The 115343-nt window shown below is 48.3% G+C and carries 110 protein-coding genes, 1 pseudogene and 1 other annotated feature (2 of these 112 cut by a window edge); of the genes and pseudogenes, 29 read left to right on the top strand and 82 right to left on the bottom strand.

The genetic code is table 11. The annotated features are described in order from the left end of the window. The 10 genes from ACFSUC_RS15700 to ACFSUC_RS15655 form a co-directional block, all read right to left on the bottom strand. Nucleotides 1-1281: the 5' end (the start) of a transglycosylase domain-containing protein gene (locus ACFSUC_RS15700; protein WP_379930570.1), read on the bottom strand. It extends 1299 nt beyond the left edge of the window; 1281 of the gene's 2580 nt are visible here — the first part of the coding sequence; the start codon lies at nt 1279-1281; its stop codon lies off the left edge, out of view. 171 nt (nt 1282-1452) lie between these two features. Next, nucleotides 1453-1695, bottom strand: coding sequence for an RNA chaperone Hfq (gene hfq / locus ACFSUC_RS15695; RefSeq protein WP_379930569.1), 243 nt, complete (start codon nt 1693-1695; stop codon nt 1453-1455). A 76-nt stretch (nt 1696-1771) separates the two neighbouring features. Then, on the bottom strand, nt 1772-2749 hold the full coding sequence (gene miaA / locus ACFSUC_RS15690) for a tRNA (adenosine(37)-N6)-dimethylallyltransferase MiaA (protein ID WP_379930568.1): 978 nt from the start codon (nt 2747-2749) through the stop codon (nt 1772-1774). Then, nucleotides 2746-3519, bottom strand: a complete 774-nt coding sequence (locus tag ACFSUC_RS15685; RefSeq protein ID WP_379930567.1) for a class I SAM-dependent methyltransferase — start codon at nt 3517-3519, stop codon at nt 2746-2748. The genes miaA and ACFSUC_RS15685 overlap by 4 nt, the downstream gene beginning before the upstream one ends. 28 nt (nt 3520-3547) lie before the next feature. Further along, nucleotides 3548-5533: a DNA mismatch repair endonuclease MutL gene (gene mutL, locus ACFSUC_RS15680; RefSeq protein WP_379930983.1), complete on the bottom strand. Its 1986-nt coding sequence runs from the start codon at nt 5531-5533 to the stop codon at nt 3548-3550. 14 nt (nt 5534-5547) lie between these two features. Beyond that, the gene (gene mutS / locus ACFSUC_RS15675) at nt 5548-8271 is read right to left on the bottom strand and encodes a DNA mismatch repair protein MutS (protein WP_379930566.1); all 2724 of its coding nucleotides are present in this window, start codon (nt 8269-8271) and stop codon (nt 5548-5550) included. 44 nt (nt 8272-8315) lie between these two features. Continuing rightward, the gene (locus tag ACFSUC_RS15670; RefSeq protein WP_379930565.1) at nt 8316-9815 is read right to left on the bottom strand and encodes a putative amidoligase domain-containing protein; all 1500 of its coding nucleotides are present in this window, start codon (nt 9813-9815) and stop codon (nt 8316-8318) included. Between the two features lie 111 nt (nt 9816-9926). Then, on the bottom strand, nt 9927-10496 hold the full coding sequence (cotE, locus tag ACFSUC_RS15665) for an outer spore coat protein CotE (RefSeq protein WP_379930564.1): 570 nt from the start codon (nt 10494-10496) through the stop codon (nt 9927-9929). 104 nt (nt 10497-10600) lie between these two features. Continuing rightward, on the bottom strand, nt 10601-11560 hold the full coding sequence (locus ACFSUC_RS15660) for an aromatic acid exporter family protein (protein WP_379930563.1): 960 nt from the start codon (nt 11558-11560) through the stop codon (nt 10601-10603). A 63-nt stretch (nt 11561-11623) separates the two neighbouring features. After that, nucleotides 11624-13168: a carboxypeptidase M32 gene (locus tag ACFSUC_RS15655; RefSeq protein ID WP_379930562.1), complete on the bottom strand. Its 1545-nt coding sequence runs from the start codon at nt 13166-13168 to the stop codon at nt 11624-11626. Nucleotides 13169-13440: 272 nt separating this feature from the next. On the opposite strand from ACFSUC_RS15655, the gene ACFSUC_RS15650 reads away from it, so the two are divergent. Both ACFSUC_RS15650 and ACFSUC_RS15645 read left to right on the top strand, forming a co-directional pair. Further along, nucleotides 13441-13761, top strand: coding sequence for an iron-sulfur cluster biosynthesis family protein (locus ACFSUC_RS15650; RefSeq protein ID WP_379930561.1), 321 nt, complete (start codon nt 13441-13443; stop codon nt 13759-13761). 33 nt (nt 13762-13794) lie between these two features. After that, a complete protein-coding gene (locus tag ACFSUC_RS15645; RefSeq protein ID WP_379930560.1) occupies nt 13795-14376 on the top strand; it encodes a beta-class carbonic anhydrase in 582 nt (193 codons plus the stop codon). Nucleotides 14377-14439: 63 nt separating this feature from the next. On the opposite strand, the gene ACFSUC_RS15640 is transcribed toward ACFSUC_RS15645, so the two are convergent. Beyond that, a complete protein-coding gene (locus tag ACFSUC_RS15640; RefSeq protein WP_379930559.1) occupies nt 14440-15027 on the bottom strand; it encodes a DUF309 domain-containing protein in 588 nt (195 codons plus the stop codon). 220 nt (nt 15028-15247) lie between these two features. On the opposite strand from ACFSUC_RS15640, the gene ACFSUC_RS15635 reads away from it, so the two are divergent. Together ACFSUC_RS15635 and ACFSUC_RS15630 are read left to right on the top strand one after the other, a co-directional pair. After that, a complete protein-coding gene (locus ACFSUC_RS15635) occupies nt 15248-17158 on the top strand; it encodes a glycosyl hydrolase family 18 protein (RefSeq protein ID WP_379930558.1) in 1911 nt (636 codons plus the stop codon). Between the two features lie 359 nt (nt 17159-17517). Next, nucleotides 17518-17724, top strand: coding sequence for a hypothetical protein (locus ACFSUC_RS15630; RefSeq protein ID WP_379930557.1), 207 nt, complete (start codon nt 17518-17520; stop codon nt 17722-17724). Nucleotides 17725-17808: 84 nt separating this feature from the next. Here ACFSUC_RS15630 and ACFSUC_RS15625 read toward each other — a convergent pair whose 3' ends face one another. Next, nucleotides 17809-19110 (bottom strand): APC family permease, encoded by a 1302-nt coding sequence (locus ACFSUC_RS15625; protein ID WP_379930556.1) that lies wholly within the window; start codon nt 19108-19110, stop codon nt 17809-17811. 224 nt (nt 19111-19334) lie between these two features. Between ACFSUC_RS15625 and ACFSUC_RS15620 the strand changes: the two genes are divergently transcribed. Next, entirely contained in the window at nt 19335-20003 is a 669-nt protein-coding gene (locus tag ACFSUC_RS15620) for a TraX family protein (RefSeq protein WP_379930555.1), read from the top strand. A gap of 144 nt (nt 20004-20147) precedes the next feature. On the opposite strand, the gene ACFSUC_RS15615 is transcribed toward ACFSUC_RS15620, so the two are convergent. The 6 genes from ACFSUC_RS15615 to ACFSUC_RS15590 all read right to left on the bottom strand — a co-directional run bounded on the left by ACFSUC_RS15615 (nt 20148) and on the right by ACFSUC_RS15590 (nt 24311). After that, nucleotides 20148-21635 carry a protein adenylyltransferase SelO gene (locus tag ACFSUC_RS15615; protein ID WP_379930554.1) on the bottom strand — a complete coding sequence of 496 codons (1488 nt, stop codon included), beginning with the start codon at nt 21633-21635 and terminating at the stop codon, nt 20148-20150. Nucleotides 21636-21830: 195 nt separating this feature from the next. Next, entirely contained in the window at nt 21831-22046 is a 216-nt protein-coding gene (locus ACFSUC_RS15610; RefSeq protein WP_379930553.1) for a hypothetical protein, read from the bottom strand. A gap of 3 nt (nt 22047-22049) precedes the next feature. Continuing rightward, nucleotides 22050-22529 (bottom strand): hypothetical protein, encoded by a 480-nt coding sequence (locus tag ACFSUC_RS15605; RefSeq protein ID WP_379930552.1) that lies wholly within the window; start codon nt 22527-22529, stop codon nt 22050-22052. A 176-nt stretch (nt 22530-22705) separates the two neighbouring features. Beyond that, nucleotides 22706-22909 carry a cold-shock protein gene (locus ACFSUC_RS15600; protein WP_379930551.1) on the bottom strand — a complete coding sequence of 68 codons (204 nt, stop codon included), beginning with the start codon at nt 22907-22909 and terminating at the stop codon, nt 22706-22708. A gap of 537 nt (nt 22910-23446) precedes the next feature. Beyond that, nucleotides 23447-23755, bottom strand: a complete 309-nt coding sequence (gene ppnP / locus ACFSUC_RS15595) for a pyrimidine/purine nucleoside phosphorylase (RefSeq protein WP_379930550.1) — start codon at nt 23753-23755, stop codon at nt 23447-23449. 109 nt (nt 23756-23864) lie between these two features. After that, nucleotides 23865-24311, bottom strand: coding sequence for a GNAT family N-acetyltransferase (locus tag ACFSUC_RS15590; RefSeq protein ID WP_379930549.1), 447 nt, complete (start codon nt 24309-24311; stop codon nt 23865-23867). A 225-nt stretch (nt 24312-24536) separates the two neighbouring features. On the opposite strand from ACFSUC_RS15590, the gene ACFSUC_RS15585 reads away from it, so the two are divergent. After that, nucleotides 24537-24803, top strand: coding sequence for a hypothetical protein (locus ACFSUC_RS15585; protein ID WP_379930982.1), 267 nt, complete (start codon nt 24537-24539; stop codon nt 24801-24803). Between the two features lie 64 nt (nt 24804-24867). Here the strand turns inward: ACFSUC_RS15585 and gerPC are convergent, their stop codons facing one another. Beyond that, nucleotides 24868-25509, bottom strand: a complete 642-nt coding sequence (gene gerPC / locus ACFSUC_RS15580) for a spore germination protein GerPC (protein WP_379930548.1) — start codon at nt 25507-25509, stop codon at nt 24868-24870. A 136-nt stretch (nt 25510-25645) separates the two neighbouring features. Here gerPC and ACFSUC_RS15575 point away from each other — a divergent pair, with 136 nt between their 5' ends. The 4 genes from ACFSUC_RS15575 (at nt 25646) to ACFSUC_RS15560 (ending at nt 29645) form a co-directional block, all read left to right on the top strand. After that, complete coding sequence (locus tag ACFSUC_RS15575) at nt 25646-26338, top strand: response regulator (RefSeq protein ID WP_379930546.1); 693 nt, start codon at nt 25646-25648, stop codon at nt 26336-26338. Between the two features lie 170 nt (nt 26339-26508). Beyond that, a complete protein-coding gene (locus ACFSUC_RS15570) occupies nt 26509-27372 on the top strand; it encodes a class I SAM-dependent methyltransferase (RefSeq protein ID WP_379930545.1) in 864 nt (287 codons plus the stop codon). A 6-nt stretch (nt 27373-27378) separates the two neighbouring features. Beyond that, on the top strand, nt 27379-28104 hold the full coding sequence (locus ACFSUC_RS15565; RefSeq protein ID WP_379930544.1) for an RluA family pseudouridine synthase: 726 nt from the start codon (nt 27379-27381) through the stop codon (nt 28102-28104). A 164-nt stretch (nt 28105-28268) separates the two neighbouring features. After that, complete coding sequence (locus ACFSUC_RS15560; RefSeq protein WP_379930543.1) at nt 28269-29645, top strand: CapA family protein; 1377 nt, start codon at nt 28269-28271, stop codon at nt 29643-29645. 176 nt (nt 29646-29821) lie between these two features. On the opposite strand, the gene ACFSUC_RS15555 is transcribed toward ACFSUC_RS15560, so the two are convergent. The 6 genes from ACFSUC_RS15555 to ACFSUC_RS15530 all read right to left on the bottom strand — a co-directional run bounded on the left by ACFSUC_RS15555 (nt 29822) and on the right by ACFSUC_RS15530 (nt 37592). Beyond that, a complete protein-coding gene (locus ACFSUC_RS15555) occupies nt 29822-30259 on the bottom strand; it encodes a MarR family winged helix-turn-helix transcriptional regulator (RefSeq protein ID WP_379930542.1) in 438 nt (145 codons plus the stop codon). An 18-nt stretch (nt 30260-30277) separates the two neighbouring features. Continuing rightward, nucleotides 30278-32719: a DNA gyrase subunit A gene (gene gyrA, locus ACFSUC_RS15550; RefSeq protein WP_379930981.1), complete on the bottom strand. Its 2442-nt coding sequence runs from the start codon at nt 32717-32719 to the stop codon at nt 30278-30280. A gap of 43 nt (nt 32720-32762) precedes the next feature. Next, nucleotides 32763-34751 (bottom strand): DNA topoisomerase IV subunit B, encoded by a 1989-nt coding sequence (parE, locus tag ACFSUC_RS15545; RefSeq protein ID WP_379930541.1) that lies wholly within the window; start codon nt 34749-34751, stop codon nt 32763-32765. 190 nt (nt 34752-34941) lie between these two features. Beyond that, the gene (locus tag ACFSUC_RS15540) at nt 34942-35934 is read right to left on the bottom strand and encodes an ABC transporter permease (protein WP_379930539.1); all 993 of its coding nucleotides are present in this window, start codon (nt 35932-35934) and stop codon (nt 34942-34944) included. Beyond that, a complete protein-coding gene (locus ACFSUC_RS15535) occupies nt 35927-36880 on the bottom strand; it encodes an ABC transporter ATP-binding protein (RefSeq protein ID WP_379930538.1) in 954 nt (317 codons plus the stop codon). The genes ACFSUC_RS15540 and ACFSUC_RS15535 overlap by 8 nt, the downstream gene beginning before the upstream one ends. A 22-nt stretch (nt 36881-36902) precedes the next feature. Further along, nucleotides 36903-37592 carry a GDSL-type esterase/lipase family protein gene (locus ACFSUC_RS15530; RefSeq protein WP_379930980.1) on the bottom strand — a complete coding sequence of 230 codons (690 nt, stop codon included), beginning with the start codon at nt 37590-37592 and terminating at the stop codon, nt 36903-36905. 323 nt (nt 37593-37915) lie between these two features. Between ACFSUC_RS15530 and ACFSUC_RS15525 the strand changes: the two genes are divergently transcribed. Next, nucleotides 37916-38671, top strand: coding sequence for a TspO/MBR family protein (locus ACFSUC_RS15525; RefSeq protein ID WP_379930537.1), 756 nt, complete (start codon nt 37916-37918; stop codon nt 38669-38671). Between the two features lie 106 nt (nt 38672-38777). On the opposite strand, the gene ACFSUC_RS15520 is transcribed toward ACFSUC_RS15525, so the two are convergent. From ACFSUC_RS15520 to leuC, 7 genes are all read right to left on the bottom strand, one after another. After that, nucleotides 38778-42479 (bottom strand): dynamin family protein, encoded by a 3702-nt coding sequence (locus ACFSUC_RS15520; protein ID WP_379930536.1) that lies wholly within the window; start codon nt 42477-42479, stop codon nt 38778-38780. A gap of 83 nt (nt 42480-42562) precedes the next feature. Then, nucleotides 42563-42838, bottom strand: a complete 276-nt coding sequence (locus ACFSUC_RS15515) for an NAD/NADP transhydrogenase alpha subunit (protein ID WP_379930535.1) — start codon at nt 42836-42838, stop codon at nt 42563-42565. Nucleotides 42839-42931: 93 nt separating this feature from the next. After that, complete coding sequence (gene nth, locus ACFSUC_RS15510; RefSeq protein ID WP_379930534.1) at nt 42932-43588, bottom strand: endonuclease III; 657 nt, start codon at nt 43586-43588, stop codon at nt 42932-42934. 168 nt (nt 43589-43756) lie between these two features. After that, nucleotides 43757-46429, bottom strand: a complete 2673-nt coding sequence (locus ACFSUC_RS15505) for an S-layer homology domain-containing protein (protein ID WP_379930533.1) — start codon at nt 46427-46429, stop codon at nt 43757-43759. A gap of 54 nt (nt 46430-46483) precedes the next feature. Continuing rightward, nucleotides 46484-47839 carry an N-acetylmuramoyl-L-alanine amidase gene (locus ACFSUC_RS15500; RefSeq protein WP_379930532.1) on the bottom strand — a complete coding sequence of 452 codons (1356 nt, stop codon included), beginning with the start codon at nt 47837-47839 and terminating at the stop codon, nt 46484-46486. A 222-nt stretch (nt 47840-48061) separates the two neighbouring features. Continuing rightward, nucleotides 48062-48649 (bottom strand): 3-isopropylmalate dehydratase small subunit, encoded by a 588-nt coding sequence (gene leuD / locus ACFSUC_RS15495; protein ID WP_379930531.1) that lies wholly within the window; start codon nt 48647-48649, stop codon nt 48062-48064. A 31-nt stretch (nt 48650-48680) separates the two neighbouring features. Then, entirely contained in the window at nt 48681-50093 is a 1413-nt protein-coding gene (gene leuC, locus ACFSUC_RS15490) for a 3-isopropylmalate dehydratase large subunit (protein WP_379930530.1), read from the bottom strand. Between the two features lie 176 nt (nt 50094-50269). Here leuC and ACFSUC_RS15485 point away from each other — a divergent pair, with 176 nt between their 5' ends. After that, on the top strand, nt 50270-51193 hold the full coding sequence (locus tag ACFSUC_RS15485) for a LysR family transcriptional regulator (RefSeq protein ID WP_379930529.1): 924 nt from the start codon (nt 50270-50272) through the stop codon (nt 51191-51193). Nucleotides 51194-51243: 50 nt separating this feature from the next. Here the strand turns inward: ACFSUC_RS15485 and ACFSUC_RS15480 are convergent, their stop codons facing one another. The 3 genes from ACFSUC_RS15480 to ACFSUC_RS15470 form a co-directional block, all read right to left on the bottom strand. After that, nucleotides 51244-51684: an OsmC family protein gene (locus ACFSUC_RS15480; protein WP_379930528.1), complete on the bottom strand. Its 441-nt coding sequence runs from the start codon at nt 51682-51684 to the stop codon at nt 51244-51246. A gap of 185 nt (nt 51685-51869) precedes the next feature. Further along, on the bottom strand, nt 51870-52688 hold the full coding sequence (locus ACFSUC_RS15475) for a carbon-nitrogen family hydrolase (protein ID WP_379930527.1): 819 nt from the start codon (nt 52686-52688) through the stop codon (nt 51870-51872). Between the two features lie 57 nt (nt 52689-52745). Beyond that, nucleotides 52746-53624, bottom strand: coding sequence for a YitT family protein (locus ACFSUC_RS15470; RefSeq protein ID WP_379930526.1), 879 nt, complete (start codon nt 53622-53624; stop codon nt 52746-52748). A gap of 192 nt (nt 53625-53816) precedes the next feature. Here ACFSUC_RS15470 and ACFSUC_RS15465 point away from each other — a divergent pair, with 192 nt between their 5' ends. The 5 genes from ACFSUC_RS15465 to ACFSUC_RS15445 all read left to right on the top strand — a co-directional run bounded on the left by ACFSUC_RS15465 (nt 53817) and on the right by ACFSUC_RS15445 (nt 58268). Then, on the top strand, nt 53817-55001 hold the full coding sequence (locus ACFSUC_RS15465; RefSeq protein ID WP_379930525.1) for a pyridoxal phosphate-dependent aminotransferase: 1185 nt from the start codon (nt 53817-53819) through the stop codon (nt 54999-55001). 161 nt (nt 55002-55162) lie between these two features. Continuing rightward, nucleotides 55163-55732 (top strand): PadR family transcriptional regulator, encoded by a 570-nt coding sequence (locus tag ACFSUC_RS15460; protein ID WP_379930524.1) that lies wholly within the window; start codon nt 55163-55165, stop codon nt 55730-55732. A gap of 2 nt (nt 55733-55734) precedes the next feature. After that, a complete protein-coding gene (locus ACFSUC_RS15455) occupies nt 55735-56133 on the top strand; it encodes an anthrone oxygenase family protein (RefSeq protein ID WP_379930523.1) in 399 nt (132 codons plus the stop codon). A gap of 310 nt (nt 56134-56443) precedes the next feature. Continuing rightward, entirely contained in the window at nt 56444-56986 is a 543-nt protein-coding gene (locus ACFSUC_RS15450) for a sigma-70 family RNA polymerase sigma factor (protein WP_379930522.1), read from the top strand. Continuing rightward, nucleotides 56976-58268: a hypothetical protein gene (locus ACFSUC_RS15445; protein WP_379930521.1), complete on the top strand. Its 1293-nt coding sequence runs from the start codon at nt 56976-56978 to the stop codon at nt 58266-58268. The genes ACFSUC_RS15450 and ACFSUC_RS15445 overlap by 11 nt, the downstream gene beginning before the upstream one ends. A 617-nt stretch (nt 58269-58885) precedes the next feature. Here ACFSUC_RS15445 and ACFSUC_RS15440 read toward each other — a convergent pair. The 3 genes from ACFSUC_RS15440 to ACFSUC_RS15430 form a co-directional block, all read right to left on the bottom strand. Further along, a complete protein-coding gene (locus ACFSUC_RS15440) occupies nt 58886-59167 on the bottom strand; it encodes an AIR synthase related protein (RefSeq protein WP_379930520.1) in 282 nt (93 codons plus the stop codon). 505 nt (nt 59168-59672) lie between these two features. After that, nucleotides 59673-60188 carry an IS3 family transposase gene (locus tag ACFSUC_RS15435; RefSeq protein ID WP_379930519.1) on the bottom strand — a complete coding sequence of 172 codons (516 nt, stop codon included), beginning with the start codon at nt 60186-60188 and terminating at the stop codon, nt 59673-59675. Then, nucleotides 60188-60319, bottom strand: a complete 132-nt coding sequence (locus ACFSUC_RS15430; protein ID WP_379930995.1) for a hypothetical protein — start codon at nt 60317-60319, stop codon at nt 60188-60190. Before ACFSUC_RS15430 ends, ACFSUC_RS15435 begins: the two co-directional genes overlap by 1 nt. Here ACFSUC_RS15430 and ACFSUC_RS15425 point away from each other — a divergent pair. The 4 genes from ACFSUC_RS15425 to ACFSUC_RS15410 all read left to right on the top strand — a co-directional run bounded on the left by ACFSUC_RS15425 (nt 60298) and on the right by ACFSUC_RS15410 (nt 64791). Then, nucleotides 60298-60534 (top strand): IS3 family transposase, encoded by a 237-nt coding sequence (locus tag ACFSUC_RS15425; RefSeq protein WP_379930518.1) that lies wholly within the window; start codon nt 60298-60300, stop codon nt 60532-60534. The genes ACFSUC_RS15430 and ACFSUC_RS15425 overlap by 22 nt on opposite strands. 445 nt (nt 60535-60979) lie before the next feature. Then, nucleotides 60980-62101, top strand: a complete 1122-nt coding sequence (locus ACFSUC_RS15420) for a dsDNA nuclease domain-containing protein (protein ID WP_379930517.1) — start codon at nt 60980-60982, stop codon at nt 62099-62101. Between the two features lie 44 nt (nt 62102-62145). Further along, a complete protein-coding gene (locus tag ACFSUC_RS15415) occupies nt 62146-63843 on the top strand; it encodes a hypothetical protein (RefSeq protein ID WP_379930516.1) in 1698 nt (565 codons plus the stop codon). A gap of 36 nt (nt 63844-63879) precedes the next feature. Beyond that, the gene (locus ACFSUC_RS15410; protein WP_379930515.1) at nt 63880-64791 is read left to right on the top strand and encodes a hypothetical protein; all 912 of its coding nucleotides are present in this window, start codon (nt 63880-63882) and stop codon (nt 64789-64791) included. A gap of 128 nt (nt 64792-64919) precedes the next feature. On the opposite strand, the pseudogene ACFSUC_RS15405 reads toward ACFSUC_RS15410, so the two are convergent. From ACFSUC_RS15405 to fabV, 4 genes and pseudogenes are all read right to left on the bottom strand, one after another. Continuing rightward, a pseudogene (locus ACFSUC_RS15405) lies at nt 64920-66141 on the bottom strand (IS256 family transposase). A gap of 767 nt (nt 66142-66908) precedes the next feature. After that, nucleotides 66909-67082, bottom strand: coding sequence for a hypothetical protein (locus tag ACFSUC_RS15400; RefSeq protein WP_379930514.1), 174 nt, complete (start codon nt 67080-67082; stop codon nt 66909-66911). A gap of 16 nt (nt 67083-67098) precedes the next feature. Beyond that, nucleotides 67099-67959, bottom strand: coding sequence for an RHS repeat-associated core domain-containing protein (locus ACFSUC_RS15395; protein ID WP_379930513.1), 861 nt, complete (start codon nt 67957-67959; stop codon nt 67099-67101). 303 nt (nt 67960-68262) lie between these two features. Further along, nucleotides 68263-69456, bottom strand: coding sequence for an enoyl-ACP reductase FabV (gene fabV, locus ACFSUC_RS15390; RefSeq protein ID WP_379930512.1), 1194 nt, complete (start codon nt 69454-69456; stop codon nt 68263-68265). A gap of 189 nt (nt 69457-69645) precedes the next feature. Then, nucleotides 69646-69864 (top strand) — a binding site (T-box leader). Nucleotides 69865-69957: 93 nt separating this feature from the next. Here fabV and proB point away from each other — a divergent pair. The 6 genes from proB (at nt 69958) to mtnB (ending at nt 76109) form a co-directional block, all read left to right on the top strand. Further along, nucleotides 69958-71058, top strand: coding sequence for a glutamate 5-kinase (gene proB, locus ACFSUC_RS15385; RefSeq protein ID WP_379930979.1), 1101 nt, complete (start codon nt 69958-69960; stop codon nt 71056-71058). A gap of 113 nt (nt 71059-71171) precedes the next feature. Beyond that, a complete protein-coding gene (locus ACFSUC_RS15380; RefSeq protein ID WP_379930511.1) occupies nt 71172-72419 on the top strand; it encodes a glutamate-5-semialdehyde dehydrogenase in 1248 nt (415 codons plus the stop codon). A gap of 105 nt (nt 72420-72524) precedes the next feature. Then, on the top strand, nt 72525-73382 hold the full coding sequence (gene proC / locus ACFSUC_RS15375; protein WP_379930510.1) for a pyrroline-5-carboxylate reductase: 858 nt from the start codon (nt 72525-72527) through the stop codon (nt 73380-73382). A 36-nt stretch (nt 73383-73418) separates the two neighbouring features. Further along, nucleotides 73419-74678 (top strand): 2,3-diketo-5-methylthiopentyl-1-phosphate enolase, encoded by a 1260-nt coding sequence (locus ACFSUC_RS15370; RefSeq protein WP_379930509.1) that lies wholly within the window; start codon nt 73419-73421, stop codon nt 74676-74678. A 15-nt stretch (nt 74679-74693) separates the two neighbouring features. Continuing rightward, the gene (locus tag ACFSUC_RS15365; RefSeq protein WP_379930508.1) at nt 74694-75383 is read left to right on the top strand and encodes a 2-hydroxy-3-keto-5-methylthiopentenyl-1-phosphate phosphatase; all 690 of its coding nucleotides are present in this window, start codon (nt 74694-74696) and stop codon (nt 75381-75383) included. Nucleotides 75384-75464: 81 nt separating this feature from the next. Next, nucleotides 75465-76109 (top strand): methylthioribulose 1-phosphate dehydratase, encoded by a 645-nt coding sequence (gene mtnB / locus ACFSUC_RS15360; protein ID WP_379930507.1) that lies wholly within the window; start codon nt 75465-75467, stop codon nt 76107-76109. A 284-nt stretch (nt 76110-76393) separates the two neighbouring features. On the opposite strand, the gene thiD is transcribed toward mtnB, so the two are convergent. From thiD to ACFSUC_RS15320, 8 genes are all read right to left on the bottom strand, one after another. Continuing rightward, nucleotides 76394-77224, bottom strand: a complete 831-nt coding sequence (gene thiD, locus ACFSUC_RS15355) for a bifunctional hydroxymethylpyrimidine kinase/phosphomethylpyrimidine kinase (protein ID WP_379930506.1) — start codon at nt 77222-77224, stop codon at nt 76394-76396. Nucleotides 77225-77496: 272 nt separating this feature from the next. Then, nucleotides 77497-78210 carry a DnaD domain protein gene (locus ACFSUC_RS15350; protein WP_379930505.1) on the bottom strand — a complete coding sequence of 238 codons (714 nt, stop codon included), beginning with the start codon at nt 78208-78210 and terminating at the stop codon, nt 77497-77499. 99 nt (nt 78211-78309) lie between these two features. Beyond that, nucleotides 78310-79518, bottom strand: a complete 1209-nt coding sequence (locus tag ACFSUC_RS15345; protein ID WP_379930504.1) for an acetate/propionate family kinase — start codon at nt 79516-79518, stop codon at nt 78310-78312. Further along, entirely contained in the window at nt 79515-80390 is an 876-nt protein-coding gene (locus tag ACFSUC_RS15340) for a 3-hydroxyacyl-CoA dehydrogenase family protein (RefSeq protein WP_379930978.1), read from the bottom strand. Before ACFSUC_RS15340 ends, ACFSUC_RS15345 begins: the two co-directional genes overlap by 4 nt. Before the next feature lie 292 nt (nt 80391-80682). Beyond that, on the bottom strand, nt 80683-82230 hold the full coding sequence (locus ACFSUC_RS15335; RefSeq protein WP_379930503.1) for an AAA family ATPase: 1548 nt from the start codon (nt 82228-82230) through the stop codon (nt 80683-80685). Further along, nucleotides 82214-82768: a hypothetical protein gene (locus ACFSUC_RS15330; RefSeq protein ID WP_379930502.1), complete on the bottom strand. Its 555-nt coding sequence runs from the start codon at nt 82766-82768 to the stop codon at nt 82214-82216. The genes ACFSUC_RS15335 and ACFSUC_RS15330 overlap by 17 nt, the downstream gene beginning before the upstream one ends. A 268-nt stretch (nt 82769-83036) precedes the next feature. Then, complete coding sequence (locus tag ACFSUC_RS15325) at nt 83037-83534, bottom strand: cell wall elongation regulator TseB-like domain-containing protein (RefSeq protein WP_379930501.1); 498 nt, start codon at nt 83532-83534, stop codon at nt 83037-83039. A 17-nt stretch (nt 83535-83551) separates the two neighbouring features. Then, complete coding sequence (locus ACFSUC_RS15320; RefSeq protein ID WP_379930500.1) at nt 83552-84850, bottom strand: amidohydrolase; 1299 nt, start codon at nt 84848-84850, stop codon at nt 83552-83554. Nucleotides 84851-85109: 259 nt separating this feature from the next. Here ACFSUC_RS15320 and ACFSUC_RS15315 point away from each other — a divergent pair, with 259 nt between their 5' ends. Beyond that, nucleotides 85110-85730 (top strand): DUF47 domain-containing protein, encoded by a 621-nt coding sequence (locus ACFSUC_RS15315; protein ID WP_379930499.1) that lies wholly within the window; start codon nt 85110-85112, stop codon nt 85728-85730. A 117-nt stretch (nt 85731-85847) separates the two neighbouring features. On the opposite strand, the gene ACFSUC_RS15310 is transcribed toward ACFSUC_RS15315, so the two are convergent. The 15 genes from ACFSUC_RS15310 to ACFSUC_RS15240 all read right to left on the bottom strand — a co-directional run bounded on the left by ACFSUC_RS15310 (nt 85848) and on the right by ACFSUC_RS15240 (nt 100275). After that, on the bottom strand, nt 85848-86777 hold the full coding sequence (locus ACFSUC_RS15310) for a manganese-dependent inorganic pyrophosphatase (protein WP_379930498.1): 930 nt from the start codon (nt 86775-86777) through the stop codon (nt 85848-85850). Between the two features lie 95 nt (nt 86778-86872). Beyond that, complete coding sequence (locus ACFSUC_RS15305; RefSeq protein WP_379930497.1) at nt 86873-87496, bottom strand: redox-sensing transcriptional repressor Rex; 624 nt, start codon at nt 87494-87496, stop codon at nt 86873-86875. Nucleotides 87497-87500: 4 nt separating this feature from the next. Beyond that, nucleotides 87501-90374, bottom strand: a complete 2874-nt coding sequence (gene dinG, locus ACFSUC_RS15300; protein WP_379930496.1) for an ATP-dependent DNA helicase DinG — start codon at nt 90372-90374, stop codon at nt 87501-87503. 79 nt (nt 90375-90453) lie between these two features. Then, the gene (locus tag ACFSUC_RS15295; protein WP_379930495.1) at nt 90454-91074 is read right to left on the bottom strand and encodes a hypothetical protein; all 621 of its coding nucleotides are present in this window, start codon (nt 91072-91074) and stop codon (nt 90454-90456) included. Between the two features lie 95 nt (nt 91075-91169). Continuing rightward, nucleotides 91170-91565: an aspartate 1-decarboxylase gene (panD, locus tag ACFSUC_RS15290; RefSeq protein ID WP_379930494.1), complete on the bottom strand. Its 396-nt coding sequence runs from the start codon at nt 91563-91565 to the stop codon at nt 91170-91172. Beyond that, nucleotides 91556-92470 carry a pantoate--beta-alanine ligase gene (gene panC / locus ACFSUC_RS15285; RefSeq protein ID WP_379930493.1) on the bottom strand — a complete coding sequence of 305 codons (915 nt, stop codon included), beginning with the start codon at nt 92468-92470 and terminating at the stop codon, nt 91556-91558. Before panC ends, panD begins: the two co-directional genes overlap by 10 nt. A gap of 16 nt (nt 92471-92486) precedes the next feature. Further along, nucleotides 92487-93341 (bottom strand): 3-methyl-2-oxobutanoate hydroxymethyltransferase, encoded by an 855-nt coding sequence (gene panB / locus ACFSUC_RS15280; protein WP_379930492.1) that lies wholly within the window; start codon nt 93339-93341, stop codon nt 92487-92489. Between the two features lie 272 nt (nt 93342-93613). Further along, on the bottom strand, nt 93614-94582 hold the full coding sequence (locus ACFSUC_RS15275; protein WP_379930491.1) for a biotin--[acetyl-CoA-carboxylase] ligase: 969 nt from the start codon (nt 94580-94582) through the stop codon (nt 93614-93616). 22 nt (nt 94583-94604) lie between these two features. Continuing rightward, nucleotides 94605-96002 carry a CCA tRNA nucleotidyltransferase gene (locus ACFSUC_RS15270; RefSeq protein WP_379930490.1) on the bottom strand — a complete coding sequence of 466 codons (1398 nt, stop codon included), beginning with the start codon at nt 96000-96002 and terminating at the stop codon, nt 94605-94607. A 39-nt stretch (nt 96003-96041) separates the two neighbouring features. After that, entirely contained in the window at nt 96042-97193 is a 1152-nt protein-coding gene (bshA, locus tag ACFSUC_RS15265) for an N-acetyl-alpha-D-glucosaminyl L-malate synthase BshA (RefSeq protein ID WP_379930489.1), read from the bottom strand. Between the two features lie 40 nt (nt 97194-97233). Then, complete coding sequence (gene bshB1 / locus ACFSUC_RS15260; RefSeq protein WP_379930488.1) at nt 97234-97935, bottom strand: bacillithiol biosynthesis deacetylase BshB1; 702 nt, start codon at nt 97933-97935, stop codon at nt 97234-97236. Beyond that, entirely contained in the window at nt 97932-98411 is a 480-nt protein-coding gene (locus ACFSUC_RS15255; protein WP_379930487.1) for a methylglyoxal synthase, read from the bottom strand. The genes bshB1 and ACFSUC_RS15255 overlap by 4 nt, the downstream gene beginning before the upstream one ends. A 36-nt stretch (nt 98412-98447) precedes the next feature. Further along, on the bottom strand, nt 98448-99251 hold the full coding sequence (gene dapB / locus ACFSUC_RS15250) for a 4-hydroxy-tetrahydrodipicolinate reductase (RefSeq protein WP_379930486.1): 804 nt from the start codon (nt 99249-99251) through the stop codon (nt 98448-98450). 78 nt (nt 99252-99329) lie between these two features. Then, entirely contained in the window at nt 99330-99845 is a 516-nt protein-coding gene (locus ACFSUC_RS15245) for a tetratricopeptide repeat protein (RefSeq protein WP_379930485.1), read from the bottom strand. 85 nt (nt 99846-99930) lie between these two features. Next, nucleotides 99931-100275, bottom strand: coding sequence for a nucleotide pyrophosphohydrolase (locus tag ACFSUC_RS15240; RefSeq protein ID WP_379930977.1), 345 nt, complete (start codon nt 100273-100275; stop codon nt 99931-99933). 181 nt (nt 100276-100456) lie between these two features. Between ACFSUC_RS15240 and ACFSUC_RS15235 the strand changes: the two genes are divergently transcribed. After that, complete coding sequence (locus ACFSUC_RS15235; RefSeq protein WP_379930484.1) at nt 100457-101329, top strand: YitT family protein; 873 nt, start codon at nt 100457-100459, stop codon at nt 101327-101329. Nucleotide 101330: 1 nt separating this feature from the next. On the opposite strand, the gene ACFSUC_RS15230 is transcribed toward ACFSUC_RS15235, so the two are convergent. The 17 genes from ACFSUC_RS15230 to trpC form a co-directional block, all read right to left on the bottom strand. Then, nucleotides 101331-102173: a sporulation protein YpjB gene (locus ACFSUC_RS15230; RefSeq protein WP_379930482.1), complete on the bottom strand. Its 843-nt coding sequence runs from the start codon at nt 102171-102173 to the stop codon at nt 101331-101333. Between the two features lie 57 nt (nt 102174-102230). Next, nucleotides 102231-102890, bottom strand: a complete 660-nt coding sequence (locus ACFSUC_RS15225) for a DUF1405 domain-containing protein (protein WP_379930481.1) — start codon at nt 102888-102890, stop codon at nt 102231-102233. Between the two features lie 96 nt (nt 102891-102986). Beyond that, the gene (locus tag ACFSUC_RS15220) at nt 102987-103874 is read right to left on the bottom strand and encodes a c-type cytochrome (protein ID WP_379930480.1); all 888 of its coding nucleotides are present in this window, start codon (nt 103872-103874) and stop codon (nt 102987-102989) included. A 20-nt stretch (nt 103875-103894) separates the two neighbouring features. After that, entirely contained in the window at nt 103895-104566 is a 672-nt protein-coding gene (qcrB, locus tag ACFSUC_RS15215) for a menaquinol-cytochrome c reductase cytochrome b subunit (RefSeq protein ID WP_379930479.1), read from the bottom strand. 15 nt (nt 104567-104581) lie between these two features. Further along, nucleotides 104582-105121, bottom strand: coding sequence for a ubiquinol-cytochrome c reductase iron-sulfur subunit (locus tag ACFSUC_RS15210; protein ID WP_379930478.1), 540 nt, complete (start codon nt 105119-105121; stop codon nt 104582-104584). A gap of 213 nt (nt 105122-105334) precedes the next feature. Further along, the gene (locus ACFSUC_RS15205) at nt 105335-105760 is read right to left on the bottom strand and encodes a DUF2487 family protein (RefSeq protein ID WP_379930477.1); all 426 of its coding nucleotides are present in this window, start codon (nt 105758-105760) and stop codon (nt 105335-105337) included. A 122-nt stretch (nt 105761-105882) separates the two neighbouring features. Next, nucleotides 105883-106098 carry an IDEAL domain-containing protein gene (locus ACFSUC_RS15200; RefSeq protein WP_379930976.1) on the bottom strand — a complete coding sequence of 72 codons (216 nt, stop codon included), beginning with the start codon at nt 106096-106098 and terminating at the stop codon, nt 105883-105885. Nucleotides 106099-106155: 57 nt separating this feature from the next. Then, nucleotides 106156-106668 carry a gamma carbonic anhydrase family protein gene (locus ACFSUC_RS15195; RefSeq protein ID WP_379930476.1) on the bottom strand — a complete coding sequence of 171 codons (513 nt, stop codon included), beginning with the start codon at nt 106666-106668 and terminating at the stop codon, nt 106156-106158. A gap of 67 nt (nt 106669-106735) precedes the next feature. Next, a complete protein-coding gene (locus tag ACFSUC_RS15190) occupies nt 106736-107860 on the bottom strand; it encodes a hypothetical protein (RefSeq protein ID WP_379930475.1) in 1125 nt (374 codons plus the stop codon). 167 nt (nt 107861-108027) lie between these two features. Then, nucleotides 108028-108642, bottom strand: coding sequence for an anti-sigma factor family protein (locus ACFSUC_RS15185; protein WP_379930473.1), 615 nt, complete (start codon nt 108640-108642; stop codon nt 108028-108030). After that, a complete protein-coding gene (locus tag ACFSUC_RS15180) occupies nt 108639-109232 on the bottom strand; it encodes an RNA polymerase sigma factor (protein WP_379930472.1) in 594 nt (197 codons plus the stop codon). The genes ACFSUC_RS15185 and ACFSUC_RS15180 overlap by 4 nt, the downstream gene beginning before the upstream one ends. A gap of 562 nt (nt 109233-109794) precedes the next feature. Next, on the bottom strand, nt 109795-110889 hold the full coding sequence (locus tag ACFSUC_RS15175; RefSeq protein ID WP_379930471.1) for a prephenate dehydrogenase: 1095 nt from the start codon (nt 110887-110889) through the stop codon (nt 109795-109797). 39 nt (nt 110890-110928) lie between these two features. Beyond that, nucleotides 110929-112038, bottom strand: coding sequence for a histidinol-phosphate transaminase (hisC, locus tag ACFSUC_RS15170; protein WP_379930470.1), 1110 nt, complete (start codon nt 112036-112038; stop codon nt 110929-110931). Nucleotides 112039-112334: 296 nt separating this feature from the next. After that, complete coding sequence (gene trpA / locus ACFSUC_RS15165; RefSeq protein WP_379930469.1) at nt 112335-113153, bottom strand: tryptophan synthase subunit alpha; 819 nt, start codon at nt 113151-113153, stop codon at nt 112335-112337. Further along, a complete protein-coding gene (gene trpB / locus ACFSUC_RS15160) occupies nt 113150-114346 on the bottom strand; it encodes a tryptophan synthase subunit beta (protein WP_379930468.1) in 1197 nt (398 codons plus the stop codon). The genes trpA and trpB overlap by 4 nt, the downstream gene beginning before the upstream one ends. After that, on the bottom strand, nt 114330-115067 hold the full coding sequence (locus tag ACFSUC_RS15155; protein WP_379930467.1) for a phosphoribosylanthranilate isomerase: 738 nt from the start codon (nt 115065-115067) through the stop codon (nt 114330-114332). Before ACFSUC_RS15155 ends, trpB begins: the two co-directional genes overlap by 17 nt. Further along, a protein-coding gene (gene trpC / locus ACFSUC_RS15150) for an indole-3-glycerol phosphate synthase TrpC (RefSeq protein ID WP_379930466.1) crosses the window boundary here: on the bottom strand, nt 115064-115343 show its 3' portion. Its footprint extends 530 nt past the window's final position; 280 of the gene's 810 nt are visible here — the last part of the coding sequence; its start codon lies beyond the right edge, outside the window; its stop codon occupies nt 115064-115066. The genes ACFSUC_RS15155 and trpC overlap by 4 nt, the downstream gene beginning before the upstream one ends.

The raw sequence follows: 115343 nt of genomic DNA, 5'->3' as shown, positions 1-115343 counted from the left end.
TTCCATCGTCACTTCTCCGGCATAGCGATTATCGTAATTGCGAGGTTCGTACTTGCCGAAACTCATTCGATCGTCTTTCAAGCGAGAATAAGGGTCATAATCCCCGCTTTCAAGTGCAGGGGCATAAACCGCAACCGGCTTGAATGCTGAACCTGGCTGTCTTTCCACCAGTGCCCGGTTCAGACCGCGCTGTGCATAGTCTCTGCCGCCTACCATGGCCACAATGCTGCCATCTCGATGATCCATGATCACCATGGCGCCCTGGGCAATCTGCTTGGCTCCGTCAGCCGGGAAATAAGACGGATCTGAGAAGACTTCCTCCATTGCCAATTGCGCGTCCTTGTTTATAGCAGTGGTAATCTTGTAGCCATTCATATAGAGCTGCTCCTCGGTCAAGCCCGTCACAGCCTTGGCTTCCTTGATCACATAATCCACATAGCTCGTATAATGACGCTCTTCACTCTGCTTCGGAATCGTATAATCCACCTCGGCTGCTTGTGCACGCTGTTCTTCCGTAATCAGCCCCTGGTCGGTCATCAGACGCAGGACCACTGCTCTGCGTTCCTTGGAGCGTTCCGGATCGGCAATCGGATTGATCGCGGAGGGCGCCTTCGGCAAGCCGGCAAGGGTTGCCATTTCCCATAGCTCCAGTTCATCGAGCTCTTTGTCAAAGTAATGAGAGGCCGCTGCTTTGACACCATACACGCCGCCGCCCAGATAAATCCGGTTCAGGTACATCTCTAATATTTCCGACTTTGTATAATTGTTCTCCAGTGCCGTTGCAATGGAAACCTCTGTGGCCTTTCTCAGAAACGTCTTGTCGTGGGACAGGAAAAGGTTTTTGGCCAATTGCTGCGTAATGGTACTGCCACCTTCCACCAGCCCCCCTTCCACGATATCTTTGAATACCGCACGACCAATGGCGAAGAAATCCACCCCTGTATGTTCATAAAAGCGCTTGTCTTCCGTTGCGATAAATGCATCCACCAGCATCGGAGGCATATCCTGCAAGGAAACCAGTTCCCGGTTCTCTTCAAACATACGGCTGATTTCATTTCCGTCTCGATCATAAATAATGGTCGCTTCCGGCATCTTCATCTGGTCGATGTTTTCCTTCAGCAGTTTTTCACCCTGTAAAATGATCAGGAGATACCCGATAATGGCAAGCCCCACGGCAGCCGCTGCGGTCATGAACAACAGAAACAGCCACTGTCCAAGCGTTCTTTTTTTCTTGATTTTTTTTGTCTTCTTCTTTTTCAGACCCATTTTGATCCACTCCATTTTTATCTCCGCTTCGTTCAATCAACAGCATCAAGGACGAAACGGATTGTCTATAATGCCTTTCTACAGAAAAAACAACCCAGTTGGGTTGTTTTGAATTCTTCTACACTGAAATAGACGATAATCATCGCAAAAAGTTACATTCAGCGCATTCTTTGATTGTCGGGCGAATTATTCACTGGCCGATGCTTCAGAGGACATAAGCGATACATTTCGCTGAGGGGTAAAAGTCGAAATGGCATGCTTGTAAACCATTTGCTGTTTTCCTTCACTGTCGATAATGATGGTGAAGTTATCAAAGGCCCGGATCTGTCCCCGGATCTGGAAGCCGTTGGTTAAATATACGGTAACCGGAATGCCTTCCTTCCGCAATTGATTGAGAAACGTATCTTGAATGTTAATGGTTTTGTTCATTATCATGAACCCCCTATTTAGTTGATCATCTTCTACTTTATCCATGGTCTATTGTACCGGACGAATAAACATATTGCTATGTATATTCAGCATGCAGACGCAGCTTTCCTGCTATTATAGCATGAATCTCATGTAAATGCTCCTCAAAATTTCCTTCCGTCACATCATGCCAAATGACGTCCTTCATACGTCTGAACCAGGATAATTGACGCTTTGCAAAGCGTCTTGTGTCTCTTTTCAACAGCTCAACTGCCTGCTCATAGGATAGTCCGCCCTTCAGGTATGCCATCATCTCTTTGTAGCCCAGAGCCTGCATCGATACCATCGGATGATCATATCCCTGTGCAATCAGCTGCCGAACCTCTTCCAATAGCCCCTCTTCCAGCATCTGATCAATTCGCCACTCAATGCGCTGATACAACTTTTGTCTATTCATTGTCAACCCAATGATACATAGATCGTAGGGTGAGACTTTTTTCTGACCTTGCAAATATTCCGTTGCGGTTTTTCCGCTCACATGCTGAATTTCCAGCGCCCGAATGACACGTCGCGTATCATTCGCATGAATGCCGCGCGCACGCTCCGGATCAACGCGCTCCAGCTGCTGGTGCAGCGCTTCAGGTCCTTCAAGGTCCGCCAGCTCTTGCATGCGTGCTCGAAAGGCGGGATCAGAATCGACTTCGCTGAATTCAAATTCATAGCAGACGGATTCGATATAGAGCCCGGTTCCCCCAACAATAAAAGGAAGCTTGCCTCGCTGTTGAATATCGGCAATATGCGCCTTGGCCATCTGCTGAAATTCAGAGACAGAATACCCCTCATCCGGATTGCGAATATCGATCAGGTGGTGTGGAACACGCGAACGTTCCTCTTCGGACGCTTTGGCGGTGCCGATGTCCATGCCGCGATACACCTGCATGGAATCGCCTGAAATGATCTCGCCGTTCAACTTCTCTGCCAGAGACAGACTCAGATTCGTCTTCCCTGCCGCAGTGGGCCCCAGCAGCACGACAAGCTTCGGTTTGGATGGTTGTATTGTCCTGACTGTATTCATAATCGTATCACTCCATATGCGGTTTTTCCCGAAGGAATGATGCGGTGAAATCCCAGCCGTTCAAACTCCTTGCTGTATCTCGATTCCTTCATGACGACACACTTTCTTGCCACACGCTGTGCTTCCTCCACGACCGCCAGACTCAAAGGCCGATGGTCGGCAATATCCCTTAGTGGCGACATGGATGCTGATGCAACATCCGTTTTACGAAACATGGGATCAAAATAAACGATGTCCTGGCTGTTGTCCGGTTGAGCCTGCAAATAGGACTGATGATCCTGCTGCACGCAGACAATGCGCCTCATGGCGTCATTGATGTCGGCCTCTTCGGTCGTATACCGAGCCAGACCTTCCTGGACAATGGCATGGATAACCGGCTCCGCCTCCAGGGCAGTCACACGCCCTTGCTGACCCGTCAGGTAGGAAAACACAATGCTGTCTGATGCCAGTCCCATCGTACAGTCCAGCACATGGTCACCTGTCTCTGCCTCGGAAGCGCGGCAAAGGCCATCACTCCAATCGCCCTGCATCATGCGCTGCACCCGTATATAAGCCATACTGGGATGAAAATAAAAGGGCGCTTGTCGGGGCCCAACGAGCTGATACCCTTCCCTGTCCACTCGTACAAACCGGTCACACTGCCATTTTTCACTCAATTGCTTCAACGTAATTTTGCCACGATGTGCATAAGTCAGCTTGAGCTTGTCGGCCAAATGTTTTGCCCGTTCCACCTGCCCAGCTGTCGGTTGTTCACTTGTCGTTACCATCATTTGATCATCACATCGCCCATTCTAAACATTACATCACTCTTTTAAACATTTTTTCCAGATCATAATTGGAGAAGCTGACCATAATCGGTCGTCCATGCGGACAGGTATAAGGCGTCCGGCAGGCACGTAACCGCTCCAGAAGCACATCCATTTCCGCATACGTCTGCTTTTGATTCGCCTTGATCGAGGCCTTGCAAGAACACATAATGGCCGCTTTTTCTCTCAGCTTGCCAATATCCAGCTTTCGATCCTGGTCAATGACCCACTGTATCATTTCCTCAATCCATTCCTTTTGCTCACCATCCGGAAGCCAGTGAGGATAAGCCGTGACTTTGTAGGTTTGCTTTCCGAACGATTCCAGATAGACACCAATCTGTTCCAGTTCAGCTAGGTGCCGCTCTACGACATCCGCTTCCAGCGCTGTCAACTCCAGCGTAATCGGCAGCAGCAGTTCCTGACTGCCCGATGGCGGGGAAGCAAACCGTTCCACATAATATTCATAATGAATTCGCTCATGTGCGGCATGCTGATCTATGATATACAGCCCTTCCTCATTTTGAGCGAGGATATAGGTTCCTTTCACCTGTCCGATTGGATACAGCTTTGAAAACTTGGGCAAGGCGGATGAAGTGGACGATGCGTCGGTAGAAGCAGAAGGAGTAGAAGAATCAGAAGAAGAATCCAGCCATTTCTTCACCGCTTCCGGGTTTACCGTACCTTCATCTTTCCGCCGTTGTTGTCCATACGAAGAGCCGGATTGCCCGCTCGTCTGCGTACTGGAAGTCGGAAGCCGAGATGCCATTTTGGTACGCGATGGCGTCTCTTCCCCTTCTTCTGGCTGCCCTCGTCGTTCATCCCCTGTGAATTCGTCGCCAGCAATAAAGGAATCGATTGATTTGGCATCCGTGTCTTCTTCTGACTTCGGTCCGGCTTCTTCTACACGCGGAGCCGGGGCTGGCACAAAATCAATCTGGTTTTGCATATAGGTCGTGACAGAACCCGATTTCATCGGTTTTGGAATCAGTACCTGCTCCTGCAGCATGCCCTTGACCTGTTCCTCCACAAAGCGCAGTAGCTCCTGTTCCTTGCTGAATCGGACTTCCAGCTTGGCAGGATGCACATTGACATCAATCAGGGATGGGTCCATATGAACGTGAAGAACCGACAACGGATACCGGTGAACAGGCAGAAGCGTATGATACGCACGCATAATCGCTTGCATGAGACTGAAACTGCGGATATAGCGCCCGTTGATAATCGTAGTCAAGGCTGATCGGCTTGCCCGCGTGAATTCCGGCACGGCGGTATAGCCCGACAGCACGTAATCCGGATGATCCCCTTCCAGTTTCAGCATCTGCCTGGCTGCAGAAGGTCCGTAGATCGAGGCAATCACTTGCAGCAAATCCCCGTTTCCCTGCGTTTGCAGCAGTGTTTTTCCATTATGCTGCAACACAAAAGAGATATCCGGCTTGGCGAGGGCCAAGCGATACATATAATCCGTTACATGACCCAGCTCTGTCTGCACCGTCTTCATATATTTCAACCGAGCCGGCGTATTGAAGAACAGACCTCTGATCTTCATGTCTGTTCCTTGACCTGCACGTGTATCTTCTGCCGAGAGTAACTTGCCGCCCTCCATGACCAACTTGCGGCCCAGGCCCTCCTTGTTGTCAGAAGTCACCAGTTCCAGCTTGGATACCGCTGCAATACTCGGCAGCGCTTCTCCACGAAATCCAAGTGTTCGGATCTGAAACAAATCCCGACCATGCACAATTTTGCTAGTGGCATGCCGCTGAAAAGCTTTCTCGCAATCATCCGCATCCATGCCTGTTCCGTTGTCCTTGACTCGAATATATTCGAGTCCCCCCTCTTCAATCGACACCTCGATCTTGCGGCTCTGGGCATCGATCGCGTTTTCCACCAATTCCTTCACCACAGAGGCAGGTCGCTCCACCACTTCCCCTGCCGCGATCTGGTTGGCAATATGATCGTCCAAAATTCGAATGATGCCCATCTCATCCCACTCCCTTACCGGATCGTTTCCTTCTTCCATTTCATTTTCATCGTCTGTATCCATTGCATCGCTTCAAGCGGAGTCATGTTCATCAGTTCAACCTGTTCAATATCATGCAGCAAGGCTTGATAGCTGTCCAGCTGCTGTTGCGCCATTTCCTGTGCTTTTTTCGTTGCTGTTGTCTCGGTAGAGACCTTCTCAGCTACCGCCACCAGGTCCGAAGCGGCTCCACGATCGGCTCTACCTTTGCGCACAGGTTCCTGACGAGTCTTCGGTTCTTCAAAAAGGGAAATCTGTTCAATCGGCTGCTCGCTTCCATGCTGGCTGCCAGCCCCTTTATTCGAAGCTGCATCCATCGCGGACTCGGACAACAGGCCATATGCCCGCTCAATAATTTGACCCGGCAATCCGGCAATTTGGGCACAGTAGATACCGTAACTGCTGCTGGCTGCCCCTGGTACCAGGCGACGCAGAAACGTCACTTCCCCTTCACTCTCTTTCACAGCCATGCTAAAGTTGCGCAGCCCGGCAAGCGTCTCCTCCAGATGGGCCAGCTCATGATAATGCGTAGATACGAGTGTACAGCACCCGATATGCTCATGCAAATATTCAATGACACTCTGCGCGATCGCCATTCCCTCATGGGTGGACGTGCCCCTGCCCAGCTCATCGATAATGACGAGACTGCGTGCCGTGGCTTTCGCCGTCATGAGCTGGATATCTCTCATTTCGACCATGAACGTGCTCTGTCCGCTCACCAGGTCATCCGCCGCTCCAATTCGGGTGAATATACGGTCTACCACAGACAGGGTGGCGGCTTCAGCCGGAACAAAGCAGCCCATCTGGGCCATAATCGAGATCATGGCTACCTGACGCATATACGTACTTTTCCCGGCCATATTCGGTCCGGTAATGAGCATCACGGGGGCGGAAGGGGTCAGATGCGTATCGTTGGCGATAAAATCCTCTTCTGTCATCATCGCTTCGACGACGGGATGCCTGCCCTCCACGATCTCCATACCGCGCTCTTCAGACAGCTGAGGCCGGATATATTGGTGGGCGGCGCTGACCACGGCCAGCGACTGATACACATCCATCTCACACACTTTCTCAGCCAGCAGTTGCAGTCGCGGAATGGCCGTTACCAGCTTGTCCCGCAGCTGTACAAACAGCGAATATTCCAGATCAACCATCTTCTCCTCGGCTTCCAGGATCAGTGCTTCCTTCTCCTTCAGTTCCGGTGTCACATACCGTTCGGCGTTGGAGAGCGTCTGCTTGCGCTCATAACGACCTTCCGGCAAATGAGACAGATTGGCCTTCGTGACTTCAATATAATAGCCGAACACTTTGTTGAATCCGATTTTCAGCGATTTAATGCCTGTCGCCTGGCGCTCTTGCTGCTCAAGCTGTGCAATCCACTGTTTGCCATTGGAGCTCGCTTCTTTTAATTGATCCAGGTAGGGATCACAGCCGGTACGAATGATTCCCCCGTCCTTGACACTTATTGGCGGCTCCTCCACAATCGTCTCCTCAATGCTCACAGCCACCTCTTCACAGAGGTCCAGATCAGCAACCAGTCGTTGCAGCGTCCGGGAACCGGATGCCTGGCACACCTCCACCAGCGCCGGCATTTGCTGCAAGGACACCTTTAACGCATGAAGATCCCGCGCGTTGACCGAGCCAAATGACAGCTTCCCGACCAGCCGCTCCAGGTCATATATCCGTTTCAAATGCTGCCTCAAATCTTCTCGCACCATCCATCCATCCACGAGGTGGGAGACTGCTTCCTGCCGCTCCTCAATCCGCTTCCGATTGAGCAGAGGCTTGTCCAGCCAGCGTTTCAACTGTCTGCCGCCCATGGCGGTTACCGTTTCATCAAGCATCCACAGCAGACTTCCCTTGCGTGAACGGTCGCGCACCGTTTCACTTAACTCCAGATTTCGACGGGTAAAAGGGTCGAGGTGCATGTATTGGTCATTTTCATAGCTTCTCAATTCATGGATATGACGAAGTGAACGCTTCTGTGTCTGCGTAATATATCCTAACAGCATAGCTACGCTCCGCTGACCAGGTTCGTTCAAGCCGTTCCAGCTCTCTTCCTGCAGGAATTCCGGTTTATGCCGTTCCTGCCCGCTCTCTGTCCAGCCGTTGACGACCGGATTTTTCATCCAGTGACGGATGCGACTCTGCACATTGTGCAGCAGTGCCTCATCCACAATCATTTCAGCGGGCTGATAGATTTGGGCCTCGTCAAGGACATGCTCGAGCGACCCTTCCATCCAGGTGCTGTACAGCTCACCGGTAGATACATCACAGGCCGCCAGTCCGTATGCGTGCTGACAGCGGGTAATGCTCACCATGTAATTGTTGCTCGCTTCACTCATCTGCTTGCTTTCTACATACGTACCGGGGGTGACAATGCGTACGATTTCACGCTTCACCACCCCTTTTGCCTGAGCCGGGTCCTCGACCTGCTCGCATATTGCTACCTTGTAGCCTTTTTCAATCAGTCTTGCCAGATACGTTTCAGCCGAATGATAGGGAACCCCGCACATGGGTATGCGTTCCTTGGTTCCTCCTTCACGGCCGGTAAGCGTAATTTCCAGTTCTTCCGCTGCACGGGTGGCATCCTCAAAGAACATTTCATAAAAGTCACCGAGACGAAAAAACAAAAAGGCGTCCGGCACCTGGTTTTTAATCTCCAAATATTGTTGGATCATCGGTGTATATTGAGCCATATCGATCCCCCATCATCGTTATCCATTCGATCTACTGCCCTTCATTATATCATGGATTCAGCTTCCTTCGATGGGGAAATTGACTCTGCCTGAAAGGGAAAGATTCGCCAGGCTTTCCGGATATCTCGATCTGCATGCCAGACCTGCTTCTGGAAAATCTGTTTTTTGAAGGGTATCAAATAGGAGGCATGCTCCGAATAGGCAGCAGTAGACTCCAGTTGCTTCCACAGTTGTTGCACCACGGGGTAGATGATACGTTTGTCACCTGAATAATAAGCCTCCGCGACCTCAAAATCATCAAGCGGACGGTCGGCCAGCGACCAGTAATGTCTTGCAATGACGTCGGCCAGTGCAGCCACGCCCTTGGCAATCCGCGGGCTGACGATCCAGCTCGGCGGGGTCCGATATTCAAATCCACCATGCCGCTTGAACCGGACGTCCCCCGGATATCCGTATTTCGGTCTGCGCTTTCGTGTACCGTCGTCTTCGATCAGCATGAGCGGGAGGGTCAGGTAATTGTCCAACGCCCTCACAAAAAAAGGATTGGACGAAAAGCCGCTGAAATGCAGGTGTCCGCCCAGGGGAATGCCCTTGACCGGCATGCCGCCAGCCAACCAGACGGCTTCCGTTCCCTGCATTTTCACCGCCGCTTCATGCATGGCTTTGCGGATATGCTGAATCAGTTCACGCGGTGTTCGCGCAGGCTGAGGACGCAGTTCCGCCAGGGGAAAGATCAGCCTGTCTTCCTTCGTACGCAGACAATCGCTCCCCACGGTTCCCTTTCGTCCCAGCCAGCGCTCTGCCAGCAAAACCCGTCCACTGGGCGCGCACATGACAAATTCAAGGTCTGTACCCATTTGCCAGTCCGGTTGATCCTCCGTGTTAGTAGGGTGACGATGGTGGCACCGAGTCCACTCCGCCTCCATATGATGATGAAAGGCATTCAGACAATCGGCGATACGCGTCCACCATCTGTCTGCTTGTTCAAATTGTTCACTACCAGAATAACCAGCAGTCAAGGGGGAGAAAAGCGCAGAGGTAGCGGAAACCACTACCGGCTCTCCCTGCGGGTCCCAGGAAAGACCGACCGTACCAAAATCCAGACCGATCGCATACAGTCCCCGTTTGGCCAGGCGGCTCAGCTTGCGAAGAGCGGGCCTGGACGGGTCCCATTCTACTTCCTTCCACCCGTCCCCCTTATGCCGGAGACCGGGTTCTTGCAGAAGCTGGGTCTCTCTGCGAAACACTGCCAGCACTTCCTGATGAAACACCACCATCTGATACAACGCTTTTCCGGAGTCGTCATAAGGTAGCTGATGGAGTTTCATCCATTTTTCGAGTTCGCCAGGCTGGGATAGGCGTCTGGCATAGGCAGGCACATTCAGCATCCATTTCCCGCTCCCCCGATATTCCTTCACCTGCCAGCACACGACCACCTGTTCTGCATCCCTTGGGCGAATGGGCCCTGTACAGCTTGGAAAATCAAGCCGTGACTTCAACGGTCGCATGTCAGCTTCCTGTGTCCCCCACAATACCGTTCCCATCTCTCGCTCCTCCTGACTTCCTCTCGTCCCAGTATGGCCGAGACAAAAAAAGGAGGCATTTTGCCCCCTCCCATGCGCATGGGTTCGGAATACACGATGCTGTCCGTACGATTATACGTCAAGATCATCCAGCAGATCCGGGTCCAGCTCTTCGAAATCCGCCTCTTCGTCGCCCCCGTAGAAGTCCAGATCCTTGTCATCGTCATCGTCCGGACTGTCACAGGTGACCACACATACTTTCGTTTCCGCCACCATCTCCACCTTGTATTCCCGCTCCACACGAATGACAACACCTGATCCGTCCGCTGAAAGCGTCGCCTCTACACAGTTTGGTTCCTGTGTAGCCTCGGCCATCACTTCCTCCGTTGCCGCCCGATGCTTCGGGTCCAGGTAGCTAAATGGAACCGCTTCTACATAGGACACCGTTTCCTTCGCCACGTCTGTTTTGGAATTGCCTTCATGTGAATACCAGATGTTCACATCGTAAGTACCGACTACCTCAATGCAATCACCGGATTTAACCGCTTCATATTGATGGTTGATCAGCCATGCACCTAATATGCTGCTCGGTTTATGAGGCGGGTGTACGGTGTGTGTCGCTTGCGAGAATTTTCGTCCTTTACCACAAACGGCTTTCGTGATGATTTCTCTAACATGCAAGTCGCGATCCGTGATCGACATTCTTCCAAACCTCCTCCATACAAGTCATTCCATACATGTGTATGCAGGACATTCGTCTATAGTGACAAAAATTTTCGCAGCGCCAGCAACGACTTGCACGAGGCTTACCCGGTCGCTTCCCTCCGCTTCTTCTTCTCCCGCTTCGCATAGGACAAATAATGTCTCAATTCTACGCACAGCTGTAAAATGGCGGAACGAACCTCAAACTCGGCTCGCGTGGCCGGAAGCTCCATCCCTTTGAACTGTTGTTCCAGCTCCGTCAGTTCTCTCTCTGCCCGTCCTGTATAATATTCATGCTTGACATCCTCACTTAATTCCAGGAATACCTGCGCAGCCAGCTCACCGTGCGGCAGGCTTTCATACACTTGCGAGACAATATCCATCATTCGTTCAATGGAGTCAAGCTGCTGTCTGCGCATATGAAAATAAATTTGCCAGTCCGGGTTTTCTCTGAAGAGCGCATTTTCAAAAGCACGCTTGGACCAGTCTTCCCCCTCCTGCAAATATTGCGCTGCCAAAATCAGTTCCTCGCCATCCCACACGTACTCTTTTTTGCCGAGGTGGTTCGCGATATGAACAAAGATCAGACTGAACTGATCTTCCAGCAAGGCCCGGTTTCGGAGAAGCTGCTGATCGGACTTTGGCATGTACGCGAGATTAAACACCGTGGCGCTGCCGAGCCCAATTACGAGCAAGCCCAGTTCATTCAGCAAAATCGAGGTGTCTACTGCGCCATAATCATATACGTGCAGCACGACCACCGAACTGGTTACAATACCGTCTTTCAGTCGCACTTTGGACAGGACGGGATAGGCGATCAGAATAAAGATCCCGATCACCCACGTATAGAACCCGATCCAGGCGAAGATCAGACAGCCGACCAAGAGCCCCAGTACAGATGCCGTAAAACGCTGAAACACATTCCACAAGCTTCGTCTTTTCGTCACATCCACACCCAGAATCGCGAGCAGTGCAGCGGACATGGCAAACTGCAGCGAGAAGGCGTTTGCGATGTAGACGGCCACCACTGCCGCGATGGCAGTTTTCAAGATGCGTATCCCCATAACCCCTCACCCCACAAACTTCCATTGTTGTCTACCTGTTATGGCTTGCTTGCCGCTGTCTGCTCATGATTCCAACGAATAGACTTGGCGATACTTCTCATCGAGATAATCTACGAGATAGGCAGGATCAAGCGACTGGCCAGTGATGCGTTCAATCAGCTCGCCCGGCGTCAGCAGCTTCCCATGCTGATAAATGTGAGCGGTCAGCCAGTCCTTCAGCACATGCAGTTCGCCTGCTTCAATATGCGCTTCATAATCCGGAATCTGCTGTTTCATCGTATGCATGAGCTGCGCTGCATACATGTTGCCCAGTGAATACGACGGGAAATAGCCAAATGAACCACCGGACCAGTGAACATCCTGCAGTACACCCTTTGCATCATTCGGCGGGGTAATGCCCAGGTACTCTTCATACTTGGCATTCCAGGCCTGCGGTAGGTCCTTTACTTCCAACTCTCCGCCAATGAGCGCTTTCTCCAGCTCATAACGAATCATGATATGGAGGTTATAGGTCAGTTCATCCGCCTCGATCCGAATGAGGGAAGGCTCTACGACGTTAATCGCCTTGTAGAATGTCTCCAGCGAAACCGAGCCGAATGCATCCGGAAACATCTCCTGCAGCTTCCCGTAATGCTTTTTCCAAAACGATAAGGAGCGCCCCACCTTGTTTTCCCAATATCGGGACTGTGATTCATGAATGGCCATAGACGTACCTGTACAGAGTGGAGTGCCTGCAAGCTTGCTGGAAATATTCTGTTCATAGAGCGCATGCCCTCCTTCGTGAATGGAGGAGAACAGCGAGAACGTGATATCATTTGGCAAATATTTTGTCGTGATCCGCACATCACCGAGATTGAGTCCAATGGCAAAAGGATGGGCACTCGCATCCAGTCTCCCGGCACGGAACGAAAAGCCGATTTCCTTCAATATATACGTACTGAACGCTTTCTGCTGCTCTTCGTCAAAACCACTATAGAGAAAATCCCGTTGTGGCTGATGCTGTCTGGCGATCTCTGCCACGAGCGGAACCGCCCGTTCTCTGACCACTCCAAATACCTCGTCCAGCTGATCTACCGTGAGTCCAGGCTCATACGTGTCCAGCAACGTGTTGTACGGATGGCCTTCATAGCCCCACAGTTCCACAAAGCGCTGGTTGAACGCGACGATCTTCTCCAGGTACGGCTGAAAGCGTGCAAAGTCTGACGCTTCCTTCGCTTCTTCCCACACCGATTCTGCCTTGGAGGTCAGGGTGACATATTCCTGATACATCTCTGCCGGAATCTTCTTGCTGCGGTCATATTCCTTCTTCAGCTCTTCCACCAGCTTGCGATCCACTTCATCAAGCTGCTGCCACAGTTCCGGTTCAGACAGTTCGGACAGATACTGTCCCAGTTCCTCAGAAGTGGACAGCTTGAACAATTCGGTTGACAGTGTGCCTATCACCTCTGCACGGCCTTCTACGGCTTCTTTGGGCGCCTGGGTGCGCAAGTCATAATACAGAACCCCAACCGTTTCCTCGTAGCTCTTCATTTTATGTACATATTGGCGAAATCTCTCACGCAAAGATGGCGCGGATTCGGTCATGTTGGATTCGATCTTTTCATTCATGGTCATGGCCTCCTATTGGTTCTCTTCTATTTCATGAGATAACAGGTCTCTCCTATAGTTCTATCACAACTGTATGCAGAAACAAAGCTGCATCGATCACAGAATCGACCAGCCTGGACAAAAACAGACGAAATTATGGTGCATGTCTTGTATGCTTTGTGATAAAATCAAAAACAGTGTAGGGTTTGTTAACATGACCCCAGCTTTTTGTCAATGGCATCATTCACACAGAAAGCTGAAAGGCCCAGCCTTATCGAAAGGACGTGAACAACATGCACATCACCATGACTGAAGAGGCTTTGCAGCAGGTCACAGCCGAAGCTGGTACCTCGTCGCCCGTTCTGAAGCTGGTCTATGATGCAGAAGGATGCGGATGTGCCGTCAGTGGCGTCGCCCAGCTCTGGATGATATCCGAACCGAAGCCAGACGATGTACAGGCTGACAGCAATGGATGCAAGGTGGTTTACGAGAAGCGCCACGAGGTGTTTTTCGATGCTCATATGAAGCTGGATTACCAGAAAGCCAAACGAAGCTTCATTCTCAGCAGTCCGCAGCAGATTTACCATAATCAATTGCGGTTAATCACGAAGTAAGCACAAACCAATTACAATGAAGGGGTGTACCTGATGAGTTTAATTCACAACATTCTGGATCACAATGAATCATTTGTTCAAAACAAGGAGTACGAGCAGTTCGTCACCTCCAAATTCCCGGACAAAAAAATGGTGCTCCTCACCTGCATGGATACCCGGCTTGTCGAACTGTTGCCAAAAGCGATGAATCTGCGGAACGGCGACGCGAAAATCATTAAAAACGCGGGCGCAATCGTCACCCAGCCATTTGGCAATATTATGCGCAGTATTATCGTCGCGCTGTACAAACTGAACGCCAAGGAAGTTTGTGTGGTCGGTCACCACGAATGCGGGATGACCGGTCTGAATTCCGAGGATCTGATTGAACAGATTACAGAATCTGGCATTCATGAGGAAGCGATCGATACCTTGCGCAATGCCGGCATTGATCTGAATCGCTGGCTGACTGGCTTCGACAACGTCCAGTCCGGGGTTGAGAACAGTGTCCGCATTATCCGCAACCATCCGCTGCTGCCGAAAAACACGCCGGTACATGGCTTGATCATCGATCCCGTAACAGGTAAGCTCGATCTGGTGACAGACGGATATGAATACTTGTCTTCGAAGGAAGGCTAATCTTCCACTACGAGTTTCATTCATGAACTTTCATTTCTGATCCAGGAAGCCGATGCATACGATTCATCGGCTTCTTTGTTTTTGTTCGAGCGCCTTTCTCCTCGCTTCAATGACCTCGGACCGGTCACGCATGGAATGCTTGTGAATGAGTGAGGACGCTTGCATATTGCTGGGTGTGCACCACTCATTGCCAGTCTGCGAGCATTTGTCTATGGAACGGGCCAGCAGTTCGCCCTTTAACGGGATGTTCAAGTCTGTATAAGAAGAACCAGATGGTTCTTCCCGCAGCACCTGCAATCGTTCCTTCAGGATTGCTATAAATGGCTCACGTGAGATACCAATCGCCTCTACATCTGGCTGATCCAGCTTCTCCATGGCGGAGGAGAGCATCCGTACGGCTCCTTTGAGATTATTCCTGCGCTGATGATACATCGCCACAGCCAATTGAATCAAGCCGACCCACAGATCAGCGCTTGCGGATGTCAGATCTTGCTTCCAGTATTCCTCCATCACTTCATGGCATTCAAAATAATCACGCTCTCCATGGAAATACACCATATAATCCACCAATGCTTCCGGTATCCCTGTTTCGTCCCGATACGTCATCACTTTCCATCCCCCTGTCTTCTCCCGTACAATTTCTCTTTTCACATACGGCTTCTTCTACTGTACCAAATCTGTGACCTCAATACAGCATTTGACGATTTGACTGTCATCAATAAAGCGTCTGACTATTTGACTGTACTCACTTCTGCATTCGACTCATTGAACTGTCATCGAACTCGAAACAGGTTTCTATCATTTACCATCGCAACCTTCCAGCCTGCTCCTCGTCTAATAGAGTAGAATCTAGCAGAAAGAGGATTGATCAATGAAAAACTGGAAGTGTCGTCTGTCTCTACTGATTGCCGTTGCACTCATCTGTCAGGTCTTTGCAGTCTCTATTGTATCCGCCAAGGAAGATCAGACCACCCGTTACCGCGTCTACCAAAACGACTCCTCCCTGAAAGAATTCAGCAGCCGAAACCAGGCAATTGCCTATGCCAAGTATTTCAGCAACAGTTATGTGGAGGATCTGAAAACCCGCAGATGGTTGTGGAGCTCATTTCCAACCTATCAGGTCATCGTACAGGGTGTGCCCCTGAACAAGGTCTATGCTACCTATGAACAGGCACTGGCCACTGCCAAAACGCAAAAAGATGCCATCATCAAAAATCTGCAAAAGCCCGGCATCTTGTGGGACAACTATGCGGACTACCAGGTGTATCAGGGAGATAAGACCCTACCGCAATGGTCCTTTGATGATTTCGATGCAGCCAGACAGGAAGCAAAGAAATGGGGCAATGCCCATATTATCAAGCTGAAAACGAATCAGTGGGTATGGGACAACCTGACGGACAAGCAGCGTCAGCAATTTCGCAATCAGGCCCCTGTCTATGAGCTTCGATTCCAAACCTCGACCGAAACGAAGCGCTTTTCATTTCTGCAGGATGCTATTCGGGAAGCTTTGAAGCATGATGAGTCTACCATCCTCAACACGGCAACCGGTCAGCAAGTATATGCCAACAGTAAACCGTTTGTCGTCAAGCAGAGCGGTCGTGAAATCAACCAATTTGCTCATCTGGAAATGGCCATCCGATATGCCAAGGGCTACGTCAACACATCCATTGAATTTGACAACCGAGAAGTCTGGACGATCATGCCGCACTATCAAGTGTATCAGAAAGACCGTCATGTTCAGTCCTTCCATACGATAGACAGTGCTGTCAGCTATGCACTGGGACTGGCCCGCAGCAAAGTGGTGGATCGTCAGGGAGAAACGCTCTGGGACAACACGCTTCGCCTGAAGGTATGGGCATGGAACGGAACGGCCAGTGACAGTGCCATCAAAGCCCAGGTCGAACAGGCGACCGCACTGGATGTGGACGCTCCGACTTGGTTCAAACTCACCGATGCCAAAGGCAATATTGAAGATCTGTCCAGCCCTTCTCTTGTGAAATGGCTGCATGGTCGGGGGATTGAAGTTCATCCATTGGTACATAACCAATTCGATAGCCAGCTGACCTCCAAATTTCTGGCAGACTCAGATGCTCAAAAACATTTCATCCGAACCCTTGTAGACAAAAGTGCTGAGCTTGGTGTAGACGGCATCAACATGGACTTTGAAGCGGTCTCCGCCAGCGATCGGAGCGCCTATACCGCATTTATGAAACAGCTTGTTACCTATGCCCATTCCAAAGGTCTGGAAGTCTCTATTGATCTTCCGCGAGGCAGCGCCGCCTGGAATCACAAGACGGCCTACGATCATGAAGCGCTGGCCCAATTTATGGATACCATCATCATCATGGCTTATGACCAGCACTGGAAAGGCAGTACCGTTCCGGGTCCTGTAGCTGGCATCAAGTGGGTCGAGCAAGGCGTTCAGGAATTCCTGTCCTATGGCATGACTCGCGATCAGCTCGTGCTCGGCATGCCGTTCTATATCCGTGAATGGAAGCTGGACGGCAATGGCAAGCTGGTGGGCAACCGTGCGTTATATGCAGCTGCTGTAGAGACGCTGCTGAAAGAAAATGCGTATACATCAGAATGGGACGAAACGAACGGTCACCACAAGATTAAATATGTCAAGGACGGTTATACGTATGTATTCTGGAAGGAAGACCAGAACTCCCTGACATCCAGGCTCGATCTGGCGCAGGAATATCGGCTTGGCGGGGTTGCCGCATGGCGACTGGGACAGGAACCGTCAAATTTCTGGGAAACCATTTTGACAGAGAAGTAATTTGACCCTTCTGTCCACGGGTCCACATCCTATGCCACTACAGTGACATAGGATGTCAAAACGTGCATATTACTATGGAAAAGACAGGAGCATATCGTCCCGCTCCTGTCTTTTTGTTATATTGCCAACTAACCTCCTGCATGTAACCGTCTATACTTGTCTATGCATAACCTTCAGAATTGTCTCATAATATTCGAATTCTCCGCTTAGCAACGTCTGTATAATCCTGTTACTTATGTTACACTTCTCATAACGAAGAGTTCTCCATGTACGATGATAGCAAGGATTGGGGCAAATTAACTATTTCCATGAAAATTTCCTTGGTTTTTTTGGAGAATAAACAAGAAAGAAGGGGTCATATGTCACAACTTTATTATGTATTGTCAGCTGTCTTTATCCTGATCGGCGCACTAGCCACCATTATGGTTGCGCTTTCCAGGAAAAACAAGGAAGGAAATCCCGAGTATGATCAGAAGACCAAGAAATATTGGACACGCCTGTCCGTCTTCTATATCGTCGGGACGATTCTTTTTGCTGTGTTAATCATTTTGCTTGTTAGAATGTAGGAACAGGGCCAGCTCTCAACACGGATGGATGCGATCCTGTCCATGTGGGAAGCTGGCCTGTTTAATGGCGAAACATGATTCGGGTCAGGACTTCTGAAGAGACTTCTGAAGATATTTCTTCTCTCCCGCCAGTATGAGGAGGATGACCAATGCAGAGATCCAGACAATATGGGAATCGGTTAATATCTTCACATAACAAAATGCAGCGAGTACCGCACCGTCCAAAACCAGCGCACCCAGTACGATACCCCGTCTCGCCTCTACTTTTCCCTTGAGCTTGTGATAGACCCCCCAATGAATCATCATATCCATCACCAGATACAAAATCGCGCCCATCGAAGCGATCCGGCTCAGATCAAATACAATGGTCAGAGCCATGGCGATCACAATCGTATAGACCAAGGTATGCTTCTGAATGCTGCCCGGCATGCCAAAATGACGGTGCGGAATCAATTTCATATCAGTCAGCATGGCGAGCATCCTCGATACGGCGAATACGCTGGCGATGATTCCTGTAACCGTCGCAATCATGGCGATTCCAACAGTAAGCCAGACTCCTCCTTCGCCTAAAGCTGGTCTAGCCGCCTCGGCCAATGCATAATCCTTCGCTTTGAGGATTTGTTCGATCCCCAGATTACTGGATACCGCCCAGGCCAGCAGCAAATAGACAATCAGACTGATCAAAATAGAGATAAAAATGGCCTTTCCGATATTTCGCTTCGGATGCTTGATTTCGGAGCCGCTGTTCGTAATGGTCGTAAACCCTTTAAAAGCGAGCACCGTCAAGGCGATCGATGCCATACAGCTCTGCCAGGTTATAGAAATGTCGCTTTGTCCTCCACTCGCAGGTGCAAAGGAGAATCCGACTACAGAAAGCGCGGCAATGGCAAACAGGCTCAGGCCAAAAATTTTGATCAGTGAAAAAATGGAAGTGAAGGACTGAATAAACGCATTGCCCGACAAATTCACCAAAAAAGCAAAGGCAAGCAAACCTACACCCAAGAGTGGAATCCAAAAGTCGTGAGGGTCATCTCCAAACAATTGAAGTGTATAGGTGCCAAAGGTTCTGGCCACCAGACTTTGGTTAATGACCATCGAGAAGGCCATCAAAAGTGAAGCCGTGGCCGCAGCCGTCCCTTTCCCATATGCCTTGACAAGAAACATGCCGATCCCGCCCGCGGAAGGATATTCCTGACTCAATTTGATATAGGAATAGGCACTAAATCCCGTAACGATGCCCCCGAGAATAAACATCAGAGGAAACCAGGAGCCGCTCAGGTCAGCAACTTGTCCGAGCAAGGCAAAGATACCCGCGCTAATCATCACGCCGGTCCCAAGACCTACAGCTCCGGTCAGCGATATGCTGTTTTTCTTGTACGTCGTCATCTGGACACTCCTTTCCACAAACAAATACCCCTATACCCTATCTGCTTCTTACCCTGCCTCTCCTGGCTGAAACGGGGGAAGACGAAACTCCTTCGCTGATTTTGCAGAAATAAGTTGAAAAGAGCGCTAACCGGAAGACCAGCGGGAATTTAACGGCTGCAATGACAGCGAAATCAACGTATACTGAAAGAAATGAATCCGTACGCTTTGCGACATATTTACCTATGAAGCTGATTAGAAAGGTTGCGCCTATGCTCCATTATCTCGCCATGCTGACGATGCTCATTGATCATGTCGGCGTCGTCTTTTTCCCGGAAGAAAATCTGTATCGAGTGATCGGAAGGTGTGCCTTTCCGTTATATAGCTGGCTTTTGGTCCAGGGGTATGTGCATACCCGCAGCCGAAAAAAATATGCGATTCGACTGCTCATCCTCGCCTGTGTTTCCCAGTTGCCATTTATGCTTGCGTTGAATACGGGTCAATTGAATGTCATCTTTACCCTGTTACTCGCGCTCATCTACCTGTATGTCCAGGATCTACGTATACAGCCATTGTTCAAAGGGTTGCTGGCCGCAGCGATCCTTCTCGCTTCCATCCTGATCCCGATGGATTACGGCATTTATGGCATTGTGCTGGTACTCATTTATCGTTATACGTCCACTCAGCCATGGAGCCTGCTCGGTTATCATGTGTTGCTGAACCTGTTGATCTGGTCTCTCGATTTCACGCACAACTATCTGCAAATGTTCAGTTTGCTCGGCAGTGGCCTGATCGTGTGGCATACACAAATGAAACGTCCCGCATTGCCGCATCCGTTGTTCAAATGGGTGTACCGAACCTTCTATCCAGTCCATTTGCTTGCGCTTTATTTGCTAACCTTGCTGCTCAGTTAATGCTCAGTCTGCACCATAACAAAAAAAAGCCACAGCATCTGCTTGGGGCGATGCTGCCCCAAGGATGTCATGGCGATGAATACGGGTCTTCACTTGCTCCAATGGAAATAACGATGGGGATTCCAATGGGGTTTCAGGTGGGGATCACGTTCCACAGTACGTGCGATAGGGCCGCCCGGATGGCTGGGGAAGGACGGTATAGGATTCTTGCTCAGGCGAATAGGCATAAGGTGCTGCAAGTACATTCAGCAGCTTATCCATCACACTCAGGTCCCCCTCTTCCTCCGCAGCCTTCAGCGCTTCCTCTACACGATGATTCCGCGGGATAACGGCTGGATTATGTGCGCGCATTCGTTCCTGGGCCGCTTCCCTAGACTCGGACTGCCGGTTCAGCCTGTCTTCCCACTGCTGCTTCCACTTCTGGAATTCTTCCGCTTGAAACAGATCGTGATCCGTTGATGTCGTATGATCCAGAGACATGGCACGAAACGTATTGGTGAAATCCGCTTCATATTTCTCCATCAGCGCAAGCAATCCATGGATGAGTGATTCATCCTGCTCTTCTTCATCAAACAGGCCCAACTTCGCTCGCATGCCAGTCAGCCAATGTTCTGAAAACTGTTCTCCGAAGCCAGTCAAGGCCTCCTCCGTCTGTCGGATCGCCTCTTGCTCATCCTGATGAATGAGCGGCAGCAAGCTTTCCGCAAACCGGGTCAGATTCCAGGACGCGATCTTCGGCTGATTGCCATATGCATAGCGGCCATGTCGGTCAATGGAGCTGAATACCGTTTCAGGATGATACACATCCATAAATGCACAAGGTCCATAATCAATGGTTTCTCCGCTAATGGTCATATTATCAGTGTTCATCACCCCGTGAATAAACCCGACAAGCTGCCACTTCGCAATCAGCTTCGCCTGACGAGCGATCACCCTTTGAAGTAAAGACAAATATGGCGATGCTGCATGAGCACAGTCAGGGTCGTGCCGTTCTATGGCATAATCGGCCAACGCCTGCAACTTCCTGTTGTCTCCAAGGCCCGCTGCATACTGAAAAGTCCCGACACGCAAGTGACTGGCAGCCACCCTGGTCAGGACAGCACCCGGTTCTTCTGTCAGCCGCATGATCGACTCTCCGGTCGTGACTACAGCCAGACTTCGGGTAGTCGGAATACCCAGTGCATGCATGGCTTCGCTGATGATATATTCCCGAAGCATTGGACCCAGGCCCGCTCGTCCGTCTCCCATCCGCGAGTAAGGCGTCTGTCCCGAGCCTTTAAGCTGTATGTCCATCCGTTCTCCGGCAGGTGTCAGTTGTTCACCCAGCAGAATGGCACGGCCATCCCCCAGCATCGTAAAATGACCGAACTGGTGACCTGCATACGCCTGAGCGAGTGGAGCAGCCCCTTCCGGTACGCAGTTGCCTGCAAATACAGCGGCTTCCTCTTCCTCATGCAACGCATCGGTTTCGAGTCCCATTTCATCCGCCAAGGCTTCATTCAGCTTGACCAGCTTGGGCGCAGCGACAGGTGTTGGGTCCAGTCGGGTATAAAAAGACGACGGCAGCTTGACATAACTGTTGTCGAAGTTCCAGCCTGCATGTAAATGCGATTGCCGATTCTTTTCTGTCATGCTTACACCTCTCTTTTCTCTTCACAGTTCTCACTTCACTGTTTCCTATTCATTGTTCTCTCTTCACAGTTCTCAATTCATTGTTCTCTGTTCATTATTCTCTTCACGGTCCTCACTGCACGGTCCTCACTGCACTGGTAACTCTTACTCTTCACTGATTGCTCTTGGCTCTTCTTTCTCTTCTTTCTCCTCATTCTACTCACGTTTCACCTGCAACATTTTCATACTGGTTGCCAGCTTCATGCGTGCCACACTATCCTCATCATACCAAATCGCAGCACACGATACGAATGAACGGAAGTAGTCATACTGCCTAATGGAAAGAATCAGGAATGTTAACGAGTGAACAATGAGGCCATCTACATGCAAAAGGAGCAGAACGGTATTCTGTTCAGCTCCTTCGTTTCGCATCACTCAGTGCACCATGGTAGTGCCTGCTGCATCTGTATCTTGAATCAAGCGGATCGTTTGTTCAAATACCTGTTCATACAGCTGTTGAATCTCGGTCGCAAATGCTTCAGATTCCTCACCGACCAGGTCTTCAAAAACAGACATCCACTGTCCCTCTTCTTCAATCGATTCTTCGTACATCTCCAGGCGCACACCCAGTCCTTCTCTGCCCGCCGGCAGCACCTGTTCGATCACTTCATTCAGCAAGGTATCCAGAATGTGCAACAATTCGCCTGCATCTATGGCCTCTTTCCCGGCTAACGTCTGCTTGACTCCCTGACTGGCAGCAAAGCGGAACAGCACAAACAGTTCAGCAGCCAATCCATTTTCATCCAGCTCGATCTCAGCCACGTCAAGCAGTCTCAGGTAGGCCCCTTTGGTTTGTTCTGTCAACACTTGCATAATGGCCGCAGCCAGCCATGTTTCCTTGGTCGTCTGGTTCATCCTCTTTCCCACCTTCCACTTCATTCAGACTGCAATCCTGTACCTTCACTATGAACGAAACGAGGTCGGGTTGCAAGCCTGAATCGGACAAGAGAAATGACATGATAAATGGTTTTGAAAATAAAAAACGACCGCGAATATCGCGGTCGTTTCATCCTATCTATGGCATCGAGCAATTACAGCCTTGTGACGTTTTCAGCTTGCGGCCCACGATTGCCTTGAACGACATCAAACTGAACTTGCTGTCCTTCTTCCAATGTTTTGAAGCCTTCGCTTTGGATCGCACTGTAGTGAACGAATACGTCACTTCCGCCTTCCACTTCAATAAATCCGAAACCTTTTTCTGCGTTAAACCATTTTACTGTTCCTTGTGTAGTCATGAGAACACTCCTTCTAATCTTATCTAATATGCAAGTTTATCAGCCCAGAGGCCATAAAAATTCACATATTATGCAGGATTACCAGTCACCTGATGGTGGCCCGATGCCGCTAGAAGTGATAATCCAAATAATATGTGAATACCAGACTTCCTATACAAGTATGAGCGATTTGCTTACATTTTATTCGATGATTACGCATTTTATCTCTTACATCATTGAAACCTAAAACAACGAAAGCCCTGCCTCTCTTCCATCCTTGCGGCTCCGATGACCGCGCCAGTACGAATTGGGCTTGCAAAAACATAATTGAATTCATTGTTCCGTTCAATATTGAAGCTGTTTAACTACTATAGCACATTTTACAGTATCAGTCAACAAAAGGAGTGGAGAGGAAACATCCTGATTTCGTGTTCCCCTCATGTCCCTGCGATCCCCCAGGTTCCCTCGGTATCCCGATGAATCCAGCGGTACCACTCAGTATCCCCATGGAATGCCAAGAAAATTCCCTAGACCCTCCTGCTAGTCGATCCAAATGCCTTACCCGTACGTGCAGTAATAATCCACGACTGAAACTACTTTGACTTCAAAAGAGGAATGAGCCGCAATGTCAAAGCTACCTTCTCCCTCAATCTTGATCCAGTCGCCATTTTCCAGGCGATATTCCAGTTCACCGGCCTGTATGTCCATCCGTTCCTTCTGATCCGTAGAAAACGTATAGGTTCCCGGCAGCATGATCCCGAGCGTTGCCTTGCTGCCATCTGGTAGCATAACCGTCCGACTCGTCACTTTACCATCAAAATATACATTGGCTTTTTTGTAAACTGCAACCTGATTCAACTGATCCATCTGTTGTCACGCATCCTTTTGTGTCATTTATGTCGCTTCATTTTTGCAGCCTGCATCTGGTCTGCTCCTATAATGTACCATATCCCAAATTCATTGCCACGTTCTTTTTTTATGATCTCCGCATCACATGGACGTCCCATTCAGGTATATAATCAACGATCCGAAACCCGTGTTTTTCATAAAATCTCATGGCCCTTGTATTGCCGCCATCCACGGCTACCTGTACGGTCTTCTGCTTCTTGTAACTTGCATATTGGAAGACCCGTTTCAACAATTTCTCCCCGATCCCCGACCCTTGTTCACTGCGGAGAACAGCCAGCAAATCCACCCATACCGCTTGAGACTGCACAACCGCGTGTACAAGGCCGACTGAACGGCCCTGCTTGACCGCCACCCACGTTCTCCCGGCTCTTAGCCGTTTTCGCATATGGGCCCTTGTCCAATACATATCGACTTCTCTGCGACGCACCGCAGTAGCGTGAGGCAGAATCTCATCTTTTACTAACCGGAAGATGAAATCATGATCTGCCGGATTTTTAATCAGCCGTATCCGCATGTCCACACTCCCCCAGAGACAAATGCTTTGGTTGATCCCACTTTGCCCTATTTTCATTTTGTCTTGTTTTGGTTTTGCCTTATCTTATGCGTGAACGGCTTTTCATTGCCCTGCCGAAGAAGCCCAATTTGCGAGATAGGGTACGCATGTCCAACCGCTGCTCAGCCATTGGCATACAATAGAAGCGAAGTGCTGACCTTGAAAGGAGGATACATCTTGAAGCACATGCATAAATGGAAGGGCAAGCAGATTGCGGCGTTGCGCAAAGACGGTACGATCGTAGAAGGAAAGCTGCTGAAGATTTCAGGCAACAAGCTCAAGCTTTTCATCCAACCCAAGTCCAAAGGACCTGTCAGAACAAAGGCGATTCTCCCGCTCGTTTTGTTTGATACCCTTGCCGTTGCGGAATCACCATATGGATTCGGTCGACCTTACGGGTATGGTTATCCGGGCTATGGATATCCAGGCTATTACGGAGGATTTGGCTGGTAGAAGAGATCGCAATTGGCACATGAATAGACACACGCCTGAAGCAGCGCATCAGATCGATGCGCTGTTAGCTTTGCGGATCATTTTTCTGGGTTAGGGGCTTCTGTTTTTTCATAAACTGTTCAATGCCATTGATAATATCTGCGCGGATTCGGGGCTGAAGAGACTGGGAGGTGACGTCGGGGTGTTGCAAATAATGGCGGATTCGCTGTGGAATCTGTTTGCGCACATCCTCAATGATCACCATTCTCTGTTCATGGGTGAGCGGATTTTCATACAGATCCTCGAACTCGACAATTCTCTGATACACATCACCGTCTAGAAAGCGCTGAATATCTTCTTTTACCTCAAGATAGACGGGTTCAGATTCCTGCAATTCTTCAAACTCCTGTGCGTTTTGCTCACTTTCACTTTGGGGCGGTCCAGGTTTCGGTGGCTGCTGGTTCTGAACCATGAAGTCTTCAATCCGGCTTCCTCCACTTGGCGTTAATCCGATATTCAGCGTTCCCTCCAGCGTCTCAATTTTCAACTGATCAAAATGATATTCAATTCGCTCAATCGAGGTCTGGTTTGGCGGGTCCTGTGTTTGTTTTAGCCGCTCTTCCAAAGTCGTCACTGAATGTTGCAGTTGATGCAGCTTTTCAGCTTGCCACATCATGTATCTCAACGTTTGTTCCAATAGTGCGTACACATGGAACTCTTCCTTCATCCCGTTCGCCTCCTCTTCCTTATTGTATGCCGGAATAATCGAGCCTCATGACTGGAGATCCGGCCTGATCCAATGCCAACTTCGTTGAAGTTCATCCAAAAACCGAGTATAATGGTAGGGAAATGGGGAGATTGACATGACTAGCGAAAAAATCTTAATTGTCGACGACGAAACCGATATTCTCGAGCTGATTTCCTTGTATTTAATGAAAGAAGGATTCGAAGTGGTCACATGCCAGGAAGGTGACCAAGTACTGGATATGCTGGCCCAGCATCAACCGGATTTGTTAATACTGGATGTACTGCTTCCCGGTATGGACGGAATTGAAGTGTGCCGTTCCATCCGAAAAATATCCCACATCCCGATTTTGTTCATCAGTTGCAAAAGCGATGATCTGGACGTCATTCTAGGTCTCGGTGTAGGTGGTGACGATTACATACCCAAGCCGTTCAGTCCAAGTCAGCTGGTTGCCAGGGTCAAGGCTCACTTGCGCAGACATTCCATGATCGAGCCGAATCAGACTCAGCCCGATGTCCTGATCTTTGACGGACTGGAAATCCATTTATCTAGCCATAGTGTCATCGTGCAGCAAGAAGAGGTTAACCTCTCCTCCAAGGAGTTCGATTTGCTCGTTTTGCTGGCCTCGCATCCGAAGAAAGTATTCAAGATTGATCAGCTTTACGAAGAGATCTGGGGATCAGACAGCCTCGGAGATACGCGCACTCTCATGGTACATATTAGCAATCTGCGAAAGAAAATCGAGACAGATCCTGCAAATCCCGTGTATATCATCACCATTCGTGGCGTCGGATACAAGTTCAATGCATAGCCCTTTCCTTGCGCCGCGGATGATTCCCGGCGTTTTTTCTTGAAGTACGACCTGCATGTTCCATGTTCATCGGTCTGGTTGCACGCGTTTTTTGATAAAGATACCCTTCATGCTTAAACTATTGTAGAATAGAGGTATTTGACAGAACATACACAAGGGATGATGAACAGATGTTATTTGCTTCAGATTGGAAAGACTATGAGCTTATCGATACCGGAGATGGTGAAAAGCTGGAGCGCTGGGGAGATGTTGTCCTGCGCAGACCCGAGCCTCAGGCAATCTGGCCGATCAACCATCAGAACCCTGACTGGAAAAAGACCGCTGCCCATTATCATCGCAGCCAGTCGGGAGGCGGGCATTGGCAGTACGAGCAAGAGTTGCCGGAAAGATGGAAAATCCGTTATCAGGATCTTCAGTTTTATATCAAGCCGACGAGCTTCAAGCATACCGGCCTGTTTCCCGAACAAGCGGTCAACTGGTCCTGGATCATGGACAAGATCCGGCAGGCCGGCAGACCGGTCAAGGTGCTGAACCTGTTCGCCTATACCGGCGGAGCAACTCTGGCCGCCGCAAGCGCCGGAGCCGAGGTCGCCCATGTGGATGCCGCCAAGGGCATGGTGCAGTGGGCAAAAGAAAATTTGCATGCCTCTGATCTCGGCCATCAAAAGGTGCGATTTCTAACCGATGATGTATTCAAGTTTGTACAGCGTGAGATTCGCAGAGGTCATCAGTACGATGCCATCATCATGGACCCGCCTTCATACGGCAGAGGGCCCAATGGAGAGACATGGAAGCTGGAAAAAGACCTGTATCCGTTCATCGAAACCTGTATGCAGGTACTGGTGGAGAAGCCGTTGTTTTTCCTGGTCAATTCGTATACGGCCGGCATTTCACCTGCTGTCCTGTCCAACATTATGACGATGACCTTGCAACAAAAATATGGCGGTCAACTGACAACCGATGAGATTGGCTTGCCGATCACAGCATCCAGCCTGTTCCTGCCTTGCGGAATTGCAGGCAGATGGGAGGCTTAGCACCCTATGGCTGCCTTTCCGATTCTGTATGAGGACAATCATGTCATCGTGATTGAGAAACCCTTCAACATGCCGACTCAGGAGGATGCGACACGTGATCTCGATGTGGTTAACGCCTTGAAGCAGGACCTCAAGCAGCGGTACGACAAACCCGGCAATGTATTTGTCGGGCTCGTCCATCGTCTGGACCGACCAGTCGGCGGTGCCATGCTGTTTGCCAAAACCTCCAAGGCCGCATCCAGATTGTCTGATCAGGTGCGTACACACCGTTTTCAAAAAGCGTATTTGGCGATCGTGCATGGTACCCCCCAATCGCTTCATGGAGAACTGGTCGATTACCTGGTCAAAGACCCCAAAACGAACATCGTCACACGAACGCACCCCCGTGATCCCAATGGCAAGAAGGCTGTACTGACCTATCAATGCGGAACGACGCAAAAGGGATATACACTGGTAGCGATCCGATTGCATACAGGCAGACCCCATCAAATCCGTGTCCAACTATCAGGCCTCGGTCATCCGCTGTTCGGGGATCAGAAATACGGACAGCAGTTGAATCGTGCCGGTCAGCAAATTGCACTGTGGTCTACCCGCATCGGCTTCCAGCATCCGACACAAAAGGAACCGGTATGGTGCACCCAATTGCCGCCTCGATCAGAGCAATGGGGCCATTGGCACGAAGATGAAATGCGGGAGCTTGTCCATCACGTATTGCCTGAGATGAACACCTGAGGTAATAAACAGAGCTAATCACTTGACTCAAACACACAGCTGAAATTTTTGAAGAAATACATTTGAGACAAACACTTCGAAAAAACATTGGGGATATCCAATAGGGATAAACACTTCGGTTAATCATCGGGGATAAACATAAAAATGCAGAAAGGGGGAGGAACATGTCCGCGCAAACGATTGGACGGCTTGGCCTGCTTTGGGTTGTCTGTCTAGCATTGATCCTGTTTGCGGGATGCGACCAAGAGCCAAATGGGAATCAGGACATGAAGCCCGCTCCCGCTGCTCCTCCCTCTTCCCAACCAGACCTTCTCCCTCCCCCTGATATCCAAGATCCCTCTGCTCCGGATACCCGCGATCTCCTCACCTATTCAACGGAAGCGACACTAGTGGCGGTCGGAGACATCATGATGCACAGCCCTCAAATTCCGGCAGGCTATAACCCCGCAACCGACACCTACAACTTTGACCATTTCTTTGCCGAAATTGATGACTTGCTGCTGCAAGGCGACTGGGTATATGGAAATTTGGAGACGCCGCTCGCAGGAAAGGCATCCGGGTATGCAGGTTATCCACGCTTCAATGCACCGGACGAACTTGCAGACGCTCTCCATAAAGCGGGATTTGATGTCTTGTCTACGGCAAATAATCACTCACTTGACCAAGGCAAGCATGGCGTGCTGCAAACGCTGGAAACCTTGTCAGAGCGGGGACTGACAGCAGTCGGTACATACGCTTCCAGTCAAGCCCAACAAGATATCCCCATACTCTCCCGCCATGACATCCATATGGCTTTTCTTGCCTATACGTATGGAACCAATGGTTTGCCTGAGCCGAGCGGACACGCATACCTCGTAAACGAGATTGACCGCACACAAATTCAAGCTGATTTGACACGAGCAAGAGCGCAGGGCGCCGATCTCATTACGATTGCGCTCCATTTTGGACGTGAGTACATACGGGAACCGAGTGCGAGTCAAAGGGAGCTTGCCGCTTATTGCATTGCAGCCGGCGCCGACATTGTTCTCGGCAGTCATCCGCACGTGGTTCAGCCTTATGAACAATTGACCGTTCAAACGCCTGATGGATCAACACGCAGTGGATTTGTGATCTACTCGCTCGGCAACTTTATCTCCAATCAGGGTCCTGCTCAAAAAACGGCCAAATATACCGATGTCGGAGTGGTCCTAAAGCTGTCAGTTCGTAAAACCTTCCCTGAACAAAAGATAGAGATCACAGCAGTCGAGTCGATCCCTACCTGGGTGCATCAATACAGACAAAACGGTAAACGGCAATATCGTGTTCTGCCTATCGCCAAATTTCAGAACGCCGCGCTTGATTCCCGGCTGACAAGCCAGGAACGGGAGTTGATGAGCGCATATTTGGATGAAATGAAGACCCATGTGTCCTCGTATCAGCCTGCGTTTGATCCGATCTCCGTCACAGCTCCGCTTTCATCGTGGCGTGCAGAGGCAGAGGCAACAGCAGATGGAGAAGCAGAGAAGCCGGCGTCCGTCATTGATGATGTTTATCGCCCGTGAATGTATAAACATCATCAATGATGATATGAATTAAATGATGACATGAAAAGGCTGGATGCGCGCGAAGCCATCCACCTTTTAATTACTTATTATAGAAGATCCCTTTATGGATGCCGTATTATGGATGATCCTTTTTTGATGATTGGATTCCTTCATTACCCATTATGGATTTCCCTTTATGGATTTCCAGAGGAATCTGATCCATTTTCATGGACGACTTTGTTTAACAGAAATAATAGCAGTTGCTGATTATGACTGGAAATCCGGTCCAGACAGGTTTGGAAAAACTGGTTTTTCAGCTCCATTCCATGCTCCCCAGCTTCCCGGCCTTTCCGTGTCATGGCAATCCAGACAATTCGGCGATCCTTCTCGTCTCGCTGTCTCTGAATCAATCCGCCTCTCTCCATTCGATCTAGCAAGGTTGTCACAGCCGCAGGAGTCGTGGCCAAATAGTCGAGCATATCAGAAGGCTTGAATGGTCCCTCATTGGTCAGCATATATTCCATCACCTGGAATTGTCCCGCAGTCAGTTGAGGAGCCAGGTGCTCCTCCATATGCTGCTTGTACTCCCGCATCAACTTGTGCAACAACCGATCAAATGGCATGGATGGCATCAGGCTGCTCCTTCCTGCTTAACGATCTGTATATCGAAACACTTCGACGATCGTTTCTCCTTTTTCCATCGGAAACATCAGCTTCCCTATCGACTTGCGATAATCGATTTGTGCTTTTTCAGTAGAGAAGGTATGGCGTTGATTGGTGGAAGTGACGGCTGTAACCTCATAGCCTTCCTTGACAAAGAAGGCGCCGATCAGTCGGTTTCCGTTCGGCTTTACCCGTTTGCCTTCTTTGAATTCAAAGGTCTGCAAACCTCTTCCGCCGCGACCTTGTAAATTATAGTCCAGCAGCAGTGAGCTCTTGGCGTAGGCCAGATCGGATATGACCATGACCTCCCCTTCGTCTCCTTTGACGAACAGACAGGATACGACCTGATCCTCATCCTTGAGCTGAATGCCTTTCACCCCGGCCGATACCCGGCCTGTCGCATTCACTTCCTGCTCATCAAAGCGGATGCACCTGCCATTTGCCGTTACCAGCATCAGTTCGTGATCTCCGCTGCTTAACCGCACGTCGATCACTTCATCTTCGTTCCCGAGCTTGATGGCGTTGATGGCGGTTGATCGGGTGGTCATATAATCCTTCAACTCGGATCGCTTGACTTGGCCTCTGGCTGTCACAAACACCAGCGTCTGATCCGTTTGCTCGAAATCTTTGATCGGGAGGACAGAGATGATGGGATCATCCTTCTGCATCGGAATCAGATTGACGAGCGCAGTTCCGTTATCCTTCCATTTGTAATCTGGAATTTGGTGCACCGGCAGTAAGAAATACTGGCCTTTTTTCGTAAACAGCAGCAGATTGTCGAGCGTATTGACGTCCCAGATGCCAAATATGTAATCGCCGTCTTTCACGCCAGCGCTCTCCAGTTCACCGCCTGAGCGGGTAAAGGACAACATCGAGGTTCGTTTGATATACCCCTCTCTCGACAGCGTGACCTTGACATCCTCACTGTTGACCATCACTTCCAGGTTGACCTTGATCTCTTCCACCTCGGCCTGGATATCAGAACGGCGATCGATGCCGTATTTCTCCCGAATCTCCTTCAGTTCCTTCTTGATCACGCTCTGCAACTTGCTGGCACTGCCCAGAATGCTCTCCAAATCCTGAATGGTCTTGCGCAGTTCCTTCAGTTCTTTCTCAAGTGAGGTGATTTCCAGATTGGTCAAGCGATACAACTGCAAGGTGAGAATGGCATCTGCCTGTCGTTCCGTAAAATCAAACTGCAGAACGAGGTTTTTCTGGGCATCCTGACGATTGCGCGATCCCTTGATTGTTTCAATGACTTCATCGAGAATATTTAGCGCTTTCACAAGCCCTTCGAGGACGTGCGCGCGATCCTGTGCCTTGTCCAGGTCGTAACGGGTACGCCTGGTCACGACTTCTTTCTGGTGCTCAATATACGCTTCGAGCATCGCTTTTAAACCAAGCTGCTTCGGCGTTTTGTTTACAATCGCAACCATATTGAAGTTATAGGTGACCTGCAGATCCGTCTTTTTGAGCAAGTAATTCAGAATTCCCTCGGCATCGGCATCCTTTTTCAGCTCGACGACGATTTTCAATCCGTCCCGGCCACTCTCGTCCCGAACTTCCGCGATTCCTTCAATCTTCTTGTCGATCCGAATGGCTTCCATCGAGGTCACAAGCTTCGTCTTGACGACCTGGTAAGGAATTTCGGTGATGACAATTTGTTGTTTGCCTCCACGCATGTCCGTAATGGCCGTGCGGGCGCGCAGGAAAATCTTCCCTTTCCCTGTTTCATACGCCCTCTGTATCCCTTCTTCCCCCATAATAATGCCGCCGGTCGGGAAATCCGGCCCTTTGACATACTGGAGCAGCCCGGACAGCTCCAGCTGCGGGTTGTCCATGATGGCGATACAGGCATCGATGATTTCACGCAGATTGTGCGTCGGAATTTCGGTTGCAAATCCGGACGAAATCCCGCTGACCCCGTTGACGAGCAAGTTCGGGAATCGGGCAGGCAGCACGACCGGCTCCTGCATAGTGTTGTCAAAATTATCTTTGAATTCCACTGTCTTCTTCTCGATATCCCGCATCAGTTCACGCGCAATCTCAGAGATTCTTGCCTCCGTATAACGCATGGCTGCCGGCGGATCGTCATCGAGCGAGCCCCAGTTGCCGTGTCCATCAATTAACGGATGCGCCATTTTCCACGGCTGGGCAAGACGCACCATGCCATCATAGATGGATGAATCCCCGTGCGGGTGATAGTTACCCATGACGTCCCCTACGGTTTTGGCGGACTTGCGGTAAGGCTTGTCATGGGTATTTCCCGCTTCATACATCGCATACAAAATTCTGCGCTGAACGGGCTTCAGGCCATCCCGTACATCCGGGATTGCACGATCCTGAATAATATATTTCGAGTAGCGGCCAAATCGATCACCGACCACGTCTTCCAAAAATGCGGGTAAAAACTGCTCCATCGTACTCAGTGCCATCACCTTCTATCCATCAAAATCCTTTATTTTGCAGGCCTTATGCCTCGAAATCGGTAAAATCTACGTTTTCTACAATCCACTTTTTGCGAGGGTCTACTTTATCACCCATCAATGTGGTCACGCGGCGTTCAGCCTTGGCGGCATCTTCAATCTGAACCTTGAGCAAGGTACGGGTTTCCGGATTCATGGTCGTTTCCCACAGCTGTTCCGGGTTCATTTCACCCAATCCTTTGTAGCGCTGCAGCTCGACCTGTCTGCCCATGTCCTTCATCACCTGCTGAAGCTGCTCGTCACTCCAGGCATATCGAATGGCGTCCTGCCCTTTTCGGCTGCCTTTTTTGCTAACCTTGTAGAGCGGAGGCTGGGCAATAAAGACTTTGCCTTCATCAATCAGCGGTTTCATATAGCGATAGAAGAACGTAAGCAGCAGCACCTGAATATGTGCCCCGTCCGTATCGGCATCGGTCATAATAATGATCTTGCTGTAGTGACTTTCCTCTACTTCGAATTCCGGTCCTACACCAGCTCCGATTGCGGCGATAATCGCTTTGTACTCATCGTTTTTCAATATATCCGGCAGCTTGGCCTTCTCCGGATTCATGGGCTTTCCTTTCAGCGGCAAGATCGCCTGAAATTTGGATTCACGTCCCTGCTTGGCAGAGCCACCGGCCGAATCTCCCTCGACGATAAACAGTTCGTTGCGGGTATAGTCCTTGGACTGGGCGGGTGTCAGCTTTCCATTCAGACTGAGGCTCTGTGCCTTGCCTTTCTTGCCTGTACGGACATCTTCTCTCGCTTTGCGTGCTGCTTCACGCGCTTTGGAGGCCTGGACGGATTTCTTGACCAGCATTTGCGCGATCTGCGGGTTTTCCTCCAGGAACATAGCCATTTTCTCTGACACAATGGCATCCACAACGCTTCGTGCAGCACTACTCCCAAGTTGATCCTTGGTCTGACCGACAAATTCGACCTCACCCATCTTGATATTGATGACGCCCATCATGCCTTCCCGAAGATCGCCGCCTTCGAGGTTCTTGTCTTTTTCCTTGAGCAGACCGTTCTTGCGGGCATATTCATTCATCACACGTGTATACGCCGTTTTGTAGCCGGTCTCGTGTGTGCCGCCCCCGCGAGTCGGGATCGAGTTGACGAAGGAAGCGAGCGTTTCCGTATACCCGTCGTTATACTGGAGGGCTACCTCGACTTCAATCTCGTCCTTCTCCCCTTCGAAGTGGATCGGGGGATGCAGCACATTTTTGCCTTCGTTCAGGAAGGTGACAAATTCCTTGGCTCCACCCTCATAAGCAAATGTATCCGTTTTGTCCTGACGCTTGTCCTGAATCGAAATTTGCAAACCCGAATTGAGGAAGGCAATTTCCTGCAGCCGCTCGGCTAGCGTGTCATAATTCAGAGAAGCATTTGCCGAGAAGACAGTCGGATCGGGTTTAAAGGTGACCCTGGTTCCCGTCTTGCGGGTATTTCCCAGTACCAACAATTGCGTGACGGGCTCGCCAACATGTTCCTTGCCCTGCTCGTCCACCCAGAATTCAAACCGCTGCTGATGTACCTTGCCATCGCGGTAAATTTCCACTTCCAGCCACTCCGACAGGGCATTGGTTACAGAGGCCCCTACCCCGTGCAGACCACCGGATTTTTTGTAGCCCGCGCCTCCGAATTTACCCCCGGCATGCAGGATAGTAAATACGACCTGGGGCGTAGGAATGCCCATTTTATGCATGGAGGTCGGGATGCCCCGTCCGTTGTCCTCTACTGTGACCGAACCGTCTTTATGTAAAATCACCTGGATATGACTACAATATTTGGCTAAATGCTCATCGACCGCATTGTCTACAATTTCCCACACCAAATGGTGAAGACCAGAGGTACTCGTACTCCCGATATACATGCCCGGTCTTTTGCGGACAGCTGTCAATCCCTCCAGTACCTGAATATCATCCGCATCATAAGTCGAGGCGCTTTGACTGGTTTCCGGATTGTTTGGAAGCCATTCTAGCTGCTGTGACATAAAGCTCCCCCTTTGTATCTCTCTAAGTTCCTGCTGATGAACCCATCTCCTGCCTGTGTGCTCCATAACAGACTGAAATCTTCAACCCAGTTGCCCTCAGCGAGGCGCACTGTGACAAGTCGAAATCTTTTACAGCCTAACGCACTCTCAGAAGGAAAATGGATTCATGCAGCATTATATCATTCTTGAATCAGTTTAAAATGTCCTTCTTTGTAAAGAAAAGATATGAAATCAGGATGGACACGGCGGCTGTCATCGTCAGAATGGACAGGGAGAAACCCAAATCCATGCCAGCAATCGGCGGCTTTTGGCCGGTCAGATAGATCACGGTCTCCAGGTTGACCATGAAGAAATACTTCGCACTTTCCCAAGAAGATGCCATGTTGGTCAGGATGGTGCCTGCAATGAGTGTCGCCAGCATGATGCCCATCCCTGCTGCGGTGCTTCGGATGAGAATGGAAACCATCACAGCTAGTATCCCGACCACCAGACTGGAATACCAGGCGAGTCCCATCTCCATCAGGATGAATTGCCACTGATCCACCAGTTGAACCATGCTGGTATCGACCGTATCCCCGACCACCTGGAAACCGGTCAGGACGGGCATATTCCAGCCACTAAATCCGAAGACGGCCCCTGCAATCACATAGGACAGCGTCACCAGCGCAATCACGCTCAAAGATACATACAGCATGAGGGCCAGCAGCTTGCTTGTCAAGACCTTCCACCTTCGAACAGGTCGGGTGAGCAGCAGTTTGATCGTTCCCTGGGCATGCTCGGAAGAGATCAGATCCGAGGCGATAACCAGGATCATCAGGGGCAGAAACAGCCCGACAGAGTTCTTCAGGAACTCCCTGGTGAAGGTGACGCCGTTCGGTGATTCCGGATTCACATCACTGTCGATATGATATTGCATGATCTGTATCTGAACCTTCAGATATTCCTTCCATTCCGGCAGCATGCGCGGACTGTTGATGCGATCAGTGTAATCATTGACCTTCTCCTGAAGCTGAATCTTCCAGTCATCTGATCCGATCTGGTCCTGCAAATTGGTCGCAACCTTGAATTGCGCGTAAGTAAATATCGGGATAAGAACGAGCAGAATAGCCAGGATGACAAAGAATCGCTTCTTCTTCCAAATTTTCAGCACTTCATTGCGAACTAATGGTATGAGACTAACCAATCTTATCACCTTCTGTCAAACGAAGGAACAGTTGTTCCAGCGTCGGCTTTTTTGTTTCTATCGCAAATACGTCAACTCCAGCTTCCTGCAAACGTCGATTCATAGCGGGTACATCCTCGGCACGCATCCGTGTATGAATGGTCTGACCGGATGCGTCCGCTTCGTCCAGATCCTCTGCACTTAGCATCTCGATATGTTCGGTGCCCTCCAGCAGCTCCCATCCCCGTTCAAACGGCTCCAGCTTCCAGTCTACTCGTGAGGTTGATTCCTCTAGCAATTGTTCAACTTGTCCGACTGCAATGACTTCTCCCGCCCGGATAATCGCCACGCGATCACACATCATCTGAATTTCGCTCAATAAGTGGCTGGAGACGAAGATACTAAGTCCCGTGGCCGCCAGTCCACGAATAAATTCACGCATTTCCTTGATCCCCTGCGGGTCCAGTCCGTTTGTCGGTTCATCCAGAATGAGCAACTTCGGCTCATTCAGCAGCGCCTGGGCGATGCCCAGTCTCTGTCTCATCCCGAGCGAGTAAGTCTTTACCTTGTCGTGAATCCGCAGATCCAGTCCTACAATATCCACGACTTCCTGAATGCGCTGTTCAGACACACCCGGAATCATATTGGCGAAATGCTCGAGATTTTCCCAGCCCGTCAGGTACATATACAGCTCGGGATTCTCTACGATGCTCCCGATCTGCATCATCGCGTGATCATGCTGCTTGTGGACGTCCTTGCCTGCGACCAGCACCTTGCCTTCGGTCGGCTTGATGAGATCCACGAGCATACGGATCGTCGTCGTCTTGCCCGCTCCGTTCGGACCCAGAAAACCAAATACTTCCCCGCCATATACTTCAAAATCAAGACCTTTTATGATCCATTTGTCTCCGATTTTTTTCTTTAAATTTCGTACGGTCAATACGGCCGTCTGATCTTTTTCAGTCACATCTGTTCCCTCCTTCGGTTGGCTACTCCAGATACTGCAGGATGCGTTCTGCGATTCGTTCATATCCCGTCTCGTTCGGATGATAGTGATCCGAGGAGAAGAAACGATCCTGGTCACGTAAAAACAAGTCTACCGTGGAGATGAGTGTAATATGCTCATAAGGATTGGTAAGCTGACTGACCTTGAAGTTCCACTGCTGGACCCGCTGCATCATTTCACCTTCCTGGTCAATACTGAGAAAAGGGTTATAAAGACCGGTATAGATGACTTCCGCATCCGGATTGTGAGCTTGAAGTGTTTCGAAAATGGCAGAGATATTCGCCAGAGCCGATTCCTCCCTCGCATCATACAAGGCCGGATCTACTTCTTCGGATATCGTAAATAAGTCGTTGCCGCCAATGGTCATCAGAATGAGGTCGGCTTTCTTAATCGCTTCAATGACGCCAGTGCGATTTTGGACGGATTCCAGCAGTTGGCCTGTGGTATAGCCATCAATCGCGAATTTGTATATTTCCAGATTGTCGTATTGCTCGTCCTCTTTCTCGGCAAGACCCTGCTTGACCATTCCCGCATAGCCGTCATTTCCGGTTGCATCCCCGGTTCCCTTCGTCAGAGAGTCTCCCAGCGTGACGATGGTGTACTGGTCATCGGGGTTTTTCTCTCCATCCTCTTCGGTTGGACTATCGAGGACGAGGCCTTCCCCATCCGGCATGACAATCGTTTTGACAGCATAGCCGAAGCCTGCCACGAGCAAAAGGGTGAGCAGGACCGACACGATACTGAGCACCTTCCACAACCGATTGTTTCGATTCATGTGTATTCCTCCTTTTTCATCCAGCAGCTCGCATATCCCGTATAAAGGAGCGGTCAACGTCTGTGGCATGCGCTTGCAGGTTTTATAACTAGAGTAGCGATTGTCCGTCTGAATTGCAACTCCTGACGGCGACGGTCAGATTCGAAAGCGACCGGAAAGGTTAACGTCTGGTATAGACTTTTTTTGGATGATTCAAAAAAGAGTGAGAAAGGATGAACAACATGCCTATGTTTCGCTGGCTCAATATTGTGTTTTTCATTGGTGTCCTCTTCATTAACTGGGCCGCCAATGCGCTTCCCCTCTTTGGACGTACGACCGGGGAGGTATCAGCCAAATACCCGGTCGCCATTACTCCCGCTTCCTATGCTTTCAGCATCTGGGGACTGATTTATCTGCTGCTTGCCGGGTATGTGCTGTTGCAGGCATTGCCAAAATGGCGGGACAAACCGGAAATTTTGGCGATCGGACCCTGGTTTGTCATTAGCTGCAGTCTGAATATCCTGTGGATGCTCCTCTGGCATTCCCTTCAGCTCACCGCTTCCGTCTGTGTCATGATTGCGCTATTGATTTCCCTGATCGTCATATACTTGAAAACACGGCCTGCGGTCCAAACGGGCACCCTGATCCGACTTCTTGTGGCGCTGCCATTCAGCATTTATCTGGGATGGATTTCGGTGGCAACTGTCCTGAACGTCACAATTGGACTGAGTGAATCAGGCTGGAATGGCTTTGGACTTTCTGACACGGTGTGGGCCATCTTGCTGCTGATTGTCACCGCGATCCTGGCCTTCGTCATCAGTCGGTCATATCGCGATCCTTTTTACGGGGCGGTGATCGTCTGGGCACTGGTGGCCATCGGTGTAAAGCAGCTTGATCCGGAGCCCGTCATTGCCTATGCCGCATGGTTGCTTGCGCTGCTGGTTCTGGTCTATCTGCTCATGCTCGTCAGTCGAAACTTGCAAAAGGAAGCCTCGTAGCCTGTAGACGCCTCAAAGCCGAGAAGGCAATAAAAGCAAGATGCAAACTACGCATTCACGTCACGAAAGGAAGCCGTCCTCTCATGCAGAGAACGGCTTCCTTTTTCTATCGTTTGTCAGTCGACAGACTTTGACTGATCTCGCGCAGCAAGTGGCCAGATTCCGCAGAATGGATGGCGGTCAAACGTCCGTTCAAATGGTGTTCCCAATGTTCCATATACTGATCCAGCCATGTAGTAAGTGTGGATTGGTACTGGCCATCAAGTGACGGGATAACCTGCTGTTCATAGTCTTTCAGCCATGTCTGTATGGCTTCTTCGACCTTGGGTGCGAGTTCTTGCTTCAACGTTTCCTTTCCGCTGCCTTCGAAGAAATGCTTCGGATTTTTGTACTGCCGCTGCAATTCCTTCACCTGAATGACATCGTCCGACAACTTCACCGAATTGGACAGCCCTTCCCAATTCAAGGAGAGCTCCAAAACGGGAGCGGATACGGAAAGCTTTTGCGCTTCGGTATGAACGTGTGTCTGGACTTCACGCAGCGCTTCGTTCAGCTTTACTTCCATCCGCAATTCGAAGGTTTGCATTTCGCGTTGCAAGTACGTATTCAGCTCACGCAGCAAATCCTTCCAGCACATCCACAAGGAGGATTTCAGATCGACCGTTTGCTGATGCAAAATCGAAGGGTGAAAGGCTTCATGGAAGTGGTCGTGATAGCGAAAGACCGCTCGCTGCCTGACATAATAGAGCAATTCCTGAACCTCATCACGGATTTCCTCCTGTCGGTGTCGCCCCTCTTCCTCTCTCGCTCTGTACGTCTGCATCCATTGCTGCATGCTCTCGCGGTTGCTTGCAATGCCGGCGATGCGCTCTTCCTTGCTACCGGTCTGTTCCTCAATGTAGGAGGCAATCGTCGCATTCAGACGATGAAGCTGATCGCGGGTGGATTGACGCATAATTTCCGGCAGCTCATGCAGCACGAACGGATGAAAGTCCGCTTCGAAATCAGGCAATCCACTCTGTTTCATTTTCTCTTCGTCGCCCTCCTGCCAAGCTTCGATCGCATGACGACTGGATAGGGCGAATAATTTGGGTTCTTGAATCTCACACTGCTGGAGCTGCTTATACACGTACGTCTTTACTTCATCCAGTTCTTCTGAACTCTGGGCCAGATCAGCCGCATTGATCACAAAAAACAGATGTTTCAGCTCAGAAAGATGTGAAACCTGAGACATTTGTCTCAGAAAGTCGCGGTCCGCCTGGGAAAAGGCATGATGGTAGTACGTAACAAACAGCACGGCATCGGCACTTTTCATATACTGAAAGGCGACGCCTGTGTGCCTGGCATGAATCGAGTCAGCACCTGGCGTATCAACCAGTACAATGCCCGATTCGGTTAAGGGACAATCGACATACAGATCGATCTCGTTCACGAAGCATGAATACGTCTCTTCCGCTGCATATTGCACATACTGGTCATAGGTGACCTTTCGCATTTGACCCAGGAAGGCAGACTGTGTGTCCCACCCGCTCCGTACGGCCTGCAGAAAGCTCAAGTGCATCTTGGCCTTCGCAGGGAGCTGATGGCGGGAACGTTCAGCTATGGCCTCGAATGCCCGTTCCAGGCTATTCTCTTTGATACCCAGGATATCCAGCGAATCGAACATCTCCTGCTCCAGCTGCTCCCGTGATTTCATATGAATGCAAGCATCCAGTGACGCCATTTGACCTGTTGTCTGCTGAATACGAATGACGGAAGCAGTCGTTGGAGAAGGGGATACGGGCAGCACTCGATCGCCTAGCAAGGCATTCGCGAAGGAAGACTTCCCCGCGCTGAAAGCACCAAAAAGGGCGACGGTAAACGATTGATGGGTGAGTCGCTCTGCCCGTTCATGCAGCTGTTTCATCCATCCCTCGAAGCCTTGTACAGCTTCGAGCTTTCCGGCAATGGCTGCGATCTCCGTTCCCATTTTTCTGAGCGAAGCCATCGTCGCCCCATCCTTACTTAATTTCGTTCTCGTTTCCGTTCCGGTTCCATTCATGCGTTTCCGCGAGGAGCCAGGATGAGGAAGTCGGGCAGCAGCAGGCGACGAATCAGGTGCCACGGCATGATCCAGCGCCATATCGTGATCAACGGGCGCATCTATTTGTGTCAATTGTTGCAGCGTATCATTTTCCTGAAAGACCGTGAACGGGTCCATCCAGGCTCTCCGCTGATCCTCCAGACGGACTAATTCTTCATCCAGACGGTCCTCCCATCTCAGGATCTCCTGAAGCTGGTGAAGCCGCTCTTCGATTCGCGATTGCGCCTGTGCAGCCTGTTCCCCGATCTCTTCTGACAACGCTTCCAGCAAGGGCAACAGCGTACGTCGATATAACCCCTTGATCTGCTCTGACGCAAGGGAAGCGAAGGTAAGGGTATAGGCACTGGAAGCAATGGCCCCCGGTTGCAAGATGGAGAACCAAAGGTCGGACGTGATGTCTATTTCCCAGTCACGAGATGAGCCTGTCTCCTGTTCGATGCCTCGCCACAGCTCCCGCACATGTTTGTCTATATGAATGCGCACCTGCTCCTGCATATCCTCTGTCAGCTGCGTCAGTCTGACTTCCTGTTCCTTTTCGGTCTTGGATTTCCCAAACAGCCAGCCGGCACGAAAGCCATCTGCCCGACTTTCAATAAATGCGTGCATCAGCTCTCTTGTAGCAGCCGGAATGATGTTGGCGTTCTCCAGTATGGCGTTCAGCTCTTTCTTGTTGCGCACAAACCACGCATGCTGGGCACCTTGCCATTTGTTTTGTTCCACAAGCAGTTGCTGTCGTTCTTCTCTGGCCTGTTCCACTGCCAGCTCATCATAGTCTGGGTCTTGTTGCCGGGTGAAGAGACGAGTCAGTACCTGCTTCTTCTCTTCGCTATATTGTTCGATCATACCGGCTACAGAACCGGCCAGCAAACTGACCCGCATGGCATCCCGCTCACTTGCCAATTGTCCGAGTGCCTCAATCAGTTCATTTCGCTGATTCCGTATCGCATTAGACTGCTTGCTCACATAATAAATCGCCGCTGCCTGTGTGTCCCATTCCTGCAAAGACGAGCGGACAGATTGATCAAATCGGGAAAACGGGAGTTCCCTGTCGTCATGCTTGTCAATTTGGTTGACGACAAACAGGCACGGCTTGCTCCAGCTCTCCAGCTGCTTCAGAAACTGAAAGTTGGTCTCAGACTGCACATGATTGTAGTCACACACGAACAGAACGAGGTCTGCCAGATGGATCGCTTCATAGGTCGCCGCATAGTGGGCCGGGTCCGTAGAATCGACTCCCGGGGTATCCAGAAAGCTGAGTCCCTTCTTCAACAGCGGAGAAGGCACCTCAATATCTACCCGTTCGATGGCGGCCCCGTCCCGGCAAGCCTCAGCCAGGTCCTGGATGGCAGCGTGTGCTGTGCTTCCGTCTCTGCGGTGCAGGGTGACGGAGCTGGATGTTTGGCCGTACTGGACCCTGACCAGATTCGCGCTCGTCGGAATCGGACTGGACGGCAGCAAATTTTCGCCAACCAGACCATTGATCAGAGTGGACTTCCCCGCAGAAAAATGACCACACAATGCGATGTTCAAGGGCTGCTGGTCATCTGCAAAACGGTCCTGAAGCTGTCCGAGCCGCTGAATTACAGAGCTCAGTCGCTCGCGTTCTCCTTCTTCCACTTCATGGGGAATGGTGGTCATATCGGTTTGCATATCAGATTGAAGCTGTACATAGGTATCTTTCAGATCTTGAATGGCATGTTTGGCCATTAAAGTTGCATCGGTCATGTCGTCTCTTCTCCCTGTTTCTGTATACAAAAAAGAAAACCGGATGACGAAGCGGCATCTTTCACAGCTTCGCATTCCGGTTTTTAGTGTACCACATTTGCCTCTGCATCAGGGAGCAAGATTTCAAATACTTGTCCGTGCTGCAAGATGGTGACGTTTTTGTCTTTCCACTTCATGACGACGACCTCAGGCCGATGCTTCATGCGATCGATATAATTTTCCGGTACGTGGCCGGACTCACTTACCGTGATTCCTTCAATTTCCTTTTCTTCATCTTCTGCGAAGGAATGCTCCATGATGGCATCCAAGATGTCTGAGAAGGCAGTAAAATCATTCGTGTAAACCGAAATACATTTCATTTAAGACGATCCTTTCCATATGTAATAAGGTTAAGCTTCTATTGAAGCCATTTAACAATGGTCATGTTCAACCTGTCCTTGCTGTTCATTAGCCTACACCGTTTCCAGCTTCTTCATGCGTTTTTTTCCTTCACGACAAAATTCCAGCACCGGACATGCCGGACAAGCAGGGTTTTGAGCCTTGCAATGATAGCGGCCGAAAAAAATGAGGCGATGATGCGTCTGTGTCCATTCTTCTCTGGGCACCTTCTTCATCAGCTTCTTCTCTACCTCGAGCACACTGTCCTTCCAGTTGGCCAGTCCCAAACGCTTGGATACCCGCTCGACATGGGTGTCTACGGCAATAGCCGGCTCCCCGAAGGCATTGGAGACGACCACGTTGGCAGTCTTTCGGCCCACGCCAGGCAGCTGCACAAGCTGTTCATGCTCGCGCGGAACTTGTCCATCGTACTGTTCCAGCAGCATTCGGCTCAAGGCTTGAATGTTCTTGGCCTTGCTGCGAAAGAGACCGATGCTCCGAATATCCTGTTCCAGCTCTTCCAGCGGCACCGAAACGTAATCTTCCGGTGTGCGGTATTTTTGGAACAAGCTGCGCGTCACCTGATTGACCTTTTGGTCTGTGCATTGCGCAGACAGAGCGACAGCAATCGTGAGTTCAAATGGATTGGCGTGAATCAGCTCACAATGAGCATCGGGAAACATCTCTGCAATGCGATGCAAAATCTCTCCAATTTGTGTACGATTCAACATCGTGCTCACCTCCCGAGCCTGGTTCACTGAATTCACCGACCTCACTGAATTCACCGACTTTCAGTTTAACGGTCTCCCGCAAGAAAATCAATCATAAAAACAAACAAATACAAAAAAAGCCGCCTCTTCCGAAAAAGGAAGAGACGGTACGCCCGAATTTCGACAATTTTATGATATTTTCACTTCAATCAGTTCACCCTGATAGAAATACAGCGTGACTTTGTCATTCTCTTTCAGAGCCGTCACCTGAGTTAATTGACCATCTTTTGTGAAGACCACGTCATCATTCAGCTTAAATATATAGTCTTGATCTGAGACGCTCTTTTTCTTCACGTGCAGTTCATTGGTTGTACCGCCAATGTACTTCCAGAACGTTCTGGTTTCCGACTCCAGCTTCATAATATGTGCAACCGTGAAGCTGTCTTTCACCACTTCAACCCGGTCGCCGGAAGCGAGAGAGGCACCAGAAGGGACTGTCAGGGTGACACTGGTGCCGCTGTAGGTCATCAGCTGGATCTTGCTGTTGACCGTATCGACACTTGTAATGTAGCCCAGGTATCCATCTGCGCGGCGCAGTTCTTTAAGCGTGGACCCCTGATAGAACGCGATCAAGCGATCGTCCTTCTTCAGTTCACCCAGTGTAATGGTCTGACCGGAAGCGTTCGTGATCTTGATGTTGCTCGCGATATATTTGGTTGTGTTTGTGCCTTTCTCGTCTTTCCACTCCAGTCTGGAGCTTGAAGGGGTGACACCGGTGAGCGTATATACTTTCTTCGCTGACATTTCCACCCGAGTGGCAAATTGCTGATTGCTGTCCAGAATAACCGTGACCTCATCTCCGATTTTCACGTTGTTGATGGTCGCGCTACTGGAGCCAATCAGATCCACCACGAGGTAGCTGCTCCACTTAAATGTATGCAGATGCCCGTCTTTGCCGAGAACCTGAATCTCTTTTCTGGAGGTATCCACCTTCTGTACCGTTCCCGCATAGCTGTTGGTAATATTGATTTCCATCAGCTGATTGCCGGAATAGATGATATCTATTTTTTTGTTCTCTACGAGATAGTTGCCGGCATTGCTTCGTTGAATCGGAACCCCGTATGCGGTAATGTCTGTCTCCGGCCCGACCACGAAAAGGGTGTCGCTGCTGTCCAGCAACAGCTTGCCATTCTCTTCATTGTAATAGAGCACCTTCTGCTGGATCTTGCTCTCTACACTGCGATTCAGAATTTGAATGGCGACGATATCCTCTTTCTCGTTGATGGTCACCTGCACACGATCCTGGGAAATCAGGTCATTCAGTTCAGCCTTGTCCTTGCCTTCCAGCTGCACCTTGATATTTTTGTCTGTATAATAAGCAACCGGCTTGTTATTCTCCGAACGCAAGCTGACAAAATAAGCGCCCAGTTTGGCATCATATTCTGAGCCGATATAGGTCCCTTCAAAGGTTTCCAGCAAGGGAACAACCGGATCAATCAGTTTGACAGCGGTCACGACGCTGTTTACGATGACGTACTCAACCAGGTCCCCGGATTGAAGCTGTGCGGCTTCAATTGTCTTTTCACCGTAGGTGTAGCGTATTTCTTCCGACAGGTCGAAGGACTCTGTTTCATTGCTTTCCAGATTGCGCGCATTTAACTGGTCGTTCTCCAAGGACTCAAAGGTTCCTTTGGCCGTTTTGTTCACAGGCACTTCCAGCACGTCGATGGAAACGACCTTGTTGCCTTCCTCATACGGATTCTGGCTGACGCGAAGCTTGCTGCTAGGCACCAGATTGGACAGGTTCAGGCCATTTTCCTCGGTATCGATAACCGTAGTGGCTGCCGACAGCTTGAAGACACGATATTGACCGTCTACGAGCAAAGTAAGATTCATCTCATCTGTGTTCAGCTGTACAAATTTGCCTTCGGTAGTGTTCAGCTGGGCTTCTTCCAGATGCTCTACGTAGTACACTTCATCATGACGAATAATCACATACACTTTGTCATATAGACCAATCTGATCGGCAGAAATTTGTTCTTTGTTCTGATCAACATCAAAGAATTTCACTTCATCATGCAGGTTATAGGATTTCACCTCTCCACCATCCATCTGAAGCTGGATCTTCTGACCCGACAGAGAGACGACCCGTCCTTCTCTAACATCTTCAAGCGACTGCTCCAGAAGAGGCTCCAACTGGTTGAACAAGGTGGCCATCTCTGCCCGCGTCACATTCATTTGGGGGGCGATCTGTCCATCTTTCCCGTTCAGGAGTCCTAGCTCTACCGCACGCTTGACATAAGGTAGCGCCCATGCAGATACTTCATCCGCATCCCCGAATCGTTCATTCAAATTCACTTGTGCAATGGGTTCTTCCTGGGTCAAGGCACGTACAAGCACGCGCGCCACCCATTCACGGCTGGCTCCCTTGGTTCCCCATTCCTCACCATCTTCTAGCAGACTCTGTTCCTCTCCGACTTGAATGAGCCCTTTCTTCAAGGCCAGATAGACTTCTTCCCTCGCATAGTCCTTCACGAATAACGGAATGGAATACGCGATTCCCTCCACTTCAGCTTCCGCGTCAATCCCCATCATCTTGATTGCCATCAGCAGTACATCCTGCTGGGAAACCTCCTGATTTGGCTTGAAGCTTCCATCCTGATATCCATTTATGACTTGGAGCAAGGCCAGTTTGCTGACAAATTTGTTCGCCCAATGCGCCTCACTCATATCTGTAAAGCTGGTTTTCACCTCTGCTTCTGCGGCCTTCGCGCTCTGCGGCGGAAAGGCACTGAAGACCATCGTGAGACACAAGCTTGCTGCTATCCCTAAAGAGAGTTGCTTCTTCCATTTTTTCCCCATTGTTTCTCCTCCATCTGTTTTCGTTCGCTGTCTAATCTTCCATTTTGCGTGGTTCTATTTGATATTTAAATAGGCTTTGACGCCATCTGTGATGGCTTTCGCTACCTTGTTCTGATACTCCTCTGACCACATCAACGCATGATCCTTTGCATTGGACATATAGCCCAGTTCCAGCAGCACACCTGGCATTTTCGCTGTCTTGATTACTCTCCAGTCGTTTCTGCGCAGGTTGCGGTCAGGCAGTCCGGATGCCTTTACGATGTTATTGTGCAGCAAGGTTGCAAAAGCAAAGCTTTCACGGTGCCAGTAATAGGTTTCGATACCGCTGATTTTGGAATCACTGAAATTGTTGCCGTGAATAGAGATGAACAGGTCGGCCCCGACCTTATTGGCCATTTCTCCTCTGGCTGTCAATTCCATGAACGTATCGTCTTTTCGGGTCATGACGACTTCCAACTGGTCTTCCTTCTCCATAAGTGCTGCGATCTTCTTGGCTACCGACAGGTTGAAATCCTTCTCATATCGACCATCCAGACCGACGGCACCGGAATCCTTACCACCGTGCCCCGCATCGAGGACGATCTTGTAGCGCTTCTCTGAGAAAGATATCTCCGTTCGTTTGCCCGCCTCCACAGACTGGATCTGGTAACTCGCCGGCTTCTTCATGTCAAAGACGACTCTGACGATATCGGCATCATTTTGAGCAAACCGGATTTTCTGAATATATGTATGATCCAGAATCAGTTCACCGCCGCCTTTTCCACTGTTCAGATCACCCGTCAGCCGGGCATCTTCAAAATCCAGGACGATCCGGTTCGGATCTTGCAGTTCGGAATGCGAAACAATGGTAGATTTGCTCGTCTGTATCGAGATCTTGGCGCCGGATATCTGAATTTGACTGACTTCCACTGTGCCCGTGATCAGATCATCTGGCACAAGCACACCCGGATCGCCAACCGGATCAGGGTCGAATATCGGCGAGGACGCTTGACCATCAGACAGGTAGACATATACAGATTTCGACAACCGGTCCCATAACACCTTCATCGGAAAGTTGTCGGACAGTTGTTTCAGCGGCACATAGACGGTTCCATCGGCTTCAAAAGGCAGTCCCTCAAAGGTACCCGTAACGGCATCTGCCTGATCCACCACCTGCATCTGGACGAATGATTTTGCATGACTGACTTTCATTTTTCTGTTGTTCTTCTCCCACTCTACTTTGTACCCGAGCTGTTTGGATACGTCCTCCTTGCTCAAGTAGGGAATCTTCTGAATGATTTTGGGAGACTTGTCCACTTTCACCTTCTGACCGTTGACATAGAGCGAGTAGGATGTCTGACCCGCTGAGACGATGACAGGTACAGTGAGCAGCATAATCAGTGCGGTTAGCAGGACAATTGTTTTCTTCATTATCCACCTCTTTTAGCAAATTCAATGTATGTAAGACTGCTGTTCCACTCACCTTGCACGGCATGGGCGTGTAAGGTTAATCACTCTAGCAGAGTCATCATATTAGACGAGAATAGAATCGGAAAGTTGCGAGAAAAGTGACAAGAATAGATAGAAAAAGCTCACACACAACAACGGTTCAGGTTGTTATGTGGAGCTTTGGAGTTTTGAGCAAGAATAGACTTATGCGCGTGCTTCTTCATACGATTTGATCTTGTCCTCATGCTGCAGAGTCAAGCCGATATCATCGAGACCTTGCAACAGGAACTGGCGACGATGCTCATCCAGGTCAAAATCGAAATGGAGGCCGTGCTCGTCCTTGATTGTTTTTTGCTCCAAATCTACTTGAAGCTGATATCCTGCATGCTGCTCGGTACGCTGGAACAGCTCTTCCACCTGTTCTTCGGACAGCTTGATTGGCAGGATGCCGTTCTTGAAGCAGTTATTATAGAAAATATCTGCAAAAGAAGGAGCGATCACCACTTTAAATCCGTAGTCCAAAATAGCCCATGGCGCATGCTCCCGCGAGGAGCCGCAACCAAAATTGGCACGGGAGATCAAGACCGATGCTCCCTTGTATTGATCCTGGTTCAATGAAAATCCAGGGATTTCTTTACCTTCCGGAGTAAATCTCCACTCAAAAAACAGGAATTGTCCAAATCCTGTACGTTCGATCCGCTTCAGAAATTGCTTCGGAATAATCGCATCTGTATCTACGTTCACACGATCTACAGGCGCAACTAATCCATTCAGTTTAGTAAATGCTTCCATGGCTAGTACCCCTTTCTATCGATTCAGCCTATTAAGCCTTCAGTTCCCAATCTCTCACGTCTGTAAAGCGACCTTTAATTGCAGCCGCTGCGGCCATCGCAGGTGATACCAGATGTGTTCTGCCATCACGGCCCTGTCTACCCTCAAAGTTCCGGTTAGAGGTAGAAGCACAGCGCTCTCCCGGCAGAAGATAGTCTGGATTCATCGCCAGACACATGGAGCAACCGGCATCTCTCCATTCGAAGCCCGCTTCTGTGAAGATTTTGTCCAGTCCTTCTTTCTCTGCCTGAAGCTTGACACGGCCAGAACCTGGCACGACCATGGCTTTCACATTTTCACTGACTTTGTAGCCCTTGGCGATCTGGGCTGCAGCGCGAAGATCCTCGATCCGTCCATTGGTACAAGACCCGATAAACACCACATCGACCGGAATGTCGGTCATTGGGGTTCCTGGCGTCAAGCCCATGTACTCAATCGCTTTCTCAGCTGCCTTGCGCTGGTTGTCCGTCGGGAATTCGCTTGGGGTTGGCACCACATTGCTGATGTCCGTTCCCATGCCCGGACTCGTTCCCCACGTCACTTGTGGAATGAGCGTGGATGCATCCAGCTCAACGACGGTGTCATACTCGGCACCTTCATCGGTAACAAGCTGCTTCCAGTTCGCTACTGCTTGCTCATACGCTTCGCCCTGCGGCGCGTACTCTCTGCCGCGCAAGTATTCAAAGGTTACCTCGTCCGGAGCAATCAGCCCGGCACGAGCACCTGCTTCAATCGACATGTTACAAACTGTCATGCGCTCTTCCATAGACAATTGGCGAATCGCCTTGCCGGTATATTCGATGACATATCCGGTTGCAAAATCCGTCCCGTATTTCGCGATAACACCGAGGATGATATCCTTCGCGGTAATGCCCGGGTTCATTTCGCCAGTAATGCGCACTTCCATCGTTTTGGACTTGGATTGCTGCAAGCACTGGGTTGCAAGAACGTGTTCCACTTCGCTCGTTCCGATCCCGAATGCGAGCGCACCAAAAGCGCCGTGTGTAGAAGTATGGCTGTCACCACAGACGATCGTTTTACCCGGATGTGTCAAGCCCAGCTCCGGTCCCATCACGTGCACGACCCCTTGATCGATGCTGTTCAGGTCAAACAGCTTGACACCGAACTCTTCACAGTTTGTCGTGAGTGTGTCGATCTGCTGTTTGGAGATCGGATCGGTAATGTTGAAACGATCCTTGGTTGGTACGTTGTGATCCATCGTTGCAAAGGTCAGGTCAGGTCGACGAACCTGACGTCCTGCCAAGCGCAGTCCTTCAAATGCCTGCGGGGACGTCACTTCATGAATCAGGTGCAGATCAATATAAATGATGCTTGGTTTTCCCTGTTCTTCGACAATGACGTGCTGATCCCAAATTTTCTCATATAATGTCTTTTTCGTTGCCATTTCGTTCACCTCAAATACGATTCTATCATGTTCTTGGCCTTATCGTAACATTTCTTTATTCATTGATCCAAGATATAATATCTATAAGGTTGATAGATTTCAATTATAACAATAGCCGTCAAATGGATGAAATGACGAGATTATACCCATCATGCTAAGGAAAAGGAGTGTGTGCCATGGAATTGCGTCAGCTTCGATATGTGATTCAGATTGCGACGGACAAGAATTTCTCAAGAGCAGCCGAAAAACTGCACATCGCCCAGCCCTCACTCAGTCAGCAGTTGTCCAAGCTGGAGAAAGAACTGGGTGTCTTGCTCTTCAAGCGCAGTACGAATGCGGTAGAGCTCACGCATGCCGGAGAAGTATTTGTAGAGAAAGCCCAGAAAATGCTCGATCTCAGCGATCAGCTTCGCAAGGAAATGGAAGATATGTCGCAGATGAAGCGCGGAAAACTGGTGATCGGCAGTCTGCCCATCACGGGATCGCACATTTTGCCGTTGGTTCTGCCCGCTTTCAAGCAGAAATATCCGGATATTGAAGTGGTCTTGCTCGAAGAAACATCGGCCAATCTGGAACAATTGGCCAGTCAGGGGAAAACGGATCTTACCTTGCTCACCTTGCCGATCCAGGAGCCGTCCCTTGCCAGTGAACCCCTGATTGAAGAAGAAATCTGGCTGGCCCTCCCGGCCTCCCATCCGCTGCTGGATGCATATGAGCAGACAAAAACGCCTGTTTCCTTCGCGTCCTTGCGTCAGGAACCATTCATTGCCCTCAAAAAAGGACAGGGCTTCAGGCAAATTACACTCGATCTATGTGCGGAGTATGGTTTCGTCCCGGACATCGTGTTCGAGAGCAGCAATATTGAGACCGTCCAGTCGCTCGTCGCTGCAGGGATGGGCATCGCCTTCGTACCAGAAATGATCGCACGTACCCGCCGCAGCCATCTCGTTCCCCACTATGTGCCAATAGAAAAACGCCCTTCCCGAACCGTCGTGGTCGCTTATCGGAAAGGACGTTATATCTCACGTGCAGCAGATGCGTTCAAGCAGACATTGATGGAAGTCATGTCGGAGCACTTTAACCACACGTCGTCATTTTGAGCGACGGTCTGCCTTAAGAGCGAAGGCCTGCCTTCATTAATCTACGCAATTTATAGTGTAATGATTTTATTCAGCACTAGGTTGACTGGGTTGGCAATGGTATCTCCAACCGGACAAGTCTGCTCAATAAATGCAACAAACTCTTCGACTTTCTCCCGGGAGGCATCGCTCTTGATATGCAGGTTATAGCGAATTTCAGAGTAACCCCGGCGTACGTCCGACTTGTTCATGAAGCCATCTGTATCCAGATCCCCTTCCAGCTCGACGGAGAAATGTTCGAGATTAATGTTGAATTTTTTGGCGTAGGCTCTCGCTACGATGGATTGACAGGCGCCAAGCGCACACAGCAGCACCTCAACCGGATTCATGGCGGTGTCCGTCCCTCCAAGTGACTTGGGCTCATCAATCGTAATTTCAAAATTTCTGGATGAGGCCTTGACGACCATGCCTTCTTGCAATTCAGCGGTAGCTTTGAAGATCTCTTTTGGCATATTCCATACTCCTCTCAAGTTATGTAATCATGTAGTTAATAGCAATATATCATACTTTTCCGATAAATCAACATGGAATTAAAAATATTATGTGAAAAAACAGGTTCCCTATGCATAAGCCAGCGTACAGCTGCTGGTATGCGGTGGAAACCTGTTGCTTAGTGAATAACCTTTCAATCATTTGCTTATTCGTACAGCTTCGGTCTGCGATCCTCGAAGATCGGAATTGTCTTGCGTACCTTGTCCACGTTGGACAGGTCGATGGTGGCATGAATGATCTGCTCGCGCTCGTCGCCCTCCGCTACGATATCCCCCCAAGGATCGATCACCATGGAATGACCAAAAAAGCTCGTCTCTCCGCTCTGCCCGGTCCGGTTGCAGGCCACGACATACATTTGATTCTCAATCGCTCTGGCCAGCAGCAAGGTACGCCAATGCGCCAACCGTGGATTCGGCCACTCCGCAGGTACGAACAGAATCTGGGCGCCACCGAGTGCCAGTTTGCGTGACAATTCTGGGAAACGGATGTCATAGCAAATCATCATACCCGCGGAGATCCCTTCCACATCAAAGGAACCGACCCGCTGACCCTCTGCCAGATACTTCTCTTCATCCATTAGACGGAACAAGTGAATCTTGGAATAGGAGCTGACCTCACGGCCGTCCCGATCAAACACATACATCGTATTGTAGGCTTTTCCATCCTGCCATTCAGACACAGAGCCTGCAATGACATTGACCTGATGCTTGCGACAAAAGGCGGACATCATGTTCTTGGTCCGAATGCCGTTTTCATCTGCTAGGTCCTGCAATTCCGTCAGTGCATAACCTGTATTCCACATTTCCGGCAAAAGGATGACATCCGGCTTCGGGTCATGCTGAACCGCCTGCTCCATCCACTCCAGCACGCGATCTGCATTGACATCAGGTTCACCGATCTGGACATCGTATTGAATCAGTGCCACCTGAAAAGTTTTGTTGTTCTGTGCAACTTCTTCGGTCATACCTATATCTCCTTCCTCTGCAATCTGCCTATTCAAACTCATTACCCCGTTGTGCCGCTAGTGAATATCCTTTTTCTTGAAGCGACCGCCTTTCACATCGTGGATATTGCCTACTGCCAGGAATGCAGTTGGGTCCTTCTCATCCACGATCGATTTCAGCTTCGCTTCCTCCAACCTCGTAATGATCGTGAAGATGACTTTCTTGTCATCTCCCGAGAATCCGCCTTCTCCGCTCAAATAAGTCACGCCTCTGCCCAAGCGATCCATCAATGCGTCACCGATATCCTGGTGATGATCACTAATAATCCAGACAGCACGAGATTCGTCAAATCCTTCTAGTGTGAGATCAATCATTTTGTAGGCTATGTAGTAGGCCATAAGGGAATACATCGCTCTGTCCCAGCCAAATACAAAACCCGCACTCCCCAGGATAAACAGGTTGAAGAACATGACAATTTCACCGACGGAAAAGGGCGTCGATTTGTTAAAAAGAATGGCCACGATCTCTGTTCCGTCCAGTGATCCTCCGAAACGAATGACCATCCCGACCCCGATTCCCAGCACGATGCCTCCGAATACAGCTGCCAGCAACGGATCATTCGTCGCTTTCGGAATGGAATGAAACAGCGTCGTGCCGATCGACATACTCGTAACCCCCAGCAGCGTGGACAAGGCAAAAGTCTTACCGATCTGCTTATATCCGATAAACAGGAAGGGAAGATTGAGGACAAACAGGAAAATACCGAGTGGGAGATGACTGAGGTGGGATGAAATAATCGAAATCCCGACGACGCCACCATCAATAATCTGATTCGGGACGAAGAAGGCTTCCAGCGAAACCGCCACCATCATGGAACCCAATAAAATGAAGAACACCCTCCGAACAATTCCAAACACACTGATCTTGTGGTGCTCTAATTTAGCTGACGCATTCAAATAAATGCTCACTCCTTTATTCAATCTCATCTCTGTATGGTTTCTTCATTATGCCTTATTGCATAAAGTTTTGTAAATGCTTTGACAGGAAGGTCGCGAGTGGATTTGTCAATGAGAACCTATACAAACCAAAAGAAAACATGGTACATTATCGATGCTGCCAATTTAGACACGGAATGAGAGCGTGATACAATGACAGAACCCTTTGAAGCCGCAAAAAGACTGCAACAATTACCGACTCAGTTTTTTGCGACACTTGTACAAAAAGTTAATGAACAAATTCAGGCCGGACATGATGTCATCAATCTGGGTCAGGGAAATCCGGATCAACCTACTCCCCCTCATATTGTCCGGGAGCTGCAAGACGCAGCGACCAATCCAGCCTTTCACAAATATCCGCCATTCAGCGGCTACCCTTTTCTGAAGGAAGCGGCAGCCAAACGATATAAGGAAGACCACGGGGTGGAACTGGACCCGGAGACCGAAGTGGCCATTTTGTTTGGCGGCAAGACCGGACTTGTGGAAATCAGCCATTGCCTGTTGAATCCAGGGGATACTTGCCTGGTTCCAGATCCGGGTTATCCAGACTATTGGTCTGGCGTTGCCTTGTCCGAGGCGAGAATGGTCATGATGCCCCTGCTGGAGCAGCATGATTTCCTGCCAGACTATTCGGCGATCTCACCTGCTGATGCAGAGCAGGCCAAGCTGATGTTTATCAATTATCCGAACAACCCGACAGGCGCAACCGCCGACTTGTCATTTTATGAGGAGACGGTGAGGTGGGCGAAGCAAAACCATGTCCTGGTCGTCAGTGACTTTGCCTATGGTGCGATTGGATTTGATGGACAACGACCGGTCAGTTTCTTGCAGGCTGAAGGAGCCAAAGAAATCGGCATCGAGGTCTACACCCTGTCCAAAACCTACAATATGGCAGGCTGGAGAGTCGGCTTTGCAGTGGGTCATCCCGAGATCATCAGCCTGATCAACCGTATTCAAGATCATTATTATGTAAGCCTATTTGGCGGTATTCAAAAAGCGGCGGCGACAGCCCTCACCGCTTCCCAGCAATGCGTGGAAGAACTTGTGCAGCGATATGAAAGCCGCAGAAATACGCTGTTCAAGGAACTGGATCGCATTGGCTGGATCAACCGCAAGCCGGCTGGCTCCTTCTTCTGCTGGCTCAAGGTCCCTTCTGGCTATACCTCCCTCTCCTTTGCAGAGCTATTGCTCCAGGAGGCCAAGGTGGCCGTTGCACCGGGTATCGGATTCGGACAATCTGGCGAAGGCTATGTGCGTGTCGGTCTTCTGACCAGTGAGGAACGCATTTGTGAAGCCGTCGCACGAATAGAAAAGCTTGGCCTGTTCAAGACAACCTGATTAAATCCAAACAGCCTTTCGTCGGAAATTTATTTCGACGAAAGGCTGTTTTTTATCTCAAAATCACATTTTGCAGTTGATTTATTCAAATTTGAGTATTAAAATTTGAATATAAGATTTAAAGTAAAATAAGAAATTGAAAGAGAGGTGGAGATCCCACATTGAATATTCCCCATTTTGTCATTCTTGGTTCACTAGATCAGATGGGTCAAGGGAGTGGCTATGACATTATGCAATGGCTGGAGAGGAAAAAGGTCAATATGTGGATCGGGGTAAAGACAGGATCAGTCTACCACGCGATCAAACAACTTGAGCAAAAAGAGTTCATCCGGGCCGTCAAGACAACTCGGGAGGGCTTTTATCCAGCCAAAACGATTTTGGAGACGACCGAATCAGGGAAGCAATACTTTGATCTTCTTCAGGAGGAAGCTTTTGCGGGGATCTATCCCAACTTTTACGGCTTCAAACTGGCTCTCAAATTCAACTCCCGACGGACAAATGAAGACATTCAGCAGTTTGCAAAGACCGCCATCTCAAAAATTGATCGCATCACGGATCAAATGAATCACCATCTGGCTCAATTTGAGGATCACAGCGAAGATTACCAATATGATGCGATATTTATTCAACATGAAAAATTGTTGTTTGAAGCGGAAAAGACGTGGATTTCTCAAATCATAAAACGGCTGGATCAAGTTCAATCATTTCATAACCGGAAAGGGGAAGCATAAATATGTACCTTCGTATCATCTGGCTTGCTGGCATCCTGTGGACAGGAATCATGGCAGGATTTTTCTGGGCTTTTTCTTTTACAGTCATGCCAGGACTTGGAGCAACAGAGCCTTTGGCTGCCATGGCTGCCATGCAGGGCATCAACGAGGTCGTGCGAAACGCTGTTTTTTTCACTGGATTTTTTGGAGCGCCAGTTCTGTGCATCCTGCTAATTGGAATCAGTCTGGTACAGAGAATAGGAAAGATCAAATGGCTGGTGATCGCAGGTGGTTTGATTTATCTCATCGGTGTGTTCCTCGTCACCACTACGATCCATGTACCCATGAATGAAGAACTGGCCCTGCTCGATGCGACTGCGTCCAAAAATATCGGCTACATGAACGATTATATCCAATCTTGATCATCCTGGAACCATGTGAGAACGTACAGCAGCATCTCGGCATTTCTTCTCTTTTCCGTTTCATGGATGCTTTATTCTCGTCCATCCATAAGTAAGATGAACTTTTTTCAAAATAAAGTTTCACGATGATGTAGAGAGCTATCACTTTAACTAAGCATAAAAGCAGGTTTACTATGAAAAATGAACCACTCTTAAAAGTGGTTTTTTTCATTGGAGATCATTTTTATAAAAGTGATCCTTGCAAACCAAAACTAAAGCCAAACGCCATACCAATACGTCTAATTATTAGAGCCATCAGGGAGGTGACATATTGGAGAACCTAATAAAAAGCGCACAACAAGGAAACCGAAATGATTATTTGAAATTATTTAAACAATACGAAAATGATATATACCGCATTGCATTTATGTATGTAAAGAACCAGGAAGATGCCTTAGATGTCGTACAAGAAACTGCTTATCGGTCTTTCAAATCCATCACAAGCTTAAAGGAACCTAAACACTTTAAAACTTGGCTCATTAAAATTACAATAAGCTGTTCAATCGATTTATTAAGGCAGAGTAAAAAAGTGGCTCCTCTAATCGCAGAAACACAAAAAATGGTAGAACAGCAAAAATGGATAGAAGAGAAAGATGGACGAGATATTCCACGGTCTTTATGGTTAAGAGATTTAATTGACACATTAAACGAAACGGAGAAAAGCATTATTTTACTTAGATATTATGAGGATTGCACCATAAAGGAAATCAAAGGTATTTTAAATATTCCATTAGGCACAGTAAAAACGATTTTGTATCGAGCTTTAAAGAGACTTCGAAATCAGGTAAAAGAGGAGGATATGTATGAGGGATAAATTAAAAAAGGAATTAAACCAAATCCCTATCCCGACGGAATTGGGACAAAGAAGCGAAATTGGCATTGAAAAAGCTTTTATAGAAATGAAGAATAATCAAACAAATCAATATTCTTTTCAGCGTAAAAAAAGGCGCATTCCTAGCAGAATTCTCATTTCCTCAATGATTACTTTATTATTAACCTCTACCATCGTTTACAAGTCTGAAGTATTGGCCGCCTTGCAAAAAGCGCTACACTTCGTACCAGGTATAGGTGTGGTGGAAGATGAGAATTCAACGCAAAAATATATACTGTCGAAACCAACCACAATTCAAGTCGGCAATGGTGAGCTAACAATAAAGGGAATGATGATGGATGCAAAAATGATCTACATTTTTCTTACTTCTTCCAGCATTGATAAAATCAATGGCCTGACGATTACAAATGAACAGGGAACAAGTTATGTTCTCGATAAATCTCATCTTACTTCCACTGAAGGAAAATGGTCCTGTGTTTTTTGGTATAAAGGGAAGCCCGAAGTGACAGATCAAGTAGAGGTTACCTTCAACGATTACCCCAATACATCCGTTCCTTTGAATCTTAAACCATCTAAAATCGTTCATGATTATGACATGCTCGGGGAGACAATGAATTCTGAAAACATCTCCATTACAGCCATTCCAGCCCGGATGGATGATAAAGCCAGCGTCACCATCGTCTCTCAACACAATGAAGATTTTACTATCGAGGACTACGGAATAAATTTCATCAACTCTCCTCATTCGCCAATTCAATCAATCGAAGTATTTGATGAACAAGGAGAAAGTTATCCCATTGAAAGAGATATAGGAATATCGAGTCCGGCAAATGAATTCTTCTTTACAATCAATGAGAACGCAAAAAAGATCTTTATCCATATACCTGAAATCAACGTCACCTATCACGATCGAATCTTGCATTCAATCAAAATGCCCCAGGAAGATTCTAAAAGGTTAGATCAAACTGTATATATAGCCAATCATCCTGTTACATTCACGAAAGTAGAGCTGATCACGAAAGAGAATCAACGATGGGCGAAAGTATTCGTAGATGTAAATTTTCAACAAAATGCAAAGTCATCTCTTCATCATTTCGGTGTCGATGGCATCGTTTTAAATGAAGAAACAAATATTATCGAGTACCTTTTAGTCAAAGTCGATGAGGACAGCAATAAGATTGATCTATGGCTTACTGATCCACAAGTCATCATAAGAGGACCATGGATGTTTGAAGTTCCAGCTGATACGTATTTTAATCATTAGCTGAAGTCACAAACTGAAGTCATAAGCTGAAGAACAACACGTCGAAGAAATCATCTTATTAGAGCGACGCGTCGCTACTCCCCATTCAATCAGATCATAAAGGAATAGCGGTAATTGCTTGCTTTTTGTGTAATTTCATGTTGGGGCTCTTCGACGTGGTGTATGACTCTTATCATGTGACTCAATAAATTCGCAAAAATAATGCAATAAGCACAGAAATGATCAATATCACAATCATCAAGATAATATAGGTGATTTTTTGCACTTGATATTCCTGTTGCTTGAAAGTACTTTTTTCTGGTTCAATAAAGAAGAAAAATGATGTGATGAATTTTAACATATCTCTTAATATTCTCATGATGATCACTGAATACCACAGCCCTTTATCTGAAGTGAATTCTGATACTGAAGGTACCGAATCTGTTGGGTTCCTTATCGAAATCATTCCGACTTGCGAGCAGGATAACATGCAGGATGTTCACAGCAAAAGCTATGAACTCGGCGGTTTAGCCGTCTGTTAAATTGATACATTCAACTTGCTGACTACCATGGACAATTTCCAGTAGCACTGATGAGGTGCTAGAATAGCGTCGATGAATGTTTTTCCGTCAATGGTCTCATTTAAAATCATCGGCTCTTCTTCTATTTTTTTTCGAATTAGCGTCTATCCATTTGTATGGAGACCGTTTATTTTTATCCACTACACCTAGCATACTCGCGTTCAGCATGTAGGTTCCTGCATTCAAAACTTTAGGTTGTTCAGACGTTTCGCCGCCGATTAAGGTACAATTTTGTTCTTTACATGCTTGAGAAATGGATTCGACGATCTCCAGAACTACTTCTTTTTCAATCTGACCACATAAGATGATATCGAGTACCGCTTCCCGCTTTGCACCCATTACAATAATATCTGTAATCAGGTGATTGATTAGATCAAAGCAAATATTACGAACTTTATTATATTGAAAAGACAACAATTGCTTGGATACTGGCTCTTCAGCTTTTAATACGAGAATCGGTTCATTATAGTCCCCTAGCGCTTAGATTTACGTTGTATATATGCATAAACTTCTCGGTAATTTAATGAACCCAAACATGCAGCCCCAATTGAATATAAAAGAAAAGGAAAAAAATAATGGTTCTTCACAAACAGTTGGTCTTTTATCTTCCACTTCAACAATTCTAACGTTGGAGTGGTAGGATAGTCATATGGAATCCATGTTGTACTCAAGATAGTCAGTATAATAAATGACAGAAAAAAGACTATCATCCACCTTATAATTGAAAACATATTCCTTCTTTCCTTTCTTATTATTGGATCGCGGGGGGTTAAAATAGTAATTGAATCAATTGTTTCGGTAGTCCCTTGAAGAACATAAATGGGGATGACATCTGTGTGGATCTTTACAGCTTTTCTTTCTTAAGCATAGCAAAAAAGCTTTCCATTCTTACGTTATCATAACAACGGCCTGTGCCACTCATGCTCTGAATGGCTTCTCGTTTAGCTAGACTCTCCCGGAAAGAGTAGCTCGTGAATTGGAAGCCTCGATCGCTGTGATAAATCATTCCACAAGCATTTCTTGCTTTACAGGCGTTTTCAAAGGATTGGATGCAGAGTTCCTTTCGCATGTTATCGTCCATGGCGAGGCCTACGATCTCTCCGTTAAAACAATCCATTACCGCGGACAGATATAGCTTGCCGTCTGAACAAGGGACTTCGGTTATATCCGAGAGCCACTTTTGGTTGAGTGCTGAAGATCTGAAGTCTCTCTGGATCAGATTCACGCTCTTTTGAACTGCAGCATCCTCACGAGTAAGGCAGTTGGGATGACGTCTAGCTTTCTTCAGCAGGTCATGCTTCTTCATGATTCGGTGTACCGTGCTGTAGCTGGTCTTGATATCTAATTGTGACAAAGCCATCAGAATACGTCGGACACCGTAATTGCTGTTATATGGTAGGCTACTCCTAACTGCTCGGCAGCTTTCTTTGATCCAATCTCATCGCTCAATCTTAATGCTTCTTCTTTAAATGCTTTGTCGTACCGTTTCATTGTCTCTCGTCCCCTCATCTTCTTTCATTCTATTTCATGTGAGGGTATTTTTCGACTGCATTTTTATCGTAGCACTCCACTTTCAAAACCTTCATCATTTGGAATTGGAGCTATGCGGTTACGTCAACTGGTTCAACAAATATCGGATTCACGGAACTCTGGGATACATGACACCTGTTCAGTATCGCCAAGCAGCCCTTAAAAAAATTGTCTGATTTAATGTTGACAATCCATTAATTCTCTAATCACAATGAGGGTGCGAGTCGCCCTAGATCAACAGCGAGCAGGCCGTTTCTCGTCGCAAGGCTAATGGTAAAAAAGATTCTGCCGTTTGTACCCGGCAGCATTCACTACTAGGTTATGCTTTGATGACCAGCACTCCTGCTGATAACATCCAGGAAGTCTTACTTTACGGATTACCAGCCTCTTTACTTCATTATTAAATAATGCATTAATCGCCTCTGAATAACCCTTTAGATCACAGCAAAACGATAAAGACTACGTTTTATCCGGTAGCTTGATGCTTTAAAACAATATGCTAGTAACCAAGCATTCTTTACCTGGGTACTATCTCATCCAAATTATAGGAAGGAAATTGTGAAATATTGTAGAATTGTATACGTAACAACTTGAATCAACCCCCGAAGGGAGGAATTTTAAGTGGATAACATACTTGCTTCGGAGTTAAGAGAACAAGCAGGCTCGAATAGTTATAATAGATTTGAATATCAAGCGCATTGGATTGTGTTTCATATGATTACTGAATATAAAAAGAACTCTCAGTTTTTGATTTTTTGTGAATTTCATGATGATATGGCAAAAGTCACGAATCAATCAAATCCAAAATGTGCTGAGTTCTTTCAGATAAAAACCACTGCCAAATACAATAAGTGGACACTCCCCTACCTTACCAATACAACTAAGAAAAAAAGTGGGCAGTTGAAAAACAGTTTTTTGGGTTTTCTATTCTATAATTTTATGAAGTTTAATACCGAGTGTAGCAAATGCCATTTTGTTTCCAATGTTGGTGTAGATGAAGATATTAAGAAATGGCAATCAGTAATAGACGATGACAAGCAATTGAAAGTTATTGACTTTAACCTCTACTCAAAAATTAAGGATTTAATAAAAAGTGAATTTCTAGATATTGATTCAAATGAATTTGATGCAGTTTTTGATAGATTCGTACAGGAAACTTATATTTATGACGGAGAACTTCCTCTTGAAAATTACGAAAGGGTCGTAGCGGGTGAGTTCTTCAGAATGCTTGAAAACGATGATTTATATACTTCAAACAGCAATAAAATTCTAAAGGATATTATTGAAGATGTGCGAAAAAAGAGCAAAACACAAATCGACATGCCGATAAGCTATAACAAGTTAGTTGAAAAGAAGGGGATATCATCAGACGTTTTCTCTGCACTAAAATCTTCTGTGAAAAAGATCTCTTCTCAAACTCACTTAAAAGAATACGAGCGATTCCTAATTGAATTGGGACTGTCCATGCAAAAAAGACGACTGCTCGTTAGAACATTAAAAAATCATAAGTTGAAGATATTAGATATTAATAAGTTATTTTATCAAGACACTACTTTGAACATTTTGGAAATAATAGATGATATTCTTAATATAAATTATGAGAAAATTGATGATACTTCCTATTTGCTGAATCAAATAGGAGTGAGCTGCAGAGAAATAATTGAGGGTGAGAATGATTTTAATTTTCCTCTAGTGGAGGCAATATTTTATGAAAGACTTATATCGGAAGACACAGGAATATAAAAGATTAATAAGAAAATTGAGGCTTTTATACGAAGGGAAAAAAGATGAAAAGACTATTGATAAAAAAGCTGATAGTAATAAGTGATGTTGAAGAATCATCAAGAGAGATAAGTTTTGATAAAGGTCTTAATTTAATAATTGGTGAAAATAAAACAGGAAAATCATCGTTAATAAAAAGTATTTTCCACTCGTTCGGGTGCGAAATGTTTTTTGAAGATGAATGGAAAAAATTAATCCAAAAATACATGTTGTATTTTGATCTTGGTGATAAAAATTACTGTATTATTCGAGAAAAAAAATTCTTTAAGATCATTAGAATACGAGAATCATCACCATTAGTCCTAATGGAAACTGAATATTTTCATGTTTTTTGCGGTGCTCTCATGCAAGAATTCGAAGTTTCTCTGGATTGCCTGACTACCCAAGGGGTGGAAATCCCATTAACTACTCCATTGTTATTTAGATTTCAGTACATCGATCAGGATTTGGGGTGGTCAAAAATTGGCGAGAGTTTTAAGAATATAAAATACATAAAGAATTGGAAAGAAAACACCAACAAATATGTGATTGGTTATCAAGGTGAGGAATACTACAAAGAGAGACGAGACCAATTAATAGTTAAAAATATGATCCAGGAATATAATATTAAGCTTAAATATTTTAATGAACTCCTTAAAGCAATTCAAAGTCAAACACAAATATTAGATAATAATCAAGATGAAAGTTATACATACAACCACCATATGAAAGTCGTATTTTCTGAGCTGGACGAGTTAGAACGAAGAAAAATAAAGATCGAAGACGAAGCTTCCATATTGAAAAATGCCATGTATGAAAAGAATCTTCAATTAACCATTGTAAGGGCATATATAAAAGAGCTTGATAGAGATCATGAATTTGCACTGAATCAAGAAGATGATATCATTTGCCCTACATGTGGTATGGTTCACAAAAATACATTGTTTGATAGGCTAGGGATTGTCAAAGATATTCAATCGGGAAATGAACTAATTAAGCAAATAAGAAATGAACTAAAGGTACTGGAAGCTACCGTGGTTCAATTATCACAAGAAAAAAATGAATTAAACAAAAGATATGCTATTTTAAAGAAAAGAGTAGAGCATAGTAAAGAGTCTGCTTCGATAGCTAATACTTATCGAAATGAAGGCAAACAAGAACTAGTTCTGACTGGTAAGATCGAAAGAGATAAGATAAATAATTCGATACTGGAAGAGGAGCGTAAAGCCAAAATTATTGAGGGAAATATTAAGGAACTGAATTCATCTAAAAGGAAGAAACAGATATTAACCAGCTTTAAAACAATCTTTGAAAAGGTACTAGATGAGTTGAATGTACCATTACATACAGTAGAGCTCAGAGATTTTGTGCAAAAGCTCACAAAAACAGGAAGTGAAGGGCCGCGCATAATTTATGCGTATCACGTCTCCTTATATTTATATAACCTTAATCGAATGGCTAGTCCATTTAACTTCTTAGTAATAGATACACCTAACCAACAAGGACAGGACTGGAAAAACTTAAAAAGTATTGATGAAGTACTTGGGCTGCTTTTAGACAGACGTGGACAAGTAATAATTGGGACAGAGAGAGATACAGGATATGAAGAACATGCAAGTAAAGTTATTCGACTATTAGAAGAAAGAAAAACTCTTGAAAAGAAAGATTATAAAAAGCATAAGGGACTTTTTGCTGAATTTGATATTTTGCCAATTAGCACGTGAATCAAGATGGAATCCATGTGAAAACGGGGTACTTCTATGGAAAAAATAACACCTGAAAATTTCAGGGAATTACTATCTGCTATTTCTATTATACTTGGTTTTGTCTTTTCATTCATATCCTTAAAAGGCACCTTAAAAGAACATTCCTTAAGATTGGCAGGTTTATTATTATTGCTCGGGCTGTGTCTTTTCGCAAATAACGCATGGTGTTATTTTGCAGCAATATTTATTATAGCTACTGCTGTTACACAATTAGATTTCCTTCAAAATCTAGCGGCAATTATTAGAGGTAATAAGGACTACTTTGATTATAGGAAGGAATTCATTTCTAAAGATGAAATATTAGAGAATAAAACAAAAGAGATAGAAAAGGATAAAATGGAAGTTATCCCTGAGGCTCCAGAATTAGGCGATTCTAATAAAGAAGCCGGGTCCGAAGAAAAGAAAGGAAACGATACGAAAGAACAGACTACTATTAACTTGGAGTTAAAAAAGAACAATCTGAATCCGGTTCATTTTGCATTAATTGCTGAAGAATTAGTCTTTAAGGATATTGAAAAGAAATTTCAAAAGCAAGTACAACGACATATTAGAATCGTTGGCAGGCCAGCTACAATGGTGTTAGATGGGTTATTAGAACTTGACACAAGGGATATTATTTTTGAAATTAAAGTATTTCGACAATCTCCATTTCCTTTAGCAGTAATAAAGAGGTCGATAAACGAAATAATGAATCTTGTTCTTGAATATCAATCATTAATCAAGAAAAATAAAGAAGTGCATTTAACTTACGTAGTTGTGAGTTCATTTGAAAAGGAAACAAAGGAAATACTTGACGAAAGACTATCAAAGGTAATTAGTGATGTTAATTTATTTAATATAAAGGTCGATTATATATATTATTCCTTTCATGATCTCGGCTTGGAAAATACTATTGTAAATAAATAGATAGTAAAATTCAAATTCGTCTGCTACTTGGGATAACAAGGGAGTGCTGGTCATCAAAGGGGTCTGTCAATAATTTTGTGTAAACTCATTTATAAGGAATCTCCCTTAGGGGAGATTGACCTGATGATTCAGGGTAAATGTTGACCAATACGTTCTGGATAGAAAACGGATAGCTGGAGAAGGATTTGTCCCCAGTTCTGAACACGGCCTGTCCATTTTCGTGTGACATTCATGGTGATGAGATAAAGCATCTTTAGGAGAGCGTCATCTGTCGGGAAGATGCTCTTTCCCTTGGTCACCTTCCGTAATTGACGATGATAGCTTTCGATGATATTGGTGGTGTAGATCAGCTTTCGGATCTCTGGCGGATACTTGAAGAAGGTGGCAAGCTCCTCCCAGTTGTTGCGCCAGGAGCGAATGATGAGGGGATACTTGCTGCCCCAGGTTTCTTCAAACCGATCCAGTTCCATCAAAGCCATTTCTTCTGTCGCGGCTTTATAAATGGGTTTCAAATCCGCTGTCACCTTTTTCAAATCCTTGTAGGAAACATAACGGGTCGAATTGCGAATCTGATGGATGATGCACTTTTGGATCTCTGTCTTTGGATAGCTGGCCGTGATGGCTTCTGAGAATCCAGTTAGATTGTCCACACAGGTGATCAGAATATCCTGTACACCTCGGTTCTTCAAATCATTCAGTACGCTCAGCCAAAACTTTGCAGATTCATTTTCGCCAATCCACATGCCCAGTACGTCCTTGATCCCATCGAGATCAATACCGATGACCATGTAAGCTGCTTTGTTGATGATCGCGCCATCTTGCTTCACTTTAAAGTGAATGGCATCTAAATAGACCACCGCATAGATGCCCTGGAGTGGCCGGTTCTGCTATTCTTTCACTAGGGGCAGGATTTTGTTCGTGACGTTGGAAATGAAGGTGGGAGAGACTTCTACACCGTACAATTGCTGCAAATGATCCTGAATCTCGCGGGTGCTGACTCCTTTGGCATATAGGGCAACGATTTGATCTTCGATTCCGGGTTACATTCGACGGATGCCTCTTCACCACAACTGGATCAAATTCACTTTGACGATCCCGAAGGACTACAATCTCCTGCTCGCCATATTCACTGGTGATCTTCTTTTTACTTTTACCATTGCGGCTGTTTGTGGTTTGTTTGCTCTTTGCATCATGTTTCTCATAACCCAAATGCTCATCCATCTCGGCTTCCAGCATCTCCTGTAAGGTTTCAGCAAACAGCTCCTTCAGGGCGTTTTGTGCATCCTGAGCAGATACCAACTTATTTTCTTTGATGAATGCGCGAAGCTGCTCTTTCGTCCATAATCCCATGTGTAGATCCCAACCTTTCTCCTACCTCTATTTTAATAGATTTAGGAGTTTACACAATCTAGTTTACAGACTCTAAAAAGGAGCTATCCCCCAAATCATCCATAATGATCGAGGGATATCTCTTTTCAACAATATCTTCCATTCTCATCTATTCCTATTGGATATCAGGGCATACCAGTTGCTTCGCTGGCTTTATCCAGTTCAGATACATATTCATCAAAGAGTTCATCATATTTATTCATAAGCATCCTCCATTTCGTGTCTATTTATCCTTTTCTGCTGTTTCTTGTTTTGTATTTATCCTTTGGTGTCCAATTGTCTGGATAATTTTTTTCTTTACTTCTGTTGCATTTTTGGCAATAAGTGATGATATTATTAGGATCATTACCCCATGCTCTTCTTTCTTCAGGACTCAATTTATATCCTTCTTCATACCAATAAGACCTTAATGATGGATTATGATTTGCTTCTAGTGGGGCATTTTTAACGCCATAATAATTACAAATATATCTATATATTTTCTAGCTTTCTGGCTAGGGGTACTCTCATAAGAGTTGCGATTGTATTTAGGAAGTTCATCCGTCCCCTTATTGCCCTACAATGAAAAACAAGAAAAGGAACCATAAGAAAATTAATGCATTATGAATTTGATTCAATTGTTTTTAATAATTTTCTTACCTTCTTCGTAACTGATAGAAGAGTTTCATTATTAAACCAATCCACATCTTTCCAAAATTTATTGTATTGATTTAATTGAACGTATGCTTTTAATAATAGATTTTTGAGTGCTGGTTTGCTCCAAGCTCACCATTTAATAATTTGCTCAATACCTCAAAACAAATTACTTTTTTGCCATCCATTTTCATTCCATTGCATAGATCTTTAGCTAAGTAAATATCTTCTAATTCTTTTGCTGTGAATTCTATATTTTTAATTATCAAAGTTCTCACCCCACATTTAATCTATCAAATCAAATGTCCTATCAATAGTCATTCGGGGATTTGCAGATGTTGAGTTGTCTACTCTTATACCGGTTATTGTCAATTTTTCATATCCTTGTCTCTTAAGTTCTTCAATAACTGCATTTCTCCACTGAATAATTTCTTTTGCACCTATTTGAGTTTTTGCAGCACCAACGCTATCTGCATAAATAGCAATGTCTGTGAGGGTAATATAATTACCTGTAATAGACACTTCTGCTAATCCACTTACTTTAATTCCAGTTCTTGCAAGGAATGAAGATTCAAACAATCCAGCACCTTTAACTATTCCTACGCTTACAGTTGCCCTAATCGTATTTGCAGCAGTGCCTGAAGTTACAGCCGCTGTAGTAGTGCCCATAGTTGCAACTTCCAAAGCTTCAAATATTGCTGCTGGAGTAGCTAATGCCGCTCCCGTAATAACTCCTGCAATAAAATACTGTAATGCTTGATCCCATGACCGTTTATAAATTTGTGTATAAACATATTTCCATTCTTCGTCGCTTGCATTTTTCATTTTGGAGCGATCATCAAAATAATAATAACGAACAAAATTTTCTTCCATGCTCACATAGGTGTTTGTAGGAGCGTCTCCATCACAGTTATAAGCCCCTTCACATTGCTTATGACCACTTGGGTCTGTATATCGAAGAGAATTATTGCTCACATAAGTATAAAGGTTGAGACTTAAAGGGTTGGTGATCTCCCCTTCATAGCTATCTTCACTAATAAACCGACCCATTGATGTAACGTACCAACGTGCACGCAAATATTGGAGATGGGTTGTCTTATCCCAAGGTTCGCTGGAGTATCGGTAAGGATTACCTTCCCATCTCACTGACAGGATTACCCTAAATGTCATAACTGTACTGCTTGAGTACCTATCTTATCTTATCAGGCATCTCGAGCACATCACCATGGCCATTCAGTTAATCTTGCATACCTTCGCTCGTGCATTTGCCCCCGACTTCCATCAGATTCCACCTCGCGATGGACACCCTTGCCTTGAGCCATGGCTACCACTGCCTTCGCCATTCAAGACTTCCACCCTCAAGATGACGATCATGCTGTGCGCACAAAAAAACAACCCCTCTATTTGCATCAGAGGGGTTGTTTCTCATCCTGGATTCAAATTAAATTATTATGCTTGCAGGCCTGGAACTTCTACGTTCGGGTCTGTTTCTTGCTCATAGTCTACCCCTTCAATGCCAAACCCGAAGAGTCTCAGAAACTCTGCCTGATAGCTGGTGAAGTCAGACAGCTCATTCAGATTATCAGTATGGACCTGTTCCCACAGTTTGGCCACCTCTTGCTGAACTTCCGGCTTCATCTCCCAGTCATCGACACGGATTCGGCCTTTTTCATCCGTAGCCATCTCTTCTTTACTGTAGAGACGATCAGCGAACAGACGATACATTTGCTCAATGCAACCTTCGTGCAGACCTTTCTCCTTCATGACGCGATATAACAATGAAATATAGAGTGGCACGACTGGAATCGCAGCACTGGATTGCGTGACGAGGGCTTTGTTAACGGACACATACGCCCGGCCATTCAGGGCTTGCAGCTCTTCGTGCAGCTTGTGTGCAGTCGCCTCCAGATCATCCTTCGCCCGGCCGATGGTTCCTTCCCGATATACCGGATAGGTCAATGCAGGGCCAATGTAGGAATAGGCAACCGTGGTTACACCCTCAGCCAGCACGCCTGCTTCACGCAGTGCATCCATCCACATCGTCCAGTCCTCACCGCCCATGACCGCAACGGTTTGTCTGATCTCTTCTTCATTGGCTGGTTCAATGGAAATATCCGAAACTTCTCCCGTGTTGGTATTGACCGTCTTGTTCGTATACGTTTCCCCAATCGGCTTCAATACGGAAGAGAAGGACTCTCCGGTTTTTGGATGGGTTCGGCGTGGAGAAGCCAGACTGTAGACCACCATATCCACTTGTCCCAGATCCTCTTTGATCAGCTCGATGGTTTTGGCTTTGAGTTCATCGGAGAATGCATCGCCGTTCAGGCTCTTTGCATAGTATCCTTCTGCTTGGGCCGCTTTCTCAAAAGCTGCCGTATTGTACCATCCTGCTGTCCCTGTGCGATTTTCAGCGGAAGGTCGTTCGAAATAAACGCCAATCGTGGCTGCGCCGCTGCCATAAGTGGAAGCAATTCTGGACGCCAGTCCATAACCCGTGGAAGAACCGATGACGAGAACTTTTTTGGGCCCGTCCACCTTGTCTTGCGCTTTTACAAAATCAATCTGCTCCTGTACATGCTGTGCACAGCCTTCTGGATGTGCCGTTGTACAAATAAATCCGCGAATTTTCGGTTTGATAATCATGTTCTCAACCTGCCTTTATCTTCAGTATTCAAAATCTGAAACGCGATCATGGATCTATTATTAGTACCTGGTACTAAATTTCTGTTTCTATTGTAACACAACCCGCGGAAAGAGTGAAAGTCTCTTTTGTGCAATTCTTTACAAAGTCTCACTTGCCATGATATGCTAAGATCAATTCAAAACGGCAAGTAAAACGTGATGACAGGGCTAGTAGAGAGGCTCCGCTTCGCTCAGAGAGTAAATTTCTTGGCTGCGAAAATTTACCGAAGTCCCTTTTGAACCTACCCTGGAACGGTCGGTGATGAACCGAACAGAAGCCCAACTGTTATCCGGGCATAAAGTTGGCGATGGATCGATGATCATCGCAACTAAGGTGGTATCGCGGAAGCTGGCACTTTCGTCCTTAGATGGATGAAAGTGCTTTTTATTGTCCGCAAAAACCTGCCTCTGCCTGCTGACCCTTGCAGGCACAGCCATTTCCATAAGAAAGTGATGATGATGATGCAGCGACGAATCGTGGTGAAAATCGGAAGCAGCTCGCTCACCTCCGAAGAAGGCGGACTGAAAATCGAGCAAATCCAGTATTTTGTCAAAGAAATTGCCTCCCTGCATGCAGAGGGAAATCAAGTGCTATTTGTTAGTTCCGGCGCGGTAGCAGCTGGCTTTCGTATTGCGGGGTTTGCCAAACGCCCGCAGCATCTGCATGAGAAACAGGCTTCTGCCGCTGTCGGTCAGGCCCTGCTGATGCAATCCTATAACGCGGCCTTCAATCAGTATGGCATCCATACGGCGCAAATTTTACTGACACGGGCCGACTTTTCGCTGCGCAAGCGAATCCACAATGCCCTCATGACGATTGAAGAGCTCTTAAAGCACGGGATTGTCCCGATCATCAATGAAAATGATACCGTAGCGGTGGATGAATTGAAGTTCGGTGACAACGATACCCTCTCGGCGCTGGTCGCGAATATGGTCAAAGCGCAGCAGCTCATGATCTTTACCGATACAGACGGTTTGTATACAGCAGATCCACGAACGGACAAAGCCGCAACCCGTATCGGTCAGGTATCGGCGATCAGCAAGGAAATCTATCAGATTGCCGGGGGAGCCGGCTCATCCGTTGGTACCGGCGGGATGCGCTCGAAAATTGATGCGGCGAGAATTGCGATGCGTGGAGGCATCAAGGTGTTTGTGGGCCGAGCCACAGAGCCTGGCGACCTGCGGCTTGCGGAGCAGGGGCAAGGCAAGGGTACGTACTTTGAAACCCAGTTGACCTCCCTCCCCATGAAAAAGCAATGGCTCGCCTTTCACTCGCAGCCCCAAGGCACCATTATTGTAGATACCGGAGCGAGGAATGCGCTGGTTCAGGATCGCCGAAGCTTGCTTCCCGCTGGCGTGACGGCCTTCACTGGTGAATTTCACCCCGGTGATGTCGTAGAGGTGCGCAGCGAATCCGATGAGTTAATCGGTCGAGGCATCATCAACTATACGTCCTGGCAATTGAAAGCGGCCAGCGGTCTCTCGACGACTGAAGTGGAGAAACGACTCGAGCTTCAGCGCATGGAAGTGATTCATCGGGATGAATGGATTACCCTTGTGTAAACCGCGACGATCCCTGAGATCAACCTTTCTGATGAACCCTTTGAATCTATTGATTACGGTTAAAATACCGACATGAATTCATAAATATGAACAGATCATAAGGAGGAATTACCATGAGTGAAGTCAAACAAAAAGCCCAATTAGCCAAACAGGCCAGTGTTGTGCTTGCAAGTCTGAGCACGGAACAGAAAAATGAGGCCCTTCTGAAAATGGCCGATCATCTCGTACATCGCCAGCAGGACATTATCGCGGCCAACCAGGAGGACTTGCTGCGCGGAGAGGAAAATGGCCTGTCGCGTTCCCTGCTGGACCGCCTCTCGTTGAATGAAACCCGTATAGCAGCCATGGCCGACGGATTGCGTCAGGTAGCGGAGTTGCAAGATCCAGTCGGAGATGAACTGGAACAATTCGACAGACCGAATGGACTGTTTATCAAAAAGATTCGCGTACCTATCGGGGTTGTCGGCATGATCTACGAAGCAAGACCGAATGTCACCGTCGATGCGGCCGGACTGTGCCTGAAAACTGGCAATGCAGTGGTACTGCGCGGCGGTTCCTCTGCCCTGCATTCCAACCAAAAAATCGTAGAAGTGCTGCATGAAGCGCTGGAGACCAGTGCCATCCCGAAAGATGCATTGCAAGTCATCGAGGACCCGAATCGGGCTTCGGTAGATGAAATGCTGAAACTGAACGGACTGCTCGATGTCGTCATTCCACGTGGCGGAGCCGGTCTGATCCAGACGGTCGTTAACAATGCCACTGTACCGGTTATCGAGACCGGAGCTGGCATCTGCCACACCTATATTGATGAAGAAGCACAGGCAGACATGGCTTCCTCTATCGCTTTCAATGCCAAAGTGCAGCGTCCATCGGTCTGCAATGCCATGGAAACGCTGCTGGTCCATGAGCAGTTTGCCGCCCAACACCTGGCAACATTTGCCGAGAAGCTGAAGCAAGCACAAGTGGTCGTCAAAGGTGATGAGAAAGCCAAAGCGCTCGTCCCATGGATGGAAGACGCAGTCGAAGAGGACTGGTGCACCGAATACAACGATTATGTGCTGTCTGTGAAAGTCGTAAGCTCCCTGGAGGAAGCGATCTCGCATATTCAGACCTATGGCACCATGCATTCCGAGTGCATTGTAACCGAAAATGCCGACAACGCTGCGAAGTTTATGCAACAAATCGATGCAGCTGCCGTGTACCATAATGCTTCCACTCGATTTACAGACGGATTCGAATTCGGATTTGGCGCTGAAATCGGCATTAGCACCCAAAAGCTCCACGCTCGTGGCCCAATGGGTCTGCCAGCCTTGACCTCTACCAAATATTGCGTATACGGGGATGGGCAAATTAAGGAATAAGCGGCACCGCTACTGACACCCGAGCAAACAGCGAGGCCACTGCGTTCATTGGCAATTGCCGATGCATTGCGGTATGCTAGATCTAAAAAAAGGCAGGAACAAAACATGAAAACACCACTAGATCGTAAGAAAGTATGCTTCGTTGGCGCCGGTGCAATGGCCGAAGCTATTTTTCGAGGCATGATTGAAAAGAAAACCGCCCATGCGGATCATATTTTCATCGTCAATCGTCACAATCAAAATCGTTTGCAGGAGCTGCATCGGGAATACGGCGTGCAGGTGCATCCAGATCAGAAAATCAAAAATCGCTTCATTGAAGAAGCCGATGTGGTTGTGCTGGCGATGAAGCCCAAGGACGTCGAAGAAGCCCTTTCTCACCTTCGTTCCCACATTCGTCCCAACCAGCTCGTCATATCTGTGATTGCAGGTTTGTCTATTCATGCCCTCTCGCAATACCTGGGCGCCGCTCAGTTGCCGATCGTGAGAACCATGCCCAATACGTCCAGCACGATCGGGCTCGGGGTTACAGGCGTGACCTATGGCGAGCATGTAACGGAACAGCATGAAGCGATGACCAGAGCGATCTTCGGTGCCGTGGGAATGGTCCATGAAGGCGAGGAACCGATGCTGGATGTGATTACCGGCATTTCCGGAAGCGGCCCTGCTTACGTCTATTATTTTATCGAAAATCTCATGCAAGCGGCGATCGATGGAGGCATCGAACCGTCTGCCGCAAAAAGTATTGTCGCCCAAACGGTACTGGGCGCGGCCAAGATGGTGCAGCAAACCGGAGAAGAACCTTCGATTCTGCGCAAGAAAGTAACTTCTCCAAACGGCACCACGCAGGCGGCGATTGAAAAACTGGATGAGCTCGGATTTCCAGAAGCCGTGCAATCCGCAGCCAAGCGTTCTTCTGAACGGGCGAAAGAACTGGGTGCCATGCTGGAATACCGCAAGTCCTAAAATCATGCATTCATGGAGAAAGGGAGATCCTGTGATATGAGTTATTGTCTAGCCACATACCGCTGCTTTGGAGAGCAGACCGATTTTCACAAGAAAGCCCAGGGAATTGCAGTTGGACTGACCGTAGGCAGTTGGACTGATCTCCCCGAGGCCAAGAAAGCCAACATGCAGAAGCACCTGGGTCAGGTGGTATCCGTCGAGATTCAGGAAGCATCAGCTTCCAGTCCACGGTATGCAGATATTCAGATCGCCTACCCGGACGTGAATTTTTCACTAGATATTCCGGCACTGCTGGTTACGGTATTCGGAAAGCTGTCAATGGACGGACAAATCAAACTCATCGACCTGCACTTCTCGGAACGTTTCCTGTCCGCGTTTTCCGGCCCGAAATACGGCATTGCAGGCATCCGATCTCAACTTGGTGTCCATGACCGTCCGCTCCTCATGAGCATTTTCAAATCGGTCATCGGTCACGATATGCAGGAACTCGCCTCCCAGTTCAAGCAACAGGCCCTCGGAGGGGTCGATCTCATTAAAGATGATGAAATTCTGTTTGAGAATCCATTGACGCCCATTGAGAAACGGGTGGCAGCCTGTATGCAGGCAGCGGCCGAAGCGGAAGCGGAGACCGGGCAAAAGCTGCTGTATGCTGTCAATTTAACCGGCCCTACCTTTCAATTAAAGGAACAAGCCAAAAAAGCGATCGATCACGGCGCCAACGCCCTTCTGTTCAACGTATTGGCTTACGGGTTCGACACGTTGCAGGCGCTGGCATCTGACCCGGAAATCACCATTCCGGTCGCGGCACACCCTGCCATGGCTGGCGCTATGTACCCGTCTCCGAACTATGGAATCGGAGCTAGCGTACTACTTGGCAAGCTGATGCGTCTGGCTGGCGCAGACTTGGTTCTCTTCCCTTCCCCATACGGTTCAGTCGTGATGCCGAAGGAAGAAAATCTGGCCATCCAGCAAGTATTGTTGACAGAGGAATTGGCGAAGCATTACGGCTACCAGACTCCACAGCTGTCAGCGAATAAGCTCAAACGAAGTCTTCCCGTTCCATCAGCCGGCATTCATCCTGGCCTGACTCCTCTGATTCTGCGAGATTTTGGACAAGATGTCGTGGTCAATGCAGGTGGTGGCATTCACGGACATCCCATGGGCACCGCTGCGGGAGGCAGAGCCTTCCGACAAGCGATCGACGCCGTTCAGCAAGGACACGGTCTGAAGGAATATGCCGCACAGCACCCGGAATTGCAAGCCGCGATTGATGCCTGGGGCTTGAGGGAGAATTAAGGAGGAGACGTCAGCATGAACACACATAAAAAACCGGTCATCTTCTGTGACTTTGATGGTACGATCACTGAAAATGATAATATTATCGCCATTATGAAGCACTTTCAGCCTGCCGGGTGGGAACAGATCGTCGAGAAAATCATGAACAAAGAGATCAGCATCCGTCAAGGTGTGGGCGATCTCTTCGCCCTCCTTCCATCAGAAAAGAAGCAGGATATCGTGACCTTCGCGATCGAACAGGCCCGTATTCGTGATGGGTTCGAAGCTTTGTTGCAATATTGCCAACAGGAAGAGATATCCTTCTATGTTACTAGCGGAGGCATCGACTTCTTCGTCTATCCGCTGCTTGCTCCTTATCCGATTGAGAAGGAGCACATTTTCTGCAACGGCAGCTCTTTTGAGGGTGAAACGATTCAAATTACGTGGCCACATGCCTGTGATGCCCACTGTACAAATGATTGCGGGATGTGCAAAACGAAAATTATGCGTTCATTTGATCAGGCTGCCTACGACCGCATTCTGATCGGAGACAGCATCACTGATTTTGCCGGTGCCAAGCTAGCTGACCTCGTATTTGCCCGCTCCTATCTGAAAACCCAGTGTGAGAAGGAAGGCATTCCATACATCGCATATGAAGATTTTCATACCGTGGTGGAAGCACTGAAAACCCGAAAAGCATCCGCCTCGGTGAAACCCTCGGTATAACTCTTGGTCAAACCGGATGGATCATGTGAGATGGATCATGTGCAAAAAATGCATGAAACGAATATTGAAGGAGAGCGTGAAATGAACAGAGAGGGCATTAAGCTGGAGCACGTGCAGCATGCGTTTGACGAACTTCGTGAAATAAAGGGCATTCTGGCTCAAAGAGGTTGGTTCCCGGCCACAAGCGGCAACCTGTCCGTACGGGTCGGCGATTTTGAACCGAATCACTTCCAGTTTGCCATTACGGCCAGTGGCAAGGACAAAAGCGTACATACGCCAGAGGATTATCTGCTGGTTGATGAGCAAGGCAAGCCGTTTATGGAGACTGCCTTAAAACCATCTGCTGAAACGTTGATTCATTGCGAAATTTATCGACTGACTGGCTGCGGCGCGATCTATCATGTGCATACGATGGGTAACAATCTCGTTGCGGAACTGTTTCCTGAACAGGACGTGATTCCGATTTCAGGTGTAGAGCTGATCAAAGCTTTTAACATATGGGAAGAAGATGCAGAGATTCAGGTGCCTGTGCTTCCGAATTATGCTCAAATTCCTCGTATCGCAGAACTGATCGAAGGCGTCCTCAATCCGCAGGTGCCGGGTATCCTGCTGCGAAATCACGGCATTTACGCCTGGGGAAAAACACCATTTGAAGCGAAAAGACACCTGGAGGCATTTGAATTTTTATTTGAATATCTCATCCGAAAAGCTTCGCTTAGCAAATAAACAGCCCAGGCCCAGACCCAGGCTATGCAATGCAATATCTCGATGCACATAGCCATGTCAAAGTCATTTAACCATTCAACCCATTGCAAATTGATATGCCCATATCAATGGCTATTCAACAATCCATAGCCATTCAAATTCTCAGCACCATACAAATTCTCAAAACCATTTAAATTCCTAAAGCAGATCGAGATGCCAACACGATCGCTCCTGTTCATTGGTCAGCAGACTGCACTGCTCAATGAACGGGAGCGATTTCTAATTTTCCGGGATGTTTATCACATTTATGTATCTCTTGGTTGCTCACCAAACTCGGTTTTCCGCTTGCGATACGCCCAGTGATTCGTCGGACCGTGACCATTGCCAATGCCCAGCTCATCTTCCAGAGCAGCTTGGATAAACTGCTTGGCAACCTGAACGGCTTCGGTCATGCTGGCTCCCCGCGCCAAACAGGCCGTCATCACCGCCGAAAAGGTACATCCGGTTCCATGTGAATGGACAGTCTCCACCCTTCTTCCGTGAAAGGGCGTAAAGGAATGACCATCATACAAATAATCGATCACATCCTCCTGAAATGACGCATGTCCCCCCTTCATGACCACATAGGAAACACCCGTTTCCCTGATTCTTCTCGCGGCTTTTTTCATATCTTCCATACATTCAATCTGCATCTCTGCCAATGCTTCAGCCTCAGGGATATTGGGTGTAACAGCTTGGACGAGCGGTAGAAGTTTATGCTTCAATGCATGGAGCGCTTCTTGCTGCAACAACGATGCCCCGCCTTTGGCGATCATAACGGGATCCACAACAACCTGTTTCCAGTTGTACGTCTGCAAACAATCTGCCACCACTTCAATGATCTCCCCGCTGTACAGCATGCCCGTTTTCACCGCATCGGTTCCCATATCGGCGGCGATGGCATCCAGCTGCTGGGTAATCGATTCTACTGTCATCGGCATGACGTGATGCACGCCCAGCGTATTTTGCGCGGTCACTGCGGTTACCACACTCATTCCGAAGACACCCATCTCTTGAAAGCTCTTTATATCAGCCTGTATGCCTGCTCCTCCCCCACTGTCGGAGCCTGCAATCGTTAAAGCCTGTGCAATCCTCATCGTTAGCTTCCTCCCCATTTCGTTTCTGTCACGTTATCGACAAGCATGTTAAATATGTATCTTCAATTTAATACAATCCCGATTACATACGATTTCGATTACATACGATCTCCATTATTCAGATCATACCGCATCGTTCCTGCTTTTAGAGAATAACAAAAAAGCCTGGCTTTCGCCAGACTTTGACTTTCAAAACAAACCGATCGTCGTCGATCGCAACCAGCAACCGCAAACATGCAGCGACCTGTGAAATCAATCAGATAGCGGAATGGTTATCGACTTCGATACTGCTGCACATAAACCTTGGCCTCTTCAGGTGTTCGAACTCCGTTGCGCGACCATTCCAGCAAAATCCGGTCAATATAGCGAAAATGAACTTTTCCGGAGAAAACCGCTTCCTTCAAAGCGGCCTTGATCAACGGCTCACTGTATTGATCCCGATCGAGCCACAATGTGATCGTCTCGAGCTCCATTGGCGATAAAGGTCTGCCGAACTCCTGCTCAAAAATAGAAAACATGTTGCGGTCTGCCTCTGTCTGGCTGCCCGTTGCTGTGGCCCCCGCTTGTGCAGATGAGACTGTTTCCTGCGTCATGGTCGGAGAAGAAACAGACCGTTGCTGCTGGTCATTCCCGTATAAATGCGCAGCCAGCTTCTCATAAAGCAGGGTTAAATTATAGGTTTCGTATTGCATGCCGGCAATGGAATCATATCCCTCATCAATGGATATCCAGCCCTGAGCAAGCAGGCGTTGAAGGGCTTTAACCACCGCATCGGCCGGCGCATGCATATGACTCTGCAATTCATCCAGAGTCGGAAATTCCGTGTTTTTCTTTTCCTGATAAGCTTGCAGATGAATGATCAGCATCATTTCCACTTCACTCAAACCCAATTCAGCATAGTGTGAGATGAGCAGATAAGGAACCGAGACCGTCCCTTCCTGTAAAGCCTTCATCATGCCCTGGATGTAGTCCTTGGAATTCGACAACGTGACGTCACCACCGTTTTCTTCATGGTCTGCCATGGCTGCAATGTGCGTTCATGCAGACTGACATCTAAGGTCAAAAGGCATGCAGATGCAAAATCGTCAAGCCTGCTCTGATTTAACCAGATCGTACGTATCCTGTGCGATCACGAGCTCTTCATTGGTCGGCACAACCAGGACTTCTACCTTCGATTGGGCCGTTGAGATCCGTCTAGCATCCGGAGAGCGCACTGCGTTGGCTTCTGCGTCCAGTTCAATACCGAAGTAGGTCAGATTGTCACAGATAGCCTGACGAAGATGTGATGCGTTCTCACCGACTCCCGCTGTAAAGATCAGTACGTCCAGTCCGTTCATTGCAGCCGTATAGGAGCCGATATATTTGCGAATGCGGTATTCATACATCTCATAGGCGAGCTTCGCGTTGGCGTCGCCCTCTTCCATCGCATTGTGTATCTCCCGCATATCACTGCTGATACCCGAAATCGCCAGCATTCCGCTGTGTTTATTCAGCATGGAAGTGACCTCGCTAATGGTCAGATCCTCCTTAGCCATCGTGAATGGCACGACGGCCGGGTCCAGGTCACCACTCCGTGTTCCCATCATTAACCCTTCCAGAGGGGTCATGCCCATACTGGTATCCATCGACTTTCCGTCCTGGATGGCAGTCAGACTGCCGCCATTTCCGATGTGGCAGGTGATGATCTTCAGGGATTCAATCGGTTTGCCAAGAAACTCGGCTGCCTTGCGGCTTACATAATAATGAGACGTCCCATGGAAACCATAGCGACGGATTTTATGCTTCGTATACAGAACCTTCGGAATCGGATACAGATAGCTGCTGGCAGGCATCGTCTGGTGGAATGCCGTATCAAACACTGCTGCCTGCGGCACATTCGGCAAATTCGTTTCCACTGCCACAATACCCATCATGGCAGGCGGATTGTGCAGCGGTGCAAGATCAAACAACTTGCGAATCTCGGAACGAACTTCCGGCTTCACCAGCACAGAGTTGGAGAAGCTCTCTCCGCCATGCACCACCCGGTGGCCAACGGCATCAATTTCATCAATGCTGCCCAAAATCCCATGTTCTGCGTGCACGATCATGTCGAGCACTTTTTTGATAGCTGCATTGTGATCCAGAATCTCACTGACTTCACTGACCTCCGGCTTGCCGGTGGATTCGTGCACCAGAATGGAAGACTCAAAGCCGATCCGCTCCACTCTTCCTTTAGCCAGAATGGATTCATCCTTCATGTTGAACAACTGATACTTCAGAGATGAGCTGCCTGCGTTAATAACTAGAACTTTCATTTGATTCGGTCACCATCCTTGTCGTAACGGAAGAAGCCTTCTCCCGACTTTACCCCGAGATGTCCAGCCCGCACCATCTTTTTCAGCAGGAAGGAAGGTCGATATTTGATATCGCCAAATTCACGGAACATGCGCTCCATGGCAGCCAGTACGGAATCCAGACCGAAACGGTCACACATTTCCAGTGGGCCATACTTGAAGTCGTAACCAATGCGCATCGCCATATCGATGTCCTCAGCGGAAGCAACCCCTTCCTGGAGCACATGCAGGGCTTCGTTAATCAGCACACAAATTAACCGAGTTGTCACAAAGCCCGGTGATTCATAAACCATGATGCCGTTTTTCTGAATGGTTTCTTCCACGAAATTCTTCGTTTTGTTAAACGTATCATCCGACGTCTTCAGCCCGCGAATAATTTCCACCAGATCAATCTTGGATACCGGATGCAGGAAATGCAGTCCGATGACGCGATCCGGATGCAGCGTATTGCTGGCCAGTTCCGTCAAGCTGAGGGTGGAGGTGTTGGAAGCCAAAATGATATGAGACGGACAGTAATCGTCCAGACGCTCAAACACTTCTTTCTTCGCTTCCGTATCCTCTGTAATGGTCTCAATGACCATATCGCATTGGGACAGTCGGTTATATTCGGTTACTTTCTGAATGCGTGACAGCACCAGTTTTTTCTCCGATTGGGTCAGCGCCCATTTTTCAATCTGTTTATCTAAACTAATCTCGATTTGCTCAAATGCCCAATCGAGTCTCTCCGGATTTTTCTCCATCAAATATACATCCAGACCTTTGACGGACAACATTTCAGCAATGCCCTGTCCCATCGTTCCTCCGCCAATGACTCCTATGCTCTTCACAGTCAAAACTCCTTTACTACGTTCTTCGCGAAACGAGCTGTTCATCCCTAATGATACACCTTTTCAAGGAAAGTTTCACCATCATCCACAAAACGTTCACAGCTGAATTCGAGAGAAAAAGCCTGCATCCCGATCAACCTTTAGTATGGGAAAATGGCTCGGAAATAAGTCACAACCTTTTTCCTGCAATCACACAAAACAGGCTCCTGCTAAGCAGGAACCTGGCATGATAACCCATTCATATTCGGTTCACCTTCGTCAAGCACTTGCTGTATCATACTGCTTCCCTATCGGCTTGTCAAGCGGACTGGTCTGGTTTCACCGTTACCCGATCAACTGGCTGCTCGGCTGCTTCGTGCCGCGCCTGTTCAATCAACAGGCGAAACTGCTTGCCGGACAGCACTTCTTCCCTGAGCAAAATAGCAAGGCTGTGATGAAAGACTTCCTGATGCGCTTCTACAAGTGCCTTGGTTTTCTTCATCATATCCTCCAGAATGTTGCGGTTTTCCTGAACGAGCATTTCCTGCGGTACCATATCTGCCTGAATAATCCCCAATGAGGTAAGCCCGGAATCAATCATATTGCGAACGATCCGCATGGCCTGCTCAAAATCATTGCGAGAGCCCGTACTTCTCGAACCGTAGAAAATCTCCTCGGCAGCAGCCCCGCCAAGCGCAATCATAATCTGTTCCTCCAGAAATACCCGGGTATACAAGTATTGATCCTTCTGTGGATGATGACGAACATACCCGAGTGCCTGCCCACGCGGGCTCAGAGAAACCTGGGCCACAGAACCGGGTCGGACCATTTCAGCAATGAGCCCGTGTCCAATCTCATGCATCGCCACCCGTTCCTTTTCCTCCTGAGCTGCTTCCCGATCCGTCTTTTCCCCCATCATGACTTTATCCACGGCAAGAGACAGATGATGCTGATGAATCGTGGCAGCCTGTTCCCTCAAAGCATAGATCGCCGCTTCGTTCATGACACTCTCCAGCTGTGCGCCGGAAAACTGATACGTTTCTTCTGCCACCAGCTCCAGAGACACTGCGTCATTCAGCGGCTTGTTGGCCGCGTGAAGCTTCAGAATATGCAGTCTGCCTTTCCGGTCGGGCAAGTCTACCTCGATATGACGGTCGAAGCGTCCCGGACGTAGAAGAGCAGCATCCAGCATTTCCTTGCGGTTAGTTGCCGCTATCAGAAGAATGCGTGGATGATCTTCTGAATGCATGCCGTCCATTTCCGTCAACAGCTGATTCAGTGTCTGATCATATTCCCGCTGCTGACCCCCATCGCGCTTGCCTCCAATGACATCAATCTCGTCAATGAACAAAATGGCACTGCTCTTTTCTTCTTTTGCACACAGCGTGCGCGCCTGTTTGAACAGATCACGGATTCGGCTCGCACCGACTCCAACGTACATCTCCACAAATTCAGACCCCGATGCAGACAGGAACACAGAATCCGTATAGTGAGCCGCAGCCTTTGCCATCAGCGTCTTCCCCGTTCCCGGAGGACCGGTCAGAAGAATCCCCTTCAGCGGACGAATACCCAATTCCTTGATTTCGTCTACCCGATTCAGAAAATCCATTGCCTCAACCAATTCTTTCTTGGCTCGATCCTGTCCTCCGATATCCTCGAATGTCAACAGCTCCGGTTTTTTCACTGCCTTCTGTCTGGCACCTGCACCCGCTCCAACCGCCGTACCCCGCATCCGGGCCACATAAACCAGCACACCTGCCAGAACGACCACGATCAGCAGCGGAATGATATTGAATCCTGCGAATGCCAGAAAAAGCAACAGAACAGGTACGAAGCCAATCCCGATTTCCTTAAGATACTTGCTCATTCGGCCACACCCCCAACTGGCTCGGTTTTCTTGGCAGCATCATATGCTTGGTGCTGCCCTCGTAGTAGATAGAAATGTAGACATGATGTTCATCCATCTCTGCGATAGCCTCCAGTCCTGCAACCCCTGCACTTTCCGTATTTAGCAGTTCTGGTATCTCGCTATAGCGCTGTTGATCCATCGATTGTGCGATCGAAAACAGCATGGTGGACCACCATTTCTCAATCTCCTCCGATGTCGAATCTTCAAAGCGAATATCAATATCTTTATTTTTATCTTGAAACAGCTTGCTCTCCTGTTCACGTATCGCTTGAACCACGGTTCTTACACTGGCCTCATCCTCCAGGCGCAGGTCAAAGCGGACTCGATCTCTGGTCATTTCTACTTCTGCATGTTGCACACCGTCAATGTTATGAACCCGCTCTAGTAGTGGAGACTTAACGGCAAAGTGCTGATAAGCGAACCAAGTTCCAAATAATATGAGCGCACTTATCACCACGGTGATGATTAACGGCATCGGTCGCAATTTCATCGGCATCCAATCAGCCTCCTTTTCCCTGTATATTCCACGTTTTATATGTTTCCGTGTTTAATATTCATTCATATTCACGCATATTCACATCATCAAACAACACACTATCTGATCACGATCTCACAAGTTAGAGTATAGCATACAATCACTTGCAGCACCGAATGCAATGATTGACAAGTGAATGAATGGAAAAACCCTGACCACCCGCCATTGCAGCGAGTGTCAGGGTTTGTTCATCAGTGAGCAGGGAGTGATCAGATCGAATGGAGAGCACTTATTTCTTGCTCATCGCATACGTTTCCAGCCGTTCTCCGTCTTCAAAGCGATAGTAATCATAATAATAGCGGGTGCCATTGGATTCCTCGACGGAATAGAAGACCTCATAGGCTTCTTCCTCTTCAAAGATCGCGGGAACGATATGAGAAATTTTCTTTTCCGGTTCATTTTGCCCGATGTTGGAACGCAAGATATTTTCGGAAATCCCTTCCTTTACATAACGATAGCGTATGTCCTCCATGTCTGAACGAATCCAGACGAGCAATCGCTGCTCCCGCTCATCCTCACCCAGCGCCACCACATAAGATTGCTTGCCATGGTAATGCTCGATATCATCAATCGTTTGCATCGGTGTAGAAGCAAGAATCTGCTTTTTCACGTCTGCTTCCGTATTCCAGGAGTCACGCATCGCATCGACATAAATTTTACCGGACAGGAAGATGAGTCCGATGCCAATCAGAATGGCCAGGAAGCTGAATTTGACTTTTCTACTCAATGATGACCCTTCTTTCTTCAGGACGTGGACATAATCCGATCATAACAAGCTTGTGTCTCGGCCTTGATCTTTTCTTCGTCCATGGTCGTCAGTGTCCGATTTTTCATGACCTGTTTTCCGTCAATCCATACATCTGCTACGTCCTGACCAGCTCCGGAGTAGACAAGATGAGAGGCAAAATCCGTTTTCGGGTAGTAATGCGGCTGATCAATGTCCACGCCCACCAGATCCGCTTTGTAGCCAGCTTTCAGCATGCCTACATCTTCAAACCAGATCGATTTTGCTCCGTACAGCGTCCCCATTTTGAGCGCTTCCATCGCGGGAACTGCGGTCGGATCACCGGATACTCCTTTATGCAGAAGCGCCGCAAGGCGAACTTCTTCAAACATATCCAGATTATTATTGCTGGCGGAGCTGTCTGTGCCCAGTGACACCCACACACCTGCTTTAAGAAGCTCGGGTACGCGCGCAATGCCGCTGGCCAGCTTCAGGTTGCTGCCCGGATTGTGAGAGACACGCACATCATACTCCTTTAAAATCGCAATCTCCTCATCGGTCAAGTGAACCCCGTGCGCAACCAGACAAGGCCGGTCAAACATACCCAGCTTTTGCAAATGAGCGACAGGACGAGCACCGTACTGGTCTACATTTTCCTGAACCTCTCTGGCCGTTTCAGACATATGTGTATGCAGGGGAACATTCAAATCATGCGATGCCTGGACCACTTTTTCAATAAAATCAGGTGGACACGTATACGGCGCATGCGGAGCCATCATGGTCGCGATTCTTCCGTTCGCTTTTCCTTCCCACGTTTTGGAGAAGGCAATCGCCTCTTCGATCTTGTCCTTCTGTACCTGCTCCGAGCATCCAATGGCAATCATGCCGCGAGTCAGTCTTGCCCGCATACCGGAAGTCTCGACCACTCCAGCCACTTCATCCATATGATCATACATATCGACAAAGCTGGTTGTTCCGCTCTTGATCATTTCGACGACAGACAATGAGGTGCCCCACTTCACATCGTTTGCTGTGAATTTCGCCTCATTGGGCCACATCTTGTCTTGCAGCCACACTTGCAGCGCCAAATCATCCGCATAACCCCTTAACAGCGACATGGCAGCATGGCCGTGCGTATTCACAAATCCAGGTATGTACACCCGATTCGATCCATCAATCACTTCATTAAACTGGGACTCATCCAGTTCATCTGCTGTTAACGCTTCAATGCGATCGTTTTCAACAATCATGTTACCCTTGAAAACGGGCTGTTCCTCATTCATCGTAATAAACGTACCATTCTTAATCATCCAACGCATGCATTCACCTGCTTCTCCATAGGTTTTATCATGTTTACTGTACCGTTCTCTCGCATGAAAATCAACTTTCTCACATACACTATTTAAAAGGACAAGCTGCATTAAAACAAATAGGAAAATAAATTTGCATGAAGTATTTTTGTATGAAGTATTCATGAAGCGTTATTTAGGGTATATAATACACATAGTGTGAATTTTGCCCGTCAACATACAAGAAAGATGTACAGAACCGAACGGGTGACAAAGAAGGGGATGCCTGATGATAACTTTTCGTAAAAATGATGATCGATATTTGCTGGTGCTGCTTGATGCAGCCGAGAATACATTAAAAGGGGCTCAACTGTTCCGTACCGCCATGATGGGGGAAAAGGAGCCACAAACCTATAACGATGCAATCAAGGAACTGGAAAATACCGGGGACACGCTCACCCATGATATATTCAGACAGCTGAATTCCATCCACATTGCCCCGCTGAGCCGGGAAGATATTCTGGAGCTTGCGGTATTGATCGATGATATTATGGACGGGATCGAAGCGACCATTGCCCGATTTGACTATTTGGGCATTCATTATACCAATGAAGTGATGCGGCAGTTTTCCGAGATTCTGGTCGCATCCTGTGAACACGTCTATGAAGCCATCAAGCTGCTTACCAACAAGAAATTTCTGCAGATTCGTCAGCATACGGTACAGGTCAACGCTTTGGAGAACGATGGGGACCGCTTAATGCGTGAAGGGATCGCCGACATTTTCAAAAATCGCAAAGACCCTTACCATGATTTTGCCCTGAAAGAAATTTATGAGCGTCTGGAGCAAACAACCGATGCCTGCGAAGACGTTGCCGATGTACTGGAGAGTATCGTTCTGCGCTATGCTTAACATTGGAAACTGATTCTAATCCAACGATATGTTAACGTGAATGTTTGATGATATACACTAAAGACGGGGAGCCACCATTGGCTCCCCGTTTTTCTATGTGCCATATCTTCGTTAATCTTACTTGCTGAGTACATCCGTCAATACCGGTACGACCTGTTTCTTGCGGGATACAACGCCCTTCAGCTCCGCTTTGTTGTCTACCAGCTTGACTTGATAAGCTTCTTCTACCGCCGCAGATTGCTGACCTAATACAACGGCGACGGAATCATTGTTGAGAATATCCGTGATGACGAATACGAACAGATCCAGACCCTTCTCATCAATATTGCTTTGCAGCACCTTTTCCAGCTCCGCTTGACGACCAAGCACGTCCTGGGTGTCTACACAGTTTACTTGTGCGATTTCGACCTTGCTGCTGCCCATTTGGAACTGCTTGGAATCCAGTGTCACCAGTTCTTCAATGGATTTGTCACTCAGATCCGCGCCCGCTTTCAGCATGTCCAGCCCATAAGACTCAAGCTCTACGCCAGCAATCTGAGCAAGTTCCTTCGCTGCTGCTACATCCTGATCTGTGCAGGTAGGGGATTTGAGCAACAATGTATCGGAAATGATGGCGGACAGCATCAATCCAGCCATCGCCTTCGGAATTTCAACTTCATGTTCTTTGTACAGCTTTTTCAGAATGGTTGTCGTACAGCCAACGGGCTCTGCACGATAATACAGTGGACCACTGGTTTCAAAATTCGCAATCCGGTGATGATCGATTACTTCCAGCACCGTGACCTGATCAATGTCATTCGCACTTTGCTGACGCTCATTGTGATCGACGAGGATAACCTGGTTCGTTTCGGCAGCTACCGCTTCAACCAGTCTAGGCGCTTCCACATTGAAATGATCCAGCACAAATTGGGTTTCACTGCTGACCGATCCAAGACGAACCGCTTCCGCATTCATCCCCAGTTTGTTCTTCAGATCCGCATACACTAGTGCGGAGCAAATTGTGTCCGTGTCCGGATTTTTGTGTCCAAAAATCAATACTTTTTCCATCCATCCTACTCCTTACTCTACTGGTTTGATTCTTTTCACTTATGATCATAACGCTAAATTCCGATAATTCCAATAGCTTTTATATATATTTTTTATTATTCCTCGAGATAATAGGCCAAGCTGTGCAATTCGGTCGTAAAATCTGCATGATGAATGCGAATGTGGGCAGGTACCTTAACAATCGCAGGTGCGAAATTCAAAATGGCCTCCACCCCGGCTTCAACAAAAGCATTTGCGACAATCTGAGCCTCTACAGCCGGCACCGTAATAATGCCGACCCGAATGCCGTGCTGCCGAACTACCTCAGGCAGTTCTTCCATCGGCAAGACCTTGAGGTGATTGATTTCCTTCCCGATCTTGTCCTTCGCACTGTCGAATACAGCGGTAATCTTCATGTTGTCCTTCAGATACGTATTATAATTGGAGAGCGCATGTCCAAGGTTCCCCGCTCCGACCAGTCCGACATGAATAATCTGGTCCAGCTTCAGAATGTGTCGGATCTTTTCGATCAGGTAATGGACATCATAGCCGATCCCTTTTTTGCCGAATTCACCGAAGTAGGCAAGGTCTTTCCGGATCTGGGCCGGATTCAGATTCAGCTTTTGCCCGAGTTCCTGAGAGGAAACGGTCTGAATCTGCATCATATTTAATTCATTGAGATATCTTAAATAGATCGGGAGTCTGCGTACAACAGCCTCTGAAATTTTCATGGATTTCATGACCTCAACCTTTCTTCTGGGCCTCCAGTGGATACGCTTGGGAAGGTTCGAACCATTCCCTGACCCTTTCTATCATCAGCTGCTTGGACATATGCTCCATCTTCGGACCCGGGAGAGAGTATAGAAAATGCTTGCCATAATACGTGTCTATGACCCTCGTATCATAGATGAGCACGATCCCGCGATCAGAGGATGTCCGGATCAATCTGCCAAATCCCTGCTTGAAGCGGATGACCGCCTGTGGAACGGTATAGTCCATAAACGGATTTTTGTTCTTCTGCTTCAAATATTCCGCTTTCGCCTCGGCCACAGGATGATTCGGCGGTTGAAACGGCAATCGCACGATGACCAGACAGGACAGTGCTTCACCCGGTATGTCCACCCCTTCCCAGAAGCTGCTCGTACCGAGCAGGACGCTTTGCGCCCGATCGGTAAACCATTTGGTCAGCTTGCTGCGATTGTTGCTGTCCACCCCTTGCCCCAGTACCTGAATGGAAGTGTCCTGCAATTGCTCCTTCAGCGCGCCATGCACATCCCGCAACATGCGATAGGAAGTAAACAGGACCAGCATTCTGCCTTGTGTAATCTTGGCCACCTCTGCCAGAGAACGGATGAGCTCTTCCACGTACTCCTTTTCCCCAATTCGTCCCTTCAGCTTCGGGAAATCGCGCGGGATACAGACGAGCACATTTTCCCGGTAATTGAACGGGGAAGATAATTGCACCGTATGCACGTCCTCGGACGATGCCTCCGAACCGAGTCCTACCTGTTCCCGAATATAGGCGAAATTTCGATTGACGCTCAATGTCGCAGAGGTCAGCACGATCGATTCCTTCACGTCAAAGAACTTTTCTTTCAGCAGGTAACTGACATCAATCGGCACCGTAAAAAACTGCAGCGATTTGTGCCGGAATGAAACATTGGCCTCGATCCAGTACACATGATCCTTCTTCATGGAGAGGAAGAGCCGCATCTCATCTCTGCATCGCTCAATATCCTTAACAGAGCCCTGTATGTCTGTCAGGACGCTCTGAATGTCGTAATCATCCACTTCATCCTTTACCTCATCCAGCGCCTTCTGAAGCGTTTTGAGCAGCTCTGAGCTATGCACATGGATGTTCTCCTCGATCTCCTTGAGCGAAGGCCAGTAAGCAGGTAATTCACCTGGCTTGTACCTCACAACGGCCTGTCCGCCTTCCTGCATGGCGGTCGCTTCAAGCGGAACCATATCCTCGCCATATACCTTCTCGAAGAATTCATCCCACGACTGCTGGAGTTGAATCGACTTATGGATCGCCTGATCAAGGGCATCAACCCATTTCTCCGCCTTCTCGTAACCGCTATGCATCAGCATCTCACTCAACTGGGGCAGCTTGCCGATATTTCCTTCCTTGTGTAGCCACAGCAGCGCATTTGTCAGTGTAAAATAATGCGTTTCTGTACCCAAATGCCTGCCCGCCGTTTCTTCAAACTGATGAGCCTCATCAATAATCAGCCGCTGATACGCAGGCAGCAGTCGGTGATCGGCCTTTTGATCCGTAAACAGCAGAGAATGGTTCGTGATGACGACATCCGCCTGATTGGCCTGATTCCTTGCTCGATGATAGAAGCATTTTCGGAACCATGGACAGGCCCGGTTGAGACAGGAATCTGCATCACTGGATACGGTGCGCCATGATTCCATGCCCTTGGGTCCGAGGTGGATTTCTTCCTCATCCCCTGTCTGGGTCTCCCCCAGCCAAATCGCCATTTGTGCAGCCCATAAAATTTGCTCCTTCTGGGCATCATAATCCTTACTGTTCATTTTATGCTCGAATTTGCGCAAGCACAGATAGTGACTGCGGCCTTTCAACACCGCGGCCTCAAACGGGACCGGCATAATGTCATTCAATAACGGGACATCCCGCTGCCGAATCTGTTCCTGCAGGTTGATCGTATGAGTGCTGATCGTAATTTTCTGTTCATGTTTGATGCTGTAATAGAGGGATGGAATCAAATAACCGAGTGATTTACCTGTGCCTGTGCCGGCCTCTACAATCAAGTGCTTCTGCTTCTCGAACGCGTCGATCACTTCATGAATCATCGTCACCTGGGCTTCCCGTTCCTCATACCGGTCAAACTTCAGCTTTAGCGCTTCCACAAGCTCCGTATAGAAGGCCTCGAAATCCTCTGGCAGCTCACGTTCCTCCAGCTCAGCCGCATCCTTCCAGTCGTCCACAGCCAGCGCCCATTGACGATAGGCGTGAACGGGCTCTTCCAGTCTGCCCTGTACTTCACGCTGCACGATCCATTCATCGATCCACCATTTCATATCATGCAGGGAAGCGCGAGGTGCATCGAAGATATGGGACAACCGTTGGAGCGTCAGATACGGCAAGCTCTCCATCTTGTCGATACAGCGCAGCAACGCTTCTGCCGTCGCCTCTGCATCACTGTCTGCCTGATGCGGGCGCTCATGGTCAATCTCGAATGCACCTGATACCATCGAGAGCTGAAGGCTGGGCAGTTCGGGGAACAACACCCGCAGGATGTCCACCGTATCCAGCACCGGCCCCTGAAAAGCCGCATACCCGCATTCATCCAGTGCTCGCTGCAGAAATCCAAGGTCAAACGCCGCATGATGAGCAACAAAAACTGCCCCTTCCAGATAAGGAAGCAGCTCACGGAGCGCCTCATCCAGTACAGGGGCTTCTTGCACCATTTCATTTGTAATACCCGTCAGTTGGGTAATCATCTCCGGTATATCTTGAACAGGTTTCACGAACGAGCTGTACTGATCCGTAATCCGATCGTGCTCGATCAGGGTGCATCCGATTTGAATAATTTCGTCCTGATGCCCGCTGCCTGTCGTCTCGAAATCGATAACTGCATATTTCATGTCTATGTCCATTCCTTTCCTTACCGAGCCAGACACTATTTCTAGAATACCAAAGAATGGACGACCATGTGAATATTAATTATTGGATAAGTCCGGTTTGAATCAGCAAATCGTTTGTCGCATGAGGTGCATTCAGCTCTGTCATCGGCTGGGCCATCGACGGCTCCAGCGCTGCGGCTTTCTCAAACAGGGCAGATGCTTCCTCCGGCTGGTTGCGCTGCACATAAATACAGCCCATCGCATTAAACGTAATCGCTCTGAGCAGGGGGTGTTCACTGACTGAATTTACCCATTTCAGATGCCTGGCCGCTTCCTCCCATTCCCCGATATGCAAATAACTCAAACCCAAAAACAGCTTGGCTGGCAAAAACTCAGGCTCCAGCTGACAGGAAGCCTGAAACTGCTCAATGGCGGCAGGATACATGAGCAATTGAAAATACCCCTGTCCCTTCTCAAAATGTGCGGCTGCATCCTGACTGGCATACTGGGAAAAATCGAGCGGACTTCCCAGTGAAGCAGCCTGCATCTCAGCCATTTTCTCCTCGAATTGCAGCCATTGCTCGATACAGGTATCACTCATCGCTCGAAGCAAGGCCAGCTTTTCTTCCATTTCCTTCTTTTGAGTCAGATCCGCTGTCGCGTACTGGCTGTTCACATCCTCCAGCACTTCATTCATCGCTGCAAATAGTTGCTTAAACATGAAAGTGCCCCCTCACGTATGCTGTCTCAATCACTGCCGCTAGCAGCTTGTAGGAACAGTCTTTGTTGAGGGGACACTTTTCATACATCCATCCTTTAACTGTAGGCAGCGTAGGACGTGGAATGTGGCTCTTCATGAAGCAGCTTGCTAATTTGATTATCTTTATCCATAATGGCGACTTTTGGCTGGTGCACATCGGCTTCTTCTCTGGTCATCATGGCGTAAGCAATGATAATAACCGTATCACCTGGCTGTACCAATCGAGCGGCAGCCCCGTTCAGGCAAATCACGCCTGAGCCTCTCTCTCCGGGGATGACATACGTCTCCAGCCTGGCTCCATTATAATTATTGACGATCTGCACCTTTTCATTCGGGAGAATATCTACCGCTTCCAGGATATCCTGGTCAATGGTCACGCTGCCAACGTAATTCAGATTGGCTTCGGTAACCGTTGCCCGGTGAATTTTCCCTTTCATCATCGTTAGATACATATAGCGTTACCTCCTGTCTGCCTGACGGTTTCCGCTTTGGCATGCGTGCCAATAAGCACATTGTCAATCAACCGGGTCTGTCCAAAGCGTACCGCACAAGCGGCAATCCATCGGTGCTGGCCCTTTTTCATTTTCAAATTCAAATCAGGCTGCTGCAAGGACGGATAATCCAAAATCTCCGCATAATCCAACTCAGCACATTCCATATTCTGCAATCTGTCTCGCCATTTTTGGAGAATCTCACCGATTGGCCATTCCTCCTGTTCCACCCACTCCCTGACCTGTTCCAGCGAACGATACAATTCAGGCGCGGTGGCACGTTCCTCCACCGACAAATATTTGTTGCGGGAGCTCATGGCCAGGCCGTCTGACTCGCGCACAGTCGGACAAGTACGAATACGCACATCCATATTGAGATCCTGAACCATCTTCTCGATGATGGCTGCTTGCTGGGCGTCCTTCAGACCGAAGAAAGCCTGATGTGGCTGCACGATATGGAACAGCTTGCTCACCACTGTCGCCACCCCGTCAAAGTGTCCGGGTCTGGATGCACCGCACAGCATGGCACTCAGTGCCGGAACGCGAACAGTTGTATACATCTCATTCGGATACATCTCTTCAACTGTCGGAGCAAACACCACCTCTGCTCCTGCTGATTTCGCGATCGCCACATCCCTCTCCTCGTCACGAGGGTACCGATCCAGATCTTCATTCGGTCCGAATTGCAGTGGATTGACAAAAATACTCAGGACGGTCGCATCCGTTTCTTGCACAGATGCGCTTAACAAGCTTTTATGACCTTCGTGCAAATACCCCATCGTCGGGACGAACCCGATTGTCTTCCCTTCGGCTCTCTTCTGTCTAGACCAGGCTCTCATGGCGGAAACTTCTCTGATTATATTCATCTGCAATCTACCTGCTTTACTTATCATGATCAGCCAGCTGCTGTATAATTTCTGCATTCATATGGAAAACATGCTCCTCCGACGGAAACTTGCTTCCCTTTACTTCTTCTACATAAGCGGAAATGCCGTTCATGGCCGCCGCACCCAGCTCCGCATAAGCCTTGACAAACTTGGGCTTGATTGGACTGGCATATTGCAGCAGATCATGATAAACGAGCACCTGTCCATCGGTATACCGGCCTGCCCCAATTCCGATCGTCGGAATCTGAATTTGTTCCGTGATCAAGGTGGCCAGTTCCTCCGGCACCATCTCCAGCACAATGGCAAAAGCGCCAGCCTGCTCAAGGGCTCTGGCATCCGCCAGCAGTCGCTGTGCCTGTTCAGCACTCTTCCCCTGTACCTTGTATCCGCCGAACTGGTGGACCGCCTGAGGGGTCAATCCGATATGTCCCATAACCGGAATACCGGCTCTCACACACGCTTGCAGATGCTCCGCAATTTCAGCGCCGCCTTCCATTTTAATGGCCTTGCTGCCCGCTTCCTGCATCACCCTGGCCGCATTGCGTAGGGTACCGTCCACGGTGCCGTGGTAGGTCAGAAAAGGCATATCCGTTAAAATAAAGCTGTTGCGGGCCCCGCGTGCGGCCGCTTTCGTATGGTGAATCATATCATCCAACGTGACCGGAATCGTCGAGTCATAGCCGAGCACGACCATGCCCAGTGAATCTCCGACAAATACAATATCAGCCCCGCCTTCTTCCGCCAATCGGGCAGAAGGATAATCATAGGCTGTCACCATTGCAATCTTTTCTTTTTCCCTTTTCATCTTTTGCAAATCCATGGTCGTAATCATCTTGCGATATTCCGCCATTGTGCACCTCCCGAGAGTTGTACCGGAACGCAAAAAAATGCCCTCCAGCCCTCTCTGAGACTAAAAAGCACCCTAAGCACAAGATCTTTGATTGATCTCTGTCTCGGTCCTTTCGGCTCAGAGCAGATTCTGATTTGTTGCCGCTGGCTTGCCACTGCTTGACGCTTGCAGTGCAAGCTTCGTTGCCATCTTGCGATATTTACAGTGTAACCGAAGAGTGCAGTTCCTATGGATACTGCCTCACGTTCCATTATAGCAAATCCCGTCCGCAATTAAAATGGGGCGATCAGATCGCCGGAATACACCTCTTGTCTGCGTCCATCTGCCTGTTCCAGGATCAAGGCACCCAGACTGTTTACCCCGCGTGTACGTCCACCTATTCTGCCCTCTATCGTCTCCACCTCTACCTGCTCCCCCATATGAATGGAGAGGGCTTCCCACAAAATGCGGATCGGTTCAAAGCCCTGTTCCAGATAAATCAGATAAAAGTCTTCAATCTCCTTGAGTATATCTGCAAGCAGCAGTTCCCGATCCCAACTTTTTCCGGTTGCCATTTTCAATGAAATGACCTGATCACGCAGCGTTTCCGGATAATCCTCTGCATCGAGATTCACACTTAGCCCAATCCCCCCGATCGCCACTTGAACACGTTCATCCTCCGCTGTCGTTTCCAGCAAAATGCCACCGCACTTTTTACCTTCTATATACAGATCATTTGGCCATTTGATGCCGCACTCTATCCCTTTTCTGCGCAAGACCCTGCAGATCGCTACAGCGGTAAGCAGCGTGAGCTGTGGCGTGAACTGAAGCGGAATACGGGGATGTACGATAAAGCTGAACCACAGGCCCTTGTAAGGAGGAGAATGCCAGGCTCTGCCTCGTCTTCCCTTGCCCCCGGTCTGCATCTCTGTCCAGACAAGTGTCCCTTCCGGCGCTCCCTTTCTTGCTTCTTCAAAAGCGCGAGTCTGCGTAGAATCGAGTGATTCGAAGACACGCAAATTCGTGCCGAGCTTCTTCGTTTTCAGGGCCGCAACAAATCGTACGGTTTGAAAAAAAGCCGGCGATTCAACCAGTCGATACCCTTTGCGCGGCACGGCTTCAATCTTGTAGCCTGCTTTGCGAAGCTGTTCAATATGCTTCCAGACTGCGGTCCGGCTTACCCCGAATTGCTTGCTGATCTCTTCGCCCGAAATAAAGGTCTGAGGCTGATTCTTAAACCATTGCAAAATATCGTGATTCACCGATCAATTCCCGCCTTTCTCCCTATTCGGGTGACCCATCTATTGCCCGTTTCAGCAAAGCTTCTCTTCTATTGGGCAGATGGCCAAGTGCCGCTTCTTCGAGCAGTTTTCCGAGCATCTCGCCCAGCTGAGGACCTGGTTTCATCCCTTGCGCCATCAAATCCTTACCCGTCACGGACAAGTCCTTCAAAGCATGGACAGGCATCTCTGAGAGCCATTTCCTTCCGTGGCATTCGATCCACGACCAGAATGATGAAGGTTCAGCAGAGGCTGTTTGATCCTCCGAACTGGCTCGCACCCTCGAAATATCCAATATCCGCAACACCGTTTCTTTGCCGGTCTTCAGCACCCATAGCTTGAACTGATTCTCGAAGCGTTTATCCGAATCCCCTTGGTAGGATGCCTCTTCCCCTAAATGTGTCCGCTGCCTTGCTGCCCGCCATTCCTCTTGCCATTCGGTAAATTCGGTCTCCCCTTGGGTTTCCCATTGGGCTTCCCATGTCTGCAATATTCGCAAGCCCCGCACCGCTTGAACGAGCATCGTCTTTCGTTCATTAGACATTCTCAGAGAGTCCGCCCAGTTGGCCGTCTCCTTCTCGGACAAGCCCAGCATATCGATCAATCTAATCCATCTCAGGCTGCTGTCCCCCAACTGCTGTAAGCTCTGCAGAAACGGCTCATGGAGACAGCTCTCCCATGCGGCACGCGAAGCAGGCAAGGGCTCCTTCACATGCTCCAGCACACCGCTCTCCACCAGAAGACGAATGCCCTGGGCGGGATAGTCGGAGGCCATCATTTTTTCCCATTCCGCATACACCCGCTCCATGGCAATATGCTTCAACAGCTTCTTGCGATCATGGATCGCGGCAAACGTCTCAGCATCAATTGCAAACTGATATTTGACCGCAAAACGAAGACAGCGGATGATCCTCAGGGCATCTTCCTCGAATCGCTCTCGCGCCTTTCCGACCGCGCGAATCAGCTTGTTCGTCATATCGCGGCAACCGTCAAAAGGATCATACAGCTGAAAAAATCGATCAAATGCCATCGCATTGATCGTAAAGTCTCTCCGCTTCAAGTCTTCCTCCAGTGACTGAACAAACGCCACCTTCTGGGGGCGCCGGTAATCCGCATAATCGGATTCCGTGCGAAATGTCGTGACTTCAAACGTATAGAGCGGCTGAATGACGGTCACGGTACCATGTTGAAGACCTGTTGCGGCGTGCCTCGGGAATACCGTCATCACCTGTTCCGGGCTTGCAGAGGTGGCAATATCAATGTCTGATATGGGCGCATCCATCAGTTTGTCCCGTACATATCCGCCAACAAAAAAAGCAAGAAAGCCGTGCTGCTCCAACTGCTCAAGCACACGCGCTCCCTCTTGCTCCATCTCACTCAGATTCAATTTTCCCACTTCCATCTGCATCGACATCCTATCTATACGCATTCATTCCGCCGTCTAGCAGACGGGTTCTTTTCTCGCAGGGGCTGTCTTGCCCAGAACCCGATAATAGATATCCTCATACTCGCCAGCAACGAGATCATTGCAAAATACTTGTCTGGCACGCTGTAGGCACGCTTCTCTGAAATCGGCATATTTGCGCTCATCTTTCAGCAAATCAATCGCATACCGCGTCATCGTGCTCGTATCTCCAATGGGAGCCAGGTAACCCGTCTCCCCGTGTGTAATCAGCTCGGGGATGCCTCCTGCGTTGGAGCCGATCGTCGGCACGCCGCAAGCCATGGCCTCCAGTGCCACCAGACCGAAGCTCTCTTTCTCCGAAGGCAACAGCAACAGATCCGCAATCGAGATCATCTGGGCCACATCGTCCTGTTTGCCTAGAAAGAAGACACGATCCTCCAGACCAAGCTCCTGCACCTTGCATCTGGCCTTTGGCAAATCCGGTCCCTCACCGACAAACAACAGCTTGGAAGGGACGGAACGACTGACCTTCGAAAAAACCTCCACGACATCCATGATTCGTTTGACCGGACGGAAGTTCGAAATATGCATCAATAGCTTCTCATTTGGCTGTGCGAACTCCTGACGAAGCTGCTTGCATTCACGCGGGTAATAGACGCGCTTGTCCACAAAATTGTAGGCCAGATCAATTTCCCGATTGATATCCAGCAGCTTGCGCGTTTCTTCAATCAGATCCTGCGAAACAGCCGTCACCGCATCGCTGTTGTTGATCCCCATTCGAATCAGTTCTTTCAGCGATTCCTCTTGTGCCAAGATCGTAATATCCGTGCCGTGCAGCGTGGTGACGACTTTGAGCTCATGCTTCACCATCTGCTTGGCCAAAAACGCACAGACCGCATGTGGGAGCGCATAATGAACATGTAGAACATCCAGCTTGTGCATATCCGCCACCTGCGCCATCTTGCTGGCCAGGGTCAAATCATAAGGCGGAGATTTCAGTACATAATAATCACTGACTTCCACTTCATGATAAAAAATATTTTTATGAAATTTGCCCAATCGAAAAGGAAGACTGTGGGTGATGAAATGTACCTCGTGCCCTCGCTCGGCCATCAGTTTTCCCAATTCCGTGGCCACGACACCTGATCCTCCGAGAGAAGGGTAACAGGTTATCCCGATTTTCAACATGCCTTCTACCTCCACCAATACGCTGCCCGCTGCGCAGGCTTCACAACAGCTCCACCTGTATGGGCAGGTTGCTCATAAATCCTTCCGCATAATCGGTACGAATTTTTTGTCCACTCAAATAATCTCTGGCTCTCACTCGCTCGAGATATCCTTCAGTTAGCGGCGTCTTTACACTGTCCGTGTCCATCAGGGTGAACTGGGAGCGGTACGCCTGAAGGCTCTCCATCTTGGCTGCAAAGAAGTCACTGATGTCGATGAGGACATCCGGCTCCTGTATATCGTTGATAAAGTAATAATACAATTGTTCCACGGTCCATGCATCCTGTTGCTTCTTGCCTCGCTGCCATTTTCTCAGCTTGGCATTGAATACCGCTTCCTGAACAAGCCTGCTGCAATTGACATGATCGGGATGACGATCTACCCCATACGGTGCAAATACCAGTCTGGGCTGCGTTTCCCGGATCACCTGCACGATGGCAGCCAACTGCTCGTCATCTCCCGTCAAGCCCCTGTCAGGAAGCTCCAGGTTGGCGCGCATCGCCAGTTGCAATCGCTCGGAAGCAGCTTGGGCTTCTGCCTGCCGGCTGTCTGTCGTGCCATTGGAAGACATTTCAGCTCGTGTCAGGTCACAGATCCCTACACGCTGTCCGGCGCTGGCATATTTCAGGATCGTGCCCCCCATGCCAATCTCGGCATCATCGGGATGTGCGGCAAAGACGAGAATGTCCAGCTTTTCTGTCATTCTACATTCAGCTCCACCGTTTTTCCACTTCCGCTTCCACTACCCTGCTGCTCATTAGCCGAATCCTTGTACTTGTGAACCATTTCGCGCCATGCCAGATCGCCCCGATCGAGCGCCTTGACGAGAATCTCTCCGGTTGCAATATTGGTTGCCAGCGGAATTCCCTGTACATCACATAGGCGAAGCAGCGCAATAATATCCGGCTCGTGTGGTTGAGCCATGAGCGGATCTCTCAGAAAAATAATGAGATCCATTTCGTTTTGAGCCACCAGTGCACCGATCTGCTGATCCCCGCCAAGGGGTCCAGACATGAAGCGATGCACATTCAGCTTCGTATTTTCCATTATGCGTGTGCCCGTTGTCCCCGTTGCATACAGCTTATGGTGGCTGAATACATGTTCATAGGCGATAGCGAAGTTGACCATTTCCTCTTTTTTGCGATCATGCGCAATCAAAGCAATATTCAAAGCAGTCATGTTTCCTGACTCCTCTCCGATGTAGTTGACGAATGACTAATCCAAGAAATGCTCAAATCCATAGACGAGATGAGATGCCGTCATCACTTTCTTGATGGCGACATTGACGCCCGGCATATAACCGGCACGGTCATATGAATCATGTCGAATTTTCAGGGTCTGCCCGTCACCGCCAAAGATGACTTCCTGCTGGGCGAAAACACCCGGCAATCTCACACTATGTATGCGGAATCCGTGATAGTAGGCACCGCGAGCCCCTTCCAGCGTTTCCTCTTCGTTAGGATTGCCCTGTCTGATCTCTTCGCGTGCTTCATGAATGAGCTCAGCCGTCTTGACCGAAGTTCCGGAAGGTGCATCCAGCTTCTGATCTCCATGATATTCGATGATTTCAACGTTCGGCAAATACTTTGCAGCCTGTGCGGCAAACTTCATCATCAAAATGGCGCCAATTGAGAAATTCGGGGCAATCAGTCCACCCAGATTTCGTTCCCGGCACAGCTTGTCCAGCTCCGCAATATCGTCCGGTGTAAAGCCGGTCGTTCCAATGACAGGCCGCACCTGATGTTCAATCGCCAGACGCGTATTACGCACGGCGAGCTGAGGGGTCGTAAAGTCAACCAGCACATCTGGCTTGCTCTCCACCAGTGCCAGTTCCAGATCGTCGGTAATGGGCACACCGCAATGTCCCATGCCTACCGCTTCCCCAGCGTCTTCTCCTTTCTCAAGGCTGACGGCCGCCACCAATTCAAGCTCGGCATCAGACAAGACCATCTTCACGACCTCTCTGCCCATTCTTCCTTTTGGTCCTGCTACGGCTACACGAATCTTTGCTGTTGTCATCTTACCCAATCCCTTTCTGCATTGATTGCTGTTTGTACGCGAATTACGTATGGTTCAATTTCATGCTATATGTTTCCTTCATTCATTTGATTCTTTCTCTAATTCTCGCTGAATGTGCTTGATCATTTCAAGTGCTTTTTTGCTGGACGGGTCCATCCTTACCGCTTCCTCATATTGCTGACGGGCCATCTCGTATTGCTGCATGGCTGCATACACGGCACCTTTCCACAGGTAGGCCTTTGAGCAGAGAGGATCAGCGTCAATGGCTTCATTCAGTAATCGAATCGCTTCAGTGGCATGTTCGGCCGATTGTGACAGCAGCTCTTCCGCATCGGCTACCAATGCCCGCGCCTTCACATGCTGGAGATGCTGATGGTACTCGGGGTGCGATGAATCCAGCTCTACAGCTTGCCGAGCATGCTGCAACGCCTGATTAATCCTGTCGCTTCGCGCATAGCTGATCGATAATTTGTAATGATAGCCCGGGTGATCAGGCTCAAGCAAGATCGCCTGCTCAAACCAGCCAATCGCCTGCTCAAAATCGTGATGCAAGATCGCCTCATATGCTTTTTTGATCATGTCTTCCCCGTTCATTGTACCATCTCCTTTCCAGCGTCATATCGCCCGACAAGGGCGCAATGGCTTACTCAGTGGATGGTACAGCATATGTCACTGTCCATTAATCGGTGTTCAATTTGGTCCATCTGTCCTGATCTCTCGTGTTGAATTTATGCATGATCTGCTCGAAGGAGTCCGTGAGATCGATATCCAGTGAATTGGCAAAGCAAATCAGGATAAATAAAATATCACCGAGCTCCATTTCAATGGAGTTGTCCGCCTCACTTGTCTTCTTCGGCTTTTCGCCGTGGAAATGATTCACCTCTCTGGCGAGCTCTCCTACTTCCTCCGTCATCCGCGCCATCATCGCAAGCGGCGAAAAATAGCCTTCTTTAAATTGAGAGATATAGGCATGCACTTCACCCTGCATATCGCTTAATGCTTTGGCTTTCAACTCTTCCTTCATATCGGTCAACGACATTCCTTTCTTCTGTCCTTCAATCCATTGTGACATTCTCAATCGTCGATCATTTATTATCATGTTATCTTAAAGACAGATTGAAAACAAATCCTTTTTGCATATAATAAACACTAGTATGCTGCCAGGAATGGATAAATGGCAGAGGACGAGCCAGGAGGAACCGATTATGTCGCAAAACCGATGGAAAACCACTTACCAACAACTTATCCCGATCTTGCTGGGAACAGCCATATATGCCTTCAGCCTGCATATTTTTCTGATTCCGAACGAACTGATGGAAGGGGGCGTAACCGGTATCGCCCTGCTGCTCAAATACGCACTGAACGTATCGCCTTCTTACACGACACTGCTGGTCAACATTCCGCTCTTCTATCTGGGCTGGCGTTATGTAGGCCGGACCGCCATGTTCTATACCGTCTTTGGCACGCTGTCGCTCTCATTTTTTCTATGGATTATGGAGTATTTGATTCACAGGGGATGGATATCCACCTTTCAATCTGAAGAAGACTACTTGCTGGCTGCTCTGTATGCCGGAGCCACCCTGGGACTTGGACTCGGGATTGTCTTTCGCTTTGGAGGCACGACAGGCGGCTCGGATATCATTGCACGGATCGGGAGCAAGAAATTCGGCTGGAGCATGGGACAAGTCATCTTGTTCATCGATGCCATCGTCATCGGTACATCCGCCTTTTACATTCCGATTCAGAAAATCTTCTACACCCTGATCGTCGTGTTCGTCGCAGCCAAAATGATTGATTTTATTCAGGAAGGCGCCTATGCAGCCAAAGCCTTTACGATCATTAGCGATCATCCCAAAGAGATCGCGGAGCGCATCAGCTCAGAGATGGATCGGGGCATGACCTACTTGTCCGCAAAAGGCGGCTTCTCCAGACAGCCGAAAGAAGTGGTGTACTGCGTAGTATCCAGACAGGAAGTCCGCAAGCTAAAGCAAATTGTCAAGGAAATCGACGCGAGAGCGTTCCTCATCATCAGTGATGTCCATGACGTGCTCGGAGAAGGATTTCGCGAGGAAGAATAATTCAGACCTGGTTGTCATACCGGTATCGCCCATAGGCATGGAAGGTTAACACGGCCAATATAAAAGAAGCAATTCCAAAGGCGGTCCACAATCGCGCTGTCTGGTTGTGCATGTCCATCGGCATCGCCGTGGTCAGCTCCGCATCTTCAAAAACGTCCAGCATAAATCGCTTGAATTCATCCAGCACCGCTACCGCCTCATGAGCCGGTTTTTCCTTCACTCCGTCACCGGATTGACCGGTTGCATGGGCCAAAAAGATGAGGAACGATTGCCCTTTCTCCGCTACCCACGCTTCCTTCGTAACCTGTAAAACCGGATGGAGCAGCTGATAACTTTCATTCAACCGGTAAAAGGAGGCTTTTTTGGCCTGTCCATCACCGGAGGACAATTGCCCTTCCAATTGCGCAATTTGATCCAGGATCGGTTTCTTCAGCTGCTTCCATCGCGGATCATTCGGATGAGCCAGACTGTCCAGCGCAAGATGAAGCCGAGTTGCATGATAGCCAACCTGATTCATGTCTGGTTTGAGAGCTGAAGCGCTTCGTCTGGCTTTCAGCACGAGATCAATTAATGTGTGTCTGCCCGTCAGCGTCATGAAGCGGTCGGGCTGATACTCAAGCCTTCTCTCGATCTGATTGAGCGATACGATCGCCTGTTCCAGCTTGCCAGTCTGAACAGCCTGCTCATATTGGCTGGCAAGCTGCTCCAGCTCCTTCACCCATTCCGTTGCATCCAGTGGTGGCTTCTCTTCGTTTATCTTCATTTCTTCTGAACAAGCGGCTAATAGCAAAGCAAAGGCGGCGATAAACAGCACGCACATCAGGATCAAATATCGCGGGTACATCTCCATTCCTCCCATAAAACAAGCTTCTACACTCATCTTATGGAGGATTGTCCATATTTAGACCAGACGCTTTTCCCTGAATCGAATCAACATCCAGGCACACCCGACAGACAGAAAGCTTAATGCTACTGTAAAGGCGGCTACCTCCGTCAAATGATCATATAGCGGTGCTGGCAGCCAGGGGAAGATTCCCTCTGCATAGTCCATGACATCATTAAGCAGAGTCCAGACGGCCACGACCAAGACGGCTGCGAGCGAATACCGCATATATCTGGCGTACAAAGCCGCCTCGAATGCCATACCGAGATGCGAAACAATCAACATGTACTCTTTCCAAACTATCGTATCCCCCTGCATGCCTCCCGCTATAATCATCGCCACGGCCCAAATGCCGTATTTGATGGAGGTCACCACTGCAAAAGCTTCAATGAAACTTGAAACCGGAGAGGAGGCAGTACGTTCAGTCTTGGTCTGCTTCATCCGATACAGCAGGAGGCCGATGGAAAGGGTGAAAAACAAGCTGGCTGTCGGACTGTCCGGCACAAAAATCACCAACCAGTCATGATGATGCTCCACCGTATCCAGCAGCTGATTACGGTACCACTCATATCCATAGATGGTACCGAGTGCATTGACCCAGAATACCGACCACAGGATGGTACGATTCAACAAAAAAGATCGACTGAAAAAGAACGTGATCATGGATAATTTCATCATCCGAATCCCTTCTATGTAGTGATAGACCTGCTTTTGTATGCAAGAAAACCTGACCTGTATCAGACAGGTCAGGTTTTTCATTTCATGAAGTCAGGCTTATTCCACTTCTGCTTTTTGGCTGGCCAGCCACTCTGCCAAACCATCGAGCTGTTCATCCGTGAGGCCTTTTTGGGCAATGTTGTCATCCCATTGTGCAGCCATATTGCCGTTCTCCGTACCTTCTTTCATGATCTTCACAATTTCTTCTTTGGTGTATTTATCTCCGATTCCACGAAGAGTCGGCGCAAAATTCGGCGTTCCTGTCAAATCATTCGCATGACACGTTACGCAAGTGGACTGTTTATAAATGCTGAATCCTTCTGCATCCTTATCCACAATCGCAACCGCCTCATCCTCTTGGCCGCCTGACTTCGGAACTTCCTTTCCCTCTGCCAACTTTTCCGCACGCTCAATATGCTCAGGGATGAGTCCCTTCGCTTCCATCTCATGTGTGTAATGATCCCAGGATACCCAGGTCAGGTACACACACGCCGCAAGAAATAACAGCATCAATGTGGATGGAATCGGACGTTTATAGAAACGTCGTTCCTTCACTGTATCTAGGAAAGGAACCAGCATCAAAGCGGTAAACGCAATCCCTGGAATCACGACCGTACCCAGTACGACGTAATCTCCAGCCAGATAATCATATTTCAAAAGCTGATACATGAATAGGAAGTACCAGTCCGGCATCGGTATAAAAGCCGTATTGGATGGATCAGCCGGATAACCTAATGGTGATGGATGTGCAATGACGAGGAAAAGAAATCCTACCAGCACAACCGCGCCAACCATCCATTCCTTTAACAGGAAGTTTGGAATAAAAGCTTCAGACTTTCCCGGATAAGCTGAATAATCACTAGGAATATTAGGGTGATTGCGTTTGATAATCCGTGAATCACCTACGTAGACTACCTTTTCCTTCGAATCATTTCCATGAGCCACAGTCAGTTCCTCCTTTCATATTATAGCGGTCCAGAAATCCCCTGTTTTCGAATCATAAAGAAGTGCGCTCCAAGAAGTGCGAGCAGAACACCCGGCAGGAAGAATACATGTAGAGCAAAGAAACGAGTAATCGTCTGCGCTCCTACAATATCCCCGCCCTGAAGGAACTGCTGAATATATCCGCCAATGAAAGGAACACTCGCTGCGATCTGAATCCCTACTTTAGTAGCAAAGTAAGCCTTGTTGTCCCACGGCAGCAAATAGCCTGTAAAACCGAGGCCAAGCATGACGCCGAAGATCATCATCCCTACTACCCAGTTCATTTCACGCGGTGCCTTGTAGGAACCGGTGAAGAATACCCTGAGGGTATGTAAGAACATCATAACGATAACGAGACTGGCTCCCCAGTGATGCATACCACGTACGATCACACCAAAAGCTACCTTGTGCTGAAGGTAGTCCACACTCGCGTACGCATTAATAATATCAGGAACATAGTACATCGTCAGAAACATGCCTGATAAAATTTGAATAATCGTGATGAAGAACGTTAGTCCACCGAAACAATAGACGAAGGCAGAAAAGTGATGTGCCGGGTTAACGTGTTCAGGCACTTCATGATCTGCAACATCTCTCCACATCGGCGTAATATCAAGACGTTCATCAATCCAGTTGTACATGCTTTTCAGCATCTAGATCACGCCTCCCTATACCCTTGTGTTCGGTTGAAGATCACTTACGTATACCCAACCGTTTTCCACTTTGATGCTGTATTCATCAAGTGGTGCTGATGCAACAGCCAACTGCTTTCCATCCTTCGTATAATGCGCGCCGTGACAAGGACAGAAATATTCATTTGGAAATTGCTCACTGCTGTTCCAGTTTACCGTACAGCCCAAATGCTTACAGATTGGAGATAATGCGAAAATCTTCCCATTCTCATCCTTTGCAATCCACGCTTCCAGATCGGAATCATTCTCGTACCAACCGTCTACGACGTGTACTTTGAATTTCACAGATTGCGGTTCCACTGTTACTTTGTCTGCTTCAATCGCCTTCACCCAATTGCCGCCCTCTTTTTTCTGTAATAGAGGATCAACGGCAAAGCGCAGGTTGTACAGGATGGGAACCCCCATCATGAAGGCGCCGGTTCCACCGAGGGTATAGGAAAGGAATTGCCTGCGTGACATTTCACGTCTGCTAGGCTTTTTCCCGGAATGATGCGCATCCTTTTTCTCTTCAGTCATGTCATGTGTACCCCCTTTTCCTCTCATTCGAATGTATTAGCTATACACATTTCTCACACTAGGACATAATCAATAATAGCCCACGACCCCATATGCGTCAAGAATTGAGAATCCGTTTTCATCCCCTCTGCGGGATGGAAAATAAAAATGTAATGAATTTGTCACACTTTGAGCGTGTTCCGTCATAGTGACTTCCGCCTGGCCGTCAGGCCTTCAGTTGGGTTCGGCGGGTGGAAACCACAGCGCCTGAATGGCTTTGGATACCGCTTCCTGCGTCCATCCATCATTCGCCTCAATCCACAGATCCGCATTCGATGGTTGCCACTGCTTATCCGTCTGTCTGGCTGTCACACAAATCACATATGTAAATCCTGCCTGCTTCAGGTTTCCGACCCACTCCTGAAGTATATCTTTCATCTGCTCTGCTTCACGGGTGCCATACTGAACGGCCGGATACGTGACGATTCTGCCTGTAAAGGGCCCCTCAATCCAATCCATTACATCTCTGAGCTGTTCGAGGGTGTCAACCACTTGTACCGGATTCTCGGTTCCTTCAAGTCCCGTGACCGGCAGCAAAACCGTATCGAGAAACGGCTTCAGCTGCTCCCACTGCTCCGCTTCAAACTCGCTGAACTTCATCTACCTTCCCTCCTGTTCTGTCTCTATTATGTATGATTGTAACGGTCAAGCTGCAAAAAAAGCAAATGACGAATCAGCCTGGAGCCGGTCGTCATTTGCTTGATCGGTAGAACAGTTTGAACTTACGCGGGTTTGTGACGATCATTCACAATTGGTGATTTTTCTTGCTGTCGGATTGTCATCATCTCTGATGTCAGTGAGTAGAACGTTTCTTGATCCCCATTCTCGAGCGCACGGTCGATGCCTTCATATATTTGTCGCAAACGATATTCCCGTATGGAATGGTCCAGAAACATTTCGGCATGGAGACTCAAGAGTGCATCATAAATGATACTCATTTTTTCCACCGGACATCCCTCCAATCCGTTAATCCCAACCTCTATTTTGATTCTTCTTCAGTCTGATTCATTGCGAAATTGTCTTGCTTTTTGCACATAGCTTTCGGTTGTTGTTTTCATTCGTGCCAAGTCCTCATCGTTCAACTCACGGACGACACGGGCAGGTGAGCCTACTGCCAACGTGTAAGGAGGAATCTGGCTGTTTTCCAATACGACCGTCCCCGCTCCTATTAAAGCATATTCACCAATATCTGCTCCGTTCAGGATGATGGCCCCCATGCCAATTAATGTGCCTTTACCTATGCGGCAGCCGTGAATGATCGCACCGTGTCCAACGGAGACGTCGTCAGCGACAAGCAGGGGCTGGTTGGTATTGACATGACCGACTACCCCATCCTGAATATTTACCCGATTTCCAATTCGAATCGGAGCCAGATCGGCCCGCATCACCGCATTGTACCAGAACGAGCACCCGCTCCCGGCTGAAAGGTCCCCGATCAGTTTGGCCCCTTGCGCGATGAAGACATCTTCCTCGATCTGTGGGGTCTTTCCCTGGAATGCAATCCGCATTTTGATCACCCTTTTTCATGAGATACTCTGAGTATACCATGCGGGCAGTCTGGTTTTGGACACCACCCTAGGGCATAGACGATGAAGGGTCCATCCTGATCTGCTCATCCTCCTTGATAGATACACCCTCTGCTATCTGCTGGGAAATCGCAGTTCTGCGAATGACCATGCCATACTCCGGATCTTCCCCGATCCGCAACATGCCCAGATGCATGAGCATCTGAATGATCCGCTGATCGATGATGCGCTCAGGCGTATCGTAATAGAATGGCTTCACATAAGGCAAGAGAATCTGCTTTAGCGAATGGACGCTCACCCACTGGGCAGAGAGTTGCAGAATCCAGTGAACGATCACTTCCAGATTTTTGATCGGATGTTTGTACAGCTTCAGATAGAATCGATAGAGCTGAGCTGCACCTGGCTGATGCCCTTCCAGCAGCCGCTGTTCTCCCTTTTCTGTGAGCACCAGTTCTTCTCCTTCTGACAGATCATGCTCATAGAAGCAGTAATCATACAGAAACGAGAATCGGTTCGGGTATTCTTTCATTCTTCTTCCATACCCGAATCGCCACTCCCCCTTGGCTACCAATGGTTCTTCCACACTCAATTCAGAGAGAGCCTGTTGAATGTGGCGTTTGTACATGAACCGTTCGGCGGTGAGCGGAATACGGGAGGTCTGAACCCATCTCAACAGTCGAAGCACGTCCTCTTGCAACAGTTCAATCTCTTCCCGATACACGAGAGGGGCATCCGCGTGAACCAGTCTGGACGCATAGTGGGATTTCAGGACATCAGACAGTCGGCTCTTGATGTCATCCGGGATGGAGAATAAGTATTTCGTTTGATGTGAGAAGCCATTGAACAAGAAGCCGAGCCTTTTCAGTCGAAGAATCTTGTCCCTCGGCTTGCGTTTGTCCTTCTCCTCGTCAAACAGGGATTGACTGGCTCTAGCTGTTAATTCCTCCATACTAAATGCTTTCTTTCGATCAAACATCAGCGCATTGATCAGACGCAGATCGGCCAGTTCCAGTCTGCTGACCATATTCTCGAAGTGCTCTCTTCTTCCGAATGCAGTCAGGATGTGCTGAATCAATTCATGCTTGGAGTTAGACTTGCAGTCGCATTGATAGCTGTCGGCAATCAGATTCAATTGCTGAATGTCGGAATAGACAAGCATATCTGCTAATCGCATGGTGATCCCCACCGCCATTCTCTTCCTATGTTAATCTCATTATGGGGATAACCTATTGATTTCATACCCGATGGGTGATAAATAAACACGAAAAAGCCTTCTCTCCAATAAGAAGAGAAGGCGTTGAAGATGAACGTCATCAAGATGATGGTTCTGATGCGCTGTAATTAACTGCGAATGCGGGAAAGCCAGTTTAACAAGAAAATAACCGAGATAAAGCCAAACAGAGAAAAAATCATAAAGTAGTTTGGATTTTGCTCCATCCCGTCCATGGAAAGCAGGTACGGCTCGCCCACGCTTGCCACGACGATCCCTTCCATGGAGAAGGCTGCTTTCTCTACTGCGCCCTGGGAATATTCATTGCTGGCTACCGGAACAAAGCCGAGCATTTCTTGCGGGTTGAAGGACTGTACTTCTTCCTGCATCGCCAGATGTACAAAGCTGAACAGGAATACCGCCAGGAAGAAAGACAATAGCACCGCAAACGAAAACCGTTGTCTGAAAGACAAAGCCAGCCCTTTTCGTTCGATCGGCAGGCGCCAGCCATCCGTTTGATAGATCCGTTGCATCACCTGGGAAGTCACCGCGGAAGGCTCGCTTGACTGCCTATCAAACTCGTGCTGGGCATCATGCATCCATTCACGGCTTGCTTTCCACAGCTCATATTCCTGCTGGCAGCTCGCGCACTGCTTGACGTGATGATCGATTTTCAACCGTCTGATATCATGATCTGGAAGATCCCAGTAATCGACTAGCGCATGACGTACATCTTCACATTTCATCTTCGTTTCATCCCCTCGACTTCATGCAGCTGATTATCTGTGAAATAGGGCTCCAGTTGATTTTTCACACTTGCTCTCGCCCGAAAAAGCAATGACTTCACAGAACTGACGGTCTGTCCCAGTATATTGGCGATTTCCTGATAATCCAGCTGTTCATATTCTCTCAATATCAATGCAGACCGCTGCTTCTCCGGCAAATTATTGATGGCCATCCGAACAAGATCGACCTTCTCGCCGCGCAGAATCGCATGTTCAGGTACCGTATCCAGGGAGGCTTCCGGCACATAGCCGCTTTCCTCCAGCGGGATTTTCGTCTGTTTTTGCTTGCGCAGCTCGCTCAGCACCGTATTTCTCGCAATCGTATACAGCCAGGTCGAGAAGGAAGCCTCGATTTCCCGAAACGTATCCAGACTGCGAAAAGCTTTGTAGAACGTTTCCTGTGTGAGATCCTCTGCAAGGATTTCGAGCTTGGCGCTTTTCAGCATATGGAAAATAAAAGCCAGGATTTTGCGTTCATATCGCTGAATAAGCTCAGCATACAAACTCGTATTTCCGTCTTTTATTTCTCGGATGATTTGGGAATCCGTCATAACAAGCGCCCCTCCTTGCTTGTGAATCGACTTCTTCCCGTCGCAACTGCAGTTATACATGTATACCTATGTATACCTACATGGAAGGAAAAAGTTTCGACCGTACTTCTATATTTATATATGTACATTTTATTCGTATTTGCATCTCGCTTTTATACGTCTTGCGTTTATACGTCACGCGTTTCGCATCTACAGTATTCGTAACCGGACAGCCCTTACTGTCCACCATCTTCCAGATGGAAAGAGAGCAGGTATGCATCCGTCATTTTATGACAATATGTAAATAGCCCTTTACGCAACAATCGCCATTTCCTTTAATTCTTTGTCGAAGATTGAAATTCCTGCACGTTACTAAAATTTCCATAGGGCCTTGTTATTTTCATTTTTCATGTAACCCCTTACAAAAAAAAAAAAGACCACCCTGCTTCGCAAGGTGGTGACGCACACGTTTTTTGGTGCGATCCATTTTCGGATAGGAGTGGAGAGAAACCATACTGTACTTTTATTATATGTATCCGTTTTCATTTTGTCAACAATCTTTTTCAATTCTTTTACCATTCTTTTAAAAATGGATGTGGTATTGCTTTTCCTTGAGTCGTTCCACCGCCAGATCCTGATCCTCCTGATTGCGGAAAGACAGGCGCAACACACCGGGTACTTCCTCACGAGACTCCAGAATCTGAATGTTGCTCAGACTGATTTGCTCTGAACCGAGCAAAGAGGTAATCTCCCCAATGATCCCCGGATGATCAGGGATATCTACATATACGTCATACAACGAGGTAATCATGCCTTTTCTTCTTTCCGGCAGTCCGTCACGAAATGCCGAAGCCTTCTCGAACTGTTTGGCTATGCCCTCTCCGTCTTCCACTTCCAGCATCCGAACAAACTCTGCCACTTCTCTGTTCCAGTCCTTCAGCATGTTCAGCAGTACGGATTTGTTGTTGATGAGAATATCACGCCAGATGATCGGATCACTGGAGGCGATGCGGGTAATGTCACGGAATCCCCCCGCTGCAAGGCGTCCGAACAAGTCGTTGTTGGCGTGGTAGTCGGCAACCTGATTGACAAGGGCAACGGCAATAATATGGGGCAAATGGCTGATTGCTCCCACAATCTCGTCATGCAGGACCGGGTCTACTCGCACGATATTCGCCTTCGTATGGGCAAGCAATTCAACGAGCTTCTCGTAGGCCGGTTCCGGTGTATCTGTATCGGGTGTCAAAACATAGAAAGCATTCTCAAACAGGTGAGACGTTGCCGCTTCCACACCAGAGCGCTCTGATCCGGCCATGGGATGCCCGCCGATAAAATAGACGTCCTCCCAGGATAAACTGGATGCATAAGCCGCTACGCTACGCTTCGTGCTGCCTACATCCGTAATGATGCATCCTTTCTTGAGAGGCAACGCTTGCAGTTCTTGCAGATACGCATCCAGCTTCCCGACCGGTACGCACAAAAATACAAAGTCTGCATGCTGGACGGCATCAGCCAGAGAAGTCGTCGCCTCGTCCACTACGCCACGATCCAGATATTTCTGTACGGAATTTGGATTCGGAGAATGTCCGACGACATGAATATGAGGTTGTCCTTTCAAAGAAAGAGCGAGGGAGCCTCCAATGAGTCCCACGCCACAAATGGTTACGGTTGTTTTCATTTATCATCCACTCTTTTGTCTAAGATAGTATCAGCTGGCTTACGTAGCCATCTCTGCTTCCGGGATTACAGCGAGTATTTCTTCCAGCGCCTGCACAAATCCTTCGTTCTGTTCCTGACTGCCGATCGTAACCCGGATGGAAGCCGGGAAGCCCAGGCTTGCACCGCTTCGCACGATGTAGCCTTTTTGGAGCAGTGCCTGGAACACGTCCTGTGCAGGTCGGTTCACATGAATCATCATAAAATTGCCATAGGCAGGGAATGAGTCCAGTCCAAGTCGCTTCACTTCTTGGGTCAGATAGGCGATGCCCTGACGATTATGCTGTTTGCACGTTTCGATAAAAGCCTGATCCTGTATGGCTGCCTTGGCTGCTGCCTGCGCCATACGCGTCGTATTGAATGGCTCCCGAACCTGGTTGATCGTATGCACGACCTCGGGATGACCGATGCCGTATCCGATCCGTAGGGAAGCCAGTCCATAGATCTTGGAGAACGTCCGCAACAGCAGCAAATTCACATGCTCTTTCAGCAGTTGAATCCCGTCCGGATACTCCTCTCCATCATTATATTCACAGTAAGCTTCATCCAGTACAACCAGGATATCCTTAGGCACTTTTGCCATAAATGCGGTCATTTCCCGATGGGTGACGATCGTGCCGGTTGGATTATTCGGATTGCAAACCCAAATGATTTTCGTTTTGCTCGTTATCTTCTCCAGCATGGCATCCAGATCATGCTTGCCGTTAAGCAAAGGCACTTCTACACAGACCGCATTTTCGATTTCGGCGTTATGTTTGTACTGCGGGAACGTCCGATCTGCCATGATCGTCTCGTCTCCACTGACAAGAAAAGCACGGGCGAGCATCAGAATCACTTCATCGGAACCCGCACCAAAAATAAGCTGATTTTCATCAACGCCCAAGTGCGCAGCCAGTGTTTCCCTCAGTTGCACACTGCCTCCGTCGGGATACAGACTGGCCTGCTCAATTTCGTCCAGCATCGCTTTTTTGGCAAGTGGCGAGCAACCAAATGGATTTTCATTGGACGCCAGTTTGGTTACCGTGGACAGTCCCAGTTCCTTTTTCACTTCTTCTATCGGTTTGCCAGGCTGATACACCGGCAAGTGCATAATATTAGATTTCGGTTTCATTAACGCTTCACCTCGGTAAAATGTGCATTTGTATGATCTATGTAAAATTCGTGAATGACAACGTTTTTACGTTTCTCAATTGTAATATGTTTACTCATTAATTACAACCGCGCATTCCTGCTCCACCATCGTGCATCTTCACAATCCGGCTGGATGGTTTCATTGAAATAGCGGGCAAAATATAAGGCTAACCACAATTTCCGGCAAATCTGATCATACGAAAGAACCGCCTCTGAGTGACCTGTCGAAGACAGCTTTCAGTGGCGGTTTCTTCATCATCTAACTCCCATGTCAGATTATTTCGCAGATTCCCCTTTCAAGGAAGCCACAAATTGCTCAATCTGATTCAATCCCTGCTGCCTGGTCTCGTCATTCAGCAGCAGAGGTACATTCTCTTCAATCGTTCGCACGATAGCACTGCCGACAATCACACCGTCGCTGCGCTCTGCCATCTGTTCATATTGCTCCCGGGACGAAATGCCGAATCCGACCGCAACAGGCACCTTGGCTGCCTGTTTGACCGTATCCATAAAGGTATCAATCTCATTATGAAAGGCGCTTCGCTCTCCGGTTACACCGAGGGAAGACACACAGTAGACGAATCCCTTCGCTTTGGAAGCAATTTTGGTGATCCGCTCTTTTGAAGTGGGCGCAACGAGCGGGATGAGATGGATATCATACGTTTCTGCGAGCTCGCTGACCTCCTGATTTTCCTCATAAGGCAAGTCTGGAATGATCATCCCGCTAATATCATGCTCCTGCAGCGCCTGAAAGAAATTCTCCAGACCAAACTGCAATACCGGATTATAGTAAGTAAACAGAATAAAGGGCAGCTGAATGCCGCGCTCTCTGGCACGACTGGCAGATTGTATAATATCCCGGATGGAGATGCCATTGGACAGGGCGCGCTGGGAGGCTCTCTGAATCACAGGCCCATCTGCAAGCGGGTCCGAATACGGAACACCCAACTCTACGATATCGGCACCTGCTCTCTCCAGTGCGGCCAAAATATCGATAGAGGTGTCCAGGTTTGGATCGCCCATCGTGACAAAAGGAATATACGCCGTACGCCCTTCTGACTTCAGTTTCTCAAACGTTTGATCGATTCGATTCATCCCAAATCCTCCCCGAGATAGGCCATGATGGACTCCACGTCCTTGTCACCACGACCGGACAGATTCACAACCATAATATGATTCTCATCCAGCTGGGGAGCGAGTTTCATACAGTGCGCAATGGCATGAGAACTTTCAAGAGCGGGAATAATCCCCTCTGTTTTGCTAAGCAATTGCAGCGCCTCCAGCGCTTCATCATTGGTGGCTGGGACATATTTCGCTCTGCCCGCATCATTCAAATACGCATGCTCCGGGCCGATACCGGGATAATCCAGCCCCGCCGAAATGGAATGTGCTTCGGTCACCTGCCCGAATTCGTCCTGCAGCAAGTAGCTGAGCGAGCCTTGGAAGACACCTGGACTTCCCATCGTCAGGGTCGCTGCATGCTCTTTGGTTTCGACGCCTTTCCCTGCCGCTTCTACCCCGATTAGCGCCACTTCCTGATCAGCCACAAACGGATAGAAGATCCCCATGGCATTGCTGCCTCCGCCCACACAAGCGATAATCGTATCCGGCAGACGGCCTTCCAGTTCCAGGATTTGCTTTCTGGTCTCATCCCCGATAATGCGTTGCAGATCCCGCACCATCATCGGATATGGGTGAGGGCCGGTCGCAGAGCCGAGAATATAATACGTGTCTTCTACGTGGCTGACCCAGTATCGAAGTGTTTCGTTGCAGGCATCCTTCAAGGTCTTCGTACCGGAGGTAACCGGGATCACTTCTGCGCCAAGCAACTGCATCCGAAACACGTTCAACTTTTGGCGCTTCGTATCCTCTTCCCCCATAAATACCTTGCATTCCAGTCCAAGCAGTGCAGCGACGGTAGCGGTGGCCACTCCATGCTGCCCTGCCCCAGTCTCGGCGATAACTTTTGTCTTGCCCATGCGCTTGGCAAGCAGCGCCTGTCCGATCGCATTGTTGATCTTGTGCGCACCCGTGTGATTCAAATCTTCCCGTTTCAGATAAATCTTCGCACCACCCAGATGCTTGGTCAGCCGCTCCGCATAGTAGAGAGAGGTCGGCCTGCCGGAATATTGCTTCAGCAGATCCTGATATTCCTTCTGAAAGGAAGGGTCCGCATGATGCGTGCGATAAGCGTCTTCCAACTCCTGCAGTGCATTCATCAAGGTTTCTGGTACATATTTGCCGCCAAACTTTCCAAATCGTCCATGTTCGTCAGGAACTTGTTGCAATGCTTCTCACCCTTTCCATAAATGCTGTCATTTTCATGTTATCCTTTACGCCGTTGCTCTCTACACCACTGGAAATGTCCACCCCATGGGGCGCGTAGGTATCCAGCAATTCGACGACATTCTCTGCATCCAGTCCGCCTGCTACATACAAGGGGACCCCGATCTGTTCGGCTGCTTCCTTCCACTCCGGGATGATTTCCCAATTGAATGACTTCCCGCTGCCTCCACCGTACACGGGATCATGGGTATCAAGCAGTACCGCATCGATCAGACCTGCATAGGGCTTCAGGACGGTTATCGGGCGAAGCTCCGTCTGCTCCTCTGCTGAATCTTCACTTCGTTTCAGAGAGAACACCTTCCAAACCTTCGCCTTGAAAGCCGTTTTGCATGATTGGCAGAACGATGGTGATTCCTGTCCGTGCAATTGAATCACATCCAGCTGTATCTCACGCATCACCTGTTTCAGTTCATCCATGGCCGGATTCACAAATACACCCACCAGCTCCGGTTTCGTGTGCTCTCCTTGGCTTGCATCCTGTTCAACAAGCTGATCGAGCTCCAGCGATGCGCGACGCACAAATTCGGCCTCAACCTGCCGTTTACTAGGAGCAAAAATGAAACCCATCTGCGTGATGCCAAGCTTCGCCGCCTGCTTCACATGTTCCAGTTCCTTAAATCCGCATATTTTAACTGCCGTTGCTGGCGTTCTGTCCTTCCTCACGCCTGTGCACCGTTCATGCCGGTCCAGTCACCCAACAAATCGGTCACGGCTGTCTCAACATCCCCCTGCCGCATGAAATGTTCACCAATTAAGAGGCCAGATGCACCGTTTTCCTGCAAATACGCAATATCTTCCCGAGCCGAGATGCCGCTCTCGCTAATGATACAGCGGTCCGCCGGGATGAGCTTAGACAGTTCGGACGTCGTCTGCAGATCGGTGACAAAGGTTTGCAAATTGCGGTTATTGATGCCAATCAGCTTCGTATCCAGTTCCAGG

The organism is Marinicrinis sediminis (assembly GCF_042685085.1).
Classification (GTDB): Bacteria; Bacillota; Bacilli; order Paenibacillales; family KCTC-33676; genus Marinicrinis; species Marinicrinis sediminis.
This window is presented reverse-complemented; position numbering and strand designations above follow the sequence as displayed.

Coding starts and splice junctions, on each gene's coding strand:
- hfq (WP_379930569.1), bottom strand. CDS start 1,695: ATGAACAAAACCATTAACATTCAAGATACGTTTCTCAATCAATTGCGG.
- miaA (WP_379930568.1), bottom strand. CDS start 2,749: ATGAATACAGTCAGGACAATACAACCATCCAAACCGAAGCTTGTCGTG.
- ACFSUC_RS15685 (WP_379930567.1), bottom strand. CDS start 3,519: ATGATGGTAACGACAAGTGAACAACCGACAGCTGGGCAGGTGGAACGG.
- mutL (WP_379930983.1), bottom strand. CDS start 5,533: ATGGGCATCATTCGAATTTTGGACGATCATATTGCCAACCAGATCGCG.
- mutS (WP_379930566.1), bottom strand. CDS start 8,271: ATGGCTCAATATACACCGATGATCCAACAATATTTGGAGATTAAAAAC.
- ACFSUC_RS15670 (WP_379930565.1), bottom strand. CDS start 9,815: ATGGGAACGGTATTGTGGGGGACACAGGAAGCTGACATGCGACCGTTG.
- cotE (WP_379930564.1), bottom strand. CDS start 10,496: ATGTCGATCACGGATCGCGACTTGCATGTTAGAGAAATCATCACGAAA.
- ACFSUC_RS15660 (WP_379930563.1), bottom strand. CDS start 11,560: ATGGGGATACGCATCTTGAAAACTGCCATCGCGGCAGTGGTGGCCGTC.
- ACFSUC_RS15655 (WP_379930562.1), bottom strand. CDS start 13,168: ATGAATGAAAAGATCGAATCCAACATGACCGAATCCGCGCCATCTTTG.
- ACFSUC_RS15650 (WP_379930561.1), top strand. CDS start 13,441: ATGCACATCACCATGACTGAAGAGGCTTTGCAGCAGGTCACAGCCGAA.
- ACFSUC_RS15645 (WP_379930560.1), top strand. CDS start 13,795: ATGAGTTTAATTCACAACATTCTGGATCACAATGAATCATTTGTTCAA.
- ACFSUC_RS15635 (WP_379930558.1), top strand. CDS start 15,248: ATGAAAAACTGGAAGTGTCGTCTGTCTCTACTGATTGCCGTTGCACTC.
- ACFSUC_RS15630 (WP_379930557.1), top strand. CDS start 17,518: ATGTCACAACTTTATTATGTATTGTCAGCTGTCTTTATCCTGATCGGC.
- ACFSUC_RS15625 (WP_379930556.1), bottom strand. CDS start 19,110: ATGACGACGTACAAGAAAAACAGCATATCGCTGACCGGAGCTGTAGGT.
- ACFSUC_RS15620 (WP_379930555.1), top strand. CDS start 19,335: ATGAAGCTGATTAGAAAGGTTGCGCCTATGCTCCATTATCTCGCCATG.
- ACFSUC_RS15615 (WP_379930554.1), bottom strand. CDS start 21,635: ATGACAGAAAAGAATCGGCAATCGCATTTACATGCAGGCTGGAACTTC.
- ACFSUC_RS15610 (WP_379930553.1), bottom strand. CDS start 22,046: ATGCGAAACGAAGGAGCTGAACAGAATACCGTTCTGCTCCTTTTGCAT.
- ACFSUC_RS15605 (WP_379930552.1), bottom strand. CDS start 22,529: ATGAACCAGACGACCAAGGAAACATGGCTGGCTGCGGCCATTATGCAA.
- ACFSUC_RS15600 (WP_379930551.1), bottom strand. CDS start 22,909: ATGACTACACAAGGAACAGTAAAATGGTTTAACGCAGAAAAAGGTTTC.
- ppnP (WP_379930550.1), bottom strand. CDS start 23,755: ATGGATCAGTTGAATCAGGTTGCAGTTTACAAAAAAGCCAATGTATAT.
- ACFSUC_RS15590 (WP_379930549.1), bottom strand. CDS start 24,311: ATGCGGATACGGCTGATTAAAAATCCGGCAGATCATGATTTCATCTTC.
- ACFSUC_RS15585 (WP_379930982.1), top strand. CDS start 24,537: ATGCATAAATGGAAGGGCAAGCAGATTGCGGCGTTGCGCAAAGACGGT.
- gerPC (WP_379930548.1), bottom strand. CDS start 25,509: ATGAAGGAAGAGTTCCATGTGTACGCACTATTGGAACAAACGTTGAGA.
- ACFSUC_RS15575 (WP_379930546.1), top strand. CDS start 25,646: ATGACTAGCGAAAAAATCTTAATTGTCGACGACGAAACCGATATTCTC.
- ACFSUC_RS15570 (WP_379930545.1), top strand. CDS start 26,509: ATGTTATTTGCTTCAGATTGGAAAGACTATGAGCTTATCGATACCGGA.
- ACFSUC_RS15565 (WP_379930544.1), top strand. CDS start 27,379: ATGGCTGCCTTTCCGATTCTGTATGAGGACAATCATGTCATCGTGATT.
- ACFSUC_RS15560 (WP_379930543.1), top strand. CDS start 28,269: ATGTCCGCGCAAACGATTGGACGGCTTGGCCTGCTTTGGGTTGTCTGT.
- ACFSUC_RS15555 (WP_379930542.1), bottom strand. CDS start 30,259: ATGCCATCCATGCCATTTGATCGGTTGTTGCACAAGTTGATGCGGGAG.
- parE (WP_379930541.1), bottom strand. CDS start 34,751: ATGTCACAGCAGCTAGAATGGCTTCCAAACAATCCGGAAACCAGTCAA.
- ACFSUC_RS15530 (WP_379930980.1), bottom strand. CDS start 37,592: ATGCCGGATGGGGAAGGCCTCGTCCTCGATAGTCCAACCGAAGAGGAT.
- ACFSUC_RS15525 (WP_379930537.1), top strand. CDS start 37,916: ATGCCTATGTTTCGCTGGCTCAATATTGTGTTTTTCATTGGTGTCCTC.
- ACFSUC_RS15520 (WP_379930536.1), bottom strand. CDS start 42,479: ATGACCGATGCAACTTTAATGGCCAAACATGCCATTCAAGATCTGAAA.
- ACFSUC_RS15515 (WP_379930535.1), bottom strand. CDS start 42,838: ATGAAATGTATTTCGGTTTACACGAATGATTTTACTGCCTTCTCAGAC.
- nth (WP_379930534.1), bottom strand. CDS start 43,588: ATGTTGAATCGTACACAAATTGGAGAGATTTTGCATCGCATTGCAGAG.
- ACFSUC_RS15505 (WP_379930533.1), bottom strand. CDS start 46,429: ATGGGGAAAAAATGGAAGAAGCAACTCTCTTTAGGGATAGCAGCAAGC.
- ACFSUC_RS15500 (WP_379930532.1), bottom strand. CDS start 47,839: ATGAAGAAAACAATTGTCCTGCTAACCGCACTGATTATGCTGCTCACT.
- leuD (WP_379930531.1), bottom strand. CDS start 48,649: ATGGAAGCATTTACTAAACTGAATGGATTAGTTGCGCCTGTAGATCGT.
- leuC (WP_379930530.1), bottom strand. CDS start 50,093: ATGGCAACGAAAAAGACATTATATGAGAAAATTTGGGATCAGCACGTC.
- ACFSUC_RS15485 (WP_379930529.1), top strand. CDS start 50,270: ATGGAATTGCGTCAGCTTCGATATGTGATTCAGATTGCGACGGACAAG.
- ACFSUC_RS15480 (WP_379930528.1), bottom strand. CDS start 51,684: ATGCCAAAAGAGATCTTCAAAGCTACCGCTGAATTGCAAGAAGGCATG.
- ACFSUC_RS15475 (WP_379930527.1), bottom strand. CDS start 52,688: ATGACCGAAGAAGTTGCACAGAACAACAAAACTTTTCAGGTGGCACTG.
- ACFSUC_RS15465 (WP_379930525.1), top strand. CDS start 53,817: ATGACAGAACCCTTTGAAGCCGCAAAAAGACTGCAACAATTACCGACT.
- ACFSUC_RS15455 (WP_379930523.1), top strand. CDS start 55,735: ATGTACCTTCGTATCATCTGGCTTGCTGGCATCCTGTGGACAGGAATC.
- ACFSUC_RS15445 (WP_379930521.1), top strand. CDS start 56,976: ATGAGGGATAAATTAAAAAAGGAATTAAACCAAATCCCTATCCCGACG.
- ACFSUC_RS15440 (WP_379930520.1), bottom strand. CDS start 59,167: ATGGGTGCAAAGCGGGAAGCGGTACTCGATATCATCTTATGTGGTCAG.
- ACFSUC_RS15435 (WP_379930519.1), bottom strand. CDS start 60,188: ATGGCTTTGTCACAATTAGATATCAAGACCAGCTACAGCACGGTACAC.
- ACFSUC_RS15425 (WP_379930518.1), top strand. CDS start 60,298: ATGCTTTGTCGTACCGTTTCATTGTCTCTCGTCCCCTCATCTTCTTTC.
- ACFSUC_RS15430 (WP_379930995.1), bottom strand. CDS start 60,319: ATGAAACGGTACGACAAAGCATTTAAAGAAGAAGCATTAAGATTGAGC.
- ACFSUC_RS15415 (WP_379930516.1), top strand. CDS start 62,146: ATGAAAAGACTATTGATAAAAAAGCTGATAGTAATAAGTGATGTTGAA.
- ACFSUC_RS15410 (WP_379930515.1), top strand. CDS start 63,880: ATGGAAAAAATAACACCTGAAAATTTCAGGGAATTACTATCTGCTATT.
- fabV (WP_379930512.1), bottom strand. CDS start 69,456: ATGATTATCAAACCGAAAATTCGCGGATTTATTTGTACAACGGCACAT.
- proB (WP_379930979.1), top strand. CDS start 69,958: ATGCAGCGACGAATCGTGGTGAAAATCGGAAGCAGCTCGCTCACCTCC.
- ACFSUC_RS15380 (WP_379930511.1), top strand. CDS start 71,172: ATGAGTGAAGTCAAACAAAAAGCCCAATTAGCCAAACAGGCCAGTGTT.
- proC (WP_379930510.1), top strand. CDS start 72,525: ATGAAAACACCACTAGATCGTAAGAAAGTATGCTTCGTTGGCGCCGGT.
- ACFSUC_RS15370 (WP_379930509.1), top strand. CDS start 73,419: ATGAGTTATTGTCTAGCCACATACCGCTGCTTTGGAGAGCAGACCGAT.
- ACFSUC_RS15365 (WP_379930508.1), top strand. CDS start 74,694: ATGAACACACATAAAAAACCGGTCATCTTCTGTGACTTTGATGGTACG.
- mtnB (WP_379930507.1), top strand. CDS start 75,465: ATGAACAGAGAGGGCATTAAGCTGGAGCACGTGCAGCATGCGTTTGAC.
- thiD (WP_379930506.1), bottom strand. CDS start 77,224: ATGAGGATTGCACAGGCTTTAACGATTGCAGGCTCCGACAGTGGGGGA.
- ACFSUC_RS15345 (WP_379930504.1), bottom strand. CDS start 79,518: ATGAAAGTTCTAGTTATTAACGCAGGCAGCTCATCTCTGAAGTATCAG.
- ACFSUC_RS15335 (WP_379930503.1), bottom strand. CDS start 82,230: ATGAGCAAGTATCTTAAGGAAATCGGGATTGGCTTCGTACCTGTTCTG.
- ACFSUC_RS15330 (WP_379930502.1), bottom strand. CDS start 82,768: ATGCCGATGAAATTGCGACCGATGCCGTTAATCATCACCGTGGTGATA.
- ACFSUC_RS15320 (WP_379930500.1), bottom strand. CDS start 84,850: ATGCGTTGGATGATTAAGAATGGTACGTTTATTACGATGAATGAGGAA.
- ACFSUC_RS15315 (WP_379930499.1), top strand. CDS start 85,110: ATGATAACTTTTCGTAAAAATGATGATCGATATTTGCTGGTGCTGCTT.
- ACFSUC_RS15310 (WP_379930498.1), bottom strand. CDS start 86,777: ATGGAAAAAGTATTGATTTTTGGACACAAAAATCCGGACACGGACACA.
- ACFSUC_RS15305 (WP_379930497.1), bottom strand. CDS start 87,496: ATGAAATCCATGAAAATTTCAGAGGCTGTTGTACGCAGACTCCCGATC.
- dinG (WP_379930496.1), bottom strand. CDS start 90,374: ATGAAATATGCAGTTATCGATTTCGAGACGACAGGCAGCGGGCATCAG.
- ACFSUC_RS15295 (WP_379930495.1), bottom strand. CDS start 91,074: ATGTTTAAGCAACTATTTGCAGCGATGAATGAAGTGCTGGAGGATGTG.
- panD (WP_379930494.1), bottom strand. CDS start 91,565: ATGTATCTAACGATGATGAAAGGGAAAATTCACCGGGCAACGGTTACC.
- panC (WP_379930493.1), bottom strand. CDS start 92,470: ATGAATATAATCAGAGAAGTTTCCGCCATGAGAGCCTGGTCTAGACAG.
- panB (WP_379930492.1), bottom strand. CDS start 93,341: ATGGCGGAATATCGCAAGATGATTACGACCATGGATTTGCAAAAGATG.
- ACFSUC_RS15270 (WP_379930490.1), bottom strand. CDS start 96,002: ATGGAAGTGGGAAAATTGAATCTGAGTGAGATGGAGCAAGAGGGAGCG.
- bshA (WP_379930489.1), bottom strand. CDS start 97,193: ATGTTGAAAATCGGGATAACCTGTTACCCTTCTCTCGGAGGATCAGGT.
- bshB1 (WP_379930488.1), bottom strand. CDS start 97,935: ATGACAGAAAAGCTGGACATTCTCGTCTTTGCCGCACATCCCGATGAT.
- ACFSUC_RS15255 (WP_379930487.1), bottom strand. CDS start 98,411: ATGACTGCTTTGAATATTGCTTTGATTGCGCATGATCGCAAAAAAGAG.
- dapB (WP_379930486.1), bottom strand. CDS start 99,251: ATGACAACAGCAAAGATTCGTGTAGCCGTAGCAGGACCAAAAGGAAGA.
- ACFSUC_RS15245 (WP_379930485.1), bottom strand. CDS start 99,845: ATGAACGGGGAAGACATGATCAAAAAAGCATATGAGGCGATCTTGCAT.
- ACFSUC_RS15240 (WP_379930977.1), bottom strand. CDS start 100,275: ATGAAGGAAGAGTTGAAAGCCAAAGCATTAAGCGATATGCAGGGTGAA.
- ACFSUC_RS15235 (WP_379930484.1), top strand. CDS start 100,457: ATGTCGCAAAACCGATGGAAAACCACTTACCAACAACTTATCCCGATC.
- ACFSUC_RS15230 (WP_379930482.1), bottom strand. CDS start 102,173: ATGTACCCGCGATATTTGATCCTGATGTGCGTGCTGTTTATCGCCGCC.
- ACFSUC_RS15225 (WP_379930481.1), bottom strand. CDS start 102,890: ATGATGAAATTATCCATGATCACGTTCTTTTTCAGTCGATCTTTTTTG.
- qcrB (WP_379930479.1), bottom strand. CDS start 104,566: ATGCTGAAAAGCATGTACAACTGGATTGATGAACGTCTTGATATTACG.
- ACFSUC_RS15210 (WP_379930478.1), bottom strand. CDS start 105,121: ATGACTGAAGAGAAAAAGGATGCGCATCATTCCGGGAAAAAGCCTAGC.
- ACFSUC_RS15205 (WP_379930477.1), bottom strand. CDS start 105,760: ATGAAGTTCAGCGAGTTTGAAGCGGAGCAGTGGGAGCAGCTGAAGCCG.
- ACFSUC_RS15200 (WP_379930976.1), bottom strand. CDS start 106,098: ATGAGTATCATTTATGATGCACTCTTGAGTCTCCATGCCGAAATGTTT.
- ACFSUC_RS15195 (WP_379930476.1), bottom strand. CDS start 106,668: ATGCGGATTGCATTCCAGGGAAAGACCCCACAGATCGAGGAAGATGTC.
- ACFSUC_RS15190 (WP_379930475.1), bottom strand. CDS start 107,860: ATGCGATTAGCAGATATGCTTGTCTATTCCGACATTCAGCAATTGAAT.
- ACFSUC_RS15185 (WP_379930473.1), bottom strand. CDS start 108,642: ATGAAATGTGAAGATGTACGTCATGCGCTAGTCGATTACTGGGATCTT.
- ACFSUC_RS15180 (WP_379930472.1), bottom strand. CDS start 109,232: ATGACGGATTCCCAAATCATCCGAGAAATAAAAGACGGAAATACGAGT.
- ACFSUC_RS15175 (WP_379930471.1), bottom strand. CDS start 110,889: ATGAAAACAACCGTAACCATTTGTGGCGTGGGACTCATTGGAGGCTCC.
- hisC (WP_379930470.1), bottom strand. CDS start 112,038: ATGAAACCGAAATCTAATATTATGCACTTGCCGGTGTATCAGCCTGGC.
- trpA (WP_379930469.1), bottom strand. CDS start 113,153: ATGAATCGAATCGATCAAACGTTTGAGAAACTGAAGTCAGAAGGGCGT.